The organism is Maribacter sp. MMG018 (genome assembly GCF_018100785.1).
Classification (GTDB): domain Bacteria; phylum Bacteroidota; class Bacteroidia; order Flavobacteriales; family Flavobacteriaceae; genus Maribacter.
Window position 1 is genome coordinate 1,499,458 of record NZ_JAGJEC010000001.1, and the last position, 115,343, is coordinate 1,614,800.

The 115,343-nt window shown below is 38.9% G+C and carries 115 protein-coding genes (2 of these 115 only partly in view); 77 read left to right on the forward strand and 38 right to left on the reverse strand.

What is annotated here, in order from left to right; all coding sequences use genetic code 11:
• The 3 genes in view from sppA to J8L85_RS06375 are tightly spaced (at most 46 nt apart) and all read left to right on the forward strand, a layout consistent with a single transcriptional unit that may run on beyond the window.
• A protein-coding gene (sppA, locus tag J8L85_RS06365) for a signal peptide peptidase SppA (protein WP_211015651.1) crosses the window boundary here: on the forward strand, positions 1-402 show its end. The gene continues 1,359 nt to the left of window position 1, outside the view; only the last 402 of its 1,761 coding nucleotides appear in the window; its start codon lies off the left edge, out of view; its stop codon occupies positions 400-402.
• Between the two features lies 1 nt (position 403).
• A complete protein-coding gene (locus J8L85_RS06370) occupies positions 404-1,114 on the forward strand; it encodes a queuosine precursor transporter (RefSeq protein WP_211015653.1) in 711 nt (236 codons plus the stop codon).
• Between the two features lie 46 nt (positions 1,115-1,160).
• Positions 1,161-3,914, forward strand: a complete 2,754-nt coding sequence (locus J8L85_RS06375) for an AsmA-like C-terminal region-containing protein (RefSeq protein ID WP_211015655.1) — start codon at positions 1,161-1,163, stop codon at positions 3,912-3,914.
• On the opposite strand, the gene J8L85_RS06380 is transcribed toward J8L85_RS06375, so the two are convergent.
• Entirely contained in the window at positions 3,907-4,701 is a 795-nt protein-coding gene (locus J8L85_RS06380; protein ID WP_211015657.1) for a DUF2797 domain-containing protein, read from the reverse strand. The two genes, J8L85_RS06375 and J8L85_RS06380, sit on opposite strands and share 8 nt — an antisense overlap.
• A 76-nt stretch (positions 4,702-4,777) precedes the next feature.
• Here J8L85_RS06380 and J8L85_RS06385 point away from each other — a divergent pair, with 76 nt between their 5' ends.
• Together J8L85_RS06385 and J8L85_RS06390 are read left to right on the forward strand one after the other, a co-directional pair.
• Positions 4,778-6,316, forward strand: a complete 1,539-nt coding sequence (locus J8L85_RS06385; protein WP_211015659.1) for a GH3 auxin-responsive promoter family protein — start codon at positions 4,778-4,780, stop codon at positions 6,314-6,316.
• Between the two features lie 198 nt (positions 6,317-6,514).
• A complete protein-coding gene (locus tag J8L85_RS06390) occupies positions 6,515-7,084 on the forward strand; it encodes a hypothetical protein (RefSeq protein WP_211015661.1) in 570 nt (189 codons plus the stop codon).
• A gap of 14 nt (positions 7,085-7,098) precedes the next feature.
• Here J8L85_RS06390 and clpX read toward each other — a convergent pair whose 3' ends face one another.
• The 6 genes from clpX to J8L85_RS06420 all read right to left on the reverse strand — a co-directional run bounded on the left by clpX (position 7,099) and on the right by J8L85_RS06420 (position 12,534).
• Entirely contained in the window at positions 7,099-8,334 is a 1,236-nt protein-coding gene (clpX, locus tag J8L85_RS06395) for an ATP-dependent Clp protease ATP-binding subunit ClpX (protein WP_211015663.1), read from the reverse strand.
• 86 nt (positions 8,335-8,420) lie between these two features.
• Positions 8,421-9,101, reverse strand: coding sequence for an ATP-dependent Clp endopeptidase proteolytic subunit ClpP (gene clpP, locus J8L85_RS06400; RefSeq protein WP_211015665.1), 681 nt, complete (start codon positions 9,099-9,101; stop codon positions 8,421-8,423).
• 89 nt (positions 9,102-9,190) lie between these two features.
• Positions 9,191-10,513, reverse strand: coding sequence for a trigger factor (tig, locus tag J8L85_RS06405; protein WP_211015667.1), 1,323 nt, complete (start codon positions 10,511-10,513; stop codon positions 9,191-9,193).
• Positions 10,514-10,624: 111 nt separating this feature from the next.
• Complete coding sequence (locus J8L85_RS06410) at positions 10,625-10,969, reverse strand: phage holin family protein (protein ID WP_047246319.1); 345 nt, start codon at positions 10,967-10,969, stop codon at positions 10,625-10,627.
• Between the two features lie 72 nt (positions 10,970-11,041).
• Entirely contained in the window at positions 11,042-11,824 is a 783-nt protein-coding gene (locus J8L85_RS06415) for an alpha/beta fold hydrolase (protein WP_211015669.1), read from the reverse strand.
• Positions 11,821-12,534, reverse strand: a complete 714-nt coding sequence (locus tag J8L85_RS06420) for a pyridoxine 5'-phosphate synthase (protein WP_211015671.1) — start codon at positions 12,532-12,534, stop codon at positions 11,821-11,823. The genes J8L85_RS06415 and J8L85_RS06420 overlap by 4 nt, the downstream gene beginning before the upstream one ends.
• 92 nt (positions 12,535-12,626) lie before the next feature.
• Between J8L85_RS06420 and J8L85_RS06425 the strand changes: the two genes are divergently transcribed.
• The 7 genes from J8L85_RS06425 to J8L85_RS06455 all read left to right on the forward strand — a co-directional run bounded on the left by J8L85_RS06425 (position 12,627) and on the right by J8L85_RS06455 (position 19,820).
• Positions 12,627-13,283 (forward strand): CBS domain-containing protein, encoded by a 657-nt coding sequence (locus tag J8L85_RS06425; protein ID WP_211015673.1) that lies wholly within the window; start codon positions 12,627-12,629, stop codon positions 13,281-13,283.
• A 1-nt stretch (position 13,284) separates the two neighbouring features.
• Positions 13,285-14,166, forward strand: coding sequence for an NAD kinase (locus J8L85_RS06430; protein ID WP_211015675.1), 882 nt, complete (start codon positions 13,285-13,287; stop codon positions 14,164-14,166).
• 112 nt (positions 14,167-14,278) lie between these two features.
• Positions 14,279-14,965, forward strand: coding sequence for a DUF6089 family protein (locus tag J8L85_RS06435; protein WP_211015677.1), 687 nt, complete (start codon positions 14,279-14,281; stop codon positions 14,963-14,965).
• A gap of 8 nt (positions 14,966-14,973) precedes the next feature.
• On the forward strand, positions 14,974-15,714 hold the full coding sequence (locus J8L85_RS06440; protein ID WP_247656567.1) for an isoprenyl transferase: 741 nt from the start codon (positions 14,974-14,976) through the stop codon (positions 15,712-15,714).
• Between the two features lie 16 nt (positions 15,715-15,730).
• A complete protein-coding gene (gene bamA, locus J8L85_RS06445; protein ID WP_247656608.1) occupies positions 15,731-18,313 on the forward strand; it encodes an outer membrane protein assembly factor BamA in 2,583 nt (860 codons plus the stop codon).
• Positions 18,314-18,417: 104 nt separating this feature from the next.
• Positions 18,418-19,254, forward strand: coding sequence for an OmpH family outer membrane protein (locus tag J8L85_RS06450; RefSeq protein WP_211015681.1), 837 nt, complete (start codon positions 18,418-18,420; stop codon positions 19,252-19,254).
• Positions 19,255-19,310: 56 nt separating this feature from the next.
• The gene (locus J8L85_RS06455; RefSeq protein ID WP_047246311.1) at positions 19,311-19,820 is read left to right on the forward strand and encodes an OmpH family outer membrane protein; all 510 of its coding nucleotides are present in this window, start codon (positions 19,311-19,313) and stop codon (positions 19,818-19,820) included.
• A gap of 53 nt (positions 19,821-19,873) precedes the next feature.
• Here J8L85_RS06455 and J8L85_RS06460 read toward each other — a convergent pair whose 3' ends face one another.
• The 4 genes from J8L85_RS06460 to gcvP all read right to left on the reverse strand — a co-directional run bounded on the left by J8L85_RS06460 (position 19,874) and on the right by gcvP (position 25,341).
• Positions 19,874-20,728: a glycosyltransferase family A protein gene (locus J8L85_RS06460; protein WP_211015683.1), complete on the reverse strand. Its 855-nt coding sequence runs from the start codon at positions 20,726-20,728 to the stop codon at positions 19,874-19,876.
• Between the two features lie 8 nt (positions 20,729-20,736).
• A complete protein-coding gene (locus J8L85_RS06465) occupies positions 20,737-21,267 on the reverse strand; it encodes a methyltransferase (RefSeq protein ID WP_211016332.1) in 531 nt (176 codons plus the stop codon).
• Position 21,268: 1 nt separating this feature from the next.
• Complete coding sequence (locus J8L85_RS06470; protein ID WP_211015685.1) at positions 21,269-22,324, reverse strand: 3-oxoacyl-ACP synthase III family protein; 1,056 nt, start codon at positions 22,322-22,324, stop codon at positions 21,269-21,271.
• Positions 22,325-22,491: 167 nt separating this feature from the next.
• On the reverse strand, positions 22,492-25,341 hold the full coding sequence (gene gcvP / locus J8L85_RS06475) for an aminomethyl-transferring glycine dehydrogenase (RefSeq protein ID WP_211015687.1): 2,850 nt from the start codon (positions 25,339-25,341) through the stop codon (positions 22,492-22,494).
• A gap of 127 nt (positions 25,342-25,468) precedes the next feature.
• Between gcvP and J8L85_RS06480 the strand changes: the two genes are divergently transcribed.
• Entirely contained in the window at positions 25,469-26,293 is an 825-nt protein-coding gene (locus tag J8L85_RS06480; protein ID WP_211015689.1) for a hypothetical protein, read from the forward strand.
• A gap of 225 nt (positions 26,294-26,518) precedes the next feature.
• On the opposite strand, the gene J8L85_RS06485 is transcribed toward J8L85_RS06480, so the two are convergent.
• The 4 genes from J8L85_RS06485 to J8L85_RS06500 all read right to left on the reverse strand — a co-directional run bounded on the left by J8L85_RS06485 (position 26,519) and on the right by J8L85_RS06500 (position 31,271).
• On the reverse strand, positions 26,519-27,073 hold the full coding sequence (locus J8L85_RS06485; RefSeq protein ID WP_211015691.1) for a sigma-70 family RNA polymerase sigma factor: 555 nt from the start codon (positions 27,071-27,073) through the stop codon (positions 26,519-26,521).
• A gap of 460 nt (positions 27,074-27,533) precedes the next feature.
• Positions 27,534-29,555, reverse strand: a complete 2,022-nt coding sequence (locus J8L85_RS06490; RefSeq protein WP_211015693.1) for a M3 family metallopeptidase — start codon at positions 29,553-29,555, stop codon at positions 27,534-27,536.
• 66 nt (positions 29,556-29,621) lie between these two features.
• Complete coding sequence (gene purE, locus J8L85_RS06495; RefSeq protein ID WP_211015696.1) at positions 29,622-30,113, reverse strand: 5-(carboxyamino)imidazole ribonucleotide mutase; 492 nt, start codon at positions 30,111-30,113, stop codon at positions 29,622-29,624.
• Between the two features lie 3 nt (positions 30,114-30,116).
• Positions 30,117-31,271: a 5-(carboxyamino)imidazole ribonucleotide synthase gene (locus tag J8L85_RS06500; protein ID WP_211015697.1), complete on the reverse strand. Its 1,155-nt coding sequence runs from the start codon at positions 31,269-31,271 to the stop codon at positions 30,117-30,119.
• 102 nt (positions 31,272-31,373) lie between these two features.
• Between J8L85_RS06500 and J8L85_RS06505 the strand changes: the two genes are divergently transcribed.
• The 8 genes from J8L85_RS06505 (at position 31,374) to J8L85_RS06540 (ending at position 37,607) form a co-directional block, all read left to right on the forward strand.
• Positions 31,374-32,486, forward strand: a complete 1,113-nt coding sequence (locus J8L85_RS06505; protein ID WP_211016334.1) for an adenylate kinase — start codon at positions 31,374-31,376, stop codon at positions 32,484-32,486.
• Positions 32,487-32,561: 75 nt separating this feature from the next.
• Positions 32,562-32,699, forward strand: coding sequence for a hypothetical protein (locus J8L85_RS06510; RefSeq protein ID WP_211015699.1), 138 nt, complete (start codon positions 32,562-32,564; stop codon positions 32,697-32,699).
• Positions 32,700-32,802: 103 nt separating this feature from the next.
• Complete coding sequence (obgE, locus tag J8L85_RS06515) at positions 32,803-33,804, forward strand: GTPase ObgE (protein ID WP_211015701.1); 1,002 nt, start codon at positions 32,803-32,805, stop codon at positions 33,802-33,804.
• Positions 33,805-33,816: 12 nt separating this feature from the next.
• Positions 33,817-34,527, forward strand: coding sequence for an ion transporter (locus J8L85_RS06520; protein ID WP_211015703.1), 711 nt, complete (start codon positions 33,817-33,819; stop codon positions 34,525-34,527).
• Positions 34,528-34,558: 31 nt separating this feature from the next.
• Positions 34,559-35,080: a DUF4136 domain-containing protein gene (locus J8L85_RS06525; RefSeq protein WP_211015705.1), complete on the forward strand. Its 522-nt coding sequence runs from the start codon at positions 34,559-34,561 to the stop codon at positions 35,078-35,080.
• Between the two features lie 261 nt (positions 35,081-35,341).
• The gene (locus tag J8L85_RS06530; RefSeq protein WP_211015707.1) at positions 35,342-35,548 is read left to right on the forward strand and encodes a hypothetical protein; all 207 of its coding nucleotides are present in this window, start codon (positions 35,342-35,344) and stop codon (positions 35,546-35,548) included.
• A 260-nt stretch (positions 35,549-35,808) separates the two neighbouring features.
• Positions 35,809-36,879, forward strand: coding sequence for a histidine kinase (locus tag J8L85_RS06535; RefSeq protein ID WP_211015709.1), 1,071 nt, complete (start codon positions 35,809-35,811; stop codon positions 36,877-36,879).
• Positions 36,876-37,607, forward strand: a complete 732-nt coding sequence (locus J8L85_RS06540) for a LytTR family DNA-binding domain-containing protein (protein ID WP_211015711.1) — start codon at positions 36,876-36,878, stop codon at positions 37,605-37,607. Before J8L85_RS06535 ends, J8L85_RS06540 begins: the two co-directional genes overlap by 4 nt.
• Before the next feature lie 22 nt (positions 37,608-37,629).
• On the opposite strand, the gene J8L85_RS06545 is transcribed toward J8L85_RS06540, so the two are convergent.
• From J8L85_RS06545 to J8L85_RS06555, 3 genes are all read right to left on the reverse strand, one after another.
• Entirely contained in the window at positions 37,630-43,689 is a 6,060-nt protein-coding gene (locus J8L85_RS06545) for an MG2 domain-containing protein (protein WP_348771732.1), read from the reverse strand.
• Between the two features lie 133 nt (positions 43,690-43,822).
• Positions 43,823-44,608 (reverse strand): SDR family oxidoreductase, encoded by a 786-nt coding sequence (locus J8L85_RS06550; protein WP_211015713.1) that lies wholly within the window; start codon positions 44,606-44,608, stop codon positions 43,823-43,825.
• A gap of 8 nt (positions 44,609-44,616) precedes the next feature.
• Positions 44,617-44,934, reverse strand: coding sequence for a cupin domain-containing protein (locus tag J8L85_RS06555; RefSeq protein WP_211015715.1), 318 nt, complete (start codon positions 44,932-44,934; stop codon positions 44,617-44,619).
• A gap of 99 nt (positions 44,935-45,033) precedes the next feature.
• On the opposite strand from J8L85_RS06555, the gene J8L85_RS06560 reads away from it, so the two are divergent.
• From J8L85_RS06560 to J8L85_RS06590, 7 genes are all read left to right on the forward strand, one after another.
• Positions 45,034-46,392 carry a Mur ligase family protein gene (locus J8L85_RS06560; RefSeq protein ID WP_211016336.1) on the forward strand — a complete coding sequence of 453 codons (1,359 nt, stop codon included), beginning with the start codon at positions 45,034-45,036 and terminating at the stop codon, positions 46,390-46,392.
• Positions 46,393-46,467: 75 nt separating this feature from the next.
• The gene (gene radC / locus J8L85_RS06565; RefSeq protein ID WP_211015717.1) at positions 46,468-47,166 is read left to right on the forward strand and encodes a DNA repair protein RadC; all 699 of its coding nucleotides are present in this window, start codon (positions 46,468-46,470) and stop codon (positions 47,164-47,166) included.
• Positions 47,167-47,214: 48 nt separating this feature from the next.
• Positions 47,215-48,462: a polysaccharide deacetylase family protein gene (locus tag J8L85_RS06570; RefSeq protein WP_247656569.1), complete on the forward strand. Its 1,248-nt coding sequence runs from the start codon at positions 47,215-47,217 to the stop codon at positions 48,460-48,462.
• Positions 48,455-49,144, forward strand: a complete 690-nt coding sequence (locus J8L85_RS06575) for a YjjG family noncanonical pyrimidine nucleotidase (RefSeq protein WP_211015721.1) — start codon at positions 48,455-48,457, stop codon at positions 49,142-49,144. Before J8L85_RS06570 ends, J8L85_RS06575 begins: the two co-directional genes overlap by 8 nt.
• 57 nt (positions 49,145-49,201) lie before the next feature.
• Positions 49,202-49,747, forward strand: coding sequence for a hypothetical protein (locus J8L85_RS06580; protein WP_211015723.1), 546 nt, complete (start codon positions 49,202-49,204; stop codon positions 49,745-49,747).
• The gene (locus J8L85_RS06585; protein WP_211015725.1) at positions 49,744-51,180 is read left to right on the forward strand and encodes a DUF5723 family protein; all 1,437 of its coding nucleotides are present in this window, start codon (positions 49,744-49,746) and stop codon (positions 51,178-51,180) included. The genes J8L85_RS06580 and J8L85_RS06585 overlap by 4 nt, the downstream gene beginning before the upstream one ends.
• Positions 51,181-51,244: 64 nt before the next feature.
• The gene (locus tag J8L85_RS06590; protein WP_211015727.1) at positions 51,245-52,096 is read left to right on the forward strand and encodes a hypothetical protein; all 852 of its coding nucleotides are present in this window, start codon (positions 51,245-51,247) and stop codon (positions 52,094-52,096) included.
• On the opposite strand, the gene J8L85_RS06595 is transcribed toward J8L85_RS06590, so the two are convergent.
• Positions 52,093-53,370 carry a replication-associated recombination protein A gene (locus J8L85_RS06595; protein ID WP_211015730.1) on the reverse strand — a complete coding sequence of 426 codons (1,278 nt, stop codon included), beginning with the start codon at positions 53,368-53,370 and terminating at the stop codon, positions 52,093-52,095. The two genes, J8L85_RS06590 and J8L85_RS06595, sit on opposite strands and share 4 nt — an antisense overlap.
• Before the next feature lie 136 nt (positions 53,371-53,506).
• On the opposite strand from J8L85_RS06595, the gene J8L85_RS06600 reads away from it, so the two are divergent.
• Complete coding sequence (locus J8L85_RS06600; RefSeq protein WP_211015732.1) at positions 53,507-54,253, forward strand: rhomboid family intramembrane serine protease; 747 nt, start codon at positions 53,507-53,509, stop codon at positions 54,251-54,253.
• Here J8L85_RS06600 and rlmB read toward each other — a convergent pair.
• The 6 genes from rlmB to J8L85_RS06630 all read right to left on the reverse strand — a co-directional run bounded on the left by rlmB (position 54,250) and on the right by J8L85_RS06630 (position 63,845).
• Positions 54,250-54,984, reverse strand: coding sequence for a 23S rRNA (guanosine(2251)-2'-O)-methyltransferase RlmB (gene rlmB / locus J8L85_RS06605; protein WP_211015734.1), 735 nt, complete (start codon positions 54,982-54,984; stop codon positions 54,250-54,252). The genes J8L85_RS06600 and rlmB overlap by 4 nt on opposite strands.
• Positions 54,985-55,059: 75 nt before the next feature.
• Positions 55,060-56,409, reverse strand: coding sequence for an aryl-sulfate sulfotransferase (locus tag J8L85_RS06610; protein WP_211015736.1), 1,350 nt, complete (start codon positions 56,407-56,409; stop codon positions 55,060-55,062).
• Positions 56,410-56,482: 73 nt separating this feature from the next.
• A complete protein-coding gene (locus J8L85_RS06615; RefSeq protein WP_211015738.1) occupies positions 56,483-57,886 on the reverse strand; it encodes a PQQ-dependent sugar dehydrogenase in 1,404 nt (467 codons plus the stop codon).
• A 151-nt stretch (positions 57,887-58,037) separates the two neighbouring features.
• On the reverse strand, positions 58,038-58,922 hold the full coding sequence (locus J8L85_RS06620) for a hypothetical protein (RefSeq protein ID WP_211015740.1): 885 nt from the start codon (positions 58,920-58,922) through the stop codon (positions 58,038-58,040).
• A gap of 12 nt (positions 58,923-58,934) precedes the next feature.
• A complete protein-coding gene (locus J8L85_RS06625) occupies positions 58,935-60,626 on the reverse strand; it encodes a SusD/RagB family nutrient-binding outer membrane lipoprotein (RefSeq protein ID WP_211015742.1) in 1,692 nt (563 codons plus the stop codon).
• A 12-nt stretch (positions 60,627-60,638) separates the two neighbouring features.
• The gene (locus J8L85_RS06630) at positions 60,639-63,845 is read right to left on the reverse strand and encodes a SusC/RagA family TonB-linked outer membrane protein (protein ID WP_211015744.1); all 3,207 of its coding nucleotides are present in this window, start codon (positions 63,843-63,845) and stop codon (positions 60,639-60,641) included.
• A gap of 403 nt (positions 63,846-64,248) precedes the next feature.
• Between J8L85_RS06630 and rpsL the strand changes: the two genes are divergently transcribed.
• From rpsL to J8L85_RS06820, 38 genes are all read left to right on the forward strand, one after another.
• Positions 64,249-64,623 carry a 30S ribosomal protein S12 gene (gene rpsL, locus J8L85_RS06635; protein ID WP_027078345.1) on the forward strand — a complete coding sequence of 125 codons (375 nt, stop codon included), beginning with the start codon at positions 64,249-64,251 and terminating at the stop codon, positions 64,621-64,623.
• 22 nt (positions 64,624-64,645) lie between these two features.
• The gene (gene rpsG, locus J8L85_RS06640; RefSeq protein WP_047246278.1) at positions 64,646-65,122 is read left to right on the forward strand and encodes a 30S ribosomal protein S7; all 477 of its coding nucleotides are present in this window, start codon (positions 64,646-64,648) and stop codon (positions 65,120-65,122) included.
• Positions 65,123-65,128: 6 nt separating this feature from the next.
• Positions 65,129-67,261, forward strand: a complete 2,133-nt coding sequence (gene fusA / locus J8L85_RS06645) for an elongation factor G (protein WP_211015746.1) — start codon at positions 65,129-65,131, stop codon at positions 67,259-67,261.
• A 9-nt stretch (positions 67,262-67,270) separates the two neighbouring features.
• Positions 67,271-67,576: a 30S ribosomal protein S10 gene (gene rpsJ, locus J8L85_RS06650; RefSeq protein ID WP_007094989.1), complete on the forward strand. Its 306-nt coding sequence runs from the start codon at positions 67,271-67,273 to the stop codon at positions 67,574-67,576.
• A gap of 148 nt (positions 67,577-67,724) precedes the next feature.
• A complete protein-coding gene (gene rplC, locus J8L85_RS06655; RefSeq protein WP_211015748.1) occupies positions 67,725-68,342 on the forward strand; it encodes a 50S ribosomal protein L3 in 618 nt (205 codons plus the stop codon).
• A complete protein-coding gene (gene rplD, locus J8L85_RS06660) occupies positions 68,342-68,974 on the forward strand; it encodes a 50S ribosomal protein L4 (protein ID WP_211015750.1) in 633 nt (210 codons plus the stop codon). The genes rplC and rplD overlap by 1 nt, the downstream gene beginning before the upstream one ends.
• 4 nt (positions 68,975-68,978) lie before the next feature.
• On the forward strand, positions 68,979-69,269 hold the full coding sequence (gene rplW, locus J8L85_RS06665) for a 50S ribosomal protein L23 (protein WP_047246274.1): 291 nt from the start codon (positions 68,979-68,981) through the stop codon (positions 69,267-69,269).
• Between the two features lie 9 nt (positions 69,270-69,278).
• Positions 69,279-70,103 carry a 50S ribosomal protein L2 gene (gene rplB / locus J8L85_RS06670; protein ID WP_211015752.1) on the forward strand — a complete coding sequence of 275 codons (825 nt, stop codon included), beginning with the start codon at positions 69,279-69,281 and terminating at the stop codon, positions 70,101-70,103.
• Positions 70,104-70,117: 14 nt separating this feature from the next.
• On the forward strand, positions 70,118-70,396 hold the full coding sequence (gene rpsS / locus J8L85_RS06675; protein WP_047246272.1) for a 30S ribosomal protein S19: 279 nt from the start codon (positions 70,118-70,120) through the stop codon (positions 70,394-70,396).
• Positions 70,397-70,399: 3 nt separating this feature from the next.
• Positions 70,400-70,807, forward strand: a complete 408-nt coding sequence (rplV, locus tag J8L85_RS06680; protein ID WP_211015754.1) for a 50S ribosomal protein L22 — start codon at positions 70,400-70,402, stop codon at positions 70,805-70,807.
• A gap of 1 nt (position 70,808) precedes the next feature.
• Positions 70,809-71,528, forward strand: a complete 720-nt coding sequence (rpsC, locus tag J8L85_RS06685; protein WP_047246270.1) for a 30S ribosomal protein S3 — start codon at positions 70,809-70,811, stop codon at positions 71,526-71,528.
• 21 nt (positions 71,529-71,549) lie between these two features.
• Positions 71,550-71,978: a 50S ribosomal protein L16 gene (gene rplP / locus J8L85_RS06690; protein ID WP_047246269.1), complete on the forward strand. Its 429-nt coding sequence runs from the start codon at positions 71,550-71,552 to the stop codon at positions 71,976-71,978.
• A gap of 11 nt (positions 71,979-71,989) precedes the next feature.
• Positions 71,990-72,181 carry a 50S ribosomal protein L29 gene (gene rpmC / locus J8L85_RS06695; RefSeq protein WP_047246268.1) on the forward strand — a complete coding sequence of 64 codons (192 nt, stop codon included), beginning with the start codon at positions 71,990-71,992 and terminating at the stop codon, positions 72,179-72,181.
• Positions 72,182-72,194: 13 nt separating this feature from the next.
• Positions 72,195-72,452, forward strand: a complete 258-nt coding sequence (rpsQ, locus tag J8L85_RS06700) for a 30S ribosomal protein S17 (RefSeq protein WP_047246267.1) — start codon at positions 72,195-72,197, stop codon at positions 72,450-72,452.
• 3 nt (positions 72,453-72,455) lie between these two features.
• Positions 72,456-72,824, forward strand: a complete 369-nt coding sequence (rplN, locus tag J8L85_RS06705; protein ID WP_027064819.1) for a 50S ribosomal protein L14 — start codon at positions 72,456-72,458, stop codon at positions 72,822-72,824.
• 12 nt (positions 72,825-72,836) lie between these two features.
• Positions 72,837-73,151, forward strand: coding sequence for a 50S ribosomal protein L24 (gene rplX, locus J8L85_RS06710; protein WP_047247910.1), 315 nt, complete (start codon positions 72,837-72,839; stop codon positions 73,149-73,151).
• Positions 73,152-73,153: 2 nt separating this feature from the next.
• The gene (gene rplE, locus J8L85_RS06715; RefSeq protein WP_211015756.1) at positions 73,154-73,705 is read left to right on the forward strand and encodes a 50S ribosomal protein L5; all 552 of its coding nucleotides are present in this window, start codon (positions 73,154-73,156) and stop codon (positions 73,703-73,705) included.
• A 1-nt stretch (position 73,706) separates the two neighbouring features.
• Positions 73,707-73,976, forward strand: a complete 270-nt coding sequence (gene rpsN, locus J8L85_RS06720; protein WP_047246265.1) for a 30S ribosomal protein S14 — start codon at positions 73,707-73,709, stop codon at positions 73,974-73,976.
• Between the two features lie 66 nt (positions 73,977-74,042).
• Positions 74,043-74,441: a 30S ribosomal protein S8 gene (gene rpsH, locus J8L85_RS06725; RefSeq protein ID WP_211015758.1), complete on the forward strand. Its 399-nt coding sequence runs from the start codon at positions 74,043-74,045 to the stop codon at positions 74,439-74,441.
• Positions 74,442-74,460: 19 nt separating this feature from the next.
• A complete protein-coding gene (gene rplF, locus J8L85_RS06730; RefSeq protein ID WP_211015760.1) occupies positions 74,461-75,003 on the forward strand; it encodes a 50S ribosomal protein L6 in 543 nt (180 codons plus the stop codon).
• Positions 75,004-75,013: 10 nt separating this feature from the next.
• Entirely contained in the window at positions 75,014-75,370 is a 357-nt protein-coding gene (gene rplR / locus J8L85_RS06735) for a 50S ribosomal protein L18 (protein ID WP_211015762.1), read from the forward strand.
• Positions 75,371-75,379: 9 nt separating this feature from the next.
• Entirely contained in the window at positions 75,380-75,904 is a 525-nt protein-coding gene (gene rpsE, locus J8L85_RS06740; RefSeq protein ID WP_047246261.1) for a 30S ribosomal protein S5, read from the forward strand.
• A 9-nt stretch (positions 75,905-75,913) separates the two neighbouring features.
• On the forward strand, positions 75,914-76,093 hold the full coding sequence (gene rpmD / locus J8L85_RS06745; RefSeq protein WP_211015764.1) for a 50S ribosomal protein L30: 180 nt from the start codon (positions 75,914-75,916) through the stop codon (positions 76,091-76,093).
• 11 nt (positions 76,094-76,104) lie between these two features.
• Positions 76,105-76,557, forward strand: a complete 453-nt coding sequence (gene rplO / locus J8L85_RS06750; protein ID WP_211015766.1) for a 50S ribosomal protein L15 — start codon at positions 76,105-76,107, stop codon at positions 76,555-76,557.
• Positions 76,558-76,571: 14 nt separating this feature from the next.
• Complete coding sequence (secY, locus tag J8L85_RS06755) at positions 76,572-77,915, forward strand: preprotein translocase subunit SecY (RefSeq protein ID WP_211015768.1); 1,344 nt, start codon at positions 76,572-76,574, stop codon at positions 77,913-77,915.
• Positions 77,916-77,918: 3 nt separating this feature from the next.
• A complete protein-coding gene (gene infA / locus J8L85_RS06760; RefSeq protein WP_013305172.1) occupies positions 77,919-78,134 on the forward strand; it encodes a translation initiation factor IF-1 in 216 nt (71 codons plus the stop codon).
• Positions 78,135-78,143: 9 nt separating this feature from the next.
• Entirely contained in the window at positions 78,144-78,260 is a 117-nt protein-coding gene (gene ykgO / locus J8L85_RS06765) for a type B 50S ribosomal protein L36 (RefSeq protein ID WP_013305171.1), read from the forward strand.
• A gap of 2 nt (positions 78,261-78,262) precedes the next feature.
• Positions 78,263-78,637, forward strand: coding sequence for a 30S ribosomal protein S13 (gene rpsM, locus J8L85_RS06770; protein WP_211015771.1), 375 nt, complete (start codon positions 78,263-78,265; stop codon positions 78,635-78,637).
• Between the two features lie 9 nt (positions 78,638-78,646).
• Positions 78,647-79,039 carry a 30S ribosomal protein S11 gene (gene rpsK, locus J8L85_RS06775; protein WP_047246256.1) on the forward strand — a complete coding sequence of 131 codons (393 nt, stop codon included), beginning with the start codon at positions 78,647-78,649 and terminating at the stop codon, positions 79,037-79,039.
• Positions 79,040-79,127: 88 nt separating this feature from the next.
• Positions 79,128-79,733, forward strand: a complete 606-nt coding sequence (gene rpsD / locus J8L85_RS06780; RefSeq protein ID WP_211015773.1) for a 30S ribosomal protein S4 — start codon at positions 79,128-79,130, stop codon at positions 79,731-79,733.
• Positions 79,734-79,751: 18 nt separating this feature from the next.
• Positions 79,752-80,744 (forward strand): DNA-directed RNA polymerase subunit alpha, encoded by a 993-nt coding sequence (locus J8L85_RS06785; RefSeq protein ID WP_047246254.1) that lies wholly within the window; start codon positions 79,752-79,754, stop codon positions 80,742-80,744.
• 59 nt (positions 80,745-80,803) lie between these two features.
• Positions 80,804-81,388: a 50S ribosomal protein L17 gene (gene rplQ, locus J8L85_RS06790; RefSeq protein ID WP_211015775.1), complete on the forward strand. Its 585-nt coding sequence runs from the start codon at positions 80,804-80,806 to the stop codon at positions 81,386-81,388.
• Positions 81,389-81,483: 95 nt separating this feature from the next.
• The gene (gene carA, locus J8L85_RS06795; protein WP_211015777.1) at positions 81,484-82,605 is read left to right on the forward strand and encodes a glutamine-hydrolyzing carbamoyl-phosphate synthase small subunit; all 1,122 of its coding nucleotides are present in this window, start codon (positions 81,484-81,486) and stop codon (positions 82,603-82,605) included.
• A gap of 114 nt (positions 82,606-82,719) precedes the next feature.
• Complete coding sequence (eno, locus tag J8L85_RS06800; protein ID WP_211015779.1) at positions 82,720-84,012, forward strand: phosphopyruvate hydratase; 1,293 nt, start codon at positions 82,720-82,722, stop codon at positions 84,010-84,012.
• Between the two features lie 118 nt (positions 84,013-84,130).
• Complete coding sequence (locus tag J8L85_RS06805) at positions 84,131-85,666, forward strand: glycogen/starch synthase (protein WP_211015781.1); 1,536 nt, start codon at positions 84,131-84,133, stop codon at positions 85,664-85,666.
• A 114-nt stretch (positions 85,667-85,780) separates the two neighbouring features.
• Entirely contained in the window at positions 85,781-87,067 is a 1,287-nt protein-coding gene (locus J8L85_RS06810) for a citrate synthase (protein ID WP_211015784.1), read from the forward strand.
• 88 nt (positions 87,068-87,155) lie between these two features.
• Positions 87,156-88,067 carry an arginine deiminase family protein gene (locus J8L85_RS06815; RefSeq protein ID WP_211015786.1) on the forward strand — a complete coding sequence of 304 codons (912 nt, stop codon included), beginning with the start codon at positions 87,156-87,158 and terminating at the stop codon, positions 88,065-88,067.
• Positions 88,068-88,073: 6 nt separating this feature from the next.
• Positions 88,074-89,009, forward strand: a complete 936-nt coding sequence (locus J8L85_RS06820; RefSeq protein WP_211015788.1) for an arginine deiminase-related protein — start codon at positions 88,074-88,076, stop codon at positions 89,007-89,009.
• A gap of 39 nt (positions 89,010-89,048) precedes the next feature.
• Here J8L85_RS06820 and J8L85_RS06825 read toward each other — a convergent pair whose 3' ends face one another.
• The 3 genes from J8L85_RS06825 to J8L85_RS06835 form a co-directional block, all read right to left on the reverse strand.
• Positions 89,049-90,422 (reverse strand): aldehyde dehydrogenase, encoded by a 1,374-nt coding sequence (locus J8L85_RS06825; protein WP_211015790.1) that lies wholly within the window; start codon positions 90,420-90,422, stop codon positions 89,049-89,051.
• Positions 90,423-90,475: 53 nt separating this feature from the next.
• A complete protein-coding gene (locus tag J8L85_RS06830) occupies positions 90,476-91,936 on the reverse strand; it encodes an SDR family oxidoreductase (protein ID WP_211015792.1) in 1,461 nt (486 codons plus the stop codon).
• 66 nt (positions 91,937-92,002) lie between these two features.
• Complete coding sequence (locus J8L85_RS06835; RefSeq protein WP_211015794.1) at positions 92,003-92,428, reverse strand: hypothetical protein; 426 nt, start codon at positions 92,426-92,428, stop codon at positions 92,003-92,005.
• Positions 92,429-92,544: 116 nt separating this feature from the next.
• Between J8L85_RS06835 and argS the strand changes: the two genes are divergently transcribed.
• Entirely contained in the window at positions 92,545-94,326 is a 1,782-nt protein-coding gene (gene argS / locus J8L85_RS06840; RefSeq protein WP_211015796.1) for an arginine--tRNA ligase, read from the forward strand.
• Positions 94,327-94,328: 2 nt separating this feature from the next.
• Here argS and J8L85_RS06845 read toward each other — a convergent pair whose 3' ends face one another.
• The 3 genes from J8L85_RS06845 to J8L85_RS06855 form a co-directional block, all read right to left on the reverse strand.
• Entirely contained in the window at positions 94,329-96,857 is a 2,529-nt protein-coding gene (locus tag J8L85_RS06845) for a TonB-dependent receptor plug domain-containing protein (protein WP_211015798.1), read from the reverse strand.
• A complete protein-coding gene (locus J8L85_RS06850; protein WP_211015800.1) occupies positions 96,838-97,749 on the reverse strand; it encodes a FecR domain-containing protein in 912 nt (303 codons plus the stop codon). Before J8L85_RS06850 ends, J8L85_RS06845 begins: the two co-directional genes overlap by 20 nt.
• A 76-nt stretch (positions 97,750-97,825) precedes the next feature.
• Entirely contained in the window at positions 97,826-98,338 is a 513-nt protein-coding gene (locus J8L85_RS06855) for an RNA polymerase sigma factor (RefSeq protein WP_211015802.1), read from the reverse strand.
• Positions 98,339-98,443: 105 nt separating this feature from the next.
• Between J8L85_RS06855 and J8L85_RS06860 the strand changes: the two genes are divergently transcribed.
• The 4 genes from J8L85_RS06860 to J8L85_RS06875 all read left to right on the forward strand — a co-directional run bounded on the left by J8L85_RS06860 (position 98,444) and on the right by J8L85_RS06875 (position 104,528).
• Entirely contained in the window at positions 98,444-99,877 is a 1,434-nt protein-coding gene (locus J8L85_RS06860; RefSeq protein WP_211015804.1) for a hypothetical protein, read from the forward strand.
• 247 nt (positions 99,878-100,124) lie between these two features.
• Complete coding sequence (gene ffh, locus J8L85_RS06865) at positions 100,125-101,456, forward strand: signal recognition particle protein (protein ID WP_211015806.1); 1,332 nt, start codon at positions 100,125-100,127, stop codon at positions 101,454-101,456.
• A 44-nt stretch (positions 101,457-101,500) separates the two neighbouring features.
• Positions 101,501-102,385 (forward strand): bifunctional 5,10-methylenetetrahydrofolate dehydrogenase/5,10-methenyltetrahydrofolate cyclohydrolase, encoded by an 885-nt coding sequence (locus J8L85_RS06870; RefSeq protein ID WP_047246239.1) that lies wholly within the window; start codon positions 101,501-101,503, stop codon positions 102,383-102,385.
• Between the two features lie 100 nt (positions 102,386-102,485).
• Complete coding sequence (locus tag J8L85_RS06875; RefSeq protein WP_211015808.1) at positions 102,486-104,528, forward strand: M13-type metalloendopeptidase; 2,043 nt, start codon at positions 102,486-102,488, stop codon at positions 104,526-104,528.
• Positions 104,529-104,580: 52 nt separating this feature from the next.
• On the opposite strand, the gene J8L85_RS06880 is transcribed toward J8L85_RS06875, so the two are convergent.
• On the reverse strand, positions 104,581-104,727 hold the full coding sequence (locus tag J8L85_RS06880; RefSeq protein WP_157491663.1) for a lysis protein: 147 nt from the start codon (positions 104,725-104,727) through the stop codon (positions 104,581-104,583).
• 381 nt (positions 104,728-105,108) lie between these two features.
• Between J8L85_RS06880 and J8L85_RS06885 the strand changes: the two genes are divergently transcribed.
• The 4 genes from J8L85_RS06885 to J8L85_RS06900 all read left to right on the forward strand — a co-directional run bounded on the left by J8L85_RS06885 (position 105,109) and on the right by J8L85_RS06900 (position 109,631).
• Positions 105,109-106,167, forward strand: a complete 1,059-nt coding sequence (locus J8L85_RS06885) for a PAS domain-containing sensor histidine kinase (protein ID WP_211015810.1) — start codon at positions 105,109-105,111, stop codon at positions 106,165-106,167.
• Positions 106,168-106,280: 113 nt separating this feature from the next.
• A complete protein-coding gene (locus J8L85_RS06890; protein WP_211015812.1) occupies positions 106,281-108,020 on the forward strand; it encodes an alpha/beta hydrolase-fold protein in 1,740 nt (579 codons plus the stop codon).
• Between the two features lie 5 nt (positions 108,021-108,025).
• Positions 108,026-108,646, forward strand: coding sequence for a DUF2306 domain-containing protein (locus J8L85_RS06895; RefSeq protein ID WP_211015814.1), 621 nt, complete (start codon positions 108,026-108,028; stop codon positions 108,644-108,646).
• 13 nt (positions 108,647-108,659) lie between these two features.
• The gene (locus tag J8L85_RS06900; protein ID WP_211015816.1) at positions 108,660-109,631 is read left to right on the forward strand and encodes an aldo/keto reductase; all 972 of its coding nucleotides are present in this window, start codon (positions 108,660-108,662) and stop codon (positions 109,629-109,631) included.
• A 1-nt stretch (position 109,632) separates the two neighbouring features.
• On the opposite strand, the gene J8L85_RS06905 is transcribed toward J8L85_RS06900, so the two are convergent.
• From J8L85_RS06905 to J8L85_RS06920, 4 genes are all read right to left on the reverse strand, one after another.
• Positions 109,633-110,058 carry a VOC family protein gene (locus J8L85_RS06905; protein ID WP_211015818.1) on the reverse strand — a complete coding sequence of 142 codons (426 nt, stop codon included), beginning with the start codon at positions 110,056-110,058 and terminating at the stop codon, positions 109,633-109,635.
• Positions 110,059-110,114: 56 nt separating this feature from the next.
• Positions 110,115-110,957, reverse strand: coding sequence for an alpha/beta hydrolase (locus J8L85_RS06910; protein WP_211015820.1), 843 nt, complete (start codon positions 110,955-110,957; stop codon positions 110,115-110,117).
• 89 nt (positions 110,958-111,046) lie between these two features.
• Entirely contained in the window at positions 111,047-111,601 is a 555-nt protein-coding gene (locus tag J8L85_RS06915; protein WP_211015822.1) for a hypothetical protein, read from the reverse strand.
• A 5-nt stretch (positions 111,602-111,606) separates the two neighbouring features.
• Positions 111,607-113,115 carry a helicase HerA-like domain-containing protein gene (locus J8L85_RS06920; RefSeq protein WP_211015824.1) on the reverse strand — a complete coding sequence of 503 codons (1,509 nt, stop codon included), beginning with the start codon at positions 113,113-113,115 and terminating at the stop codon, positions 111,607-111,609.
• Positions 113,116-113,286: 171 nt separating this feature from the next.
• Here J8L85_RS06920 and J8L85_RS06925 point away from each other — a divergent pair, with 171 nt between their 5' ends.
• Entirely contained in the window at positions 113,287-113,919 is a 633-nt protein-coding gene (locus J8L85_RS06925; protein WP_211015826.1) for a 7-carboxy-7-deazaguanine synthase QueE, read from the forward strand.
• 9 nt (positions 113,920-113,928) lie between these two features.
• On the opposite strand, the gene J8L85_RS06930 is transcribed toward J8L85_RS06925, so the two are convergent.
• Positions 113,929-114,828, reverse strand: coding sequence for a hypothetical protein (locus J8L85_RS06930; protein ID WP_211015828.1), 900 nt, complete (start codon positions 114,826-114,828; stop codon positions 113,929-113,931).
• Between the two features lie 34 nt (positions 114,829-114,862).
• On the reverse strand, positions 114,863-115,343 hold the 3' portion of the coding sequence (locus tag J8L85_RS06935) for a class I SAM-dependent methyltransferase (RefSeq protein ID WP_211015830.1). The gene runs 230 nt beyond the window's last position; the window shows 481 of its 711 coding nt (coding positions 231-711); its start codon lies beyond the right edge, outside the window — the gene reads right to left on this strand; it ends in the stop codon at positions 114,863-114,865.

A 115,343-nucleotide genomic window follows, 5' to 3' on the forward strand; every position in this document is an offset into this window, starting at 1 on the left:
GAAAGTATAGAGGTAACTTACAATACTTTTTTAAGTAGGGTAGCTGCTGGCAGAAATATTTCTATGGCAGAGGCCGATAGTGTGGCACAAGGAAGGGTATGGAGCGGGGTCGATGCAAGACGGTTGGGTCTCGTAGATGAACTGGGGACTTTGGAGGATGCCATATCGGAAGCGGCCAACATGGCCGGGGTAGAAACCTATGGTGTTAAAAAATTTCCAAGATACAAATCTGGTTTTGAGAGATTTATGGAAGATTTTTCGGGTGCTAGTGCAAAAACCAAAGATAATCTTATTAGGGAAGAAATAGGCGACAAGGCCTATAATGTACTGAAAGAGGTGCAATCGATCATGAATCAAAAAGGGGTACAGGCCAGAATGCCCTTTACCCTAAATATAAATTAGAATGCTCCATAAGGATAAATTGTTGGCCCGTAGAATTTATTTGTACCTAGGGGCCCTATTTATAACATCTTTGGTGGTTTCCAATCTAATATTTCAAAAGTTTTTCTATTGGAACCCCTTTGGTGATGTAACGATTTTTGGAGCCCCTTTGTTTGAGATATCGGTAGGTGTATTGCCTTATCCCATAACTTTTTTGATAACCGATTTAATATCGGAGATTTTTGGTAAGAAAAAGGCAAACCAGATAGTGGTAGCCGGTATTTTTGCGTCCTTCTTTTCGTTACTCATCGTATACACCGGAAATTCGGTGCCCGCGACTTCTTGGTCTCCTGTTGCCGATGGTTTGTTTTCTAAAGTGTTCGGTAACACTATAATCGCGGTTTTTGCCTCTATGATGGCTTATTTGTTGGCCCAGTTCGTAGATATACAGATATATCATTTTTGGAAAAACCTTACAAGGGGAAAGTATCTTTGGCTACGGAATAATTTTTCTACTTTTTCCTCTCAGTTGATAGATACCTTTACCGTGGTCTTTCTTTTATGCTCTTTTGGGGAGATACCTTGGGCTAGGTTCACGGGTCTTGTGATCAGTGGGTTTATTTTTAAGATAATTATAGCACTTTTAGACACCCCTTTGTTATACTTCTTCGTATATATAATGAGAAAACGCTTTAAGTTGGCGGTGAATCAAGAAATTGATCTGGACGCATAATATAAAGCCGATTTTTCTGTTTTTATCACACACGCAAAGTACAATTATGAAAAAGAAGATTTTAAAGATCGCAGGTGTCTTGTTATTATTGGTAATTGGGGTGTTAGTGGCCATACCTTTTTTTCTGGAAGCCAAGATCGGCGATATTCTAAAGAACAATGTCAATAACTCGGTGAATGCCGACTTCGATTTTTCTGAGGCGAGCTTAAGTCTGATCCGTAGTTTTCCAAATGCGGAAGTGCGCTTACAAGATGTGAGTATGATCAATAAACAACCTTTTGAAGGCGATACGCTATTTGCGGCCAAAGAGGTTTCTTTGTCTATGGGGCTTATGCAATTATTGAAGGGCAGTGATGAACCGATTTCCATAAAAAATATTGCTATTGGCGATGCGCTGCTTCAAATTAAAGTGGATGAAAACGAAAATGCGAACTACGATATAGCTAAAGAAACCGGATCTGAAACTTCTACGGATACAGAGCCTGCTTCAACAGACGGGTTTTCGTTCAATATGGAATCGTACGAAATAACCAACACAAAAATATCTTACGATGATTTTTCGACAGGAATTCATTTGGGTATTACCGATATGAACCACCGGGGAAAAGGAGATTTGTCTTTGGAGACATCTGAGTTGGATACACATACCGATGCATTGGTGTCATTTGAAATGGATAGCGCCAATTATTTGAACAATAACAAAATACAGTTGGATGCCTTGATCGGTATAGATCTAAAAGAGAACAAGTATTCTTTCTTAAAGAACGAAGCACTGTTGAATCAACTTCCTTTGGTATTCGATGGCTTTATAAAGATGAACGATGATAACCAAGAGGTAGATATCAGCTTTAAAACACCTTCTTCGGATTTTAAAAATTTCTTGGCCGTTATTCCAGAGGCATATTCAAAAGATATAGCCAATGTTGCGACTACCGGTAATTTTGAGGTAGAGGGTGCATTTGAGGGAATCGTGGATGAAGAGCATATACCTAAATTTAATATTACTATCAATTCCGATAATGCTTCTTTCAAATATCCGGATTTGCCAAAATCTGTAAAGAATATCTTTATTGATGTGGCGATAAATAATACTACAGGTATTGTAGAGGATACCTATGTAGATATTAATAAGGCATCTTTTATGATCGATGAGGATAAATTTAACCTTACATCAAAAATAACGGAACTCATGGGCAATACACATGTAAATGCCCATATGGATGGTAAGATGAACCTGGCAAATTTGGAAAAGGCATATCCTGTACCAGAGGGACTTAGTTTAAAGGGACTTTTGGATGCCGATATAAGTACCGCCTTTGATATGGAGACCTTGGAAAAGAAGCAATATGAGAATACAAGGACCGAGGGGCAAATGACCTTGAGCGATTTTGAGTACAAGTCGGAGGAAATGCCAAATCCGGTCGTTTTAAAAACTACTTCGGTTAGTTTTAATCCTAAAACGGTGACGCTAAAAGAATTGGATGGTTCTACGGGTAAGACCGATTTTAAAGTGACGGGAGTCGTTAATAATTTCTTGGGCTACTTTTTTAATGATGAGAATATAGAGGGTAATTTTAATCTAGACTCCAATACCTTTGCCCTGAACGATTTTATGGTAGAGGAGGCCCCAAAAACGGAAAGTGGTGAAGAGGAAGCAAATACTTCCGATTCATCGACCGAAAAAATTAAAATACCTTCTTTTCTCGATGCTACTTTTGTCGCCTCTGCCAATACGGTATTGTACGATGATATTACATTGAAGAATGTAAAGGGGAATTTGAAGATCAAAGATGAGAAGGCTACTTTGAGCAATATGACGTCTTCTTTATTCGATGGCCAAGTTGCTTTTAGCGGTGAGGTTTCCACCAAGACCGATACTCCTACCTTTGCCATGAAATTGGGAATGGATCAGTTACAGGTAAGTGAAACTTTTGAGGCTTTGGAACTTTTTAAGGTGTTGGCGCCGGTAGCACAAGTGATAAAAGGGACTTTTAGTTCAGATATTTCCTTGTCCGGAAATTTGACCGATGATTTTTCTCCAGACCTTTTGTCTTTAAGTGGAGATATACTTGCAGATATTTTAACTAGGGAAATAAGTGCCGAAAAGGCGCCTATGCTTACCGCTTTGGATAGTAAATTGAATTTTCTTGATTTGGAACAATTGAACCTCAAAGAGCTAAAGACAAAATTATCTTTTAAGGACGGATTGGTTTCTGTAAAACCCTTCACCGTTAACTATAAAGATATAGCCATTAATGTTGATGGTAATCACACTTTTGACCAAAAAATGAATTACAAGGCTACTTTAGAGGTGCCTGCTAAGTATTTAGGTAAAGACATTACTGATTTAATTGCTAAAATAGACGATAGCTCTCTAGAAGGCTTAACAATTCCCGTAACCGCGAATATTGGAGGTATGTATAATAGTCCCGAGGTAACTACGGATTTAAGTTCGGGGGTGAAGAATTTGACCAATCAGTTGATAGAGATACAGAAGCAAAAACTAATTAGCGCAGGAAAAGATAAGGCCAAAGATTTAATAGGGGGGTTATTGTCCAATAATACTACCGAAAACGATTCTACCTCCGGTGATGATGTTAAAACGGATGCCAAAGAAGTGCTTGGAAATATTTTGGGGACCGTTAAAAAATCTGACACGACTACATCCAGTGCCGATACGACCGCTACAACACCGAAAAAGGAAGAGACGGTCAAAGAAGCGGCCAAAGATATTCTAGGAGGTTTGTTCGGAAAGAAGAAAACAAGTGAAACGGAAACTCAAAAAGACTCGATCAAATAATGGAGAGTCCTACATAGTAGCCCTCGTTGCTCCTAATATTAAAGACGGTTTCATCATCAAAGATGAGGTATTGGCCCTTGATGCCCATTAACGTTCCAGAGTAGCTTGGGGTTTTGTCCAGATTCAGGCTTTTTACTTTCTCGGGGTATTTTAATACAGGAAACTCAAGGTGGGTCTCAGCGTTGTCGGTGATATAAAAAGGCAGAGCCTCTTCTGGTATGTACTGTTTTAGTTTGTTTCGCCATGCCACAAGATCTTGGTCCTCTGTGTTATTGGTAAGCATTTTTCGCCAATTTGTTTTGTCGGAGAGGTGATCTTTTAACGCAACTTCGGTTATGCCTGCCAAATATCTGTTGGGTACTTCTACGATCTCTATGGCTTCATGTGCGCCTTGGTCTATCCATCTCGTAGGAACCTGAGATTTTCGGGTAACGCCAACTTTTATGTTACTAGAGTTGGCGAGGTAAACAATATGGGGTTGTAATTGTACTTTTTTCTCATAGGCCAAATCACGGTCCTCTATATCTAGATGTGCCTTGCTCAGTTCGGGTCTCATGATCCAGTCGCCCGCCGAGGGAATTTCAAAAAAACACGATTTGCAAAAGCCCTGTCGGTAGATAGGCCGGTCATTGCCGCAATTTAAACATTGGTGTTTTATGAAGTCTATTTTTATCTTCTTTCCCAATACTTGGTTCAGGTTCAGAAAATCCGATTCAAAAACTAAGTAATACTGAATAGGGCTATCGGCCTCGGTCTCCATTTTTCTTAAGACTCCTTCGTATTGCATATATGGTCTAATTAAAATTTCAATTTGAAAATGATGGGGATAAACCCTATTTTTAGGGCGTAAAGATACCCAAAAAATGTCCATTCCTCTGTTCAATTCAATAGCGTCCTGGTTGTTAAAAAAACGCTATCATCAAATAGAACTTTTCTTGAAATATCCTGAAGAGGTACAGGAAGAAGTGTTGTTGCAGTTATTGGAAATTGCTGAAGATACCGAAGTGGGGCGAGCATATGATTTTGAGTCCATTAATTCTTACAATACGTTTAAAGAGCGTGTTCCCGTGGTCTGCTATGAGGATGTGGAGCCTATTATAGAAAGAACCAGAAAGGGAGAACAAAATCTTTTTTGGCCTACTACGGTAAAACTATTCGCAAAAAGTAGTGGAACCACCAATGCGAAAAGCAAATTTATACCTGTAAGTTCCGAAGCATTGGAAGACTGTCATTATAAATCAGGAAAAGACTTGCTGTGCCTTTATTTGAACAATAATGAAAACTCTCAACTTTTTACCGGCAAAAGTCTAAGGTTGGGGGGTAGTAAAGAACTTTATGAGGACAATGGCTCGTTTTTTGGTGATCTATCGGCTATACTAATAGATAACATGCCGTTATGGGCAGAGTTTAGTAGTACCCCCAGTAATAAGGTTTCCCTGATGAGTGAGTGGGAAATTAAATTAAAGGCAATCATAGAGGAAAGTGTTCAGGAGAATGTAACCAGTTTGGCAGGGGTGCCATCTTGGATGTTGGTTTTGTTGAACAATGTTTTGCAAGAAACAGGTAAAGAACATCTTTTTCAGGTCTGGGAGAATTTAGAAGTCTATTTTCATGGCGGTGTCAGCTTTAGTCCCTATAAAGAACAGTACAAGAAATTACTGCCCAGAAAGCAGTTTAGGTATTATGAGATCTATAATGCCTCAGAAGGTTTTTTTGCAATACAGGACCGTAACGATGCCGATGATTTGTTGTTGATGTTGGATTATGGAATATTCTATGAGTTTATTCCTATGGATGTCTATGGAAGTGAAGATCAGCAGTGCATACCTATTTGGGAAGTAGAGGTTGGTAAGAACTATGCAATTGTCATTACTACAAATTCTGGGTTATGGCGATATAAGATAGGTGATACGGTTCGTTTTACCTCGAAAAATCCGTATCGTATTCGTATTACAGGGCGAACCAAGCACCATATTAATGTTTTTGGAGAGGAATTGATTATTGAAAATGCAGAAGAGGCGCTAAAGACCGTATGTCTTAAGACGGGTGCGGAAATTAAGGATTATACGGCTGGCCCCATATTTATGGAAGGTAATGAAAAGGGCGCCCATGAGTGGATTATTGAGTTTAGGAAACCACCGAAGGACTTGGATTATTTTACCGAATTTTTAGACAATGCATTAAAGTCGTTGAACTCAGATTATGAGGCAAAACGATACAATAATATTACTTTAAAAATGCCCAAGGTGCATATAGCACGTGAGAACCTTTTTTATGATTGGCTTAAGGTGAATGATAAATTGGGAGGGCAACATAAAATTCCTAGACTTTCCAATCGAAGAGATTATTTAGAAGAGTTGCTTCTTATGAACAAAGAGAAGGGCAATTTGGTGGTAAATTGATTTTATAAATGTAACTAATACACTGATATTGTGTTTGTTATGTTGAATATTTTTTGAAATATTTCTTCTTCTTTTTAAATTGCCAAACCGTGTTACATCGAGTAATTGTGGCGTCTAACCAAATAAATTATTGTTTTCGGCGTTAATAAGTCAATTTAGTAAGGCAGTTCCCAAATTAATAATTTACCAAATAATATTATGACACAAAGATTAGTAATAGTATCCGACATGTGGGGAGCAAAAAAAGGCTTGTGGATAACTTCATATCTCGGTTATCTGCAGCAATATTTTGATATTACTTTTTATGATAGTCAGCAATTGGCAAATTTGGATTTGGCCGTGCAGACAGAGGAAAATGTACATGAGGCGTTTTTAAATGGAGGAATCGATACAGCTGTATCCCATTTATTAAAGAAAGAAAAAACACCTAGTTATTATTTAGCCTTTAGTACTGGTGGTACCATAGTCTGGAATGCTGCAAAAAAAGGACTTCCCGTTAAATCATTGTATTGTATATCCGCTACAAGAATTAGATTGGACAACGATAAACCGAACGTTCCTTTTAGTTTGCTATATGGCGGTAAAGATAGTAATAGACCCAGTGAGGTTTGGGCCAGTAATTTAGGTGTTGAAATGGAGGTGCTGCCTAATTATGGACATACCTTGTATGAGGATGAAAAAATCATCAAAAAGGTATGCTTAAGTCTTCTAAAAGAGGTTACCAATATAACAATACCTCAACAATCATTAGAAAAAAAGGTGGTTTAGCGATTTACTGATCTTTAAGAGACCGCTTTTAACTTCTTAACTGTTTCGTACGACAATTTTTGTTCGGCATAAGGTTTTGTTACCTTAAATTCCGTCTCTTCCGTACTGGGCATTTCAAACATGGCATCAGTGAAAATTGCTTCACAGAGCGATCTGAGGCCTCTTGCGCCAAGTTTGTACTCAACAGCTTTGGCAACTATATAGTCAAGAGCCTGGTCTGTAATGGTGAACGTAATATCGTCCATGGCAAACAGCTTTTCATATTGCTTTATAATAGCATTTTTAGGCTCTGTTAGTATAGCTCGCAATGTTTTCTCATCTAAAGGATTCATGTGTGTCAATACGGGTAATCTTCCGATTATCTCCGGTATTAGACCAAACTCCTTTAAATCTTTTGGGATAATATATTGCAGTATGTTTGTTTCGTCCAGGTTTTCATCTGCTTTTGAGGCGCTATACCCAACGGCCTGTAGGTTAAGCCTTTTTGTGATAGCTCTTTCGATACCATCAAAAGCTCCACCTGCGATGAACAAAATGTTTTCTGTGTTTACTTCTATAAATTTCTGATCTGGATGCTTTCTTCCTCCTTTTGGGGGTACGTTTACAGTGGTTCCTTCCAATAATTTAAGTAATCCCTGTTGTACGCCTTCTCCAGAAACATCGCGCGTAATGGACGGATTGTCACTTTTTCTTGCGATTTTGTCTATCTCATCGATAAAAACAATCCCTCTTTCCGCTTTTTCTAAATTGTAATCTGCAGCTTGTAATAATCTGGTAAGTATGCTTTCTACATCTTCGCCTACGTAGCCCGCCTCGGTAAGTACTGTGGCGTCGACTATTGCCAAAGGCACGTTCAGCATTTTGGCTATGGTTTTGGCCATAAGGGTCTTTCCGGTCCCTGTTTGGCCGACCATTATAATATTACTTTTCTGTATTTCAATATCATCTTCTTTTGAAGAAGGCTGCAAAAGTCTTTTGTAATGGTTGTATACGGCAACGGACATTACTTTTTTGGTACGCTCTTGACCAATAATAAAACCATCCAAGAAAGCTTTTATCTCTTGGGGTTTTTTTAAGGTCAATTCTGAGGAAAGGTCATTGGTTTTTGTTTGCCTTGATTCTTCCGCCACTATACCATGCGCCTGCTCTATACAACGGTCACAAATGTGAGCGTCCAAGCCTGCTATCAACAAGTTTGTTTCTGGTTTTTTCCTTCCACAAAACGAACATTCTAAATTTTCCTTTGCCATAAATTATATAAACTGTCCAAAAGCACAACGTTTTTATTTCGCTTTTGGTTCAAAAAAAATACTAAAATTCTAGATTTTGGAACAAGTTATTCTTTGTCTCGAACCAAAATCTCGTCAATCATACCATATTCTTTGGCCACATCGGCTTTCATCCAGAAATCACGATCACTGTCCTCATGGATTTTTTCCATTGGCTGACCAGAATGTTTTGAGATGATCTCGTAGAGTTCTTCTTTAAGCTTTAGAATTTCTCTGGCGGTAATCTCAATATCACTAGCCTGTCCTTGTGCACCGCCCATTGGTTGGTGGATCATTACCCTAGAGTGACTAAGTCCACTACGTTTACCTTTTTCTCCGGCACAAAGAAGTACTGCGCCCATAGAGGCCGCCATACCTGTGCATATAGTGGCTACGTCCGGTTTTATGAACTGCATGGTGTCATAAATACCTAAACCTGCATATACACTACCACCTGGCGAATTAATATATATCTGTATGTCCTTAGAGGCATCGGCGCTTTCCAAAAATAATAATTGGGCCTGAACAATATTGGCGACCTGATCATTTATACCGGTGCCTAAAAATATAATCCTATCCATCATCAAACGAGAAAATACATCCATGGCAATGGCATTGAGCTGTCTTTCCTCAATTATATTCGGCGTCATGTTTGTAGGGTACATGCTACTCATGATTTTGTCATAGTACATGCTGTTGATTCCCTGATGCTTTATGGCGTAATTCTTGAACTCTTTTCCGTAATCCATAAATTCCTAAACGATTTTTAAGTAGTAAAAAAAGGTGCCGAAAAAAAGATTTCCGGCACCGTAAAGATACTTAAATTATTGTTTGAATACTATCCGTAAACTTCTTTCACGAAGTTTTCGTAGGTAACCTCTTTTGTCTTTAGGTTGGCCTTTTCTTTATAAAGGTTCAATAATTTTTGGCTCATAAGTTGTTCGGACAGACGTCTTACCTCGTCTTGGTTTCCTAGAACACGAGCTGCAATATTGTCCAATTCTTCTTCTTTTGGGTCCATTTGGCCAAATTGTGCCATTTGAGATTTTATGAATCCTTTGGCAAATTCCTTCAATTCGTCGAACTGAACCTGAAGGTCATTGTCTTTTATGATCTTGCCTTCTATAAGTTGGTAGCGCAAGCCTTTTTCCGACTTTTTGTATTCTTCGCTAGCTTCTTCCTCGGTCAATTCTTTTTCGCCGGTCATCTGAATCCACTTGGTCAAGAATCCTGCAGGAAGATCAAACTTGGTATTTTCTATAAAATACTCCGTTACATCGTTCAGTAATTTTTGATCGGCCTGTTGTTCGAATTGTTTTTCAGAATCTTCCGCAATACGCTCTCTAAGCTCTTTTTCAGATTTAATAACGTCTTTGCCAAAAAGTTTGTCGAACAATTCTTGGTTTAGTTCGGCAGGCTCTCTTTCGTTTATTTCAGTAATGGTGAAGGTAACTTCAGTATTTAGGTCATCTGCTTTGTCCTTGGCTATTCCTAATGCGCTAGACAATAGGTGATCCTCTTTGAACAGCCCTTTGGTCTTTAGTGTAACTACGTCACCTACCTTTTTGCCTACAAGACTGTCAATCGCTTTTTTGCTTTTAAGGCTATCCATCTCGATCAAGGTCTGGTTGTCTATACCTTCTTCTTCGTTGGTGAACTTGCCTGAAACTTCATCCTTTTTGCCTACCTCATCCTTGCTTACCAATTTTCCGTATTGCTTTTGAATACGCTCTACCTGTTCGGTAATCATTTTTTTGTCGGCCACTATCTTGTAATGGGTAATGGCTTTTTTGGTTTTAAGGGATACTTCAAAATCAGGAGCTAGGCCCAACTCAAATTCAAAGTCAAGTTCTTCTTTGTCCCAATCAAAATCATCTCTTTGCTTAGGTAGTGGGTTTCCTAGTACATCTAATTTTTCTTCTGTAAGGTATTTGTTCAAGTTGTCTTGTAACAATTTATTTACCTCATCCACCAAAACAGCTTTTCCGTACTGTTTTTTTATAAGACCCATAGGTACTTGTCCTTTTCTGAAACCAGGAATGTTCGCCTGTTTCTTATAATCTTTAAGGATGGTGTCTACTTTATCTTGATAGTCTTCTTTGGTAATAGCAACTTTAACAACAGCGTTTAAATCGTCTATTTGCTCTTTTGTAATATTCATTCCTTCGGTATCTACTTAAATTACTTATATAAAAATGGGATGCAAAATTACTCTATTTTATAATGTTGACCAAGTTTTTAAAGCCTTGAATTTCAAATAATAACTTGCTTTTTACTCATCTTCTTTGAGTAATGAAAACAGAATGGATTGTAAAAAAGACAGTAGAAGGCTAAAAAGAAGTGCCCACCAAAGTCCGTCAACATTAAACCCGTCTATCAAATTATCGGCCAATAATATGAGTATTGCGTTTATGATCAACAGAAATAGCCCAAAGGTTACAATAGTGACCGGAAGCGTGAGTATCACCAAGATCGGTTTCACCAAAAAATTAAGTAAGCTCAGTACTATGGCCACTATTATTGCGGTCATGTACGAATCAACCGATACGTGGGGTAAAAAATTAGCTAAAAGTATAACGGCCAGTGCGCTTAGTAGAATTCTGATTATAAGTTTCATATTGGGTGTGTTTATATGTTTTGCCGACAGGTTTTAATTGTTATTAAAGGTAAAAAAATAAGTTGGTATGTGTTAAGGTAGGTCGTTGTTTAGGAAAACCAGTGATTTTTCTAAAAATTGAGTCGGGTTCTCTGCGTGTAGCCAATGACTGGCATTGTCGATGGTTTCAATTTTGGCATTGGGAAAATGCCTTTTTATCTCTGGTATATCGGCCTGCGTAATGTACTCCGATTTACTGCCTTTTAAAAATAGGGTAGGGCCATCGTAGTGATCGGTACTGTTAATGTTCTCGCCTACCTCTTCCATTTTGTCGCTGAGCACTTCCAGGTTAAACCTGAAAGCTAGTTTTTTGTCTTCTGTCCTATACAGGTTTTTCAGCAAAAATTGACGGACACCAAAATTGCTTAAATATTGTTGTAGTTGCTCGTCCGCTTTGCTTCTTGATTTTAATTCGGATAAATCAAGGGAGTTGAGCGCGTTAATGATATCGTGGTGGTGTGGCGGATAAAACTTTGGGGCGATATCGGCCACTATCAGCTTTTGTGTTTTTTCTGGATAGGAACATGCGAATTGCATGGCTGTTTTTCCTCCCATGGAATGGCCTATTAGAAAGGTACTTTCGATATTCTTGGCAAGTAAGTAATCGTTGAGGTCGTTGACAAGAAAATCGTAGTTGAAATCGGGTGAATGAAAACTTCTGCCATGGTTTCGCTGGTCTATTAAATGTACTTCAAAACCGTTTTCGGCATAGGCGGTTCCCAGTGTTTTCCAGTTGTCCGACATTCCTAAGAAACCGTGGAGTATGCAAAGGGGCTTGCCCGAACCAATGATATTGGAGTATAAGATTTGATTCATTTTAATTTGTTCAAATACATGTTTATAACATTCTCTAGGCCTAAATAAATAGATTCACATATTAACGCGTGCCCGATGGAAACTTCCAGTAGGCCTGGAATATTCTTTTTAAAATATTCGATGTTGTCCAAGCTAAGGTCGTGACCGGCATTAATGCCCAAACCTAGTTCGTTGGCCTTTATCGCTGCGTCGACGAAGGGTTTTATGGCCTCTTCTTTGTTTGTGGGGTATTGCTTGGCGTAACTTTCCGTATATAGTTCTATGCGGTCGGTATTTGTAGCTTTGGCACCTTCTACCATATCTGTATTGGGGTCTACGAAAATGGAGGTTCTGATACCTGCTTTTTTAAAAGTGGCGATAACGTCCGTTAAAAAATCGGCATGTTCAATGGTGTTCCAGCCTGCGTTAGAGGTAATGGCGTCCACGGCATCGGGGACCAAGGTTACTTGTTCAGGTTTTACGTTCAATACCAGGTCGATGAATTTAGGGTTGGGGTTGCCTTCAATGTTGAACTCGGTCGTTACTATTTTCTTTAGGTCTCTTGTGTCTTGGTACCTTATATGGCGTTCATCGGGTCTTGGGTGTACGGTTATGCCCTGTCCCCCAAATCTTTCGATATCCGCTGCTACTTTTAAAAGGTCGGGCATGTTGCCTCCTCTTGCATTTCTTAGGGTGGCAATTTTGTTTACATTAACGCTTAGTTTCGTCATATTATCGATTCTGGATTAAAACGACTTCAAAAATACGAATTAGGCATGCCTTTTGATATTATTAATTGTTATTTTGCGTTATAATTTCGTCTATGTATATTCAAAAACATATTATCCATAACATACCTGTCTTCGATGTTCAGGATTCTTTTGAGAAGGTACTCGACTTTTTCAAGGAAAATACTTTTTCACACATAGCCGTTGTAGAAAAAGGAAGGTTTTTAGGGGTCTTTTCCGAGAATGATATAGATGTTATATCGCCTACCGCTAAAATTGATGAGTATAGATATGACCTAGAGGCTTTTTTTGTGAATAGAGATACCAATTGGTTGGATGTGCTAGAGGTATTTGCCAGAAATGAGGCAAATTTGGTTCCGGTGCTTGGAGAGGGTGAAGAGGTTTTTGGCTATTATGACCTAACGGATGTGGTGGCCGTGTTTATCGATACCCCTTTTTTTACGGATCCCGGCAATATTTTGGTCGTGGCGACCGGGATCAAGGATTATTCGTTCAGTGAAATTGCACAAATAGTGGAAAGTAACAATGCCAAGCTGATAGGTGGTTTTATAACCGATATGCAGAACGATGTGGTGCAGGTTACCATTAAGATCAGTACCGTTAATTTTGATAAGGTGGTACAGACCTTTAGACGTTATAATTATCATATTATATTTGGTAATAGTGACGATCAGTTTTTGGAAGATCTAAAAAATAGATCGGATTATTTGGATAAGTACCTAAATGTCTAGTATGAAGGTTGCCATCTACGGTCAAACGTATCAGGATAATGCAATAGAATATGTAATAGAGCTATTGGACGAACTCAAGAAAGAGTCGGCCGAGGTTTTTATTGAAGAAGAGTTTTATTGCCTGTATAAAAAAAGCCCCGAGTCTTTAACTTTTCCTGTTTTTACGGCCAAAGAAGGGCTGGACGGCTCTTTTGACATGTTCGTTAGTTTTGGTGGGGACGGTACCATATTAAGGGCGACCACGTTTGTAAAGGATTTGGGCATTCCTATTGTAGGGGTAAATACGGGTAGGCTTGGTTTTTTGTCGACCTTTAAAAAAGAGGATGTCAGAAAAGTGGTGAAAGAGTTTGTACACGGTGCCTATACCGTTGTAGAAAGAAGTTTGGTGCAAATACATGCCAATGCGCTGGAAGCCGAGTTCGGCGACCTTAATTTTGCATTGAACGAAATTACGGTCAGTAGAAAAGATACCACATCTATGATTACCGTAGAAACGCATTTAAACGATGAGTATCTTACCTCTTACTGGGCAGATGGTCTTATAATCTCTACCCCTACGGGTTCAACAGGGTATTCTTTGAGTTGCGGAGGTCCGGTTATAGTGCCAACGGCCAAATCTTTGGTGCTTACGCCCATTGCGCCCCATAATTTGAACGCACGGCCTTTGGTTATTTCCGACGATACCAAAATAAGACTACGGGTTTCGGGTAGGGAAGAAAACCATTTGGTGTCATTGGATTCTAGGATCGCATCTTTAGAGAACGGGCAGGAAATTACCATTACAAAGGCGCCTTTTGCCATAAAGATGATAGAGTATACCTCAGAAAGCTTCTTAAAAACACTTAGAAACAAATTGTTGTGGGGCGAGGACAAAAGAAATTGAACTTTTGTTGAAACAATAAATGCCCTCAAAAGCTGTTTATCTTGTGAGAACTCAATTAATGTGTGGTGCATAAATATATAGTGGCTACATAAGATTACAAACCTTAATAGATATGCGTAAACTTGTTTTTGTTGCTCTTTTGTCCATTTTTTTTGGAGCAAATGCACAAACCTATGAGGTAGGTGTTTTTGCTGGTGGAGCCAATACTATCGGTGATGTAGGTAGAACAAATTATATTTTGCCTTCCGATATTGCCTTTGGTGGTATTTTTAAATGGAATAAGAGTAAAAGATATGCATGGCGAGGTAGTATCATGTACGGTAAGTTTACCGCAGACGATAATAAGTCCAGTATGGCTTCTCGACAACAAAGAGGGTACGTGGTGGATAATTCCATTTTTGAGGTTTCGGCAGGTCTAGAGTTTAATTTTGTAGAATATAATTTACATAAGTTGGGACCGGCCTTTACTCCATATCTGTATACCGGAGTTACTTATTTTAGGTATGATTTCGAATATTTTAATGGAGGTATTTTGCAAGAGACGGGTCAAAGGGATGGTTCTTTTGCCATACCAATGACGGCAGGTTTTAAGTATCGTATCAATCAGTTTCTTATTTTTGGGGCAGAAATAGGGGCGAGGTATACCTTTACGGATAATCTGGATGCCAGTAATCCCTTAGGTTCCAATTTTGAAGAATTCAGTTTTGGAAATATTTTTAGTGACGATTGGTACGTTTTTTCCGGGGTGACATTAACATACACCTTTGGTAGAAAACCATGTTCCGATTGCTTCGAATAAAAACATCAATGAGTAAAATAGAGGATATTGAACCGATTAACTTGCCAAGGCACATGGCCATTATTATGGATGGTAATGGAAGATGGGCAAAGCAGAGAGGCAAGATGCGTGTGTTTGGTCATGAAAATGGCGTAAAAACAGTTAGGTCCACAGTTGAGAACTGCGTTAAGATTGGTATAGAATACCTTACCTTATATACATTTTCTACCGAAAATTGGAACCGACCAAAATATGAGGTGGAGACTTTGATGCGTTTGTTGGTTTCTTCTCTTAGAAAAGAACTTAAGACCTTTAATAAGAATAATATAAAGTTAAATACCATTGGTAATATTTCGGCCTTGCCCGATAGGGCTCGCAAAGAATTGGTAGAAGTGATGCGGAAAACCGAAGAAAATACAGGTATGACACTTACTTTGGCCTTGAGTTATGGAGCTAGGGAAGAGCTGCAATCAGCGGTTAAATCAATAGCTATCAAAGTTAAAAATAATATAATTTCACCTGAAAATATTGACGAAACCATTATTAATAACCATCTTTACACGCAAAATTTGCCAGACGTAGACTTGCTTGTACGAACTAGCGGAGAGCATCGGATAAGCAATTTTTTGTTATGGCAGATAGCATATGCCGAATTATATTTTATTGATGTATTTTGGCCCGATTTTAATGAGCATCATTTGGTAGAGGCCATAAAAAATTACCAGAACAGAGAACGAAGATTTGGAAAAACTAGCGAACAACTCACTTAAAGATATGACCAAGTTCATGTCCTTGAACCCATTATTTACAATCCTATTAATTTTTATTGCAACCAATGTTTTTTCCCAGGACATGTCCTATGAAAATGGGAAGAAATATATATTGGGAGGACTGGAAGTCGTTGGTCTGGAAAGTTACAACGAGCAAACGGTTAAAACCTACACGGGCCTTAGGGTAGGGCAGCCAATTACCTTGCCCGGTGAAAAAATCAGCGAGGTCATCAATAAATTATGGGGACTGGAGCTTTTTAGCGCGATAGATTTTTATATCACCAACATAGAGGGCGATAAGGTTTTTCTAGAACTAAATATTACTGAACGCCCTACGCTGACAAACGTTACCTTTTATGGGGTTAAAGAAAGAAAGGTAGATGAGTTGATAGATGATACGGACTTAAAAAAAGGAAAGAAGATTACAGAAAGTCTTATCTCGAATACCAAAAATTACCTTGTCAATAAATACAAAAAACAGGGTTACCTTAATACAAAGGTCAGTATAACTACCGCGATGGATACCTCTGCGACCAATGCAAGAAGTATGGTGGTGAACATTAATAAAGGAGATAAGGTAAAGATAAAGGATATCGAGTTCGAGGGCAATGAGCAGATGTCGGACAAAAAACTTAGAAAGGCACTTAAAAACACCAAAAAGAAAAGGTTTGGTCGTTTCTGGAAAAAATCTAAGTTTATAAAGGATGACTACGAAGAGGATTTGGGCTCTTTAATTGATAAATATGCCGAAAACGGATATAGGGACGCCCGTATTATTTCTGATACCGTCGTAAAGGTAGATGAGAATAATATCAATCTAAAGATAAAGGTAGAAGAGGGGAATAAATATTATTTCGGAGATATAGATTTTGTTGGTAATACGGTGTATACCGACCGTCAATTAAATCAAGTTTTGGGAATTAAAAAAGGGGAAACCTATAACGGGGTTCTTTTAAGGGAGCGTATTGCCGATAATACCAAACCAGACCCTAATGATATTACCAGTCTATATCAGAACAACGGGTATTTGTTTTCAACTATCAACCCAGTAGAGGTATCTGCGGAAAATGATACCATAAATTTTGAAATAAGAATTATAGAGGGTAAGGAGACTTTCTTGGATCACGTTACCGTTTCGGGTAACGATAAGACTAATGATCATGTTATTTTCAGGGAACTACGTACGCGCCCTGGACAAAAATATAATAAATCGGATATTATTAGGAGTATCCGTGAATTAGGGCAACTCGGATTTTTTGATGCAGAGCAGATTACCCCCGATGTTTTAAATGCGAATCCTAACGAAGGTACGGTAGATTTGGCTTGGAGCTTGGTAGAATCAGGGTCTAGTCAAATAGAATTACAAGGTGGCTATGGTGGCGGTGGTTTTATCGGTACTTTAGGACTGTCTTTTAGTAACTTCTCTATTCAAAACTTGTTTAAAGGAGAAGCATACAAACCTGTGCCCATGGGAGATGGACAGACCTTTGCCCTTAGGGTACAGGCCAGTCGTACCTTTAGGGTATATAGTTTAAATTTTTCTGAACCATGGTTGGGAGGTAAAAAACCGGTTCGTTTTAGCTTAAACATGTCTAGAACACAACAATTTGCCGCTTCATACAGTAGTAGTGGAAATATAGAGGTAAATAAAGACCAACAATTTTCGATAACCGGTGTAACCCTTGGTCTTGCAAAACGTGTACAATGGCCAGATGATTATTTTACAATATCTCATTCACTTGGTTACCAATTGTACGATTTTAGAAATTATAATATTGGTCTGTTCAATTTTGGAAACGGTAAGGCTAATTCATTGGCGTACACATTGGGTATTTCTAGAAGCTCTCAGGGTCCAAGTAGAATATTCCCTATGACAGGTTCTACTTTCGAATTAACGGCCAAGTTTACTCCTCCATATTCGCTTTTTAGTAATAAGGATTTTGCCTCTTTAAAAGATAGAAGTGAAGAGTTGACCGAAAAACAATATAGTGAAGGGCTGACCGCTGCCGAATCAAGTGAGTTAGAAGATATAGACCAAGAAAGATTTAGGTTGTTGGAGTACTATAAAATTAAGTTTAAAGGTGATTGGTATACTACTTTGATCGATAAGTTGGTTTTGCGTACCAATGCTGAATTCGGATTTTTAGGAAACTACAACAGTGATATTGGTGATGTGCCGTTTGAGCGATTTTTTGTAGGTGGTGATGGTCTTGGTAACTTTACTTTGGATGGTAGGGATGTTGTACAGTTGCGTGGTTATGATGAGCAGGCCTTAACGCCATTAGACCCAATTACAGGACAACAGGAAGGTGGTTTGATCTATAATAAGTTTTCTATGGAACTGAGATATCCACTAACGCTTAAGCCATCTGCGTCCATCTACGGACTTGTATTTTTAGAGGGTGGTAATGCCTTCAACAATTTTCAGGAGTTTAATCCGTTTCAATTAAAACGATCGACCGGAGTGGGGCTGAGAATATTTATGCCGGCATTTGGTTTACTGGGCATTGATTTTGGATATGGCTTCGATGAAGACAATACCGGTGCCACAGGACCCAGTGGATGGCAAACACACTTCATTATTGGTCAGCAGTTTTAATTTTATTGTAAAATTATGCAATCGGTCAATATGCTAATCTATTCATTTTAAAAGTTTTAGTAATTTTGGCACGATATTTTCTATTGGATTAAACGATATCAAAGATGAAGTCAAAAACAAAAGTTCTTATATTTCTTGTTACCGTAATTACAGGGTTGTATGTCTCAGCTCAAAGAGGTGTGCGAATTGGTTATGTGGATATGGAATATATACTGCAAAATGTTGAGGAGTACCGTGAGGCTAGTGAGCAACTAGAGGCTAAGGTCCAAAAATGGAAGATAGAGATTGAGCAGAAGCAAAATGTGGTAGAGCAAATGAAGAAAGATTTAATGGCGGAGAAAGTATTGCTTACCCCTGAACTTATTGAGGAGCGTGAGGAGGAAATCCAAATTCTGGAGCGGGAGATGATAGAGTACCAACAAGACAGGTTTGGGCCACAGGGAGATTTAGTGCTGCAGAAAAGAAGGTTGATACAACCAATACAAGATCAGGTGTTCAATGAAGTGCAAAAATTGGGTGCAAATAAAAAATATGATTTTATTTTTGATAAATCTGCGGATGTTGTAATGTTGTATTCCGAAAAAAGGCACGATATTAGTGATCTGGTATTGAGAGGTATTGCTAGAACCAGAAAAATAAGCAAGCCTAAACAAAAAGCGGACAATAGAAGTAAATTGGATGATTTTGAGGATGAAGAGGAGATAAGTGAAGCTTTACAAGAAAGAATAGATAAGGCGAAAGAAGCGGAGGAAGCCAGGGAGAAAACGGCAAACGAAAAGAAGGAAGAGCAGCTTAAGTTAAGGGAAGAGAGAAAAAAGGCCTATGAGGAGCGAAGAAAAAAACTATTGGAGGAGAGAGAGGCAAAGCGTAAGGCTAAATTAGAGGAGCGTAAAAAAGATAACGAGAATAGTGAAGAGGCTGAAGAAAATAAAGAAAACTAACTCAGTAAAATCAATAACCATTAATTAATACTTAAATAAGAATTAAATTTTAACTCATGAAACAAGTAAAGAAAATTGCGGTAGCCTTAATGTTGTTCGTGGCGGCGACCAGTTTTGTTAATGCGCAGAGTAAAGTGGCACATATAGATGTTACACAATTGTTATCTGCCATGCCAGAAATGAAAGCAGCTGAAGCAGAACTTAAAAAGCTTCAAGAAACATATAATGCCGATATACAAGCTTCTATGACCGAACTCCGTAATAAATTTACGCAGTATCAGAACGAGGCAGCTTCTAAGTCCAAAGAAGAGAACGATAAAAGGGCGGCAGAACTTCAAGGTTATGAAAAGAACATAGGAGAGGCGCAGCAAGCAGCTCAGCAAGAGTTTCAAAAGAAACAAGCGGAATTGTTCGCCCCAATATCAGAAAAGGCAAAGGCGGCCATAGAAAAGGTTGCAGCGGAACAAGGATTTGATTACGTTATAGATTCACAAGCGGGTGGAGGTCTTATCGTAGCAAAAGGAAAAGACCTTTTGGCAGACGTAAAAAAAGAACTAGGTTTCTAAGAACTAGAAACTAAGATTGTAAAAAAAACCATTCCTTATTAGGGATGGTTTTTTTATGCCATAATTTTTTGTTTAATGTTCCTCCAGCGGAGTTTTCTGATGAACCTTCCTTCCTTCTCGGTAACTAGAAAGGGTGTTTTTTCTTTTTCGGCTTCAAAATAACCGTACATGTTATCGGATAGGGCTTGTAGCTTTTTGTTTTTGATGGCCATCTTCAATGATGCTATCAAGGTTATCCAAAAACCATAGCGCATGGTGTACATGGCTTTTCCCTGTAAAAGTTTTGCCTTGGGGTCGTAAGCGTTTCCGGTTGGTCTTAAATGTTTTACTCTTAAAGTATCGTCGGTATATAGTTCAAATCCGTGGTACTGCGCCAGAAGCTCGTCTACGGTATCCCATCCCATAGCACTTTTAAGCCCTCCAATGGCTTTGTAGCAACTTTTAGAGTATGCTTTAATGGCTCCTCTAATATGATTCTTGTCCATAGGGTGGTTCAGTACCCATTTGTCCTCGTTGTCTTGCTCATATATAAACCCACCGGAAATACCAATTTGTGGTCTTTCTTTAAAAATGTAAGCTATTTTTTCAAAATAGTTGTGGGGTAAAATGATATCGGCATCCAATTTTACTATAAAAGCATAGTTGTCGTCTGTTAGCTCTGTTCCCTTTTTAAAGGCGTTTATCACTTTGCTGCCCGGCATGTGCAAGGTAGAGGATGCCGTATTTAGTTTTGTGATGAATGGGTGGGTGGATGCAAATTCATCAATAATTTTTTCAGTGCCATCAGTGGAATTGTCGTTGACAACGATAACTTTTTTGGGAAGGAGTGTTTGCTTTACGATACTGTCCAATGTGAGCCCTATAAAGGTCTCTTCGTTATGTGCCGGAATAATGACATAGTAATCCATTTAAACCTTTAATTATCGGTTTTTCTGATGGCGTATACGATATAGTACCTGTGGGTGAACAATCTAAGAAGAGGCCGAAAACCTATTTTTTTAACAGGATGTGCCCATTTTTTGGTTTCCTTTATTTCCCATCCGGCTTTTTCTAAAAGCCAGTTAAATTGCCAATCTTCAAATTCGTGGTAATGACGGTCCCAAGGGTCTGTTTTACTTCTGTACGCCGGTGCAAACCACAAACGAAGGGGAATACTGGCCACTAATTTAGTAGCCTTAACTTTTGATAGTACGTTCAAAGGAGCTAAAAGATGTTCAAAAATCTCGAAGGCGGTAACAACCTCGGCATCCGAGTCCAATACCGATGAAAAGTCTATGTCCAGATCTTCGCCCTTTGTATTTTCTACCGAATAGCCTTCAGATTGCATTATCTTAGAAAAAGGGTTTTCTACTCCTAAGTCTAAAATAGGCTCATTGGGCGAAACATGTTTCTTTAAAAAATCGAGGGTATGTTTAAATCTTTTGCTCGGAAAACTTTTTTCGTACATTTTAGATTCTGTAAACGATTGCATTGACGTTCATTCCTGCGCCAACACTTGCAAATATAACAACATCGCCCTTGTGTAGATGGTGATTTTCTATTTTTCCTTTTAAAATACCGTCCAATAGGGTGGGAATGGTGGCTACGGAACTATTGCCCAGTTTTTCGATTGTCATGGGCATTATGTCTTTTGGGGCCTCCATTTCGTATAGGTCGTAAAATCTTTCGACGATTGCCTCGTCCATTTTTTTATTTGCCTGATGAATCAATATTTTTTTTACCTCTGTAATATCCACCCCGCTTTGCTGAACGCAGTCGGCCATGGCTTGAGGGACATTTGTTAAGGCGAATTCATAGATTTTACGCCCGAACATCTTTATGTATTTGGTGTCTTGTTCAGATTTGTTGTAACTCTTTCCGTTAAACAGAAAGTAGGCTTCTTCATACGTGAACGACGCACTGTTATGGGCTAAAATACCGTTTTCGCCGTTGGTTTTTTCTATAATAACGGCTCCTGCACCATCGGCATATATCATAGAATCACGGTCATAGGGGTCTGTCAACCTTGATAATGTTTCTCCTCCGATTACCAAACATTTTTTTGCAATACCACTTTTAATAAAAGCATTTGCCTGGATCACGGCTTCTATCCATCCAGGGCACCCAAAAAGCATATCGTAGGCGACGCATTTTGGATTTTTGATTTTAAGTTTGTGTTTAACACGGGATGCCAAACTGGGAACGGCATCACTTTGCGATTGCCCGTAGGAGACGTCACCAAAGTTATGGGCAAAAATAATATAGTCTATTTCTTCCTTGTCTATGCCAGCATCTTTTATGGCTTTTTCAGAGGCCTTAAAAGCGATGTCCGAATTGTTTAGGTCGTTGCTGACATAACGTCTTTCTTTAATGCCCGTAATCGCCTCAAACTTGCGAATGATGACATCATTGCTTTGAGGAAATTTACTGCCATCGTTGTTTAGAAATGTATTGTTTATAAAAGCCATATTTTCTACAGTGTTGGTTGGGATATAGCTACCTGTGCCGGTAATACTTACACTCATATACTTTTATCATGGTTTAGAATGTAAAAGTTATAATAAAAAGTAAAACTTGCTATGCGTGCATAGCAAGTTTTACGATGTTCAAAATTCATTGTTTTTCGAATGAAAGAGTCACCTTAGGTTCTTAAACAAGCAAAAGTCAATGTTTGCAAGAACTTTGAGTGTTTTTATGCCTCGGCGTACGCCTCAATAGGGGTACAGGTACATATTAAATTACGATCTCCATAAGCATCATCTACCCTGCGTACCGATGGCCAGAATTTGTTTTCCGAAACATAAGGCAAAGGAAACGCGGCTTTCTGTCTGGTATATGGAAATTCCCAAGTATCGTTGGTAACCATATCCATGGTATGCGGAGCGTTTTTAAGCACGTTGTTAGAGTCTCCGGCTATTGCCTCGTCAATTTCTTGTCTTATGGATATCATTGCGTCGCAAAAACGATCTAGTTCTTCCAGGCTTTCACTTTCCGTGGGCTCTATCATTAGTGTGCCCGCTACTGGGAAGGACACCGTAGGAGCGTGAAAACCATAGTCCATTAAACGTTTTGCTATATCGGTAACTTCGATACCGTTTTGTTTAAATGGCCTACAGTCGATAATCATTTCATGGGCGGCCCTTCCTTTTTCTCCACTATAGAGAACATCAAATTTTCCGTTTAAACGATGTTTGATATAGTTGGCGTTTAAGATGGCTATTTTGGTAGATTGTGTTAAACCTTCCAAACCTAACATTTTAATGTATCCGTAAGATATCAAGCATACAAGGGCGCTTCCCCAAGGTGCTGCGGAGACAGCCGTTATACCTTTTTCGCCACCAGTTTTTATAACGGGGTTGCCCGGTAAGAACGGTGCTAATTGCGGAGCTACACAAATAGGGCCTACGCCAGGTCCGCCACCACCGTGGGGTATGGCGAATGTCTTATGTAAATTAAGGTGGCATACATCTGCGCCAATGGTTGCAGGATTGGTTAATCCTACTTGGGCGTTCATATTGGCACCGTCCATATATACTTGTCCTCCATGGTCATGGATCAATTTCGTAATATGTTTAATAGAAGACTCAAAAACTCCATGTGTTGATGGGTATGTAACCATTAAAGCCGCAAGATTATCGGCGTGCAGTTTTACCTTGTCTTCAAGGTCTGAAACATCAATGTTTCCTTTTTCATCCGTTTTGGTTACTACTACTTTCATTCCTGCCATTACTGCAGATGCCGGGTTGGTACCATGTGCAGATGCGGGAATGATACAGATGTTTCTATGTTCTTCTCCTCTAGATTTGTGATAGGCCCTAATTACCATTAGACCGGTGTATTCACCTTGGGCACCAGAATTGGGCTGTAAAGAAGTGTCGGAGAACCCTGTGATTATAGAGAGGTCTTTTGCTAACTCCTTTAGAACTATTTGATAGCCTTCTGCTTGCTCAACAGGTACAAATGGGTGTATGTTTCCCCAACTAGCGCTGCTTAAAGCCAACATTTCCGAAGCGGCATTTAATTTCATGGTACAGCTTCCTAAAGAAATCATGCTATGGTTCAAAGACAAATCTTTGCGTTCCAGTTTTTTGATGTAACGCATCAACTCTGTTTCTGAATGATAACTGTTGAATACCTTGTTTTCTAAAAATGAGGATGTGCGCCTTACCTGATCTAAAATGGCAGATTCGTTCAATAGCCCGTCAACCTGTATGCTTTCTTTTTCTTTGGCTTTCGCAAAAATGGATATAATCTGGTTAAGGTCTTTTATAGAGGTCGCTTCGTTTATAGAAATTGAAACGGTTTCGTTGTCTATATATAGGAAATTGACTTCTTCTTTTTCAGCAATTGGCCTTACTGCATTGGCATCCGCTTTTATTACGATGGTATCAAAGTAAGAAGTGTTAAGCTGGTAGTACCCTAGTTTTTCTAAAGAATCTACTAAGGTTTTTGTGGTTGAGTGTACTTTGTTGGCGATATAGCTTAATCCTTTTGGTCCGTGATAGACTGCATACATACCTGCCATAACTGCCAATAATACTTGGGCCGTACAGATATTAGAGGTTGCTTTATCTCTTTTTATATGTTGTTCACGTGTTTGCAAGGCCATTCGTAAAGCCGGTTTTCCATCCTTGTCCTTGGTGATACCGATGATTCTTCCCGGAATGCTTCTTTTGTATGCTTCTTTAGTGGCAAAAAAAGCGGCATGTGGGCCTCCGTAACCTAACGGAATTCCGAAGCGTTGAGTGGTTCCGACAACTACGTCTACGCCAAATTCACCAGGAGGTGTCAATAGTACCAAACTTAGAATGTCTGCGGCAACGGCGGTTTTTATGTCCGCTTCCTTTGCCTTGTCTACAAAAGAAGAGTAATCATAAATTTGGCCATATTTGCCAGGATATTGTAATAGGGTACCATAAAACTCGGAACCAAATTCAAACTCCTCATGATTACCTATGACTAGCTCAATACCCAATGGTAACGCTCTTGTCTTAAGTAGCGATATTGTTTGAGGCAACACCTCCTCGGATACGAAAAATTTAACAACGTTGTTTTTTTTCTGATCTCTAGAACGAAGGTCGTAAAGCATGGTCATCGCTTCCGCTGCCGCAGTACTTTCATCTAACAACGAAGCATTGGCCATTTCCATTCCGGTAAGGTCAGATACCATTGTTTGAAAATTTAGCAGGGCCTCTAGCCTACCTTGCGCTATTTCTGCCTGGTAAGGAGTATATGCCGTGTACCATCCGGGGTTTTCTAAAATATTTCTTTTGATCGCAGATGGCATAAGACTTTCGTGATATCCTAGACCAATATAGGAACGAAAAATTCTATTTTTTTTCGATAAGGCCTCAAGATGCGCCAAGAACCTATGTTCGCTCATGGGGGCTTCCAGATCCAAAGGCTCTTTTAATCGAATGTCATCTGGTATTGTTTCAAAAATCAACTGTTCCAAACTATCTGCGGATACAGTTTCTAGCATGTGTTGGAGATTTTCCTCTCTTATTCCAATATGTCGGGATGCAAACACGTCAGTCTTCATAAGTTGTTCGAATTAATTGTGCAAAATTAGCGATTAATTATCGCAAAAATGGCAAGTATGTGTGCAAGGAAAGCGAAAGTTTTTAACCAAAAACCATGGTTATAAACAGTTTGGGTATTTTTGTGCAATGAAGTTTTGGCAACGTTTTTTAGATTTTTATGTTAATGCCAGTATACATGTTGCTTTTGGGGTGTTGGCCCTAACACAGGTTACCATATTAACATTCGACATTCATGGAGATGAGCATCTTTCTTGGTTTATATTTTTTGGTACTATAGCGTGCTATAATTTTATAAAGTATGGCGTAGAGGCCAAAAAGTACATTATAGTGGCCACGCCTTACCAAAAGAACATACAAATTGTAAGTTATATCGCAATTGTGTTGGGGCTTTACAATGGGTATTTCTTAAGCGAATATGTTTGGCTCAGTATTTTATTGTTGCTGTTTCTAACGGGACTGTATGCGGTGCCGGTATTGCCCCACACAAAGAATTTGAGGAATTTAGGTGGCCTTAAAATTTTTATAGTAGCCATGGTGTGGGCGGGGACAACCGTTATTCTCCCTTTCGCAAACATTAACCATACCGTTACATGGGACGTTTGGGTGGAAACTTTTCAACGCTTTTTGTTCGTGCTTGTATTGCTTGTGCCTTTTGAGATAAGAGACCTGAAATTTGATGATCCGGCACTGAAGACTTTGCCTCAGCGTTTTGGGGTGGCGAATACAAAAGTAATAGGGGCTTTTCTTGTGGTCGTCTTTTTCTTTGCAACAATGTTAAAAGATAGTGTTTCTACGACCGAACTGTGTATGAAAGGGGTGTTGTTTTTGGGTTTGGGGGCTTTAATGTATGTTACCAAAAGGCACCAGTCAAAGTATTTTGCTTCTTTTTGGGTAGAGAGTATTCCTATTCTATGGTGGGTTGGCTTATATCTGTTGGGCTTGGTGGTTTAGGGTTGTCTTTAAGTTGTTTTTTTAGGGCGATTTTCTCTTGCTCGGTAAGACTGTGCAGGTTCGCCTTTTCACATAATTTGGATAACTCGGTATTTTTTTTAGAAAAACCCTTACATGTTTTGCAGTACAATAAATGTAATCTGAGCTTCATTTTTTCTAAAAATGAGGCCTCGTTATATTGAACTTTATTACAGATAGTGGCTGCTTTATCGCAAGAAATCATAATTAAAACCAATTTTCATTTAAACACTCCATTAAAGATGTTCTGGCACGATGGATCATCACCCATAAGTTTGACGGATTAATTTCCAATTCATTACAAATATCATCAGTACTAATACCTTGAATCGTTTTCATGTTAAAAACCAAGGCTTGTTTTTTTGGTAATTTTGAGATGCATTTTTGTATGGCAAGACCAAGCTCTTCGTTTTCAATGTTACTGTTCTCAAAATTGCTAAAAGGGTCGGCAACTTGCTCTTCTAGCCAATCGCCATCGGTATCTGAACTCGAAGCATAGTTCATTCTTACTTCCGCTTTTCCTTTGTTAGAGTTTATTTTTCGGTAGTGGTCTATTACTTTGCGTTTAAGTATGGCAATAAGCCATGTTCTTTCAGCTGCGTCTCCTTTAAAATTCTTTGCGGATTTAAGTCCTGCCAAGAACGTTTCAGATACCAGGTCTTTGGCAACTTCACTATTGCTCACTCTACCAACGGCATAGTTGTATAGGTAATCCGCGTAGTTGTCTACCCAATTATCTGGTTGTAGTCGATGTGATGCCATTTGTTTCAATTGCCGTAAAAAGTAACGGTATTTTGTTTTGTGTGCTTGCTTGTTTTTTGGTTTTAAAACCTCTATCGTTCACGGTCCTATTTTTTGTTCCTCGAAAGGAAGTATGAGCCTATATTTTTTTGGCTCACATGTTAAAATATAAATATATGCTATTTTAAAATGTTGTTTTCATCTTTTTGTGCTCAAAATTAAAAAGTGTTAAACCGTAACTATATGTTTCTTTTGTAATCATACATAAAAGTTGTTCGGCATTTATTGGAAAAGTACATCTGTTGTACATATAACCGATTGGCGATATGCCGAAAAATATACTCGACCATTTTCTCTATATACTATTTTGTGTTGATATGCGAACTAGTCGTAATGATTGTCAAATTCTTTCAGAATTTGAATTTTAAAGGGCTTCCCTTTCTACATTCTTTAATGTCGACAAAAAACAAAGCAGGGGGTACTACAGTAACCCTGCCCGTTCTAATAACGCCTCTACTTTTGGTTCTGCGCCCCTAAATCTTTTGTACAGTTCCATGGGGTTTTCCGTACCTCCTTTAGAAAGTACGTTTTCTTTAAATTTCTTGGCAACTTCTTTATTGAAAATACCTTTCTCCTTAAAATAGGCAAAAGCATCCGCATCCAGTACTTCGGCCCATTTATAGCTGTAATAGCCAGAAGAATAACCGCCCTGGAAAATATGGGAGAAAGAGGTGCTCATACAGGTTTCCGGTGTATCTGGATACAGCTGTGTGTTTTTAAAGGCTTCTGTCTCGTGTTCTTTAACATTGTTGATGTCTGTGGGGTCTATGCCATGCCAAGACATATCCAATAAACCAAAGCTAAGTTGTCTTAAGGTTTGCATGCCTTCTTGAAAAGTGGCAGTGTCCTTAATTTTTGTAATCAGGTCCATAGGTATTACCTCACCGGTCTCATAGTGGGTGGCAAAAAGCTCCAAGGCTTCTTTTTCGTAACACCAGTTTTCCATTACTTGGCTAGGAAGTTCTACAAAATCCCAGTAAACAGATGTACCCGATAAGCTGGGGTAGGTCGTATTGGCCAACATGCCATGAAGGCCATGACCGAATTCATGGAACAAGGTGGTTACCTCGTTAAATGTAAGTAACGAAGGTTTACTTTTTGTGGAAGGTGTAAAATTGCAGACATTGGAAATATGAGGGCGTATATTCTCGCCATCCTTTTTCCATTGCGATTTATACGAGGTCATCCAAGCCCCGCCACGTTTTCCCGGACGTGGATGAAAGTCCGCATAAAATATGGAAATGAAATTTTTGTCCTTGTCATATACCCTGTACGTTTTTACATCGTCATGGTATTTGTCTATATCGAAAACCTCCTCGAATTGAAGGTCGTAGAGTTTTTCGGCTACCTTAAAAACACCGTTGATTACGTTTTCTAATTTAAAATAGGGTTTTAACTGCTCATCGTCCAGACTAAAAAGTTTTTGTTTCAGTTTTTCTGAATAATAGCTGCCGTCCCATTTTTCAAGAGAATCGATGTCGTCCAATTCTTTAGCGAAATCTTCAAGCTGTTTAAACTCCCTTTCGGCCGCAGGTTTGGCTTTTTCCAATAGTTCGTTTAAGAAAGAATGTACTTTTTCTGGGGTTTCGGCCATTCGCTCTTCCAATACAAAATGGGCGTGTGTTTTGTAACCTAGTAATTGAGCTCTCTCAAAACGTAGTTTGGCTATTTGTAACACATTGTCTTGGTTGTCCAGCTCGTCACCGTGAAAGGCCTTACTGCCAAAGGCAATGGCCAGTTCTTTTCTTAAAGAACGTTTCTTGGCATATTTCATAAACGGTATATAGCTTGGGTAGTCTAGGGTTATCAACCAGCCATTCTTTTTTCCTTTTGATAAAGCTAACTGTGCTGCCGCTTCTTTGGCGCCTTCGGGCAGCCCCTCCAAGTCAGATTCGTCGGTTAGGTGCATTTCGTATTTATTGGTCTCTGCCAATACGTTTTCACCAAATTTTAAGGACAGCTTAGAAAGTTGCGCATCTATTTCCCTAAGTCGTTTCTTTTTGTCTTCGCTCAGGTTGGCACCGTTTCTACTAAAGCTTTTGTATTTTTTTTCTAACAGTGTCTTTTGCTCAACGTTCAACTCTAGGGAGTCTAGTTGTTCGTATACCGTTTTTATTCTTTTGAAAAGTTTTTCGTTTAACGTAATATCATTACTGAACTCTGATAGTAAAGGGGAAACTTCTTGAGCTATCTTTTGAATCTCTTCGTTGGTTTCCGCAGAGTTAAGGTTAAAGAAAATACTGGATATTCTATCTAACTGTTGCCCAGAGAATTCCAAGGCTTCGATAGTGTTTTCAAAAGTAGGGGCTTCTGTATTCTCTGTAATAGCGTTTATTTCTTCACGTGCATCCTCCATCGCCTGTAAAAAGGCAGGTTTAAAATGTTCGTTCTTAATATTGGAAAAGGGTGCGGTGTCGAATTTCTGTAATAACGGATTCGTCATGAATTTTATAATTTTTTAGAAGTGTAGGTAAAAAAGATGTTTTTACCTTCGTTTTAAGTGAACGTACTATTTTTTGTCCTTTACTTGTTTTGCGCCTTCTATGACCTTTTGTTTTAGGCCTTCTTTGTAAAAAATAATTTTGTCCAAGACACATTTGTCAGAACTACCAATAATCTGGGCGGCCAAAATACCGGCATTTTTTGCCCCGTTCAAAGCTACGGTAGCAACGGGAACACCACCTGGCATTTGTAATATGGATAAAACGGAATCCCAGCCATCTATAGAGTTACTACTTTTTACGGGTACACCGATTACGGGTAGGGGAGACATAGATGCGACCATACCGGGTAGATGTGCCGCTCCACCGGCACCGGCAATAATTACGGCGTAACCGTTGGTATGTGCATTTTTGCTGAATTCGAAAAGTTTCTCGGGAGTTCTGTGTGCGGAAACAATGTCGACATCTACTTCAATATCAAATCCCTTTAAGATATCAATAGCGTCCTGCATAACAGGTAAATCGCTAGTGCTTCCCATTACTACGGCTACTTTACTCATAATTTATTTGCTGATTACTTTAATCGTTTCCTTTACTTTTTGTGCTATGGCCCTGGCTTGTTCAATGTCTTTGTTAACAATGGTTACATGTCCCATTTTACGAAAAGGCCTTGTTTTTTTCTTGCCATATATATGCGGGGTCACCCCGTTCATTTGTAAGATATGGTCCATGTTTTCATAGACGACATCACCCTCATGATCTTCTTCGCCGACAAGGTTTACCATAATACCGGCTACTTTGCTTTCGGTGGAGCCCAAAGGTAGGTTTAAGATACAACGGATGTGTTGTTCGAACTGATTGGTGTAGCTGGCCTCTATACTGTAATGGCCGCTATTATGAGGTCTTGGGGCTACTTCGTTTACCAGAATGTCATCTTCTTGGGTCTGAAACATCTCCACGGCCAATAAACCGGTCAGTTCAATTTTCTCCGCTACCTTTAATGCTAGGTCACGAGCTTTTTTAGCTACCTTGTCATCTATACGCGCCGGACAGATAACATACTCTACCTGGTTGGCCTCTGGGTGAAATTCCATTTCCACTACAGGGTAGGTCTTAATAGCTCCGTCACTATTTCTTGCTACAATAACGGCAAGCTCGTTTTTAAAGGGTACCATACTTTCGGTAATACATTCGCCTGGTGGTAGTCCTTTTAGGTCTTCTATTTTTCTGATAACCTTTACACCCTGTCCGTCATATCCGAATTGTGCCGCTTTCCATACAAAAGGGAACGAGAGTCCACCATTATGAATGCTGTCATCTATTTCGCTTAGGTATGCGAATCGCAGAAAATCGGCCGTAGGTATATCATTATCTACATAAAAGAGTTTTTGCTTTGCCTTGTTCTGTATAATGCGAAGGGCCCTTGGTTGCGGAAAAACCTGTACGCCCTCTTTTTCCAACTGCTCTAATGCATCGAGATTTACATTCTCTATCTCTATGGTAAGTACGTCTACATCCTTACCAAAACTATACACTGTTTCATAATCCAATAAATCGCCCTGCACAAATTCGTTACAGGCCAATTTAGATGGGGCTTCGGGCGATGCATCCAATACTTTGGTCCATACGTCCCATTTACGGGTTTCGTAAAGCATCATCTTGCCCAATTGGCCTCCGCCTAATATTCCAAGCTTAAAATCTGAAGAAAAATAGTCCATATGAGTTACAAAAATACGCTTAAATCTTAGAATGTAATTCCTCAATTTTCAAAAACACAGGTCAAAACCCTATATTTGCCAACCTTATTAATTTTATTAGAATTGATACAGTTACACGACAAGTTCTTTAAGCCTTTTCTAAGTGAAGAGGAAATTATGCAGGCTATACAGCGTATAGCCGATGATATTGCCGTGGACTATAAAGACGAGACCCCCATTTTTGTAGGGGTGTTGAACGGGGCTTTTATGTTCGTTTCCGATTTTTTAAAGGCCTACCAACATCCGTGTGAAGTTTCTTTTGTGAAATTGAGTTCCTATCACGGACTTACCTCTACGGGTATTGTTGAGACCCTTTTGGACGTGCCAGAGAATATAGAAGGCCGTAGTGTCATTATATTGGAAGATATTATAGATACCGGGCGAACGTTAAAAGAACTGGTCCATTTGTTTAGTAATACAAAAGTTAAGGAGTTTAAGATAGCTAGTCTGTTTTACAAATCGGAAGTCTACAATGGAGAATATGCCATAGATTATTTTGGGCTGGATATTCCTGATAAATTTATAGTAGGGTACGGTCTAGATTATAAAGAGCTAGGTAGAAATTTAAGAGAAGTATACCAATTAAACCAAAAACATATGATAAATCTTGTCCTCTTTGGGAAACCGGGAGCAGGTAAAGGGACCCAGGCCCAATTTTTAAAGGAAAAGTACAACTTGAAACATATTTCTACGGGCGATGTGTTTCGATATAATATTAAAAATGGAACCGAACTCGGTACCTTGGCCAAATCGTATATAGACAAAGGTGATTTGGTGCCAGATGAGGTTACCATTAAAATGTTGGAGGACGAAGTTTGTAAAAACCCGGATGCGGATGGGTTTATTTTTGATGGTTTTCCAAGAACAGCCGCCCAAGCGGAAGCATTGGATAACTTTTTGGAATCCAGGGATATGAAAGTTGATGCCACTATTGCATTAGAGGCCAATAATGATGTTTTGATAGAGCGTTTGTTGGAAAGAGGAAAGGTGAGCGGAAGATCGGACGATCAAGATGTAGAAAAAATTAAAAACCGTTTTGAAGAGTACAATCTAAAAACGGCTCCTTTAAAAGAATACTATGAAGAACAGAACAAGTTTCATAGTGTTGACGGTATTGGTTCTATCAAAGAAATTACCGAACGTTTGACCAAAGTAATAGAATCTCTTTCTAAATAGTTTTAGAAAGTTTTTCCGGTCAAAAAGAGGTCTACGGCAAACGCCGTGTAAAACAGAACACTTTTAATTTATGGTATGGCAGAAGAAGTAATAAGGCCTAAAGATGCATTAAAGGGATGTTTTATTACAGGGTGTTCTTCTGTGTTGGTGGTGGTTATTATCGCCATTGCATACCTGATCTACTTATATTATTTTAATGACCCCTTGACTTAAACCGAGAGAACATAAGGTTTATCGTAAAAGGTATAGTAACATCATTTTTTAATTGCTCACGGCTATATTGTGTATTTTTGTGGGCTAATAAATAATTGGGAAAATGACCGAAGGTAATTTTGTAGACTATGTAAAAGTGTTTTTGGCTTCTGGAAACGGAGGTAAGGGATCTGTACATCTACACAGAGAAAAGTATATTACCAAAGGTGGACCCGATGGTGGAGACGGTGGACGTGGAGGCCATGTTATAATTCGTGGCAACCAAAACCTATGGACCCTAGTAAATTTTAAGTTCAAAAAACATTTTAAGGCCGGCCATGGAGAACATGGTAGCAAAAGCCGTAGCACGGGAGCCGATGGGCAAGATGTGTATTTAGATGTGCCTTTGGGTACCGTAGTGAAGGACCCTGAAACGGGAGAGGTGTTGTTTGAGATCACCGAACATGGCGAAGAAAAAATTGCTTTGGAAGGTGGTATGGGCGGCCGTGGTAACTGGCACTTTAAATCACCTACGAATCAGACGCCCAGGTACGCACAGCCCGGGGTAGAAGGTAAAGAAGGTTATTTTCTTTTAGAATTAAAAATATTGGCCGATGTAGGTTTGGTCGGTTTTCCAAATGCAGGTAAATCTACCTTATTGTCGGTGATTACTTCTGCCAAGCCCAAAATAGCGGATTACGAGTTTACTACCCTAAAACCAAACCTTGGAATTGTGGAGTACCGTGATTTTAAGAGTTTTGTAATGGCGGATATTCCCGGTATTATAGAGGGAGCCGCAGAGGGTAAAGGTCTTGGGCATTATTTCTTAAGGCATATAGAACGTAATGCGACCTTGTTGTTCTTGATTCCTGCGGATAGCAATGATATTAGCAAAGAATACGAAATTTTATTGGACGAGCTAAGAAGGTACAATCCAGAACTATTGGATAAGGAGCGCCTAGTGGCCATTTCGAAGAGCGATATGCTAGATGAGGAATTAATGGATGAAATGAAAAAGGAGCTCGACGTTGAGTTAAAAGGGGTGCCCTACATGTTTATTTCTTCTGTGGCACAGATGGGTATTACCGAACTTAAAGATAGGCTCTGGAAGATGTTGAACGCGTAAAAGTATTTGATAATGAGACGGTATCTAAAAAATATTGTTGAATTAAACGACAACCCCAAGAGCAGATACTTTGCTTACTTTATCCAAATTTTAATATTTGTTTCCATTGTTTCTTTTTCTGTTGAAACAATTCCTGATCTATCGTCCTCTACAAGAAGCATATTAAGGGTTATAGAGGTTTTTTGTGTGGTAGTGTTTACTGTAGAATACCTCTTGCGCATCTATGTGTCGGATCGTAAACTTAGATTTATTTTCAGTTTTTATGGCCTGATCGATTTTTTGGCTATTCTGCCATTTTATTTGGCCTTGGGAATAGACCTAAGATCGTTAAGGGCGCTGAGGTTCTTGCGTCTCTTTAGATTGTTGAAATTAATGCGTTATAACCGTGCGATCAATCATTTTACAAGGGCTATAGCAACGGCAAAAGAAGAGATCGTACTGTTCTTGATCGTTACCTTGATTTTGATATATATATCGGCTGTCGGGATTTATTATTTTGAAAATGAGGCTCAGCCAGAGCACTTTGCATCCGTATTCGATAGCCTTTGGTGGTCTATAATTACATTGACCACGGTCGGTTACGGTGATGTGTATCCTGTAACTGTCGGTGGTAGGGTATTTACTTTTTTTATTCTAATGATCGGGTTGGGTATAGTGGCCATACCTACGGGTATTATTTCATCGGCACTTACAAAGAGTGTGGATAAGAACGAGGAAGGTTGATTTTTTCTTATATTGGGTTAAAATATTGATAATGAAACCCTTTTGTGCTATTTTGATTCTGTTTTTTATCACTTCGTGCGGGGCTGTAAAGGTGAATTACGACTATGAAAAGGAGACCGATTTTTCAGGGTACAGTACCTATGGTTATTTTGATGATATGCAAACCGGGTTAAGTGAGCTTGATGAAAAGAGATTTTTAATGGCCATGGATATTACCTTACAGAGCAAGGGACTAAAGTTTTCAGAAGAATCAGACCTGCTAATAGATGTTAAAAGTGCCGTTTATGAAGATGGGCCCAAAAATACCGTTGGTGTAGGTATTGGTGGTGGCGGGCGCAGTGTAGGTGGAGGGGTCTCTATGGGCATACCTGTTGGGGGGGAGAAGCTAAAAAGAGAATTGCAAATAGACTTCATAGATGCCAAAAAGAATGTTTTGGTATGGCAGGCCATAAGTGAGAGTGTTTTTAAAGAAGAGGACCCACCAGTTGTGAAAGAAGAAAAAATGCAAGAATTGGTATTAAAAATATTTGAAAAATATCCTCCCAAAAAGTGAGTACATATAGCTGCTCCAAAGAAATTTCCATAGGTTTTTAAATAGGTGCAATAACGTGGAAAGCCCCGTTTTTTCTAGATAAATTGTCCTTTTTCGATTATTTGTTAAACCATAAAGTATTGATAATGAGGTTGTTACATTTTGGTTAGGTAAAATATCCGTTCGGTCATTTCTTTCTACCGTTCATCATAATTCATTCATTTTATCCCCATTTGCTCTTTAGTTTTACATCGTATTACGAACAATTAAAAACTTATAATCATGAAAACTTTAGACAGAACAAAACTTGCAGTATTAATTATCGGAACCTTAACAACGGTCGTATCGCTTATCGGAGTGGCAATAGATTTAAATTTGACCAACTATTTCTTTCCACTATATGCCGGGTTAACATTGGTAGGTGTATCCCTCCTGCACAACGATGCAACAAAAGAGGGCAAGAGCGATAATCTGGTGATAGAAAAATAATTTGTAAACGTACCATTTAGTGGCGAGAGCAATCTATAAAAACCATTTAGAACATTCTTTTTGCCGCTTATCATAATATGGGCAAATTCGACCATATCAACCATTAAATTTATCTCAATATTTAAAAAACGTACTATGATTGCAATTGTGAAAATACTATTAGTGCTTATTATCTATATATTTATTTAAGACCACATCTATAAGCATGAAATTAGAAAGAACAGTATATTCCGCTATATTTGGATGTAAAATGGGACTGCATGACTTCTTTTGTTAAAAAATATAGATGGTCGATATCCTTTTGGGTCGTTCAACTTATGTCTTGGGGAGGTCTGGTCTTCATAGCATATGCCTTTACGCCCGATATGGATGGCTATAAAAGTAGCAAGGTATTTAGTTATGGTTTAGTTTCTACTTTTTTAATCGGTATTGTATCTACAAGTTTATTACGCTCTTATTTAAAGGGGATCGTAAATTTTGAAGCCTTTGAGAAGAAACAGATAGTAAAAATTCTTTTGGGGGTAGCGTGTGCTTCTTTGTTATATTTTGCCCTTTCTTACGGTTTTGGGTATTGTGTGGGTAAATATTCGGAAGAGGATGTAAAGGTGCCGGAAATGTATAAAAATTTCGGTATCGGGCTAATGATCGTAAATTCGTTCATCACCATTTTTGGATGGACCATTTTTTATCTTTCTGTGAAGGTCGCGGCAAAATTGAACGCCAATAGGGTAGAGCGGGCAGAGCTTAACGCTACCCTAAGACAAGCGCAGTTGAATACGTTAAAGGGGCAGATAAATCCTCATTTTATGTTCAATAGCCTAAATAATATTCGAGGGCTCATGTTGGAAGATGTAGAAAAATCTAGGGACATGCTCACAAAACTGTCAGAGATGTTGCGTTATTCTTTGACCAAGAACAACGTGAATGCCATTAATCTAGAGGAAGAATTGGATATGGTAGATAATTACATTGCCCTTTCAAAAATACAGTTCGAAGAACGTCTTGAGTTCGTTAAGCATATAGACAAAACTACGTTGGATATAAAGATTCCACCAATGATCATACAGCTTTTGGTAGAAAATGCCGCTAAACATGGTATTGCGAATCTAAAATCTGGGGGAATAATAAAGTTGACTACAGAAAAATCTTCCGATAATTTAATAATAAAGGTGATCAATACCGGTAAACTTATGATCGTTAAGGGGTCTACACAATTAGGACTCAAGAATATAAGACAACGATTAAGGCTGTTGTATGGTTCCAATGCTTCTTTTACCATTAATGAAATAGATGGGGAAGTCGTCGCCACAATAAAAATTCCTCTGTCATGACCCAGATAAAAGCTGTAATTGTCGAAGATTCCCGTTTGGCACGTAACGAGCTTAGGGAGCTAATTAAAAAACATGCTCGATTACAGGTAGTAGGGGAGGCGGAAAACGTGGACGATGCCTATGCCCTTATTCGGGAAACGCAGCCCCAATTGCTGTTTTTGGATATAAACATGCCAGAAAAAGATGGGTTTGAACTGTTAGAGATGTTGGATCAGATACCTATCACCATTTTTACCACTGCCTTTGATGAATATGCCATAAAATCTTTTGAATACAACGCATTGGACTATTTGTTGAAACCTATCAACGAAAGACGATTTGCCCAGGCAATTGAAAAGGTGGAGCAAAAATTGAATTCACAAAAAGAAGAACCTATTTCTGAAAACCGACATTTAACAGGTAACAGCCAAATTTTTATCAAGGACGGAGAAAAATGCTGGTTGATCAAGATCGGTGATATTTCACACTTTGAAATTGTAGGTAACTATACCCGGGTATTTTTTCAGGATGAAAAACCCATGCTCTATAAATCATTGAACCAAATAGAAGAGAAATTGCCCCAAAAGTATTTTTTCAGGGCCAATAGACAACAAATAATCAATACCAATTATATCGTAGATGTAGTGCCATGGTTTAACGGAAAATTAAAATTGACGATGACCAACGGTGATGAGATAGAGGTGTCTAGAAGACAATCGTATCTTTTTAAGGACAAGATGAGTCTTTAGTTGTTTCCTGTTTCCCTTGTTTTTATTGTGCCACCGAAACTCTTACTCCTTCACTGTGGCTACTGAATTCTGGAGCGTACATGCTCTGTATGGTCGTAATACCATTACTGAAATTCCCCGAATTGTTTACCCTCAGGTCATACTCAAAAATATAGATTCCCTTTGGTAGGTAATCAAAAAAGAAATTGGTGCTGGCGTCCTTTGTACTTTCGTAATAGCCTAGACCATCTTGCCATTTGTATTGAGAGTTTACATTTATCGGCTCAAAACCTGCGGCACGCATATCTTTCATATGAACAAATTCCATATCCCTGTCCGATCTTAGTTCTATTCTAACACGTATGAGGTCTCCTACTTCTAAATGGGTGTTAGTATCTATTTCTGTTATTTTTTCTCCGGTATCGGTGTTCTTTTTTAAGAACAGCTTTTTCTTTAATTGTAGTGGGGTTTCTGCCGTGGTTATTTTGTCCAGGTCCTCAAAATACTGCCAGTAAAGGGCTCCCCAGGCAATACCCTTTCCTTTTTTTCTGATTTTTACGGTGGCCATTTGTGGGGTTATCTCACCTTTGTTCCACGAGGTTTTGTAATACCCTGTACCCGCTTCTACTTTAACATTTTCCAATTGGGCGGAATCTATATGTTTCTCACCTACTTGTACCTCTACGGCATCGGTTACCGAAAGCCAATCACTACCTTGCAATAATAGGGCATAGACCGCTTCGGCGGTTGCCTTGGTTGTTTTCCACTGATTGGTCTGTTTGTTTTTTAACAACCAAATCTTAAGGTTGTCTATCGTTGTAATATCGTTCTCTATTTCGGAGAAAGCTTCTATGAGTAAAGATTGTGTTTCTATGGGGGCTTGGTACCAAAACCAAGAACTGGTGTTTTCTTTCCAATACATTCCAAGTTCGTCGGAGACGATGCTATTTTCTCTTAGGGAACGTAGTATTTTTTTAGATGTATCAGAATCGCCCATTCTATGTAGGGCCAATGCCAACATACCTTTGGAATACAAATTTCGGTTTTGCCAATACTTGCTTGCCTGTCCTTTGTAATAGTCCATTACCTCGGTTACTTTTTCCGAAGTTTTAATGTTTTTAAAGAAACTTCGCATGTATAGGTAGTGTGTTTGTGTATGGCTCAAATGGTCTTTGGATAGATCTTTGGAGTATTTTCTCATCTGCTCGTACTCCTTAATAAATTCATTGTCCAAATATTTGATAGCCCTTGTTACTACGTCGTTTTTAGTGCTTTCGGGTAGTTGGGTAAGTTTTTCTAAGTGTCCAAAACCTGTTACTATATATTGGGTTATGTACCTATTTTCCCGACCACCCTTAAACCATGGCCATGCCCCGGACAACATTTGGTTCTCTTGTAGTTTATGTAAGGCGATCGCTTGCTCGTTCTTCATCTTGTTCAAATTGAAAAGTAAGGCGATTCGCTTTTTTTGTTCGCTTTCAGATTGGGCGTCCCTCAACCAAGGGGTTTCTTGTATCAATAGTGATTTAAGTTCTTGGTTCTTTTCCAGATTGCTTACCAAGGCATCTGCATTGGCCCATTGGTCAAATACGGCTTTTATTCTCGGGTTGGAATTGGCAATGTGGCTAGCCAAGGTGTTCGCATAATATTTAGAGAACGTTTGTTCGTTACATTCATAAGGGTACTCCATTAAATAGGGTAGGGCCTGTACGGCATACCACGCAGGGTTGGATGTTATTTCTAAACTTAGTTTATGGTTATTAAGGGTATTGGAGGTGTTGTTTTTTAGCTTATCTAGAACAAAGATTTTACTTTGGTCGGTTCTTACCCACATCGGTAAGGTTTCGGTTACCAGCATACGGTTGGTCAGTACCGGAAGTACATTTTGCTCGCCATCGCTAAAATTCCCGGCCTTGGCCACAATTTTATATGCTACTCCTTGTAGCCCTTTGGGTATACTTAGATTCCACGACAATTGCGTGTTTCCTTTTGCATCTACTCTAAAAGATTGTTTTTTATCGGCATTCAGAAATAGATGGTCAATTGTTTTTCCGGTTACAACATCGGTCAGTTCCAATTGTCCGACACCCTCCAAAGCTTTATCCGTTATATTTGATATTTTGCTGCTTATGGTAATAGTATCTCCTTCCCTAAGAAATCTTGGGGGGTTGGGTAGCACCATTAACTCTTTTTGTGTGACCGAAGAAAGAGTTTTGGTTGCGGACTTAAGGTCTTTGGTATATGCCAATAATTGAAGGTTCCAACGGGTAAGTGCTTCTGGAGTGGTAAATTGGAACGAGACGTTGCCTTGTTCGTCGGTGGTTAAGTGAGGATAGAAAAAGGCCGTTTCCTGTAAGTTTTTACGGATTTGAACATCATTAAGATTGGTGTTTTTAGAACTTTCCGTTGTAGTTTCTTGGGGCTGTGGAACACTGGATCCGGTGATTACAACTTCTTCCAATACTGCATCCTCTGTGTCCATTAGCTCCATGGTAGGAGCGCCCATGGCCATATCTTCTCGCTCCATTTTGCGTGTCGCTGCCCTATTGGTCCGGTAAAAGGCGGTTGTAGGTTGCTCAAAATAGAGACCAAACCACTCTAAACGATCATAGCTTACTGCAGAAATAATGGGAAGTCTGTTAGAAGTGTGTTGGTAGTTTCTAAAATGGGTGGTTGCAAAACTTTTATTGGCATTGGTGTAAGAGCGAGAATAGTAATGGGGCTTTGCCAAAGGGGAAAAATTCCAACTATGGAATGCAAATTGATCCAAAGAAGCATCGTACATGCTGGCCAATAGTTCTGCGGTCACTTGCTCGCCTTTGTCTCCTTTTATCCTAAAACTCCATGTTTCATCTGTTCCGGGCTGAATTTTGTCTCTAAAAGTAATCGTTTCTATTTCTAGGTCGCTACTTGGGTATGGCACGGCAATTTGAACATTTCCAGATTGAAAGGAATTATAAATAGAAAAACTATATCCGATTACAAAACCTCCTTCATCGTCTTTGGTGACAGGAACATGTATGGCCTCAAAACCTTCGTTTAAACTCAATATTTTAGTGTTGGTGCGTTTTCCGTTTTTTTCTACCCAAGTGGTAATGTGCATATCTTTTGCATTGCCATAAAAAGAAATTTCCGCAATATCACCGGGTTGGTAGGTGTTCTTGTCGGTTTTTACTTGAAAAAGCTGATTGTCGGGCAATGATTTTTCTTTTGGGCTAGAAACCATGGTTTGGGCCTTGGCGGTTACTTTTTGTCCAAAGGTATCTGTGGTCTCCAATGTGATGAGGTAGAGACCGGATGACCATTTTTTTATGCTTTTTAAATCAATGTTGTTACCGTCCTCGGTATTAAAACTGGTTTTATAAACCAGTTTACCTCGATCCCAAGTATTGGGGTCGTGTTCATTGCCAAAAGCATCGTGAGGATATAGGGCTTTAAAATCTGCTTTGCTCCAATATTGATAATCTGGTGCTTGCCATGGTCTGGGCCTGAGCACATAGTTAGGGGCCTTTAGTTTATATATTTTAAGATTTCCTTGTGCCGGCACGGGTTGACCGTTCAGGTTCTGGGTATAAACCTGAAAAGTATTCTCTTTGTTCTCTTTGTTCAAAGGTTCGTTTACCGATATAGTAGCGCTCATGGCATGGTACCCAACTTGCACTTGAGTTTGGGTGCTGCGTGTTTCTCCGTTAATATCGGTTACATCGGCCGTTACATTGTATGAAAATATAGGAAGGGCGTCTTTGTCCGATTTTAAGTCGGGAATTGCCTTAAAGGTTATCTGGAAGTTGCCATGTTCATCGGTCAAGGTCTCACCGTGGGTTATCTCTTGGTGCTCTCCATATAAATAAGGCCTTCTCCAATAGTACCAGTAAGGGTAGTTTACGGTACGCTGAACACGGTAGCTGACCTTGGCATTGGTAATGTTGCTTCCGGCAAAGGCGTTGGCTTTTCCGTGTACCGTAACACTATCGTTTACTTTGTAGGTTTCCGTTACAGGTTCAAAATAGGTTTCGAATTTTGGACGTTTATATTCCTCGACCCTAAAATAATAAGATTCGTCTATTAGTCCTGAAAGCCCAGTAACCCGTATGTAATGTTGTCCCGTTAGCCCATTGTTAGGAATTATAAATTCACCCGAAAATGAACCAAAGTCATTTGTTTGGGTATCTAAATCAGTTATTTTTTGACCGTTTGGGTCGTATAATTCTACGGTAAGCAATTCTTCTGTTGCTACTTTAGAGTTTCCGTTGTAGCTCTCAACAAGTACACCTTTAAAGAAAAGCGGTTGCCCAGGTCGATAAATACTTCTATCCTTAAACAGAAAATTTTTATAGGTCACCTTTGGACCGTCATTATCGTTTGGTTTTGGATATATATGGGTGCTTCCAAAAAAGGCTGTTTCTTGGCCATCGGTTACTTTTATATATTCTATAATTATATTATCGTTGTCCCGGTCTAGATAAGCAAAGCCGTTTTTGTCAGTTGTTAGTGTTTTTGTTAGAGACTTGGTGCCGTAATTTTGCCTGTAAGAAATGGTTATTTGAGCATTTTTAATTTCTTTGCCGTTTCTTCTGTCAACTACCTGAAATATATGTTTTTCAGGATTGTTGTTTTCTATAAGGGCCAAGTTGGTTACTTGGATGTGGCTATAGGAAAAACTATTGTCTGTATCTGTAGAGGCCTCTTTTACTGGTGTTGCAAGAATTATGTATTGCCCATTGGAAAGCTTGGGTACGGGAATTTCGATCCCATGTTGCTGATGGTCGTCTTCATTTTTCAACGATACCGACCAACCAGTGTTCAATTTTAATTTTTTAATATAGGAAAGCTGTTTTTGAATAGGATAGAGGTCTTCTAATTCTTGTAATTGTTTGCGTGAAATATGATAGGCCTTTAGGTCTAACCCTTCTCGGTTTTTATAATTGATCAATAAGCGAGATGGGCTATTGTTAGGTACATACTTTTCGGCTGTTACCTGGAGAGAGGGAGCTAGTATTTGAGATTTTAGTACCTCACATTGTTTTGCGCCCCTACTGTTCGGAAAATTAGAAATAACCAGATCACAAAGGGCAATGGCTTCTTTTAATTTCCATCTATTTTTTTCGTTGTCCGTAGTATAGGTGTTGCCCTGGTTTTTTAGTGTTTGTGCAATCTGAAAGTTATAGAGTCCCGAAACCTCATGATGTTTTAAGTTGTCGGCAGATTGTTTTAATGTTTGTAAAAACTGCGTGTCCTTGTCATCAAATGCCGCTTTTGAGTATATATAGTTCAATCGGTCTATGTCTATATTTACGAGTACATCCAATTGCACATCCGAAAAATGGAAAGCAATTAAGTTCTGATATATTTTTAGGGCTTTGGCCTGTAGCGATGTTTCGTCATCCGTAGTAATGGTCAATTCGGTAAAAGAATAAGCATCACAGAGAATGTCGCGAGAATTTATCTCAAATTTATCTGCCGGTCTTGTAATACTGTTTTCATCCGTTTTGTAAAAATTCAAAGCATCATGGGCCAATAGGTCATAGAGTGTGGAGGGGTACATTTCAGAACCATCTTGTTGGGCTATGATCTCTTTAAAATCGGTTAGCCCTTCTTTTTGTAATGCCTCTGGATTGCTCAGGGCATTTTCAAAATGCGTATCTATTTCCCTAAAGAGGGTGGTAAGGTCCCATGTCCTAAAATCGGTACTGTCCACTTTGGTGTCTGTGGCCGTTCTGTTGTAAAACTTATACCTGTTTTGTGCAAAATATTGCCAATACATATTGGCCAAATAACTTTCCAATACATTTTTGACCGGAAATTCGGCTTTCGATATTTCTTCCTTAAAATTATTGATGATGGACAACTGGGCGTCCTCTTCTAAGATCAAGGTGTATTTTGAAGAAAATAATATCGATTTTATTAACTGACCGTTGTTCTGTTCTTTTTTTGCTTTGGAACGAATGGTTTCCACAACTTTTAAGGCCGACTTGGTATAGTTGTCTTTCTCTAACTTTAAGACCTTTGACCATAATTCTTTATATGATTCAGGTGTTTCTTGTGTATAGGTCATCTGAGAGAATAAGACTATGGACAGTATTATGGGTATATTTTTCATCATGTTAAAGATATAATACAAAAGTGTGCCAAACATTTTCTGAAAACAATGTCAATTGAGTGTATGGTGCCTTTTGGTTAGTGAACACTGGTTTTTTTATGAAAAGAGTCCTTGAAATAGTGTTCAATTCGCCTTGTTACAACGATTTTAAGAGTCCGCCATCTATAGGTATGTTGGTTCCCGTAATAAACGCGGCATTTTCAGATGCCAGAAAGGTTGCCAAATAACCATATTCTTTGGGGTCGCCAATACGTTTTAATGGAACTTTCGATTCCATTTCATTACGGACTTCATTTTGCGTAATGCCCATTTGCTCGGCCTTTTTTGCATTTAGTTGTGCAATACGGTCGGTGTCGAAATAGCCCGTTAAAATATTGTTCACGGTAATTTGATAGGGGCCTACATCGTTTGCAAGAGATTTTGCCCATGTAACTACGGCCGCCCTAATAGAGTTCGATAATGCTAGGTACGATAAAGGTTCTTTTACAGAAACAGAGGCTACATTTATAATACGCCCCCATTTGTTCTTCATCATGCCTTTTAGGGCTAATTCTGTTGTTAGAACAACGGTTTTAAAGAGTAGGTCAAAGGCTTCTTGATAGTCATCCATAGTTTTTTCCAATGCACTTCCCGCACTGGGTCCTTGTGTGTTGTTTACCAGTATATCTACCTGATTGACTTCGAAGAAGTGCTCTATGATTTCTTTATAATGCTTAAAATTGGTAAAGTCGACTACTAAAAAACGATGTCTTTGACCTTGGTCCGTGGGTAGGTCTGCAACTATGTTCTTTAATTTGTCGGCGCTACGGCTCATTAGGGTCACACTGGCACCGCTTTCTGCCAACTGTAGGGCTATAGCTTTTCCGATGCCCCCGCTGCTTCCGCCCACTAGCGCAGTTTTTCCACCTAAAGATATATTCATGTCTAAACCTATTTGTATTCTTCCCTTACGGGGCTAAAAACATCCATTAATTTACAATTGGTCAATGCTTTTCCGCTATGTTTTTGGTGAGAGCCTATCACTACAATATCGCCCGTGGTGTATACCTTGGTGTTACCGTCTAAGGTAAATTCGAAATCACCTTCGATGACATGCATGATCTGTTCGTGCATATGTGCGTGTTCGGGTACTTCGGCCTCTTTTTCTACTTCCCAAAATACAAGGCTCATGGTATCGCCATGTACAAGTTTGCCATGGTAGCCCGGCATTATTTCCTTTGATGGAATATTGTTGATGTTTAAGTTCATGTCCATAGATCTGGTTCTAAGTTAAAAAGAATATTACTGTTCCTAAAATCATTTGTGCTAAGTATGTCAATATGTATCTTTACCCCATAATTTATGATGATGAAGATACATTTTATAGCGATCGGTGGCAGTGCAATGCATAACTTGGCCTTGGCTTTACAACATAAAGGGTACATGGTTACAGGTAGTGACGATGTAATATTTGAACCCTCTAGATCTAGGTTGGATTCAAAGGGATTGCTGCCCAAGGAATTTGGATGGTTTCCGGAGAAAATAAACAAAGATTTGGATGCCGTGGTACTGGGAATGCATGCCAAAGAGGATAACCCCGAATTGTTGAAGGCGCAAGAACTGGGTTTAAAAATATACTCTTATCCCGAGTTTCTATACGAACAATCTAAGAACAAAACCAGGGTCGTAATAGGTGGTAGTCATGGTAAAACTACCATTACTTCTATGATTTTGCATGTGCTCAATTATCATGATATTCCGGTAGATTATATGGTAGGTGCCCAATTGGACGGTTTTGATAGAATGGTGCATTTGACCGAAGAGAACGATTTTATTGTTCTAGAAGGGGATGAGTATTTGTCGTCTCCTATAGATCGTAGACCAAAGTTTCATTTATACAGGCCCAATATTGCTTTGTTGAGCGGTGTAGCTTGGGATCATATTAACGTGTTTCCCACTTATGAAAACTATGTAGAGCAGTTTAAAATATTTGTGGATAGTATCGTAAAAGGTGGAAGTATTACCTACAACGAAGAAGATGCCGAGGTAAAAAATGTCGTAGAAGCTTCTGAAAACCCTATAAGAAAATTGCCATATACAACGCCCGAGTATACTGTAGAGGACGGACAAACTTTATTGCAGACATCCGATGGGCCTATGCCTATCGAGATATTTGGCAAACATAATCTTAGCAATTTGGCAGGGGCAAAATGGATCTGTCAAAATATGGGAGTGGACGAAGAAGATTTTTACGAGGCCATTGCAACTTTTAAAGGAGCCTCTAAAAGACTTGAGAAAATTGCGGAGGCAGCCAATAGTGTGGCGTTTAAGGATTTTGCCCATTCGCCAAGCAAGGTGGCGGCAACTACAAGGGCGGTAAAAGAACAATATCCCGATAGAAAACTTATTGCCTGTTTAGAACTACATACCTATAGTAGTTTTAATCCAGAGTTTCTTAAAGAATATAAAGGCGCCCTGGATGCCGCCGATGAGGCGGTAATATTTTACCTGCCAGAATCCGTGGCCATTAAGAAGTTAAAAGAAGTGACACCCGATCAAATTTCGGAAGCTTTTCAAAGAAAGGATCTGAATATATTTACTGAAGCCTCTTCGTTTCATGAATTTATTAAGAGACAAGATTATTCCGACACTACGTTATTGCTTATGAGTTCTGGTAATTATGGTGGTTTGGATTTAAATGAGGTGAAGGGGATCATAGAGGGGTGATAGCCATGTTCGTACGTTTGTTTTGATAATTGTTTTAGATCTGCATTAGAATAATTAGTTCAGTATCTTTAACAAATGCAAGAAAGGCACACTTCATTTTCTATAAAGCATTGGTCCGACGATGATAAGCCACGCGAAAAATTGGTACATAAGGGGCGTTCTGTTCTTTCGGATGCCGAATTAATAGCAATTCTTATAGGGTCGGGGAGCAGGTCTGAAAGTGCCGTAGAGCTTTCCAAAAGAATTTTGGCCTCTGTAAACCATAATTTAAATGAACTGGGAAAACTATCTGTTCAACAGCTAATGCAGTTTAAGGGAATTGGGGAAGCGAAGGCGGTTACCATTGCGGCCGCATTGGAAATGGGAAGAAGGAGAAGGGGAGAGGAAGGTGCGCAAATTTCCAAGATTGGAAGTAGCAAAGATGCCTTTGAGCTTTTACAACCTATTATGGGAGAATTGGAGCATGAAGAATTTTGGATCTTGTATTTGAACAACTCAAATAAAGTGTTGCATAAGGCCCAGTTGAGCAAAGGCGGTATTACGGGAACCCTGGTAGATGTGCGTTTAATAATGAAACAAGCTTTGGAGACCGGAGCCGTTGCGTTGATCCTGGCACACAACCATCCTTCAGGTACCTTAAGGCCCAGTGCGGCCGATGAGCAGATTACCAAAAAAATAGTACAGGCTTCCAAATCTTTGGATATAAAGGTTTTGGATCATCTTATAATTACGCAAAAGGATTATTTTAGTTTTGCAGATAAACAGGTATTGTAAATGCTGTTGATTTATACACATAAGATTACACCGCGTGTAACCTACACCATGAAACACATCTTCACCACAATGTTGGGTATAGAGATTGGTTTTACTACCAAAGTAGAAGATTTCATAAAACATGGTGACGAAAAGATTACGTACACCAAACAACCCTTGCAAAACGAATTTTTTATCAGAAGTCATGGGCTTTTGTTCGAACAGGGTATCGAAGACGTAGAAATTCAGGTGAAGAGTTGGGACAATGTTCCTTGTTTTTTTTCAACGGGGGAACGTAGTAATTTGCCCTTTGATGTTTTTGCGGCCACTTTCTACCTAATAAGCAGGTACGAAGAATATTTGCCGCATGTAAAAGATGCACATGGCCGTTTTTCGTATAGGGACAGTCTCGCATATAAACATAAATTCTTGGAAAGGCCCGTAGTGGATATCTGGGCCATGAAATTGTTTATGGTTCTTAAAGAGCGTTTTCCGGGTTTAAAACAACGACCAAGAAAATACCGGTACCTATCGTTGATCGATGTTACTACCTCACATTGTTATGCGAACCGTGGTTTTATTCGTGGGTTGGCGGGCTTTTTGTTGGATTTGGGGACCTTTAAGTTTAAAAGACTGGTAGAAAGGGTAGCCGTAGGTTTAAACATCAAGAAAGATCCCTATGATAATTTTGAGATACTGATAGAGTGGCATAGAAAGTTAAAGGTAAAGAGTATCTTCTTTTTTCAGTTTGCCAATTATTCCAAATACGACAAAAATGTATCTACCAATAGTAATAGGTTTAGGGCATTGATCAAGCATGTGGGCGACTATTCCAAAGTAGCATTGGCGGCTTCCTATAGTTCTTTTAACGATTTGGATCTACTTAGAAATGAGAAACATAATTTGGAACAGGTTGTAAATAGACCTGTTAACTGCTCAAGAATGCGCTATAACCGTGTAGATATACCGGATACTTATAGAAACTTGGTCTCAGCGGAATTTACCGATGATTATACCATGGGCTATAGCCATAAGATAGGTTTTAGGGCCGGTACATGTACCCCGTTTCAATTTTACGATATTCCTTTAGAGGTAAAACAGCCGATTATGGTGTATCCTTTTGTTTTACATGATTATGCCTTGTTGGATATAAAAAAGAAGGCTGAGGTCGAAAAAAGGATGGACCTTGTATATCAAGAGGTGAAATTGGTAAAGGGTATGTTCATCTCCGTATTCTCCAACGAACTGCTTGGAACCAACGAAAAGTATGATTGGAAGGAAATCTATAAAAATCTAATTTCGAAATATAATGTTTAAAGATTTAGTTACAGATGTCTTTTTTGATCTGGACCATACCCTTTGGGATTTTGAAAAAAATTCATCACTGACCTTCGAAAAAATATTGGCGGAACATAAAATTGATATAGCCCTTGAAAGCTTTTTAGAAGTGTACGTTCCGGCCAATCTGTCTTTTTGGAAATTGTACCGAGAAGAAAAAATAACAAAGGCAGAACTAAGGTATCAACGATTAAAGACCGTTTTTGATGAAATAGGGTATCGTGTAGCGGATGAAACCATTCATAGCCTATCTGATGAATATATAAATCATTTATCGTCTTACAATCATCTTTTTCCGAATACCATCTCCGTTTTAGATTACCTGCGTCCCAAATATAATTTACATATTATCACCAATGGTTTTCAAGAAATTCAGGAGCGAAAATTGATGAACTCTGGCATTCACCATTATTTTGAACAAATAATAGATTCTGAAATGGCGGGAGTTAAAAAGCCCAATCCTGTTATTTTTGAACTGGCCTTGCAAAAAGCAAATACCGACCCGGAAAAATCGATTATGATCGGCGATAGTTTAGAAGCCGATATATTGGGAGCCAAATCGGTAGGGTTTCACACCATACATTTTAATCCGCACGACGAACCTGCACATGATTATAGTCCAATAATTACAGAATTACAGGAAATAAAAAGTTATTTATAGAGTTGTTATTTATAGGTTGTGTTCTATGATAGAATTTACTGCTAAAAGTTGCTCTATATGAAAGCTTTAAGAAATTTTGGGTTGATTGTTTTAAGTGTAGTTTTACTTTGGTCTTGTTCAGAAGAACAAGATTTTGGGCAATATGATGATCTATCCATAACCCCGACTTTTGAAACCAGTATATTTTTTGTTAAAGCACAAGAGTCCATCATTAATAGGGTGAGCGGGCTTAATTTCTATACACAAGATTTTAATTTCGATGCCTTTGAGGAAGAATTTTTTTCGGAAAGGGTGCAGGAAGGCGTCATTACCTATGAACTGGAAAACACCACTAGTAAAGAGATCGAGGTTTTGATCGAATTTTTAGACGATAATGAAACAGTACTGGACAGCGAGTTTTTTCGAATGGATGGAGCTCCCACGGCCCAACTTATTAGAGAGGTGGCCTATGGTAGTACTGGAAAGAATTTAGATATTATAAGAAACACTTCGGAAGTTAGGTTGTCCGCAAGAAACCTGGGGGACAATAGTAGTACCTCAGACCTACCGGATCCAGCGATAGTCTTAAGGTCAAGCGCTAAATTCACGGTACGGGTAAAATGATATTCCTTAGAAATCTTTCCGTATTTCTTTTCCTTGTCAGTAATCTATTGGTTTCACAGAACAAACAGTTGCTTTATGACTTTACGGAAATACCGCAATCGTTAATGGTAAACCCTGGTATGGAAACCAGTTTTAAATGGTACGGTGGTGTTCCCTTATTGTCGGGTGTTTCTGGTTATGTAGGGAGTAATGGTGTGTCTGTCAATGATATTTTTGCGGATGACGGCCTAGATATAAACGACAAGGTTCGCGATCGTATGGTCAGGGGCCTATCAACGAAGGACGAGTTTAGCGGTAACCTGCAATTAGAACTTTTTAATATAGGCTATAGAAGCTCAGACCCAAATGTATTCTATTCTTTTGGGGCCTATTTGGAAATGGACAATATTTCATATTGGCCGCAAGACTACGCGGTATTGCTTTTTGAGGGAAATGCCGATCAGCTAAACAGAAGGTTCGACCTTAGCGATTTAAAAGCAAGGGGCTCTATGGTGAACGTGTTTCATATTGGGGTCAATAAAAGAGTAAGCAACGATTTGACTATTGGTGCCAGGGGTAAGCTGTATTCCGGAATTTTTGATTATACCTCTACCAATAACAAGGGGTATTTGGTGAATACCGAGGGAAGTAACAATACTTTTACCACGACCCTGAGCTCTGATATGAAACTAAAGACTTCGGGAGTCAGGGAGCTAAATACCGCCCAAGAAGACGATGAACTTGTGAATGCGATAATGAAGCGCGCTTTTTTTGGAGGTGATCTGGGCTTGGGACTGGATCTAGGGTTTTCCTATAATCTAAACGAAACAACTGTTATTTCCGGTAGCTTATTGGATGTAGGTTTTATATATCATAGTGGAGATGTTGTAAGTTATAGTCTTAAAGGTACCGCTAGCACAGAAGGAATAGAAATAAATGTTTTGGAAGATTTCGCGGATCTCAACAGGGATTATTGGCAAGACTTGGTAGATGAGGTAGAAGAGCTGGTACCTTTTAAAAAATATGGTACTGGGTATATTACCTTTAGGCCAACAAAATTGAATATGGCTATACGTAAAGATTTTGGCGAATCAATAGGTGGACCATCAAATGATTGTGATTGTGACCCTTTAAAAGGGACAAGTGCCAGTTTAAGATCTCGTTATAGAAATTCTGCTGGAGCACATTTATATATGATCAACAGGCCTAGGGGGCCACAGATGGCCTTGACAGGTTTTTATACCCGTAGAATCGGAAATATATTGGCCCTGAAAGGGACTTATACCGTAGATAAATTTACCTATACCAATGTGGGGCTTGGGCTTAATGTACAGGCCGGTCCTGTAAATATATATGCCATGGCCGATAATTTGTTTTCTTACGGCAATATCGCCGCAAGCAATTATGCTTCTTTTCAGTTAGGATTAAATATTATATCTTGGGGGCGAAAGTAGACCCCGTATACGATTCTGGCATACTTTTTTCATATCCATTGGTAATTATTAAACATAGTATATTTTGAAAACCCTAATAGTGTCGTTTTTCGTATTGTTGAATGTTATGGGATTTGGTCAGGCAAATCTGAATGACTATAAGTACATTATAGTCCCCAAACAATTCGAAGCTTTTAAAAAGCAAAATGAACATCAAACAAGTACCTTGGTAAAGTTTCTTTTTACCGAAAAAGGATTTAATGTGGTATACGACGATGCACTGCCCGATGACTTAAAATTTAATAGATGTTTGGGCCTTATGGCTTCGTTGATCGATGATTCCACAATGTTTACAACAAAGACCTCTATTTCACTGACAGATTGTAATGGTGAGGAAGTGTTTAAGACACAACAGGGCAAAAGCAAGGTTAAAGAATTCAGGGGCGCATATTCCGAAGCTATTAGAATGGCAATGAAAAGCTTTAACGGAGTAAATTATGTGTACAACAATAAAGGAGGGGAGAAAGAGACGGTAACGCTTAATTTTAAAAATGACGTAAAAAAACTGGAGGAGAAAAATGTTGAGGCGGACGTTGCCGCAAGTAAACCAAAGAATACGAATCCTATGGTGGTACAGCAGGCTACCACAGAAGACCAATTGTATAAAAATAGGGAGCCCGTTTCTTCTGAAATACAACTAAATAAGGTAGGGGAGGCAACAGAGATCCTGTATGCTCAAAAACTCGCCAATGGTTATCAGTTGGTAGATAGTACCCCTAAGGTCAGAATGAAGTTAATGAAAAGTTCTACCGACAATGTATATATGGCACAGGGCGACGGCAAAAGTGGCATGGTCTATCAAAAAGATGGTCAATGGATCTTCGAGTATTATGAAGGGGATAAGCTCACACAAAAAGAACTGAACATCAAGTTCTAAAAGTCATATTTATCTTTCCATCGCTTTTTTAAAAACTCGCTGAGCGCATTTTCTCGTTGGTTATGACCAGGTCGGTAAAATGAGGTGCCCGTAAGTTCATCGGGCAAAAATTCTTCGTTTACAAAATTATTCTCATAATCGTGGGCATATTTATAGTCGGTACCATAGCCAAGATCCTTCATTAGTTTTGTAGGGGCATTTCTTAGATGTAGGGGAACGGATAGATTTCCGGTCTGTTTAACGGTCTGTTGTGCCTTTCCAATAGCCATGTAACTAGCGTTGCTTTTTGCTGAGGTAGCCAAATAAATGGCACATTGGCTTAGAATGATACGAGCCTCTGGATAACCGATGGTCGTCACCGCCTGAAAGGTGGTATTGGCAATTACCAGTGCGGTCGGGTTGGCCAATCCTATATCTTCAGAAGCTGAAATAAGCATTCTTCGTGCAATGAACTTTACGTCTTCGCCTCCTTCAATCATTCTGGCCAACCAATAAACGGCTCCATTAGGGTCGCTTCCCCGGATCGATTTGATAAAAGCGGAAATAATGTCATAATGCTGTTCTCCTGTTTTATCATATAGTACGGTGTTCTTTTGGGCCTTGGACAGCACCAAATCGTCTGTAATGGTTATGTCTTCGTGGGGCTCGGAATTAACGACCAGTTCAAATATGTTCAATAATTTTCTGCCGTCACCGCCAGATAGTCTTAATAATGCCTCGGTTTCCTTTAGGTCAATCTTTTTAGATTTTAGAATATCATCTTTCTCAATGGCACGTTTTAAAAGTTGTTCTAAATCTTCTTTGTCAAAAGCATTTAGAACATATACCTGGCATCTTGATAAAAGGGCCGGAATTACTTCAAAACTTGGGTTTTCGGTAGTGGCGCCTATAAGCGTAACCCAACCTTTTTCTACAGCCGCCAAGAGCGAATCTTGTTGCGATTTGCTGAACCTATGTATCTCATCTATAAAAAGAATGGGGTTTTTGGTCGTAAAAAGTCCTCCTGCTTGTTTGGCCTTGTCTATAACCTCTCTGATGTCTTTGACACCACTGTTGATCGCACTTAGCTCATAAAAGGGCCTTTTGCTTTCTTCTGCTATAATATGGGCCAAAGTGGTTTTTCCCGTACCCGGGGGGCCCCATAAAATCAAGGAGGGAATGATTCCCCTTTTTATCTGATGTGTCAAAGAGCCATTTGTCCCTACCAAATGGTTTTGACTTATATATTCCTCCAAATTTTTTGGACGTACACGCTCTGCTAATGGCTGATTCATGGTATAAAAATAGAATAAAGTTTACTAAGGGCATTTGGCTTGTAGATAATATTGGGTAAAATTTTAGGCTTATTTTTGATAAATGACATTTTAACCGATTTTTTGTTTTGGCCAATTAATTGATACTAAGTATGGAATGTTAGAGAATCAACATTTTAAATTTTCGAACAAGGTGCTTTTTGTTCCTTTGGTGTCCGTTCTAACAATATGGACGGTTTATTGGGTTGAACTGTTGAGAGGCACAAATTTTAATGATTACGGTATTTATCCAAGAACGTTCATGGGGTTAAAGGGGGTTGTTTTTAGTCCTTTCATCCATGGTTCTCTAGAGCATCTGTGGAACAATACCATTCCTCTGGCGGTTCTGTTGGCCGCATTGTTTTATTTTTATGGTAAAGTAGCTTTCAAGGTGCTGATAGGTGGGGTGTTGATGTCGGGTTTGATCACTTGGCTGATCGGAAGGCCATCGCACCATATTGGTGCCAGTGGGCTTATCTATGTGTTGGCAAGTTTCATCTTCTTTAAGGGCGTTTTTACAAAGCATTATCGGTTGGTAGCTTTATCGTTGGTAGTGGTATTTATTTACGGTAGTCTTCTGTGGTATATATTTCCTGTTAAAGAAGGTATTTCGTGGGAAGGACATTTGGGCGGTTTTATAACGGGGCTTTTATTTGCACTGATATTTAAGGTGCGAGTGCCGTTGCCCAAAAAGTTTGAATGGGAAAAAGAAGGGTACAACGAAGAAGAAGACCCTTTTCTAAAACATTTTGATGCCGAAGGTAATTTTATTGAGTCGATACCGGAAGAGGAATCTCAAGAACGGATCAGTTTTAAATATCATTACAAGGAAAGTCGTAATACCGACGAACCTGAAGATAATTAGCCTTGCAGACGTTGCCTGACCGCTTCGTATAAAAACACGGCGCAAGCAACAGAAACGTTCAGCGATTCAATTTCTCCCAACAATGGCAATTTGGCCCTATAGTCCGAAGCTTTTAAAATAGAGGGTGAGATACCTTGGTCTTCGGCACCCATTACGATGGCAATGGGTTGGGTGAACGAAATATCGTAAATAGAATCTGTTGTTTTTTCGGTCGCTGATACCACCTTTACACCAGAGGCCTGTAAATAATAAATGGCGTCCTTAATATGGTCTACTTTTGCAATAGGAACTTTAAATGCGGCACCGGCCGAGGTTTTAATAGTATCGGCGGTAACCGGGGCAGCACCTTTTTTTTGAATTATAATACCATCTACACCGGTACATTCCGCTGTTCTGATGATAGCCCCAAAATTACGAACATCGGAAAGTTGGTCTAAAAGAAGAAATAGGGCATTGCTCTCTTTTTCAGAGACTTTTTCTACCAAGTCTTCAAGGGTATGAAATTTAATGGGAGATATACTCGCGACCGCTCCCTGATGGTTGTTTTTTGTTAACCTGTTCAGTTTTTCAACAGGTACATATGAGCAAATAAGATTGTTTTTTCTAATAGCCGACTCTAGTTCTTTAAACAATTCACCACTAAGCCCTCTTTGAAGAAATATCTTATTGATTGGCTGTTCAGAATCTATAGCTTCTAAAATGGCCCTTATGCCATATATTTGATCATTCATGGGGCGAAGATACTTAATTTGAAGAACAGGTGATATTTTTTTTCAGTTCGGCATTCATAAAAATAAAAGACATTTTTATAGGTCCAGCGCTAATATTGCCGGATCATCTTTGGCGTAATGGTATGCTCTCCAGAAAAAGCCTACACCCGAGAATTCCCATACGATTTCACCTTCGGTGGTAACTTCCCATATACCATGGTCCCCTTCGGTAATTAAGGTGTTACCGTTTGGTAAACGTACCGCTCCCGATACTTTTGGGGAATAAATGGCAGGGTTTGAGTAACTCCACGTAATTTCTGGATCTATTGTTTCTGGAACAGTTTGTAAAGAAAGTTCATTTGGAAGCCTAAATTCATAAACCGTGGATTGTTCCAGGTCTCCTCCATTTGAAAAAATCAACATTTTTCCTTCCTCGTATAAGTTTGGGAAATGATTGTTATGGAACAGCCGATCTGTTGCTTCTTTATTTTGGGTACTTGGGTTCCCGAACCTGTAGATCAGATCACCACCTCTTTCAAAATTACCATTGGTATGACCGGCCGCTTCTTCGGTAGTGGTAGAATGGTCTATGACCCAAACTTCACTGTAGTAATTAACACTTAAATAAATAAGATCGTTTGTATCGTCATAAGCAATACCGTTTGCGTGCATTATATTGCCGTCGGTTGCTTCGTAGTAATTAAGATTTATTAATTGTGGGTTGTTTTCTATTACTCCATAATTTAGTTTAGAGCTATCGTAGTCTTGTATAAGATGGTCTTTTGCATGCCATTGCCATGTAATGGTGTTGGTATTTGGGTCTATCTCTATAATAGATTCTGGATATAGGTCTGTTCCATACTTAGATCCGTTTTCCAATGCTTCGGCTTCGGGCATCTTTTCCCAAGCGATTGCCAAAATATTACCATTTGGAAGTAACTCCACATCATGGTGGGAGCGATACTCGCTGTTAGAATAAGTAAAATCCCATAGAGCTTCTCCATTTTTTGCTATGATTTGAATTTTACCACCAAAACCGCCGAATAAAATTTCGGGATTATCGGCTTGTAAAGAAGCTAATAAGGTTCCGTCTTCTAATAAGAGGACATCATTTCCAATATTTCTTTCGTCTAACGGCCATTCATATACAATATTTGCACTCTTGTCCATTAGGTAAACCCTGTTGCTCAGGGCGTCGTTTACAAGAATATAATGGTCTTCTGCCAAATCTTTGTTGTAAAAGGTGACGGTGCCCATTTCTCCTTCTATGGTTTCCTGGGTGTTTTCGGATGTTTCTTCTTCGTTGTCTTCCTGATGCTCGTCCAATACGATTTCTTCCTCTTCAGAAGGCGGTGGTGTAAAATCGTCATCGGAACATGAAAATAGGCAACACGTTAAGAGCACGTATGTCAGGTTCATTTTTAGAAGTGAAGAAGATTTGCTCATGATACGGATTATTGGGTGGTAATCAGTCGTTTTTCCGATGGGAATAAGTTACTTTTTTTATTGATAATAGACTCTAAGGTTTTTCAGGGGTTTTTAAGTGAGGCAAAGATTTTCGTTTCTCCATTTTTTTGAGTTCCGTATCTCCAAATGCTTGGGGGTCTCCATTAAAACTTATCCTCCATATTTTTCCCTGTTTTGATTCTGAAATATAAAGAGATCCGTTTGTGTCCTGAGCGAGTCCCATGGGGCGGTATTTTGCGTCGTCGGTTGTTTTGGCCGAATCGACTCCGATAAAACCATCTGCGAAAACTTCCCATTTTCCGGTAGGTTTTCCTTTCTTGAAGGGAACAAAGGCTACAATATAGCCTCCTTGGGGGTAGGGGCCTCTGTTCATGGATCCGTGAAAGGCAATAAAAGCTCCTTCCTTATATCTTGGGGGAAATTGGGTGCCTGTATAGAATAAAAGGTCGTTGGGTGCCCAATGTGCTGGTAGGCCCATGATGGGGTCTTTAAAACCCACGGCTTCTTTTTGGCCATCTCCACCATATTCGGGGGCTACCATTTTTTTGTTCTTAAAAGGGTCGTAATAACTATAGGGCCATCCAAAATTATCGCCTTCCTCTATTTTCATAAATTCTTCGGCAGGTAATACGGCTTGGTCCCATTTGCTAAAATATTGTGGCGCATGGTTGTGTAGATAGTCTCGGCCATGTTGTACACCGTACAAGGTGTTGTCCTCATGGTTCCATGAAATAGCAACCATACTCCTAATACCAGTAGCATACAATTGACCATCTTGTTGCGATTGTCCTAATTTGTTTTCGTCAAATTTCCATATACTGCCTAGTACATCTAGACCGGGACAAGGGTACATGCCTTTTATTTGTCCTTTAGAGTTGGGATCTTCACACGCATTGGTAGGGGCGCTAAAAGTAACATACATATTCCCCTTTTTGTCAAAAGCCAAAGATTTGGCATTATGCCATCGTTTAGGGAAATAATCGGTAAGTACAACCTCGGGTTTTCCTTCAGGAATTAATTGGGAGTCCGATAGTTTTTGCCTATAGATTACTTGTTCTGAACTAAAGTAGAGGTAACCATTGTGAATACGCATTTCTGTGGCGAAGGTACCATCGTTGGGGTAATCGCCAAAGCGTTTTATGATATCGGCTTTTCCGTCCCCGTCCGTATCCCTTAGAGCTATATTTCCATTAATTCCCTTAGGCTCGCGCAATTTTACATAGATATCACCATTTTTGTTGATTGCCATATGACGAGAAGGGCCTATACTGTCTACAACAACTAAGGCAGAAAAACCATCTGGTAAAATTAAGCCCCCGTTTGGCAGCTCTTTTTCTTTATCTGCCCGATTTTCAGAATTGACAGGTGTGACCACTTTTTTAGTTTCTTTTACCTCACTCTCTTTACAAGAAGTGATTAGCACGGTAAGTAATAAAACTAATTTTAATTTTTTCATATTGGTTTTGTGGGCTGGGTTATATTTTAAAGGTAAGAAATAAGTGAAAAAAGGAAGAGTATTGAGGATGCCGAATTTTTATGGCCTCATATTTAAACAAAAAAAGGTGCAAACATATGTTTGCACCTTTTTATATATTCTATAAATTAGATTATAGATTCAAAGGTAAACAGAAATCAAAAAGACTGGCTCCTGCAGTTGGTTCGGGACCTAAATCCAAAACTGTTTCTCCGTTCGCCGAAATTACTTGGAATGTATTTTCTTCGTCGTAAGAACCACTGTTGTATACAATTTGAATAAGCTCTGTACCTGTAGGTACATCAAATGTAATCGTTGTACTATCGCCGCCATCATGAGTATAATTCGTGATGGTACCATCGATGTTTACATCCAACGAAGCACCGTTCCAAGAATCACCATATGCATCTTGCAATTCCATGGTCCAAGTTCCTGGAGTTGGAGCAATTGGAGGACAAACCAAAGGAATGGTATAGATAAATGGAGATCTATAGTAAGAACCACCAGAAACCGTACTGTTTAAGTTGGTATTGGTGAATGATCTTCCATCCGTTAAATTCAATACGTATTTAATGGTAAAGCTATCACCTCCAAAATAGTCGCCATCAGCTAGGCCATTGGCCGCAGCAAGCTCACCTAATGTTAGAACAACCGTAATAGATGGAAGGCCATCTTCATTTGTGGTGAACTCAGAAGCTGTAATCGTTTTGAGCAATGTGGAGGTGGTAGACAGGGCATCATCGGCTATACTAGTAAAGGAAGTATAGATTTCCACATTGTCCAATAATTCACCCTGAGCGTTATCTTCTACCTCAAATGTAACGGAATACTCGGCGTTGGGATCCTCATAACTGAATTCCTGTGCGGCTACTTCCGAAGCAGAGGTCGTTGCTCTAAAGACGGCTCCCCTGGTCACTTCCTCGAAGACATCGTCTATAGTCTTATTGCTGGATTCGCAGGCCAGAAAGCCGACAGATACCAACGATAACATTAATATGTTTTTAATATATCTTTTCATAATTCTATTTTTTTAATTTGATAAAGGAAAACCGCTATCAGGGTTGATGTCCCAAAAAACTTTTTCTGTTACAGAAGTTTTTTGCGTTACGTTACTGTTGTTGTTGGCGTATACCGAAGGGTATAGGAATGATCTGATGAACGCACCTGGATCTGGCTCCAAGTTCGGTTGAAGATCACTTGGGTATCCTGTTCTTCTATAGAAGTTATAGGCATCTATTCCGTTACCAAATAGGGATACAAAGAACTCTTTTGCCAATAGATTTAACTTTTCGTCTCCAACAGCGGCATCATATTCGGCCTCAACTTCTGCAAGGTAATCGGTAACATCATCAGCTGTAGGCTCAAGCGATAAATCTGCACCGCCGTCCAATACTCCAAAAGCCATTGTTTTGTCTATGGATTTTTCGATTCCGTCTAGCATATACGTTTTTGCGTCTTCAAGCTCATTGTCAAAGTATGCCATTTCCGCTTTAAGGAAATCTATTGTTTGAGCCAAGAAAATTGGAGTTATACCTGCACCACCTGCACCAGAGCCTAAATCAACTCCTGCAAAAGTACTATCGTCGAACTCACCGCCAGCTGGGTATACACCGTACGTTGTTTTTAATTCACCATCTGGAGGTGTGCCATCATCATCACCATGATCTCTACCCCAATAACCGTTTGGTAAGTAACAGAAGGTAAAATTGCCGGAAACATAATGGGCTGGGGCCGGTTCTACACTACAAGAAAGTGTTTGTTGGTTAGGTCCATCCGAGTCAACAGCACCAGGTGTAGTAGGGTTTTGTCTGTAAAAGTAGTAACGTATTCTAGGGTCGCTATCATTATAGATTGTAATGGCATTGTCTTTTTTAGAGTTATCCATATAATTCATCAACCAATTGGACATATAATCACCAGCACCGGTTGTAGTGTAGTTGTCGGCGTAATCCGGATGTCTAGCATCTGGGTTAACTACATTGGTTCCCCAAGAAAATTGAAAATCTTCATCTACAGAAGTGATGTAGTTACCTGCGTCTATTATGGAATTAAAAGCATCCATGGCACCTGCATCTACCAATCTTGTTTGTGCATAAATTTTCAATTTTATAGAATTGGCTACTTTTATCCAATTGTCCCAGTCTCCTCCATAATAATAATCATTGTCAGGGTCTGCGGCATTATCATCTGTGGAGAAATTAGCAATCGCATCGTCCAATAAATCCAATGCCGCAGCGTATATAGATGCTCCGCTATCGGCCGTTGGGTTTAAGTTGTCTATACCTGAAATGGCTTCCGTGTATGGAACGTCTCCATAAAAATCTACCAAGGTGACTATTGTAAAGGCTTGCATTACTTGCCCCATACCAATATGACGTTTAAAATTAGCTTCTTCAGCCAATGTATTCATGGCACCGATGTCCGTTAACATAGAAGAGTATGCATATCTCCATTCACCATCTTGAGAAGCTGGTGAGTAGGCTTGTTGGTACAAACGTGTGCCCATGTTTTCCAATCTTGTTACTTCGGCACCATTAGACCCCATGTCTTCGTTGAATCTTGCGAATTCTTCTTGAACACGATTTAGATAAAAATCAGGAGTAGCTTGATCTGGACTCACCGCATTCGGGTCGGTAATTAGATCAAGTTCCGTACTCTCACACGAAAGAATAAGCCCCGCGGAGAAAACTGTTAGAACTAAGTTTTTAATAAATATTTTCATTTTCTTTTTTTTTTAAAATGTTGCTTTTATAGACATACCATATCTTCTTGAACCTGGGCTATTGATAAAGTCAAATCCTAGTGCATTACCTACACCGACCCCTAAGTTTTCTGGGTCAAAATTGGTACCGTCAGGTATGTTTATTCCTTTAAACCATAGGTTTTGACCAGTTAAGGTAAAACTTAAGGATCCAAATGGTGTTCTTTCCAAAGCTTTGCTAGGTACTGAATATCCTAACCTAACTTCTCTTAAACGAATGGTACTACCATCGTATACCTGTAATTCGCTTGGGCCAAAAGCCACGTTGCTGAAGTAGTAGTCAGAGTTGTTGATTTGAATGTCATTTACCGAACCATCAGCTTTAACACCTGGTAAAATGAATGTGGATACACGGTCTTGAGTATCGGTAGTTAAACCACGACCTACCAAAGCAGAGATAGTATTTGCGTAAACATCGCCACCATGCCTGTAAGATATATCGAAGTTAAAACTAAAGTTCTTGAACCTGAATCCATTACTTACGTTCAATCTCCAATCGGCATTAGGATCACCTATTTCAAATAATCCATTTTCCTCGGCATAACTACCTGTACTGGTAACTACTTTGTTGCCTGCATCATCTCTTAAGACTCTAGAGCCCATGATAATACCGAATGGCCTTCCTGCTACGGCAAAGTTGGAAAGGTCAGAGAACAGACCTCCAATGTTAATGTTGTCCGTATCCTGTCCTAAGTCGATTACTGTAGATTCATCAGCCGTAAAGTTGGCGTTTACATCCCAGTTAAAACCACCTTCGTTTTCACTTCTAAATAAAGAAACACCTAAATCAGCTTCTATACCCTTTACCTGAACCTCACCAATATTTGTTACAGTTGAAGTGTAACCGGATGAAGGATCCAATGGTTGCTCTGAAATTAGATCTGTAGTGGTTTTCTTATAAATGGAAACATCTAAGGACACCCTGTTCTGTATGAATCTTGATTCAACACCAAATTCAAGTTCTTGCAATAGTTCTGGGCTTAAAGCTGGATTTGCCAATTCGTCATCTACTGTAATAGAAGAGACCAAAGTACCATCTTTAAGGAATTCTCTAGTATCCAAAGTTGCCGTGTTGGCTACAGGATACCCGCCAAAGAAACCTGCAGAGGTACCGTAACCAGCTCTTAATTTTAAGAAGTTAAGACCGTTTTGAGACTGCAACCCATCTATAAGTGCCGTAGGCAATATTGATAAACTGGCAGATGGATAGAATATAGAGTTTTCGATAAAGTTTGAAACCCAGTCATTTCTTGCTGCCAAAGTTAAATACGCAAAGTTGTCATATCCAAACTCTGTTTGGGCATAGACTCCCATAATGTTCTGAATCTCGTCATATTGAACCGGTGCGGCCGTCGCAAAATTGTAGTGTTTGAACACACCGAAAATGGATTGTTGGTCACTGGTAACACCTTGTCTAGAAAATTCTGTTCTTCTAGAGGTTGCACCTAAGTTAACGTTCATGTCCAATTTTTCTGATAATTGCCACATACCGTTTAATTGAGCAGTATGGTCCCAAATAGTATTTTTGTTGTCATACGTTTGGTACCTACCTTGTACGTACCCTTCGGCACCACCTTTGTTCTGACCAATCTCGTTACGTTCTGTATAGAAATCTAAACCTGTTCTCCAGAAAACATTGATGTTGTCGTTTATCTTATAGCTAAACTGTGTGCTACCAAATACCCTGTTGGTATTTTGATTGGCAAAAGCATTCTCAGCTGTCCATCGTGGGTTTTGAATATCGTTACCACCTCTGTAGTAAACACTACTTCCGTCAATCGGGTTTTGGTAAGGAAGTCCCATTAGGTCAACACTTCTTGGGGTAAAAAACAAATGTCCGAATACAGAAGCACCGTCACCAAATGCACCGTTACCCGTACTAGCTGCGATAGGAGGTGATTTAACATCACTTTTTGTGAAGTTCATGGTTCCGTTTACGGTGAACTTGTTACTTAATTCAGCTCTACCACCAACACTAAAAGTGGTTCTTTGTAGTTTGTTTCCAGGAGTAAAACCTTCATCTTTTAAGTTACCGATACTGGCATTATAAGAAAGCTTGCCATCTTCAGAAGCACCGGAGGCGTTAATAGAGTTATTGGTAACCGTTCCGGTACGGAAAAAGTCTTTTACACCATCATAAGGTTTAAACTCATAAGTGGCACCTTGGTATTCTGGGAATGCCGCACTTACTTTAGAGTTTACTGAATATGGGTGTCTAATTAAAATAGTACCTTCTTCATTAGTACCTGCCCAAGTTGCACCAAAGTTATTTGGTTCTGGTATATTGAAATCAGGTCCCCAGTTACTGAAGAACTCACCATAAGCTTGGTCAAAACCGTTACCATATTGATCTTGGTAATCTGGTAATGTTGAGATTTCGTTAAAGAAAATAGAAGAAGTAACCGTTATTTCAGATTTCTTTTTGCCCGTGCCTGCAGCACCTGCCTTAGTGGTTATCAAGATAACACCATTTCTACCAGCGGTACCATATAGGTTGGCCGCGGCCAAACCTTTTAATACGTTTACATTGGCAATGTTGTTAGGGTCTAAGTCCAAAAACCTACTGGAACCTACATTTCCGTCAATTGCATCACCTTGTGAATTTGTATCTGAACTAAAAGGAACACCATCAACAATAAACAATGGTTGGTTAGAACCCGAAATAGAGGTAAAACCACGTATTACGATGTTCGTAGCGGAACCTGACATACCACTTGCGGCATTTATCAGTACCCCAGAGGCCTTACCGTTAAGTACCCTACCTACATCGCCTTCAGCTTTTTGCTCCAAGTCCTCGGCGTCTACAGAAGAAACCGCATAACCAAGGGACTTTTTCTCCCTTTTAATACCTTGTGCCGTAACTACCACTTCTTCAAGAGCTTGTGCATCCTCTGTCATTTGAACATTGATAGTGTTACTGCCACCAACTGTCTGGGTGGTATTCTTCATACCAATATAAGTAAAGAGTAATGTTTGGCCCTCAGACGCGGTTATGGAATAATTTCCATCAAAATCGGTTTGAGTACCATTCGTAGTTCCTGTTACAATAATGTTAACCCCCGGGAGTGGTAATCCATCCTGGTCGGTAACAGTACCGGAAACTGTTTTTTCTTGCGCATACGAAATATGCACAATTAACGCTAACAAGAGCGTCAACAATCCATTTAGTTTTGTTCTCATTTTTTAATTATTTGAATTAGCTAGCGACAAAAATCAAAATAAAGTGTTAATAATCCAAAGGAATTTTAATAAAACTTTAAGAATTTGTGAAAAAATTCAAAGTTACAGATTAAACAGTATTGATATTTTTGTTTGTGTAATATAACAAGTTGTATTTTATGAATTTCGCAAAAAACCTATGTTTTACGTTTGTTTCGAAGTGCTGTTTTTAGAAAATCAGTGAAATTTTTTAAACCTAAAATTTTTGTTAAAACATAGGGTCTTAACAATAATTTTCGGCGCTGAAAATTGTCAGTTAAAAAAAACTTTTAAAATATTTGCGCTGTGGTTTGAATTATTCTGAAATATCACTACATTTGCCGACCCTTAAACAAAGGGTAATTTTTATACATATTTATATAGTATGCCAACAATTTCACAATTAGTACGAACAGGAAGGGCCACAATTACTAAGAAGAGTAAATCGGCTGCTTTGGATTCGTGTCCTCAGAGAAGGGGTGTATGTACAAGGGTATATACGACAACTCCAAAGAAACCAAACTCGGCAATGAGAAAAGTTGCAAGGGTAAGGTTGACCAATGGAAAAGAGGTGAATGCCTACATTCCGGGAGAGGGTCACAATTTACAAGAGCACTCGATAGTATTAGTAAGAGGCGGGAGAGTTAAGGATTTGCCAGGAGTTAGATATCATATCGTTCGTGGGGCATTGGACACAGCAGGTGTGGCCGGTAGAACACAACGTAGGTCTAAGTATGGTGCAAAACGACCTAAGAAGTAATAACACTTTTTAAAAAGAAGTAATGAGAAAAAGACAGGCAAAGAAAAGACCACTTTTACCGGATCCAAGATTTAACGATCAATTGGTTACGAGATTCGTTAATATGATGATGTGGGACGGTAAAAAATCTGTTGCATTTAGTGTATTTTATGATGCGATAGATATAGTAGAGGCCAAAAAGACAGATGAAGAAAAAACTGCTTTAGAGCTTTGGAAGGATGCATTGAGTAATGTAATGCCTCATGTAGAAGTGAGAAGTAGAAGGGTTGGAGGGGCTACTTTCCAGATTCCTATGCAGATTAGGCCGGACAGAAAAATTTCTACCGCAATGAAGTGGTTGATCAGTTATGCTAGAAAGCGTAATGAGAAAGGAATGTCCCAAAAATTGGCTGCCGAAATCTTAGCGGCTGCCAAAGAGGAAGGCGCTGCTGTAAAGAAAAGGGTTGATACCCACAAAATGGCAGAAGCAAACAAAGCATTTTCCCACTTTAGATTTTAATCAGAAATGGCAAGAGATTTAAAATATACAAGAAATATAGGTATTGCGGCTCATATCGATGCTGGTAAAACAACAACGACCGAGCGTATACTTTTTTATACAGGTGTTAGTCATAAAATTGGAGAGGTTCATGATGGTGCTGCCACTATGGACTGGATGGAGCAAGAGCAAGAGCGTGGTATTACCATTACTTCTGCTGCTACAACTTGTTCTTGGAACTTTCCAATGGAGAACGGTAAGTCTACGGCAGAGACAAAACCATATCACTTTAACATTATAGATACCCCGGGACACGTTGACTTTACGGTTGAGGTTAACAGGTCTCTTCGTGTTTTAGATGGTTTGGTCTTTTTGTTCAGTGCTGTTGATGGTGTTGAGCCTCAATCTGAAACTAACTGGAGGTTGGCCGACAATTATAAAGTGCCACGTATTGGTTTTGTTAACAAAATGGACCGACAAGGGTCTAACTTCTTGAACGTGTGTAAGCAGGTGAAAGAGATGTTGGGTTCAAATGCCGTGCCTATTGTTTTGCCAATCGGTGAAGAGGCTGATTTTAAAGGTATTGTTGATTTGGCCAAGAATAGGGCCATTGTTTGGCATGATGATAACTTTGGGTCTACTTTTGATGTGATCGATATTCCTGAAGATATGAAGGCGGAGGTTAAGGAGTATAGAGCTGCCTTGATCGAAGCTGTTGCCGAGTATGATGAAAAATTGATGGAAAAATTCTTCGAAGATGAAGATTCCATTTCTGAAGAAGAGGTTCATGCGGCATTAAGAGCTGCTGTTATGGATAGGGCTATTATACCAATGGTATGTGGTTCTTCTTTCAAAAATAAAGGTGTTCAGTTCTTGTTGGACGCTGTATGTAGGTATTTGCCTTCTCCGGTAGATAAAGAAGCTATCATTGGTGTGAATCCTAATACAGGTGAGGAAGAATCTAGAAAGCCGGATGTTAAAGAGCCTTTTTCGGCTCTTGCCTTTAAAATTGCTACCGATCCTTTTGTAGGTAGGTTGGCTTTCTTTAGAACATATTCTGGTAGATTGGATGCTGGTTCTTATATATTGAACAACCGTTCGGGTAAAAAAGAACGTATCTCTAGAATTTATCAAATGCACTCCAATAAGCAAAATGCTATCGATTATATCGAAGCTGGAGATATAGGGGCTGCGGTAGGTTTTAAAGATATTAAGACAGGGGATACCATGTCTGATGAAAAACACCCTATTGTTTTGGAAAGTATGGAATTTCCAGATCCGGTAATTGGTATAGCTGTTGAGCCTAAGACCAAAGCTGATGTAGATAAGTTGGGTATGGCCTTAGGAAAATTAGCTGAAGAGGATCCAACCTTCCAGGTGAAGACAGATGAAGCTTCAGGTCAGACAATTATTTCCGGAATGGGAGAATTGCACTTGGATATCATTGTCGATAGGTTAAAAAGAGAATTCAAAGTAGAGGTGACCCAAGGAGAGCCTCAAGTTGAGTATAAGGAAGCATTTACCAAAACAGCTTCGCACAGAGAGACTTATAAGAAGCAATCTGGTGGTCGTGGTAAATTTGGTGATATCGTATTCGAAATGGGTCCAGCGGACGAAGATTTCGAAGGAACTGGACTTCAGTTTGTGGATGAGATCAAGGGAGGTCGTATTCCTAAAGAGTTTATCCCTTCTGTAGAAAAAGGTTTCACAATGGCTATGCAAAATGGTCCATTGGCGGGTTATGAGATGGATGCGATGAAAGTTGTGTTGAAAGATGGTTCTTTCCACCCTGTGGATTCGGATGCTCTATCGTTCGAACTTGCTGCGAAAATGGGTTACAAAGCTGCTGGTAAAGCTGCTGGAGCTGTAATAATGGAGCCAATCATGAAAATTGAGGTTATTACACCTGAAGAAAACATGGGTGATATAGTTGGGGATTTGAACAGAAGACGTGGTACTATTAGCGATATGAGCGATAGAGCCGGTGCCAAGGTTGTAAAAGGTATGGTTCCTTTATCCGAGATGTTCGGGTATGTAACCTCTTTAAGAACGCTTTCTTCTGGTAGGGCAACATCAACAATGGAATTTTCACACTATGCCGAAACACCTTCGAATATTTCTGAAGAAGTTATTAAGGCGGCTAAAGGAATAACAGCATAATTTAAGGAAATGAGTCAGAAAATTAGAATAAAACTTAAGTCTTACGACCATAATTTGGTAGACAAATCTGCTGAGAAAATCGTAAAAACGGTAAAGACTACCGGTGCTGTTGTAACGGGACCAATTCCTTTGCCAACGCATAAGAAAATATTTACGGTATTGCGTTCACCGCACGTAAATAAAAAATCTAGAGAGCAGTTCCAATTAAGTTCTTATAAGAGGTTGTTGGATATTTATAGCTCTTCATCGAAAACTATTGATGCGCTTATGAAGCTAGAGCTTCCTAGCGGTGTCGAGGTTGAGATCAAGGTTTAAGTGAAAAGCTGGCCCCAATAGGGTCGGTGTACATGTCCTGAGCTGCGGGCGAGGGAAAAACGGAGATAAAATAATTTCAGGGTTGAATTATTTTTGACCCTATTTTTTTGAAAGAATTTTAATAATTAGTAATTAATATAATTTAAGTATGTCTGGGTTAATAGGAAAGAAAGTAGGCATGACCAGTATTTTTGACGAGAACGGGAAGAACATTCCTTGTACCGTTATACAAGCTGGGCCATGTGTAGTTACCCAAGTCAGAACCGAAGAGGTAGACGGGTATAGTGCCCTTCAGCTTGGTTTCGATGACAAGGCAGAAAAACGTGCTAATAAGGCTGAATCTGGCCATTTTAAAAAAGCAGGTGCTTCTCCCAAGAAAAAGGTCATTGAATTTCGAGATTATGAAGGTGAATACAAATTGGGAGACACTATTGGTGTCGATGTTTTTGTAGAAGGAGAGTTTGTGGATGTTGTAGGAACATCAAAAGGTAAAGGATTTCAAGGTGTTGTTAAAAGACATGGTTTTGGAGGTGTAGGGCAGTCTACACACGGTCAGCACAATAGACTTAGGGCTCCTGGTTCCATTGGTGCGGCATCTTACCCTGCTAGAGTTTTCAAGGGAATGAAAATGGCAGGAAGAATGGGTGGAGAACGTGTTACGGTTCAAAACCTGAAAGTATTAAAGGTAGTTCCGGAGAAAAATCTTTTGGTAGTAAAGGGTTGTGTACCTGGTCATAAAAACGCTTACATAACTATAGAGAAGTAATGAAAGTAGCAGTTTTAGATATAAAAGGAAAAGATACGGGTAGAAAGGCAGACCTTTCTGATGACGTATTTGCTATAGAGCCAAATGATCATGCGGTCTATTTAGATGTGAAACAATATTTGGCGCATCAAAGACAAGGTACGCACAAATCAAAAGAGCGTGGTGAGATTGCTGGTAGTACCAGAAAGATAAAGAAACAAAAAGGTACAGGTACCGCGAGAGCGGGTAGTATCAAATCTCCGATCTTTAGAGGTGGAGGTAGAATCTTTGGGCCTAGACCTAAGGATTACACTCAAAAATTGAACAAGAATTTAAAGCGTTTGGCAAGAAAATCAGCTTTGAGTCTTAAATCAAAAGAGAAGGCTATTTTGGTCGTTGAGGATTTTGATTTTGATGTGCCTAAAACAAAGGATTTCGTTAATGTGCTTAAGTCGTTGGGCTTAGAAAACAAAAAATCCTTATTTGTGTTGGGTGATTCAAATAAAGGCGTATATTTGTCTTCGCGTAATTTTAAGGGTTCTGAGGTTATAAATAACTCAGAATTAAGCACTTACAAAATACTTAATGCCTCAAGTGTGGTATTGTTGGAGAGCTCTTTAGAAGGAATCGAATCAAACTTAAATAACAAGTAGAACCATGAGTGTGTTGATAAAGCCAATTATTACGGAAAAAATGACTGCAGATAGCGAGTTGAACAATCGTTATGGTTTTGTGGTTGATCCAAGGGCTAACAAGATTCAGATTAAGGAGGCTGTTGAGGCTACTTATGGTGTTTCGGTCAAGAAAGTTCGAACAATGAATTATGGGCCTACAAGAAAGTCCAGATATACAAAAACTGGAGTACAGCACGGAAAGACAAATGCTATTAAAAAAGCGATTGTTGATGTTGTTGAAGGTGATATAATTGATTTTTACAGTAATCTATAAAGACAAGAAATGTCAGTTAGAAAATTAAAACCAATCACTCCTGGGCAGCGTTTTAGAGTAGTAAATGGGTTTGACGCCATTACTACTGATAAGCCGGAGAAAAGCTTGCTTGCTCCGTTAAAAAAGTCGGGAGGTAGAAACAGTCAAGGAAAAATGACCATTCGCCAAAAAGGTGGAGGTCATAAAAGAAGGTATCGTGTAATAGATTTTAAAAGAGATAGGCAAGATGTGCCTGCTGTGGTTAAATCAATAGAGTACGATCCAAACAGGACGGCTTTTATCGCTTTATTGGAGTATACCGATGGTGAAAAAAGATATGTTGTTGCTCAAAACGGATTAAAAGTGGGTCAGCAGGTAGCTGCTGGTGCTGATGTTGCTCCAGAAATTGGAAATGCGTTACCACTTAGTCAAATTCCTTTGGGAACTATAATTTCTTGTATAGAGTTGCGTCCTGGTCAAGGGGCCGTAATGGCAAGAAGTGCCGGAACTTTTGCTCAGTTAATGGCGAAGGACGGTAAGTTCGTTACTGTAAAAATGCCATCTGGGGAGACAAGACTTATTTTGTCCGGTTGTATGGCTACTATAGGTGCCGTATCGAATTCGGATCATCAGTTGTTGGTTTCCGGTAAGGCCGGTAGAAGTAGATGGTTAGGTAGAAGACCTAGAACAAGACCAGTAGTTATGAACCCTGTAGATCACCCAATGGGAGGTGGTGAAGGTAGAGCATCTGGAGGTCATCCAAGGTCAAGGAACGGTATACCTGCCAAAGGCTTTAGAACTCGTTCTAAGACTAAGAGTACCAATAAGTATATAATAGAACGTAGAAAGAAATAATAAAGTAGAAAGAAATGGCACGTTCACTAAAAAAAGGACCTTACGTTCACTATAGTCTGGAGAAGAAAATCCAGCAGACTGTTGCATCCGGTAAAAAATCGGTTATCAAAACTTGGTCAAGAGCATCAATGATAACTCCAGATTTTGTAGGATTGACAATAGCAGTCCACAACGGAAGACAATTTGTACCTGTTTTCGTTACAGAAAATATGGTAGGACATAAATTAGGAGAATTTTCACCAACTAGATCTTTTAGGGGTCATGCTGGTGCTAAGAATAAAGGAAAGAAGTAAGCTATGGGAGTTCGTAAAAAACAGATGGCCGAAAGAATAAAGGCTGAAAAGCAGAAAGTTGCTTTTGCAAAATTGAACAACTGTCCTACTTCACCTAGAAAAATGAGGCTTGTTGCTGATTTGGTTCGTGGTGAGAAAGTGGAAAAAGCTTTGGCAATCTTAAGATTTAATCCAAAGGAAGCTTCGCGTAAATTAGAGAAGTTGTTACTTTCCGCGATTGCCAATTGGCAAGCAAAAAATGAGGATGCCAGTATAGAGGATGCCGATTTAATCGTATCTGAAATCAGGGTAGATAGTGGTGCAATGTTGAAAAGATTGCGTCCGGCTCCTCAAGGTAGGGCACATAGAATAAGAAAGCGTTCGAACCATGTAACTTTGGTTTTGGGGTCTAATAATAATACAGAAAGCTAGAATGGGACAGAAAACAAATCCGATAGGAAATCGTCTAGGAATTATCAGAGGATGGGAATCTAACTGGTACGGTGGAAACGACTATGGTGATAAACTGGCCGAAGATGATAAGATTAGAAAATACATTCATGCTAGGCTTTCTAAAGCAAGTGTCTCAAGGGTAATCATTGAGCGAACTTTAAAACTGATAACCGTAACGGTTACGACCGCTAGACCTGGAATTATCATAGGTAAAGGAGGGCAAGAGGTCGATAAGCTTAAAGAAGAGCTTAAGAAAATTACCAATAAAGAGGTTCAGATCAATATATACGAGATCAAGAGACCGGAGGTAGATGCAAACTTGGTTGCTGCGAGTATAGCAAGGCAAATTGAAAGTAGAATTTCTTTTAGAAGAGCTATTAAGATGGCTATTGCGGCGGCAATGAGAATGAATGCCGAAGGGATTAAAGTTCAGATATCCGGTCGTTTGAACGGAGCTGAAATGGCAAGGTCCGAATCATATAAAGAAGGTAGGATTCCATTATCTACTTTTAGGGCCGATATAGATTACGCTTTGCATGAAGCCCAAACAACTTACGGTAAGTTGGGTATCAAAGTATGGATTATGAAGGGCGAGGTTTATGGTAAGCGTGAACTTTCTCCATTGGTAGGCATGCAAAAAGGGCAGTCTTCAAAAGGAGGTAAGCAAGAAGGTGGTAGAAAACCGCGTCGTAGAAAGTAATAATTATAGAAGTAGAGAAAAATGTTACAACCAAAAAGAACGAAGTTCCGAAAAATGCAGAAAGGCCGTATGAAAGGTCTTTCTAACAGAGGGCACCAACTTTCAAATGGTATGTTCGGTATAAAATCGGTAGGTGATGCAGCCTTTTTGACTTCTCGTCAAATCGAAGCGGCGCGTATCGCAGCTACTAGATATATGAAAAGGGAAGGTCAGCTATGGATAAAAATATTCCCGGACAAGCCTATTACCAAAAAACCTTTAGAGGTACGTATGGGTAAAGGTAAAGGGGCGCCAGAATATTTTGTGGCGGTCGTAAAACCAGGAAGGGTTATGTTCGAAGTAGCTGGGGTTTCGATGGAAGTTGCTAAAGAGGCTTTAAGGTTGGCAGCTCAAAAACTTCCGGTTAAAACGAAATTTATTGTTGCACGAGATTATACAGTTGAAAATTAATCGTAGGAATCATGAAAAAACAAGAGATCAAAGAATTGTCTGTTGAAGGACTTACGGAAAAGTTGGCTGAATATAAAAAGCAACATGCAGATTTAAAAATGGCTCATTTTGTAACTCCATTGGAGAATCCTCTTCAAATTAGAAAAGTTCGAAGAACGGTTGCAAGATTGGCTACTGAATTAACTAAAAGGGAAAACCAATAATTGGTTCTGCTTTATGGAAAAAAGAAACTTAAGAAAAGAGAGAGTTGGGGTTGTAACCAGTGATAAAATGGAAAAGTCCATTGTTGTTGCAGAGGTGAAAAGAGTAAAACACCCTATGTACGGTAAATTCGTTTTGAAGACTAAGAAATATGTTGCTCATGACGAAAAAAACGATTGCAATGTCGGTGATACCGTGAAAATTATGGAGACACGTCCCATGAGCAAGACCAAATGTTGGAGGTTAGTAGAAATCTTAGAAAGAGCTAAATAAGTTATGTTACAGCAAGAATCTAGATTAAAAGTAGCAGATAATACCGGAGCAAAGGAAGTTTTAACTATTCGCGTTCTTGGTGGTACAAAAAGAAGATATGCTTCTATTGGGGATAAAATCGTAGTTACCGTTAAGGAGGCTACGCCAAATGGAGGTATTAAAAAAGGAGCGGTTTCCACTGCCGTTGTCGTTAGAACAAAGAAAGAGGTTAGAAGACCTGATGGTTCTTATATCCGTTTCGATGACAATGCGTGTGTACTGTTGAATCCAGCTGGAGAGATGAGAGGAACCCGTGTGTTTGGACCTGTAGCCAGAGAGCTTAGGGACAAGCAATTCATGAAAATTGTTTCATTGGCCCCAGAGGTACTATAATTGATTGTCAAGATGAAGAAGTTAAAAATTAAAGCAGGAGATACGGTAAGGGTTATTGCTGGAGATCATAAAGGTTCAGAAGGTAAGGTAATGTCCGTAAATCTTGAAAAGAATAAAGCTATCGTAGAGGGTGTGAACATGGTTTCCAAACATGAGAAGCCAAGTGCAAAAAATCCTCAGGGTGGTATAGTAAAAAAGGAAGCTCTTATTCACGTTTCTAACCTATCGTTGATTGATCCTAAGTCTGGTGAAACAACTAGAGTAGGGTATGAGGTGAGAGATGGCAAAAAAGTAAGGTTTTCCAAGAAATCTAAAGAAGTAATTTAGTTATGGCTTACGTTGCAAGATTAAAGAAAGAATATAAGGAACGCATTATTGCTGCGTTGACCGAGGAGTTTGGTTACCGTAATGTAATGCAAGTACCAAAATTAGAGAAAATCGTAGTTAGTAGAGGTGTTGGTGCTGCCGTTGCCGATAAAAAACTTATTGATCATGCCGTAGACGAAATGACTATGATTACAGGTCAAAAAGCGGTACCTACAATGTCTAAAAAGGATGTTGCTGCCTTTAAACTTAGAAAAGGTATGCCTATCGGAGCCAAAGTTACATTGCGTGGAGAGCGTATGTATGAATTTTTGGACAGATTGGTTACTTCCGCACTACCTAGGGTAAGAGATTTTCAGGGTATCAAGGCAACCGGTTTTGATGGCCGTGGCAATTATAACCTTGGTATAACCGAGCAAATTATATTTCCGGAAATAAATATTGATAAGATCAATAGGATCAACGGAATGGATATAACTTTTGTTACCTCTGCCGAAACTGACAAGGAAGCAAAATCATTACTAACAGAATTAGGATTACCTTTTAAAAAGAAGTAGTATGGCTAAAGAATCAATGAAAGCCCGTGAGAGAAAAAGGGCAAGAACTGTAGCTAAATATGCTGAGAAACGCAAAGCTCTTAAAGAAGCTGGCGATTATGAAGCGTTACAGAAATTGCCAAAAAATGCCTCTCCAGTACGTATGCACAATAGATGTAAGTTGACTGGAAGACCAAAAGGTTATATGAGGACTTTTGGAATCTCAAGGGTTATGTTCAGGGAAATGGCTAACAAAGGTTTGATACCTGGAGTTAAGAAAGCCAGCTGGTAATAAATAAAGAATAACTGGTTTCAGGTTTAGCAATAGTGCTAAAAACCGTCACCGAATTATATATAAATGGTAACAGATACTATAGCAGATTATCTAACAAGGATTAGAAACGCAAGTAGGGCAGGTCATAGGGTAGTAGAGATCCCGGCCTCCAATTTAAAAAAGGAGATAACTAAAATATTGTTCGATCAAGGATATATTTTAAGTTATAAGTTCGTGGACGATAAGGTTCAGGGTACTATCAAAATAGCTTTGAAGTACGACAAAATGACCAAAGATCCGGTAATTAAGAATATACAACGTATAAGTAAGCCAGGTCTTAGAAAGTATGCCTCTAATGAAAATCTGCCTAGAGTTCTTAACGGGCTTGGTATAGCGATCGTTTCTACATCTCATGGTGTAATGACTAGTAAGCAGGCCAAAGCTGAAAATGTTGGTGGCGAGGTTTTATGCTACGTATATTAATCGAATAAAGAGTTAGAAGATGTCTAGAATAGGAAATAATCCGATAGCAATCCCTGAGGGAGTAACGATAGAAGTCAATGATCAAATGATTACCGTAAAAGGTAAATTAGGAGAGTTGAAACAGGAATACTCAGGAGTTGAAGTTAAAATAGAAGACGGACAGGCTTGGGTAACAAGACCGTCTGACTCTAAAGAGCATAAAGCGAAACATGGTCTTTACCGATCTTTGATTCTGAATATGGTAGAAGGTGTATCAAAAGGATGGACCAAAGAATTAGAATTGGTAGGTGTAGGTTACCGTGCAAGTAATCAAGGACAAAAACTTGATCTTGCCTTAGGTTTTTCTCATAATATAGTTTTTGACCTTGCTCCTGAAGTAAAAGTTGAGACTATTTCAGAAAAAGGTAAGAATCCTATTGTAAAATTGACCTCGCACGATAAGCAATTGGTAGGTCATATTGCCGCCAAGATCAGGTCTTTTCGTAAACCAGAGCCTTACAAAGGAAAAGGAGTCAAATTTGTTGGAGAAGAATTAAGAAGAAAGGCTGGTAAATCAGCTTAATTATAGTATTATGGGATTATCAAAAACACAAAGGAAATATAGAATTCGAAGAAGGATCCGTAAGGTTTCCAAAGGAACAGCTGAAAGGCCAAGATTATCGGTCTTCAGAAGTAACAGCGAAATCTATGCACAATTGATAGATGACGTTAAAGGCGTTACTCTTGCTGCCGCTTCTTCTAGGGATAAGGATATTGCTACTGCAAAAGGTACCAAAACCGAAAAGGCCGCACTAGTGGGTAAGGCAATTGCAGAAAAAGCCAGTAAAGTTGGTATTGAAAAAGTTGCTTTCGATAGAGGTGGAAACCTATATCACGGAAGAGTTAAGTCTTTGGCTGAAGGGGCAAGGGAAGCAGGATTAAAATTCTAAATTAAAGGTATGTTCCAAAAATACAAAAACGTAGAAACTGTTAAACCAGGAGGTTTAGATTTAAAAGATAGATTAGTAGGTGTACAACGTGTAACTAAGGTTACCAAGGGTGGTAGAGCGTTCGGTTTCTCCGCTATCGTAGTTGTAGGTGATGAGAATGGTGTTGTAGGCCACGGTCTTGGAAAATCAAAAGAAGTTGCCACTGCTATTGCCAAAGCTATCGAAGATGGTAAAAAGAACTTGATTCGTATTCCTTTGAACAAAGGAACCTTGCCTCATGAACAAAAAGGTAAGTTCGGCGGAGCACGAGTATATATTCAGCCTGCTTCACATGGTACCGGTGTTATTGCCGGTGGTGCTGTAAGGGCTGTATTGGAGGCAGTAGGTGTTCATGATGTATTGTCTAAATCTCAAGGGTCTTCAAACCCGCACAACGTTGTTAAGGCGACTTTTGATGCCTTGTTACAACTTAGGGATGCCAAGACAATTTCACAACAAAGAGGAATCTCCTTGGAGAAGGTGTTTAAAGGTTAAGAGAATATTATGGCAAAGATTAAAGTAAAACAGGTTAAGAGCGGTATTAAGAAACCTCAAAACCAAAAGAGGACCTTAGAAGCTCTAGGGCTAAAGAGAATTGGGCAAGTTGTTGAGCATGATGCAACACCTAATATCTTGGGAATGATAAATAAAGTTAAACATTTAGTTTCTACAGAAGAAGCTTAAATATAGATCTAATGAATTTAAGTAATCTAAAACCTGCAGAAGGTTCCGTAAATAGAGATGGTAAGCGTTTAGGTCGTGGGCAAGGATCTGGAAAAGGCGGTACTGCTGCAAGAGGCCATAAAGGGGCTAAATCTAGATCAGGTTATTCTAAGAAAATCGGATTTGAAGGTGGTCAAATGCCTTTGCAAAGACGTGTTCCTAAATTTGGATTTACCAATATCAATCGTAAAGATTATAAAGGGATAAACTTGGATAAATTACAAGAATTGGTCGATAACAAAGTAGTGAAGGATACAGTTACCCTTGAAACTTTGGTAGAGAACGGTCTTGTGAAAAAGAATGATTTAGTAAAGATATTAGGAGGAGGAGAATTAAAATCCGCACTAAAAATATCTGTACATAAGTTTACTGCTTCAGCAAAAGCTGCAATAGAAGCTGCAGGTGGTGAGGCAATAAGTTTATAAGCATTAACGGGAACATGAAGAATTTTATTGATACAATATCCAATATTTGGAAGATAGAAGAACTGAGAAATAGAATACTTATTACTCTGGGTCTTCTATTGGTTTATAGATTTGGTTGCCAAATCGTTCTTCCAGGTATAGATTCGACACAATTAGGAGGCTTGGCCGATGGTACCGATCAAGGTATATTTGGTTTATTGAACGCATTTACAGGTGGAGCGTTTGCCAATGCATCTATTTTTGCATTAGGTATTATGCCTTATATCTCAGCTTCTATTGTGGTTCAATTAATGGGTATTGCAATACCTTACCTACAGAAATTACAGAAAGAGGGAGAAAGTGGCCGTAAGACCATTAATCAGATAACAAGATGGTTGACCATTGGTATCTGTATCGTACAAGCACCAGCCTATCTATATGGTTTGGGTGCATTTGGAGTTCCAGATAGCGCATTCGTTCTAGGAAAAGGATTGGATTTCATGATACCGGCGGTTATTATTTTGGTTTCCGGATGTGTATTTGCAATGTGGTTGGGTGAGAAAATTACGGATAAAGGTATTGGTAACGGTATCTCTTTGTTGATCATGATCGGTATCATCGCAACTATGCCTCAATCTTTTGTTCAGGAATTTGTTTCTAGGACAACGAATAATAACGGAGGACTTATGTTTATCTTGATAGAGATAATCGTTTGGTTCCTTGTTATTTTAGCGAGTGTACTTTTGGTGATGGCAACACGTCAAATACCTGTACAGTATGCAAGAAGAACTGCTTCTGGTGGTTATGAGAAAAACATCATGGGGTCTAGGCAATACATTCCATTGAAGTTGAATGCATCGGGTGTTATGCCTATTATATTTGCGCAAGCAATCATGTTTGTTCCCGGTATGATCGGTGGGGCTTTCGATGATACCTCATTCGGGCAATGGATGCAAGTTCAGTTTAGTGATATATTCGGATGGGCATACAATCTTTTGTTCGCCTTTTTGATAATCGTCTTCACCTATTTCTATACTGCAATAACAGTGCCTACCAATAAGATGGCAGATGACCTAAAACGAAGTGGCGGTTTTATACCAGGTATTAGGCCAGGAAAAGAAACTGGAGATTTTTTAGATAAAATTATGTCATTAATTACGTTACCCGGTTCAATATTCTTAGCTTTGCTGGCCGTTTTACCGGCTATAGTAGTAAAACTGTTGGATGTTCAACAAGGATGGGCATTGTTTTATGGAGGAACATCACTATTGATTATGGTTGGTGTGGCAATAGATACGGTACAACAGGTGAATTCATATTTATTGAATAGGCATTATGATGGTTTGATGAAAACCGGAAAAAATAGAAAAGTAGCATAATTTATGGCTAAGCAAGCAGCGATAGAACAAGATGGATCCATTATAGAGGCATTGTCAAATGCAATGTTTCGTGTAGAGTTAGAGAATGGACATGTAGTTACTGCGCATATTTCAGGTAAAATGCGCATGCATTATATTAAACTATTGCCTGGTGATAAGGTTAAATTAGAGATGAGTCCCTATGACCTTACCAAAGCAAGAATTACTTATAGATACTAAGACAGCAAGATGAAAGTAAGAGCATCAGTAAAAAAGAGAAGTGCCGACTGCAAGATTGTTCGCAGAAAGGGCAGATTGTACGTAATCAACAAAAAGAATCCTAGATTTAAACAAAGACAAGGGTAATTATGGCAAGAATCGCGGGTATAGATATACCAAAACAGAAGAGGGGCGTAATAGCCTTGACCTATATTTTCGGAATAGGAAGAAGTAGGGCCAAGGAAATTTTAGAAAAAGCCCAAGTTAGTGAGGATACAAAAGTTTCTGATTGGAACGATGATGAAATAGGTCGTATCAGGGAAGCAGTTTCTTTCTACACTATTGAAGGTGAGTTACGTTCTGAAACTCAGTTGAACATTAAGCGATTAATGGATATTGGATGTTACAGGGGTATACGCCACAGATCTGGTTTGCCATTAAGAGGTCAACGTACAAAGAACAACTCTAGAACTAGAAAAGGAAAGAGAAAAACAGTTGCTAACAAGAAGAAAGCTACTAAATAATATATAGGTATGGCAAAGGCAAATACTAAGGTAACCAAGAAACGTAAAGTTATAGTTGATTCTGTTGGAGAAGCGCACGTAACTGCATCCTTTAATAACATAATCATTTCATTGACCAATAAGAAAGGTGATGTGATATCATGGTCATCTGCTGGTAAATTAGGATTTAGGGGTTCTAAAAAGAATACTCCGTACGCTGCTCAAGTTGCTGCCGAGGATTGTTCTAAAGTAGCTCACGAAGCAGGTTTGAGAAAAGTAAAGGTTTATGTAAAAGGACCAGGAAATGGTAGAGAATCTGCCATCCGTTCTATTCATAACTCAGGAATTGAAGTAACAGAGATCATAGATGTTACTCCGATGCCACATAACGGTTGTAGACCTCCAAAAAGAAGAAGAGTTTAATCAATATTAATATATTTCATCGAAGGTGTAATTACGATTATCGAAGGATAAGCCTTAATTCATAATCTCACTTTCATAATTTAAGAAAATGGCAAGATATACAGGACCAAAATCAAAGATCGCACGTAAATTTGGAGAAGCGATATTCGGAGACGATAAGTCTTTTGAAAAGAAAAATTACCCTCCAGGACAGCATGGTAACAACAGAAGAAGAGGAAAAAAATCCGAGTATTCTGTTCAGCTAATGGAAAAACAAAAAGCAAAGTATACTTACGGTATCCTAGAAAAACAATTCAGAAACTTATTTGCTACTGCCAAAAGGAAAGAAGGTGTTACCGGTGAGATTCTTTTGCAATTATGTGAATGTCGTTTAGATAATGTTGTTTTTAGAATGGGGATAGCTCCAACTAGAAGCGGTGCCAGACAATTGGTTTCACATAGACACATAACCGTAAACGGAGAATTGGTGAATATTCCATCTTATTCTTTAAAACCAGGTGATGTTGTAGGTGTAAGGGAAAAATCGAAGTCTTTACAGAGCATACAGGATTCTCTTGCTGCCAATAGTGCTGTATATGAATGGATGACCTGGAATAACGATAAAAAAGAAGGTACTTTTGTTTCTGTACCTGAAAGAATGCAGATTCCAGAAAATATCAAAGAACAATTAATAGTCGAGTTATACTCAAAATAAAACAACACTGATCCTATTATGGCATTATTTAATTTTCAGAAACCCGATAAAGTAATAATGATCGATTCCTCAGATTTCGAAGGAAAGTTCGAATTTCGTCCTTTGGAACCTGGTTATGGATTGACTGTTGGGAATGCATTAAGAAGGGTATTGCTTTCTTCATTGGAAGGCTATGCCATTACGTCCGTAAGGATAGACAAGGTAGAACATGAGTTCTCAGTAATTCCTGGTGTTGTTGAAGATGTAACCGAAATTATCCTGAATTTAAAACAAGTTCGTTTTAAAAAGCAGATAGAGGATTCAGAAGCGGAAGTTGTTTCTATCTCCGTTAGTGGAAAAGAACAATTGACTGCCGGCGATTTTCAAAAATTCATTTCTGGATATCAAGTGTTGAATCCAGATTTGGTAATATGTAATATGGATGCCAAAGTGAGCATCAATATGGAAATCACCATTGATAAGGGAAGAGGTTATGTTCCTGCCGAAGAAAATAAAAAATCTGGAGCACCTATCGGTACCATTGCCGTAGATTCTATTTTTACACCAATTAAAAATGTAAAATATAGCATAGAGAACTTTCGTGTAGAACAAAAGACCGATTATGAAAAATTGGTTTTTGAGATTGTATCCGATGGTTCCATACATCCTAAAGATGCTTTGACCGAAGCGGCCAAAGTGTTGATTCATCACTTTATGTTGTTCTCTGACGAGCGTATTACGCTTGAGGCGGACGAAATTGCTCAAACAGAGACTTACGACGAAGAGTCTTTGCATATGAGACAGTTGCTAAAAACCAAATTGGTGGATATGGACTTGTCAGTAAGGGCATTGAACTGTTTAAAAGCGGCTGAAGTGGATACCTTGGGCGACTTGGTTTCATTTAACAAAAATGATTTGATGAAGTTTAGAAACTTCGGTAAAAAATCATTGACCGAGCTTGAGGAGTTGGTAATCAACAAAGGTTTGAGCTTTGGAATGGATTTGTCAAAATATAAATTAGATAAAGATTAATTAATCATATTTTGCTCCTCGTTCCAACGGGTCTGGTAGCAAGATGATAATATAAAAACATGAGACACGGTAAAAAAGTTAATCATTTAGGAAGAAAAGCTGCGCATAGAAAAGCTATGTTGGCAAATATGGCTTGTTCCTTAATAGAGCATAAAAGAATAAACACTACTGTTGCTAAAGCCAAAGCGTTAAAGCAATTTGTTGAACCTTTGATCACAAGATCTAAAGCAGAGAATAATTTGACTGCCGATAAGGGAACACACAACAGAAGAATAGTGTTTAAATACCTTAGAGATAAATATGCTGTAACAGAATTGTTCAGCGTGGTATCTGAAAAGGTTGCCGATAGACCTGGTGGTTACACTAGAATTATCAAATTAGGAAATCGATTGGGAGATAATGCCGATATGGCCATGATCGAATTGGTTGATTTCAATGAGTTGTACAATGCTGGTAAACCTAAGAAGAAATCTACAAGAAGAAGTCGTAGGGGAGGAAGTAGTGCTACCGATAAAGCAGAAGCTGTAGTTGAAGAAACTAAAGTAGAAGAGCCAAAAGTAGAAGCTGCACCAGAGGCCAAGACTGAAACTGAATCTGAATCTCAAACCGAGAACAAGGCCAAAGAGGATGATTCAAAAGAATAACATGTCAATAAATATTGATAATTATGAAAGGATAAGCCTAAAAGCTTATCCTTTTTTTATGTTTTTTTGTTAACTGTAACAAGTAAAGAGGTAGAATGAAATATCAATCTAAAAAGAAAGCGTTTATATTACTGGCCGATGGTACTATTTTTTATGGTAAATCTGTAGGTGATAAAGAGGGGACTGCCTTCGGAGAAGTTTGTTTTAATACTGGAATGACAGGGTATCAGGAGATTTTTACAGACCCTTCTTATTTTGGCCAATTAATGGTTACTACAAACGCCCATATAGGAAACTATGGTACAAACGAGGAAGAGATAGAATCTGACTCCATTAAAATATCTGGGTTAATTTGTAGAAACTTTAGTTATGAATACTCTCGGTCTATAGCAGATGCTAGTTTAGAAGAATTTTTGAACAAACACAATCTCTTTGCTATTTCTGATGTAGATACAAGGGCATTGGTTAATTATATTAGAGATAATGGTGCGATGAACGCGGTTATATCTACCGACGTTGATAATATGGAGGCCTTAAAAGCGCAGTTGGCAAAAGTGCCAAGTATGGAAGGCTTGGAATTGGCATCTAAGGTGTCTACCCAAGAACCATATTTTTATGGGGAACAGGACGCTCCTTTTAAAATTGCCGCATTGGATATAGGAATCAAAAAGAATATTCTTAGAAATTTGGCAAAACGGGGTGCTTATATAAAAGTGTATCCGTACAATGCCAAGTTCTCAGATATGGCCGACTGGAATCCTGATGCCTATTTTATCTCTAACGGCCCTGGTGACCCCGAACCATTGGAAGATGCAATTAACGTTGCCAAGGAAATTATAAAATCAGATAAACCGCTTTTTGGAATTTGTTTAGGGCATCAGGTAATTGCTTTGGCAAATGGTGTGTCTACCTATAAAATGCACAATGGCCATAGAGGTATTAACCACCCCATTTTGAATTTGAAGACGGGTAAAGGAGAAATAACTTCCCAAAACCATGGTTTTGCCATCAATAGGGAAGAAACGGAATCAAATGATAATTTAGAGATAACACATGTTCATTTGAATGATCAGACCGTTGCCGGTATTAGAATGAAAAACAAGGATGTGTTTTCTGTTCAGTATCACCCAGAAGCAAGTCCGGGCCCTCATGATGCCGATTATCTTTTTGACGATTTTTTTAAATTAATTGAGAAAAATTCAAAACAATCGGCCTAAGTTTAAATTATCATTATATTATTTGCATTTAAAAGGTGTAAATGTTCACTATGAAAACAAGGTTTGTATCTTTACAAATCATTTTTATAAACAATTTAATTAAGAGAATAACAGATGAGTATCATATTAAGTGTTCATGCGAGACAGATTTTAGATTCTAGAGGAAACCCTACGGTAGAGGTAGATGTAATTACCGAAAATGGTGTTTTGGGAAGGGCCGCTGTGCCATCAGGAGCTTCTACAGGAGAACATGAGGCAGTGGAATTACGAGACGGGGGAAACAGTTTTATGGGAAAAGGTGTTATGAAAGCTGTCGAGAATGTAAATACCATTATTGCAGAGGAGATTTTGGGTATGTCCGTTTTTGAACAAAATCTTTTAGATCAAACCATGATCGATTTAGATGGTACTCCCAACAAATCAAAATTAGGGGCCAACGCTATTCTTGGTGTTTCTCTTGCTGCTGCCAAGGCCGCTGCCAACGAGTTGGGTCTTTCTCTTTATAGATATATTGGAGGCGTAAGTGCAAATACCTTACCGGTTCCAATGATGAATATCATAAATGGAGGTTCACATTCAGATGCTCCTATTGCATTTCAAGAATTTATGGTAATGCCCGTTAAGGCCAAGAATTTTTCTCATGCCATGCAAATGGGAACTGAAATTTTCCACAACTTAAAGAAAGTGTTACACGATAGGGGTTTAAGTACTGCAGTAGGAGACGAGGGTGGTTTTGCGCCTAATCTTGCCGGAGGTACCGAAGATGCCTTGGATACTATTGCTAAAGCGGTAGAAAAAGCAGGTTATAAATTGGGAGATGATGTGATGATCGCTTTAGATTGTGCTTCTGCGGAATTTTATGTGGACGGTAAATATGATTATACCAAATTTGAGGGCGATAAAGGAGTGGTTAGAACTTCTGAAGAGCAAGCGCAGTATTTGGCGGATCTTGCCGCTAAATATCCAATAATTTCCATTGAGGACGGTATGGATGAAAATGACTGGGACGGTTGGAAAGCCTTAACCGAAAAAATTGGAGATAAGGTGCAATTGGTAGGTGATGATTTGTTCGTAACAAACGTAGAAAGACTTTCTACTGGAATAGAAAAAGGTATAGCCAATTCTATTTTGATAAAAGTAAACCAAATAGGAACGCTTACAGAAACAATAGCAGCTGTGAATATGGCTAAAAATGCCGGATATACTTCTGTTATGTCACACAGATCGGGAGAGACCGAAGATAATACTATTGCCGATTTGGCGGTTGCCTTGAATACAGGACAAATAAAAACCGGTTCTGCATCAAGATCTGACCGTATGGCGAAGTACAATCAATTACTTCGTATCGAGGAAGAACTGGGAGGTATGGCATATTATCCACAAGAAAAGGCATTTAAGGTTAAGTAATGCCAATCGATAAAAATTAGAAAAAGGCTTTCATTGGAAAGCCTTTTTTTTTGGTCTAATCTAAAACTTTGCCTACCTTTTAAATAATTATGAATTATTAAAAAAATGTAGACTCCATATGAATAATTTTCTTTTTGTTTCCGCAGAGAACGATGCAATTCCCAATTGCAAAGCGGGTGGTATGGGTGATGTGGTAAGAGATGTTCCCCGAGAAATCGCAAAAAGAGGAGATAAGGCCCATGTGGTAGTACCTGCGTATTCTAGATTGCATAAAAATGCGATTTTTAAAACTGATCTGGAGTTCAGTCTAAGGGGGGTGGATTACAAAGCTGAATTATATGAGGTGCTTCCCAAAAAAATAATCAAGAATATTACCCATTACGTGATTCATCATCCAGAGATTACAGAAGGTGGTATCGCCCATATTTATCATGACGATCCAACAGAACCTTTCTTTAATGATTTTATTAAGTTCATGATTTTTTCTACAGCTGTGGCAGAGGCAATAAAAATTGGAGCTTTTGGTGATTTGGATATCGTACACATGCACGATTGGCACTCAAGTGCAGTTCTTTTTTTAAAAACATATCATCCTGCGTATAAGGATTTGAAAAAGATGAGATATGTGTATAGTATCCATAACTTGGCAATTCAAGGTATACGGCCTTTTTATGATAACTATGCCTCGGTACATAATTGGTTTAACGATATACCTTTGGATCATGAGGCGTTAAAGGATCCGAGATATCAAGACTGTATTAATTTGATGGCCGTAGGAATAAGGTTGGCAGATGCCGTTCATACGGTTTCACCTTCGTATAAAGAAGATGTAATGCTTCCAAGCAGGCCTCCGGAATTTATTGGAGGGGAAGGTTTGGAAAAAGACTTGCAGCAAGCCGATAATGAAGGTAGGCTGTTCGGTATTCTGAACGCATCCAATTATAACAATATAAGAACAGCTGAAAAGGGGTTTTTATATAGAAATATAGTGAAGGCCCTGTTTAGGTGGCTTCAAGACGAATCGAAAAAGTATAAAGCGGATTTCTTGGCCCACACAGGAGAAAAAATAATGAAGTATGTAGGTAATAGACCTAAGTTTATAGTTTCTAGTGTGGCCAGGCTGACCGAGCAAAAGTTCTATTTCTTAAAACAATCCCCAGAGGCCTTCGAGGCAATTCTTGAACGCCTAAAAAAAGTAGAGGGTATTTTTATGCTCTTGGGTACCGGAAATCCTGATTATGAGGAAATGTTCCGAGAAATGAGTTACAAGCATGATAACTTTGTCTTTACCAATGGCCAATCCGAAGATTTGATAGACTCTATATACCTAGAGACAGATCTATATTTTATGCCCAGTTTGTTCGAGCCATGCGGTATAAGTCAAATGTTGGCCATGAGAAATGGAAACCCCTGTTTGGTGCATCATACAGGAGGTTTAAAAGATACGGTTGCACATATGAAAACCGGCTTTGCTTTCGGTGGCGACACCTATGAAGGTAAAATACAGAATATGCTTAAGGTCTTTGATGAAGCTTTAACTATTTGGGACAAAGACAAGCCTAAGTGGAAGCGTATACAGGCCAATGCAAAAAAGATGCGTTTTACATGGGAAAACTCTGTAGATGAGTACTATAAAGATCTTTATTTGTTATAGTCTTTCCGGTCAATATCCTTATTGTTAATTTTTGCCCAAACAGAAGAGTTAAATTGTTAAAACACCCCTATTTTATTAACTTTACAACAATAGAATAATAAGTAAAATTTTAAAATGTCAGATAAAGCTACTTTAGAATATAACGGTCAAAAGTATGAGTTTCCAGTAATAAAAGGAACTGAGGACGAACTCGCAATTGATATTAAAACATTACGCTCCTCTACAGGGGGTATGATCACCATAGATCCCGGTTATAAGAATACTGGTTCATGTGAAAGTGCCGTTACTTTTTTGGATGGTGAAAAAGGAATATTAAGATATAGAGGGTATTCTATAGAGGAATTGGCGGAGAAGGCCGACTTTTTAGAAGTTGCCTATTTGCTAATATTCGGTGAATTGCCCAATGAAGAAGAACTGGCCAAATTTCATAAAGATATTACGGACGAATCTCATGTAGATGAGGAAATGAAAAAGATTTTGGACGGGTTTCCTAAATCTGCGCACCCAATGGGGGTTTTGTCTTCGTTGACAAGTGCTTTGATCGCTTTTAACCCATCGACCGTAGATATTAGTTCAGAGAAAGATATGTATCATGCCATTGTACGAATATTGGCTAAATTTCCGGTATTGGTAGCGTGGACCTTACGTAAGAAAAAAGGATTGCCGTTAGACTATGGGGATGATACTTTGGGATATGTTGAGAATATCCACAAAATGATGTTCAAGCGTCCCAATCAAGAATATAAAAGAAACAAAGTTGTTATAGATGCTTTGGACAAGTTGTTGATTCTTCATGGTGACCATGAGCAGAATTGTTCTACTTCTACGGTAAGAATAGTCGGTTCTTCACATGCTGGGCTGTTCGCTTCGTTATCAGCAGGTATTTCTGCTTTGTGGGGACCATTGCATGGTGGTGCCAACCAAGCGGTTTTAGAGATGTTGGAAGCTATTGAGGCCGACGGCGGCGATACAAAAAAATATATGGCGAAGGCTAAAGACAAAAATGATCCGTTTAGGCTTATGGGCTTTGGCCATAGGGTTTATAAAAACTTCGATCCTCGAGCCAAGATCATTAAAAAAGCAGCGGACGAGGTACTTAGTGACCTAGGTATCGATGATCCAATTTTAGATATAGCCAAAGGCTTGGAGAAAGAAGCATTGGAAGATAAATATTTTGTAGATAGAAAATTATACCCGAACGTCGATTTTTATTCTGGAATTATATATCGTGCATTAGGTATACCTACCGAAATGTTTACGGTGATGTTCGCTCTTGGAAGGTTGCCCGGATGGATCGCCCAATGGAGAGAAATGAGATTAAGGGGCGAACCTATAGGTAGACCAAGACAGGTTTATATAGGGGAGAAATTAAGACCTTTTGTAGATTTGAAATCTAGATAATTAAGACTAATGTTAGAGCAAATAAAACGCCCTCTTAAATTTTTAAGAGGGCGTTTTTTAATAGTACCTTAGCGCAAAAAAATATCGTATGCTTAAGCTTAATATAAATGATGAAATCTCGCCATTAAAAGCTGTGGTGTTGGGTACTGCCAAAAGCTGTGGTCCGGTTCCAAAGCCTGAGGAAGCATATGATCCAAAATCTTTGGAACATATTCTTGCAGGGACATATCCAACAGAGAAAGATATGGTGAAAGAAATGGAGGCATTCGCCGCCGTTTTTGAAAAATATGGGGTCAATGTTTTTAGACCCGAAGTTTTAGAGGATTGCAATCAAATATTTTCTCGGGATATTGCTTTTGTAATAGAAGATAAATTGATCGTGGCCAATATTTTACCCGATAGGGAAAGAGAAGTGGAGGCGATTTTACATGTACTTGATAAAATTGAAGAAAAAAATATTTTGCACCCACCAGAAGAGGTACATGTAGAAGGGGGCGATGTAATGCCTTGGAACGATTATATTTTTGTGGGTACTTATACAGGTGAAGATTATGCCGATCAAATCACTGCACGTACCAATAAGTATGCCGTCGAATATTTAAAAAGACAATTTCCCCATAAGAAAGTAAAATCATTTGAACTTAGAAAAAGTAAAAATGCCAAAGAAAATGCACTGCACTTAGATTGTTGTTTTCAACCTTTGGGAAAAGGTAAGGCCATACTTCATAAAAATGGCTTTTTGGTCGAAGAGGAGTATTTATGGTTGGTAGATTTTTTTGGAAAGGAAAATATTTTCGAAATAACGTCTGATGAAATGTACAGAATGTTCAGTAATGTTTTTTCTATTTCACCAAGTGTTGTTGTTTCGGAACGCAATTTTGAAAGATTGAACAATTGGCTTAGAGATCAAGGGTTTGTTGTAGAGGAAATTCCGTATGCCGAGATTTCGAAACAAGAAGGCCTTTTAAGATGTAGCACATTACCTTTAATTAGAGACTAGTTTATTATGCAGATTACCAATACTATATTGATGATTCGACCAGTGAATTTTCGTATGAACGAACAAACTGCGGTCAATAATTATTTTATGGAAGACTTGAAAGAAAAGAACAAGACCATAAATGAAAAAGCACAAGAAGAATTTGATGCATTTGTAGATAAATTACGCGGAGTTGGATTAAATGTTATTGTTGTTGACGATACTTTAGAACCGGATACTCCAGATAGTATATTTCCCAATAATTGGATTTCTTTTCATAAAAATGGTACAGTAGGAGTATATCCTATGTTTGCCGAAAACAGAAGAAACGAACGAAGAGAGGATATTTTAGAAACTATTGAAAATCATGGCTTTCTAATAAATAACATAATGGATTATACTGCAGCTGAAGAGGAAGGTGTTTTTCTTGAAGGTACGGGTAGTATTATAATGGATAGGGTCAATAACAAGGCATACTGTGCCTTGTCAGAAAGGGCAGATGAAGAATTGTTCATAGAGTTTTGTGAAGATTTCGATTGCATGCCGGTAATTTTTACGGCCAACCAAACAGTCGATGGAAAAAGGTTGCCAATATATCATACAAACGTTATGATGGCGATAGGGGAGGACTTTTCGGTTATTTGTTTGGAGACTATCGACGATAAAAAGGAACGGAAAAATGTAATTGATCACTTAAAAAATGATAATAAAGAGATCATTGAAATTACAGAAAAACAAATGCACTCCTTTGCCGGTAATATGTTACAGGTTCTTGCTTCCGACGGTCAACCATATCTTGTGATGAGTTCCGCGGCATATAATAGTTTGAATACAGGTCAAATTCAACAAATAGAAAAGTACTGTAAAATTGTGCATAGCCCCTTAGATACCATAGAAACTTGTGGAGGGGGAAGTGCCCGTTGTATGATGGCCGAAGTGTTTCTGCCAAAAAAGAACAACTGATTACGGGCAATTTGCCTAATAATATACAGCCACTGTTCATTAACGGAACAGATATTTTAGTTTTTTTACGAATTTTAAAGGGATATTGTAAGGGGCGTACCGTAAAGGTAGCTCTGGCCAATATCCTTTTTTTATTATCGCTTTTTTATGCGAAAAGATATCAAAAGAGTGTTTGCCTTGATAGTGGCCTACGCCAGAACTACCTACACCTCCAAATGGTAGTTGACTATTTGTAATCTGTATGACCGTATCGTTTACGGTTCCACCTCCAAAACTATATTGTGAAATAATTTTTTCTTGAAATTTTTTCTTTTTCGAGAATATATAGAGGGCCAAGGGTTTATCGTAGTTAGAGATTAATCTCGAAATATCTTGCTCTGTTTCATACGAAATAATGGGTAGTATTGGACCAAAAATTTCCCCCTCCATTATGCTGCTTTCCACTGTAGGCTCGTTTACCAAGGTGGGAGATAAAAAGAGAGTGTCGTCATTAAAGTTTCCTCCGAAAAGAATTTCTTCGTCCCTTAACATACTTTTGAGGTTGTCATAATGTGTTTGGGTAGTTATTCGAGCAAAATCCTTAGAATTTTCAATGTTTTCACCATAGAAAGCGGTAATAGATTTTTTTAAGGCGTTTACGAGTTTTTCCTTTACGCTTTTGTGAACCAAAATATAATCCGGTGCTATGCAGGTTTGTCCGGCGTTTAAAAACTTGCCCCAAGCTATTCGTTTGGCCGCTATTTGGGTGGAAGCCGATTCGTCTACAATACATGGGTTTTTGCCACCTAGTTCCAACGTAACGGGTGTAAGGTGTTCTGCAGCACTTTTGTATACGATCTTACCTACTTTGGTGCTACCTGTAAAGAATATATAATCCCATTTGTTCGATAACAGTTTTTGTGATACGTCTACCCCTCCTTGCACAGTGCTTACATATTCTTCATCAAAGACCGTCTTGATGATATCTTCGATTATCTGAGATGTGTACGGGGTTAATTCCGATGGTTTAACTACGGCCGTATTACCAGCGGCGAGGGCTCCTATCAGCGGCGACATAATAAGGAGAAATGGGTAGTTCCATGGTGCTATTATAAGGGTGTTGCCATATGGTTGGGAATAGATGTAGTCGGACGAAGGAAAGTTTACCCAGGTGGAGGAAACTTTTTTTGGGCTGCTCCATTCCTCTATGTTTTCTATAGCATGGTTTAATTCTGAAAGTGCAAATTGTGTTTCGGAGGCCATGGCCTCGAATTTCGGTTTTTTAAAATCTTTGTATAAAGCCGTGCAGACCTCATCTTCAAAGTCCATAATGGCCTTTCTTAATTTTTTTAAATAGAATTTCCGGAATTTTACATCCTTTGTTTTTCCCGACAGAAAGAAATTACGCTGTTTTTCTACCAATGGCTCTATCATAAATTTATAAGACTTTAGTAAGGTAAATTACATTAATTATTTCTTTTATCTACTTAAACGGCATTGCTTGTTGTCTTTTTGTTTATAGGGCTGGTTGTTGCAATATTTTTTATCATACCCCTAAAAATGAAGTAATGAAAAGGAACAATACTGTACCAGTACAAACGTCCTTTTAAACCTCTAGGCCTAAAAGTTGCTGTTTGGTGCAGTACATTATGTTCGTCTATTTTAAATTCTAACCATGCTTCGCCCGGTAGTTTCATTTCTGCGAATAAAAGCAAACGCTTCTTCTTTTTGTCCGCTAGTAGTACACGCCAAAAATCCAAAGAATCGCCAGGATATAATTTATCGGGGTGGGTTCTTCCTCTTCTTAACCCGACGCCACCCGTCAATTTATCCATAAAACCTCTTATTTTCCATAAATTGTTACCGTAGTACCATCCATTGTTTCCTCCGATTTTCCATATATTTTCTAAAACCTGTTCTGGGTTTTTAATCGATAGTGTTTGATTGTCTTTTAAGACTCCGTATCTGGGGACCTGAATATATTTTTCTAAATTTTGGTTGAAGCGTCCGCTTATCATACTGTCTTTCCAACTACTGACGACAAGGTTCTGTTCTATTTTTTTAAAAGCCATATCAATGGCTTCCATGTAGGTGTGTGGTGTTATATCTAATATTTTAGACAACCTATTGTCTTTGGCGACTACTTCGATTTTCATACTGTCTACCAGGTTCAGAGCAAGTTTGTACGAGGTAGAGGTAACAAAATATAACCAATACGAAGATAGCTTTGGTGTCATTATCGGCACGGTAAAAATCCAGTTTTTAAAACCTCTTGCTCGGGCATATTGGTGTAGCATGTCTTTGTAGGTGAGTACATCGGGACCTGCAATATCAAAACAATCATCATAGGTTTCTTTTTTGCCCAATACCCCAATAAGAAAGGCAATAACGTCTCTAATAGCAATAGGTTGGGTTTTGGTCAGCACCCATTTTGGGGTAATCATCAGGGGAAGTTTTTCGCAAAGATCTCTTATGATCTCAAATGAAGAACTGCCGGACCCAACAATGATTCCTGCCCTTAGTACGGTTAGTTTAAAAGTGCCCCGAGCAAGAATGTCTTCGACATTTTTTCTTGAACTTAGGTGCTTGGAAAGCGTTTCATCATTGGCAATACCACTCAGGTAAATAACCTGTTCGATATTGGTATTTTTTACAAGCGAATTGAAATTTACGGCCATGGCCGCTTCCTTTTCATCAAAATCCGTTGTGGAAGAACTCATGGAGTGGATCAAGAAATAGGCGGCATCCAAATCTTTTGGCAGTAACTTGTACTTTACCTCGTTCAGAAAATCTATTTCGATAACCTCAATCTTTTTTCTGGTTTCCTCATCAACCGATAACCTGCTTTCATCCCTTACCGCACATATGACCTCATGGCCTGCACCCAATAATTGGGGTATCAGCCGCATACCAATATAACCATTGGCGCCGGTTAAGAGAATTTTCATGATAAGGCAATTTTGAACATATGAAAAAGATAGTGTTGTAAACGGTTAAAATAATGATGGTCAATTTTATAGATCTTCGATAGAGGTGGGGGAGTTGTCTGCCCTGTACTCCAGTATTTTTTTGAAAAATTTCTGAACCGCCTTGGTATCAGAGGCTACTTTTATAAAGTAATGGTCTTTATATATAGAATATACCGAGGAATCACCTTTGTAAAGGGTTAATTTGTAATAAGGTACTACCAATGCATATGTTTCCAATAAAGATCGGAACCTTACAATAATTCCGTTGGGTCTCATTTCAATGTTACAGGTGTTCCTATTTTTGTCCAAGATGAGCAAGTTCCTGATTTCTATGCTCGTATCGGTAATTATAAGTTTTGGAGAACCAATACCCCCCATTTCGAAACGTTGTTTTAATGTAAACGGTTTGCCAACCTGCTTATCTATCTTTTTGGTGATTTCGCTATTGTTGTACGAGACGTTTAAAAGCATACTGTTTTTAATAAGGGTAGTTTCCTTTAAAGTTAATCAATTGAAAGGTGAATGCGCATCTGTTTGCCTTAAAAAGCGCAAAAAATGCTTAGTTTTGCAGCCTTAATTACATGTTGATGAATATTCAGAAAGTCCTTGACGAGAAAGTAAAAGAAGCAGTATCGGCTACCTATGGTATAACCCTGCCTACGGTAGAGTTTCAACCGACCAGAAAAGATTTTGAAGGTGATGTCACCGTAGTGGTTTTTCCAATGCTAAGGCATATAAAAGGAAATCCTGTTCAGATAGGGGAACAGATCGGAACCTATTTGGAAAAAGAGGTTTCTGAGGTTTCTGGTTTTAATGTCGTAAAAGGATTTCTTAATATTTTAATTTCGGATTCGTTTTATCTGGATTTTTTCAATAAGGTAAAAGATAATGGTAAATTTGGTCTGGTTACGGCCCAAGACGACGCGGTGATGGTAGAATATTCTTCGCCCAATACCAACAAACCACTTCATTTAGGACATATTAGAAATAACCTTTTAGGGTATTCCGTGGCCGAAATATTAAAGGCATCGGGGAAAAAAGTATACAAAACGCAAATTATCAATGATCGTGGTATTCATATCTGTAAAAGTATGTTGGCCTGGCAGCGTTTTGGAAATGGGGAAACACCTGAAAGTACAGGGCTAAAAGGGGATAAGCTGGTCGGAAACTACTATGTAGCTTTTGATAAGGCCTATAAGGAAGAAATTGCCCAATTGGTTGCAAAGGGCATTGAAAAAGAGGTTGCGGAAAAGGAAGCTCCCATTCTTTTGGAAGCACAAAAAATGTTGCAAAAATGGGAGGCTGGTGATGAGGAGGTGGTTTCTTTATGGAAAAAAATGAACGGTTGGGTGTATGAAGGTTTTGAAACTACCTATAAAAATCTAGGAGTAGATTTTGATACCTATTATTATGAGAGCGATACGTATCTTTTAGGTAAGGATGTGGTTGCCGACGGATTGGAAAAAGGTGTTTTTTATAAAAAGGAAGATGGTAGCGTGTGGATAGACCTGACCGATGAGGGCTTGGATGAAAAAATAGTATTAAGGTCCGATGGTACCGCTGTATATATGACACAGGATATTGGTACGGCCATACAAAGGGTCAAAGATTATCCGGATGTAAACGGAATGGTCTATACCGTAGGGAACGAGCAAGATTACCACTTTAAGGTACTGTTCTTGATTCTAAAAAAATTAGGGTTTACTTGGGCCGATAAGTTGTACCATCTTAGTTATGGAATGGTGGATCTACCCAGTGGTAAAATGAAAAGTAGGGAAGGTACCGTTGTGGATGCCGATGATTTAATGGAGGACATGACCCAAACGGCGGCCGCTATTTCTGAAGAGTTGGGCAAGTTGGAGGATTACTCCGATGCCGAGAAAAAAGAGCTTTATAAAATGATCGGTCTTGGAGCCTTAAAATACTTTATTTTAAAGGTAGATCCTAAAAAAAGAATTCTGTTCGATCCAGAGGAGTCTGTAGATTTTCAAGGTAATACAGGTCCTTTTATCCAATATACATACGCGAGGATACAATCTATACTAAGAAAGGCCAAAGAAACTAATGTTGAAAGGGCTGCCATGGTGGAGGTTTCTGAACTTCATATAAAAGAGAAAGAGTTGATCAAACAGATTCAACTTTTTCCGGAAACGATTCAGCTTGCGGCAGAGAACTATAGTCCTGCATTGATCGCCAACTATACCTATGATTTGGTGAAAGAATTTAATTCGTTCTATCAACAAGTTTCTATACTGGGTGAAGAAGATGTGAAAAAGAAAGACTTTAGGGTGCAGTTGTCAGAAAAGGTAGGTAACACTATTCAATCTGCATTCAGGTTATTGGGTATTGACGTTCCAGAAAGAATGTAATGCTAAAATTGTATCCTAAAACTGGCATTGGGCGTAACACCTAGCGATGTGCGCTGAACGGTTTCTATTTCATTGGCTTCGTTAAGCCTGTAATAAGTGTTCAAAACATTCTTTCTGTTGGTAAAGTTTAGAACGGATATGCCCGTAGAGGCTTTAATTCTCGGACTTATTTTAAAATCGTAGGTCACTGATGCGTCGGCCCTAATATACTCTGGTAAACGGCTACTGTTCGGTCTTTGGTAATTGATCTGATAAGGAAAAGAGGTGTCGTCAACTGGGGCATCGGCATCTGGTTCGGTGTATGGTTTTCCTGATCTGTAATTTATTCCAAGGCCTATTTTGAAATTGTTGAAATTATAGTTTCCGGCAATGGTCAAGGAGTGCCTAATGTCTAGGTTGTTAGGGAATTGGGTTGGTATAATGCCTTCAAAAGTATAATCGTTAAAGTTGTAGGTGTAACTTAACCAAGCGCTGTAATCGTTGTTTTTTTTATTGATCAAGAATTCGATTCCTTTAACGGTATATTCCCCTATCTCATTGTTAAATTGGTTTTCGTTTTGAAATCCTTGGGTTCGTACATTGATGCCCGTAACCATTTTATAGAAACCTTCGATACCTGCATAAAAATTGTTCTTGTCATAATTAAAACCTATAGAACCTTGTTTGCTTTTTACTACAGGCAATGTAGTGCCATCGGCTAAAATCCATCGTCGTTTTTCAATACCGAGAAAATTCTGTTCCAAATCTATTATCTGGTTGGTAGACTGACTTTTAAATTCTCCGAGCACCGCTGTTTTAAAATTTGGGGCTAACTCATAACTTAGGTTAAGTCTAGGTTCCAGTACAAACTCTTTAAAGGTGTTTATGTTTTCGATATAATTTAATCTGGCCCCAACTTTTGCCATAAACCTTTTGTTGGAAGAATTGTATTCCCCTTCGGAATATAAAGAATGAGTGTAGATAACCCCCTTGATATTGCTTATAAATTCGGGCTCGTTCAAATCTGTCTGATTCTGTATTCCCGTTTCGGTGACCTGGTAACCGTTTGTCCAACTAAGATTTTCGTTAAACATATAGATCGTGGTAAGTTTTGCACTCTTCTCTAGAACAAGATTACTTTGTAATAACCTTTGTCTGTCGGCATCGGAAATACTCAGGGCATTTAAACGGTACCTAGTGTAATAGAGGTTCAGGTCGGTTTTAAAATTGTCTGTCCATTCACTTTCCAAGGTAGCGCCAAAAGAAATGTTGGTCTGGTCTAAACTACTATTTTTAGAATCACCATCATTTAAATTTGTTTCTAGGTAATCTAGATGATTTTTTATGTGTATTAGGCTAATTCGTAGTTTCTGGTACGGGTCAATATCATAAAGAAGCTTTCCTGAGAAATCATAAAAATAAAAATCATTGTCCGATTTTACATCACTGTCCTGAAAAGCCTTCTCCGAAAAAGTATTGTATGTAGGGGTGTTCAAAAAATCTGTAAGAGAACGTCTTCCAGAAAATTGTATAGCCAAATTATCTTTAATAGGTACTTGGCCATATACGTCACCACTTATAAGGTTTAGCCCGGCTCCACCATAGACCGAGTTGGTTATGGTGTTTTTTGTTCTCATATCCATTGCCCCACTTACGCCATCACCATAAAGGGCACTGGTGCCATTTTTTATGATGGTTATTTTGTCTGTGAGATATGGGTTAAAGGCAGAGATCAAACCAAAGAAATGTCCGGATTGATACATTTTTATACCGTCCCATAGAATTAGGTTTTGGTCATTGGTGCCCCCTCTTATATTAATGTCCGAAACGGTTTCGTCCACACTTTTTATGCCAGGCAACGATTGTACCGTTTGTAGTATATCGGGTTCTGTAAGGCCTGGTAAAATACCAAATTCATCGGTGTTCATTTGAATACTGCCATCGGGTAATTTTAAAAGGCCGTCGGCTAAAAATTTATAGACGATTACCTCTTCTAGTTCTTGGTAGTTTTGGGCCAATACAATTCTTTTGCAAGAAGATGTGCCGATTAAATTTTCGGCCGTTGTAAAATATGGTTTAAAGCCCAAGTGGGTAATTTGTACAATGGCCTTTCTAGGAATGTTTTCGAGGTAAAAGGCACCTTCAAGATCAGTGATGGTCGCTTTGTCGGTATTTAATATTTGAACCGTGGCCCCTGGTATGGTGTTGTCTTCATAATTGTCCAGTATTGTGGCACAAATACTAATGCCGCTGTTTTTAGAGACCGAATAATAGCGGTCGTTCAACTTCTGAATCTGTAACGAGGTCTTTTCCAATATATATTCTAAGGCAGCCTGTAAGTCGTAGTTTTTTGGTTTTATAATCTTTATTTCCTGTAGGTCGGCATCGGCATAGGAAAACTTTACATTGAACTCGTTTTCCAATTCTTGTAGAAAAACTATAATATCAATGTTCGAACTAATAGTGTCTTGGGCCGTGCCATTACTTTTTATAAGTAATAGTACTAGTATAAGAATGCGGTTGGCCAGTGTCTTAAGGTGCGTTTTCTTCATAAAACAGCACTTTGTTCCCTTTAAGTTCATACTTTATGTGCAAGGGGGTGCTAATACTTTTTAAAGCTAAATCGGTGTCGGTATTACTGAATGTTCCCGTGAACAGTTGGTTGTCATCTATTTGGCTTGCGTCTACCGTTATATTGTGCTGACGTTGAAATTCTGCCAACACATATTTAAGAGGTATACTTTTAAACGAACTTTCATTGTTCAACCAAGAAGGTTGTCCGTTTTTTGTTACTTCAGATTTGGTCACGGCACCATTTATGGCTATCAGCGAATATCCGGCGGAAAGTTTTGTTTCTTGACCGTTCATGGTAACACTTACCAGGCCTTCAAAACAGCTCACCTCAAAAAAACCTTCACGATTTTCTACATTAAACTGTGTTCCTAAAACGGTAACCGACCCTTGTTCGGTGGTTACGGTGAATTTTTTTCCTTTGGCCACTTTAAAAAAGGCCTCGCCATCTAAGGTGATATTTCTTTTTTTGTCCCAATTTTTTTCATTGTACGACAGCTCCGATTCTGCGTTCAGGATAATTTCAGAGTTGTCGGGCAAAATAATTTCTTTGTTTTCGGCAAGTTCGGTGATAACGGTTACGCCAAGTGTGCTTAGATAAAAATAAGACCCCGCAATTAATACCGCTATTACCGCAGCGATTTTTAAGAATGTTTTAAAGGGGGCCAACGTAATTACTTTTGGGGCTTTTTGCACACGATGGTTCTCAATGCTTTCCCAAGCTTTTTCCATATTAAAATCAGGGGCCTGTAATTTTTCTGAAGTGTCCCTGATCTTTTTATAGGTAGCATACTCTTCAGATTCCTTAAAAACCTTCAGTTCTGCTTCCGTTAGCTCGCCGTTAAGCCATTTTGCCAAGTAGTTTTCTTGCATAATTTTAGCTTTCTACCTTTAAATAACAATCAGAAGTTATAAAACCCTACCTCTAATTTAATAATATTGATTTTCTTTAGATTCCATCTATTTTTTTCCTTAGGTTTTTAAGGGCCAAATGCATCCTTTTTTCTATTGCCTTTATGCTAACGCCTTCCATTTCGGCAATTTCAGCATATTTTTTTCCATCTATCCTATTAAGTAGAAATGTGGTACGTTGGTTGTCGGGCAAACCGTTTAACGCATTTTCCAGTTTTTCTTTAAACTGGGTTTCCTCTAAAATAAATTCAGGATTTTCGTTGGTGGTCTTTAATGTTTTGTCTGCATACTTCAATCGCACCTTTTCCGCTTTTATAACATTTAGGTAAAGGTTGTTGGCAACCGTGTATAAAAAAGATTTAGCTTTTGCCGGCGAAACCTTCGAACAGTTTTCCCAAAGTTTTACAAAGGCCTCTTGTACGGCATCGTTAGCTTTTTCTTCGTTGCCAAACTTATAGTAGATGTAATTGAAAATGGTTTTGGAGTAGTCGTTGAATATAGAACTGTAGACATTTTCCTTACATACGTTTTGTTTGTCCTCGTTTTTCAACTGTTCGTTTTTTTCAAAGATATTTTAAAAAAAATAAAAAAGAAGGTAGGGTTTTTTTTTAGTGGATTGTTTTAAGACCGAATAAACAAATAATACCAAATCGTTATGAAAAATTTATTTAGCTACACTATCTACTTTAGCCTTTTAATGGTGGTTTTGAGTTTTACCTCATGTCAAGATGAATTTGAGGAAATATCTACCGACGAACAAGAGACCATTACAGCTAATAGTGCTACCGCAAGTTTGGTTAAGAGTGCTTCTGCCAAAGATGGTTCTTTTGATGATGTTGTGGACAATTCTTCCTGTTTTGCCATTAAATTTCCGTATACGGTGTCTATCAATGGTTTAGAAATTGTTGTAGATTCTTATAAAGACCTATGGTTTTTAAAGGAGTTGGTTAAACAATATGATGATGACTTTGGTGATATGTTGACCATTGTTTTTCCAATTACGATTACTTATTCCGATTTTAGTGAACTGACCATAAACAACCTTGTTGAATTTAGGGAATTGGCAAATGAATGTACTGGTGATCCGGTAGATGCCCGTATACCTTGTGTTGCGTTCGTGTACCCTATAAAGCTATTTACCTTCGACTTGAACAATCAGCAAACGGGATCTGTTGAAGTGGAAAGCGATTTGGCGTTGAGACGTTTTTTTAAGGATTTGGACGATGACTCTTTGGTGAGTATAGATTTTCCTATCAGCCTTAAGAAAAGAGGGGGAGAAGAAGTGGTTGTAAATAGTAATGAAGAATTGGCAATCGCTATAGAATCTGCCAAGAACTCATGTATCGTAGATGATGACTTTTTTGATGATGATTTTTATGATGACGATGACGACGATTGTGAAAATTGTAGTACCGACCAACTTACCGAAATGCTTTTAGCTTGCCCTTATTGGTATGTTTATGAATTGAAATTGGAAAATGAAGGAGGTTTAGAGGAGGAATATGACAACTATTGGTTTTCTTTTAAAGAAAATGGAAATGTCAATGTAACTGTAAATGATGAGGTTTTTGAGGGGTCTTGGGCTGCAAGTAGTAGTTTGAATACCACGGCACTGGTAATCAATATTCCAGATCTTACGAATTTTAACGCTACTTGGCGATTGGACGAAATAGAAATTGGTGATGGTTTCAAGAAAATAGAGTTTGAGTTTGGCGATGAAAACGAGATGGTACTTAAAAGTGATTGTAGAGATGAAATACCTGCAGTATGTGAAACGGAAGTCATCGTAGAGACCCTAAATAATTGTACTTGGGATATAACCAATATAGACGGTACTTTCTTTGAAGAGCTTACCATAGATTTCTCAAATTATAATATCCACGTTTATAGTGATGATGATAATGATGAAACCGAGAATGTTCTCGACGAAGGAAATTGGGAAATATCAGGAACAACCATCACTTTTAATAGTTTAAGTATGACTTTGGCTAATTATGTAGGTGAGTGGGAGATTGTTTCTTGCGAGCCCGAACGATATAAACTTCAAAGAGGAGAAGAAATTATTGTGTTGACCAAAGATTGCGACTAGTGGTCGAATAGCATAAAGCCATCCAAAATACACCGCCGACAGTAAAGAGTTGGGCCTCGTTGGTGGTGTTGATGGAGGTTTTTAACACGACTTGGTAGTTGAAAATTAAAACCTTTTTACCCCACTATTTATAAATAAGGAGCATCCGTTTTACGGATGCTCTTTTTGTTTGTTATATTTTGGCGGGGTTTATGCCCGATTAGCGTTGATATTATTAAATTTGCATTCCCCTTAAAATTGCAATAAGATGTTTGATAATTTAAGTGATAAGTTAGATAAGGCCCTTCATGTACTAAAAGGTCATGGGCAAATAACGGAGATCAATGTAGCGGAGACCACCAAAGAGGTTCGTAGAGCCTTGTTGGATGCGGATGTCAATTTTAAAATTGCCAAGGAATTTACCAATAGGGTAAAAGAGAAGGCTTTGGGGCAAAACGTTCTTACGACCCTGCAGCCAGGGCAATTGATGGTGAAGATAGTAAAAGACGAACTTACTGCCTTAATGGGGGGTGAGTCGGAAGGGATCAACCTTTCCGGAAATCCTTCGGTAATTTTAATGTCAGGTCTTCAAGGTTCGGGTAAAACAACCTTTTCTGGAAAATTGGCCAACTTTTTAAAGACGAAGAAATCTAAGAATCCGTTGTTGGTAGCCTGTGATGTGTACAGGCCTGCGGCAATAGATCAGTTGCACGTGGTCGGGGAGCAAATAAATGTTCCGGTATATTCCGATAGGGACAATTCGGATCCGGTGGCCATAGCAAAAGCAGGTATAGCCAAAGCGAAGGCAGACGGTAATAATGTGGTAATAATAGATACTGCGGGCCGTTTGGCCGTAGATGAAAAAATGATGTCGGAAATATCCGATATACATAAGGCCATATCACCACAAGAAACTCTTTTTGTAGTGGATTCGATGACAGGTCAAGATGCTGTAAATACGGCAAAGGCATTTAACGATGTTTTGAATTTTGACGGTGTTATCTTGACAAAATTGGATGGTGATACCCGTGGTGGTGCGGCCATCTCCATTAAATCTGTTGTAAACAAACCCATTAAGTTTATAGGTACGGGAGAAAAAATGGAAGCCATTGACGTCTTTTACCCAGACCGTATGGCAGACCGTATTCTTGGTATGGGAGATGTTATTTCGTTGGTAGAAAGAGCTCAAGAACAGTTCGACGAGGAAGAGGCCAGAAAGATCCAGAAGAAAATCGCGAAGAATAAATTCGGTTTTGACGATTTTCTCAATCAAATTCAGCAAATAAAGAAAATGGGTAACATGAAGGACCTTATGGGGATGATACCCGGAGCAGGTAAGGCCTTAAAAGGGTTGGACATAGACGATGATGCCTTTAAACATATCGAAGCAATAATTTATTCCATGACACCTGATGAACGTTCAAACCCATCAAAATTGAATGCAAGCCGAAAAAAGCGAATAGCAAAAGGTAGTGGCAGACAAGTTCAAGAGGTCAACCAACTGTTAAAACAGTTTGACCAGATGAGTAAAATGATGAAAATGATGCAAGGCGGTGGCGGTAAAAAAATGATGCAGATGATGAGCGGCCTAGGGCGCTAACAAAACGGTAGAACCAATTCTAATATAATTGTATTTATAGTGCCATGGAAATACTTGACGGTAAAAAAGTATCAAATCAAATAAAGGAAGAGATCGCTGCCGAGGTAGCAAAAATGAAAGAAAGAGGAGAAAAGGTTCCTCATTTGGCGGCAATTATCGTTGGTAACGATGGTGCCAGTCTTACGTACGTGGGTAGTAAAGTGCGTTCTTGTGAACGTGTGGGCTTCGAGTCTACCTTGATAAAAATGCCCAGTACCACTTCTGAGCAAGAACTTTTAAACAAGATCCACGAGCTTAACGATAATAAGGATATCGATGGCTTTATAGTGCAATTACCATTGCCAGAACAAATAGATACCCAAAAGGTGATCATGGCGGTGGATCCCGATAAGGATGTGGACGGGTTTCATCCTACCAACTTTGGAAAAATGGCCCTTGATATGAGTACTTTTATTCCTGCTACGCCATTTGGTATTTTAGAGTTGTTGGAACGCTATAATGTGGATACCAAAGGCAAGCATACCGTAGTGATCGGAAGAAGCCATATCGTAGGTAGACCTATGAGTATTTTAATGGGAAGAAAAGGATGGCCAGGTAATTCTACCGTAACATTGACACATAGCCATACAAAGAATATTACCCAGATTATTTCCCAGGCAGATATTGTAATATCCGCACTCGGGGTTCCTAAATTCTTAAAGGCCGAAATGGTTAAGGACGATGCCGTAATTATAGATGTCGGTATCACAAGGGTGCCAGATGATACTCGGGAAAGAGGGTATTATATAACGGGTGATGTAGATTTTGAAAATGTAAGTAAGAAGGCGTCGTATATAACCCCGGTGCCGGGAGGTGTAGGCCCTATGACCATAGCAATGTTGTTAAAGAATACACTGCTTGCCAGAGAAAGACATAGAAGTAGAGATTAAAAAATGCCCCGACGGGGCATTTTTTTTTAGTATATAATTTTAATCCCCTGTAACATTTCAAGTATTATCTAGTCTAATATTTCACTAAACAAAATCTATCATGATGAAATCAAATTACTTAAAAATGGGGGCTTTAGCGGTCTTTGTTTTGTCTTATGCCTGTAAGACCGATGTTAAAGAGGAACCGACAAAGGAATTGACCTCGGGAATTTTGCAGGAAAACATGGATCTTAGTGTAAGACCTGGGGACAATTTTACGGCCTATGTAAACGGTACTTGGGTTAAGAATACAGAAATTCCTGCAGACAAAGCCTCGTATGGTGTTGGGTATATGGTTCATGAAGAGTCTGAAGAGAATGTTAGAAAAATAATAGAGGAATCGGCTTCGGGTAATTTTGAAAAGGGGTCGGACGAACAAAAGGTCGGTGATCTTTATAAATCATATATGGACCTCGATACAAGAAACGAATTGGGGGTAACACCTTTACAAGATGAGTTCGATAAGATAGATGCGATCAAGAATTATGATGAATTGGCGACCTATTTTGCCTATGCCAACAAGTACGGTCTAAATGTTCCCTTGGGCTTGTTCGTTTATCAAGATTTTAAAGATCCTACCATATATACGGTATATGCTTGGCAGGCAGGGTTAACATTACCGGATAGGGAGTATTACCTAAAAACGGATGAACGGTCAAAAGAAATTCAAACAAAATATGTAGCGCATATTGAGAAAATGTTCGACTTGGCCGGATTGCCGAACGGAACTTCTTCGGCAAAGACCATAATGGATCTAGAAACCAAAATAGCATCCAAGCATTTGGAAAAGGAAAAAACAAGAGACTTGGTTGGTTTGTACAATATGTTTCCGGTAGATACCTTGTCCAATATAATGCCAAATTTTAACTGGTCGAATTTCTTATCGGAAGCAGGTTTGCAAAATCAAGATAAGTTAGGGTTGTTGATGTTGGACTATACAAAAGCCTTGGACGGTATTATTGCCGGCACCGATTTAAGTACTTGGAAAACCTATTTAAAATGGGGCGTGTTAGACTCTAATGCGTCTCGCCTTACAGAAGCCTTGAACCAACAGAATTGGGAGTTTTACAGTAAAGAGTTAAGAGGGATAAAAGAACAAAGACCATTATGGAGAAGAGGGGTGTCTGCAGTAAACGGTACACTTGGTGAAGTAGTGGGTAAGGTATATGTGAAAAGGCATTTTCCGCCAGAAGCCAAACAACGTATGGAGACTATGGTAGAAAACTTGCTAAAAGCATATGAGGTGAGTATAAAGGAGTTGGATTGGATGAGTGATGAAACCAAAAAAGAGGCGTTGGACAAATTGAGCAAGTTTACACCGAAAATCGGATATCCCGACAAGTGGAAATCCTATGATATAGACATTAAGGCAGATGATCTATATGGAAATATCCACAGGGCCAAATTAATGGAATACAATAGAGAGCTTGCCAAATTGGGGCAGCCTATAGATAAGGATGAATGGGGAATGACGCCCCAGACAGTAAATGCCTATTACAATCCTACGATGAACGAGATTGTTTTTCCGGCAGCAATACTACAACCTCCCTTTTTCGATTTAAATGCAGAAGATGCGATTAATTATGGGTCTATAGGTGCGGTAATAGGTCATGAGATAGGGCACGGTTTTGATGATACGGGCAGCACTTTTGATGGCGATGGTGCCATGAGAAATTGGTGGACGGATTTTGATAAGGAAGAATTTAAGAAACGCACCGCCGCTTTGGTAGACCAGTACAATAGTTATGAGGTTTTGCCAGATGTTCATATTAACGGTGAGTTTACCTTGGGTGAAAATATCGGTGATTTAGGTGGCCTTAGTATAGCACTTAAAGCGTATAAGATGTCTTTAGAGGGTAAGGAGTCTCCTGTTTTAGATGGTTTTACCGGCGAACAACGTGTATTTTTAGGATATGGGCAAACTTGGCTGAACAAACAGAGAGATGAGGCCCTAAGGGTGCAAATAAGTACCGACCCCCATTCCCCTGCAGATTATAGGGTGAACGGAATTGTGAGGAACGTACCTGAATTTTATACGGCATTCGATATCAAGGAAACAGATTCATTGTATCTATCACCAGAAGAAAGAGTTAAAATCTGGTAAAAGATTTTTATAGTAAAGAAAAACCTTCAACCTTTAAAAGTTGGAGGTTTTTTTATTCTGGTAATTTTGATATTTCAATGCCTGTTTCGGTAGAGTCGTTGGGTGTTAGAATATCAATATCATTACTGTCGTCATACTCGCAGCTAGCTACCAAGATTACGGTTGTTGCTAAAATTAGAATTCCTGTTATTTTCTTCATAATAATTTGATTTTAAAGGAATAAGAATTTTGTTCGTTCATGAAATATTACAACGTTTAAAAATTAAAAATGGTATAAGGCCTGTTGTTTTAAAGAGCGAAAAAAATGTCAAAATAGAACGGTATTCGGTCAATGGCCAAAAGGCGTTTTATTGCTTTAATGTCAAAAAAAGCGTAAAGTGTTTTAAAATAAATAAGGAGATGATGACGAACCTTGGCGTTTATTCTTGTTTGTAACTTTTATTTATTGAATCGTTAAAGTTGTCAAATAATCCAATTTATGTTAATAAAAGATTATTTTGTGCTACGATTTAATGATATTGGAATCTAATGCAGTTTTTTTCCTTGGTTAGAAACTCTGTTGGTTTCGAATAGCCTTGGCATGAAAATAAAACTAAAACCTTTTTTTGAGTCATCTGTAGATATGCTTTGCATAGCGGATTATGCAGGGTATTTTGTTGATATAAACCCGGCCTTTGTTAACTTATTGGGATATACAAAAGAGGAGCTGTTTTCAAAAAAAATCAATGAGTTCGTTTTTGAAAAGGATAAGAGAGATACGCAGCAGGTAAGGGATGAGATGTTGAAGAATACCCCAATAGTGAATTTTCAGAATAGATATGTAAATAAGGCAGGTGATATAATATGGCTCTCATGGAGTGCTGTACCGGTAGAGGAAGAAAAATTGGTGTATGCCATTGCCAAAGACATCACACATGAGGTTCAGCTTAGAAATCAACGAATTCAAGAGTTTTCCAAGCTTAAAAATGTAAACGAAGATCTTTTTCGTATAAATTATACAACGTCTCACGATTTAAGGGCTCCTATCAATAATATGCTTTCCTTGTTCAAGATGTTGGATTATGATCATGTAAAGGACGATGCCACACTTCAATTGTTGGATTATATAAAAATGTCGGCCCAGGGTGTTAAGGATTCTCTTGAGAATTATTTGGATTTGATACAAACGGTGGGAGAGAAATCACATGATCTTAAAGAGGTATATTTTGAAGAGGTACTTTCTAGGGTGTTGAAAAATATTGGGTCGTTGTTGACCAGCTCTAATACTAAAATGGAATACGATTTCTCATCGTGTGAAAGTACTTGCTTTAATGATATATATATAGAAAGTGTTTTTCTGAATTTAATAACAAATTCGGTAAAATATGCCCGACCGGGAATCGCTCCGGTAATTAATATTTCTACAAGTATCGAAGAGGGACAAAAACAATTGATTTTTTCTGATGAGGGTCAAGGTTTTGATATGGAAAAAAATGGGCATAAGATTTTTATGCTCAACGAGCGTTTTGATAATCGGCAAGAAGGAAAGGGAATAGGGCTTTATCTAGTATATAACCAATTAAGAAGTTTAGGCGGTAGTATTTCGGTAGATAGTGAGCCTGACAAGGGCGCTACATTTTGCATTCAGTTTCCCAGCTAGTTCGTACGGTAATTCGAAAATCAGATTTTTGTAGTCGCTTTTAAAATGTTTGTTATTAGAATTACAAATAGATGAATGATTGGTTATCTTTAAGGTAACAATCAACCACTATCATGAAAAAACCATTCTTTTATTTACTAGTCCTTTCTTGTTTTGTTTTTAGTTGTGGAACTTCTGAAAAAAAAGAAACTTCCAGTTACGCATTCGATATTTCTTTTTCGGAAGATGTGAGCACGGTACCAAAAGACGGTCGTCTTTTGTTGATGCTTTCCACCGACGATAGTGCCGAACCCCGTTTTCAAATTAACGATGGATTAAATACCCAACTTGTTTTTGGAATTAATGTAGACGGTATGTCCCCCGGGAAACCCGTAATGATAGATGAGACCGTTTTTGGTTTTCCGTATGCAAGTTTGGCCGAGATTCCGGTAGGTGAATATAATGTACAGGCATTGCTGCATGTGTACGAAACTTTTAACTTGGCTACGGGACACACGGTAAAACTGCCTATGGATAATGGAGAGGGGCAACAATGGCGCAGTTCTCCTGGCAATTTATATAGTAAGCCTTTTAAGATAAGGGTAGGTAGTAATGGTATAGAAAACGTTTCGGTGGTAATGGATCAGATAATACCGCCCGTACCCGAACCGGAAGATACCGAATGGATCAAGCATGTTAAGATAAAATCGGAGAAACTATCCGAGTTTTGGGGACGTGATATGTATTTGGGGGCTCATGTGCTGCTCCCAAAAGGATTTGAAGAACATCCGGAAGCTAAATACCCGCTGATGGTATTTCACGGACATTTTCCCGATGATTTCGGTGGTTTTAGAACAACACCTCCAGACCCCAACTTAAAGCCGGATTATTCTGCCAGGTTTGATATGGAAGGGTATAATATTGTTCAGCAACAAGAAGCGTATGATTTTTATAAGCGTTGGAACGATCCCGATTTTCCTCGGTTTATAATTATAGAAATTCAGCATCCAACACCATATTACGATGATTCATATGCCGTAAACTCGGCTAGTCAAGGCCCTTATGGCGATGCTATTACCTATGAGTTGATACCACATATAGAAAAGGAGTTTCGTGGTATGGGAGAAGGTTGGTCCAGGTTTTTGTATGGTGGTTCTACCGGTGGGTGGGAAGCTCTCGCCGTGCAGGTAAAATATCCGGAGGAATATAATGGCTGTTTTGCCGCATGTCCCGACCCTATAGACTTTAGGGCCTATTGCCTTACCAATATTTATGAGGATGATAATGCCTATTACTATGATAGTGAGCACAAACAATTGGAAGTGCCCGCACATCGCGATTATTTAGGGAATATACAGTCGACCATAAGAGAAGGTAATCATTTAGAACTTGTTCTGGGAGACAAATCAAGGTCCGGTCAACAATGGGATATTTGGGAAGCAACATATTCTCCACAAGGTGATGACGGTTATCCGGTCAGGATCTGGGACAAGATGACGGGTGAAATAGACCATGCCGTGGCGGAATATTGGAAAGAAAATTATGACTTACGACATATCTTGGAACGCGATTGGGATAAGTTGGGGGATAACCTAAAAGGGAAGATACATATCTATTGTGGAGATATGGATAATTACTACCTGAACAATGCGGTCTATTTAATGGAGGATTTTTTAGAAAGTACTACAGAGCCTTATTATGATGGAGAGGTATTGTATGGAGACCGTGCCGAGCACTGTTGGAACGGTGATCCCGAGCAGCCAAATGCCATTAGTCGCTTAAGGTATAACAGCATGTATGTGCCCAAAATAATGAAACGTATTGCAGAAAGCGCTCCTAAAGGAGCTGACCTTACCAGTTGGAGGTATAAATAAATAATATGAACAAAACCAATAAAGTAGCTTGGCTGGTATTTGGCATTTTGGCGGTAGGCGTAGGCCTTTATCCGTTGGTATATGTATTTGCCGATGGCGAAATAGGAATACAGTTATCTAAGAGCAAAGAGTTGTTGGCCAATGTATTCTGGAATATTGGGTTTTATGGGCATATATTGTTCGGGGGCTTGGCATTGACGATAGGTTGGGTGCAGTTCAGCAAACGTTTTAGAAATGCCAATATGGCTCGTCATCGCATCATAGGTAGAATATATGTTGTATCTGCGCTGGTAAGCGGTATTTGTGGTGGGGGAATAGCGTTCTTCGCTACAGGGGGGGTAGTGGCGCAATCGGGCTTTTTAGTTATGGCGGTTTGTTGGCTCTATTTTACGACCAATGCGTATAGGGCCATTAAGATAAGTGATATAGAAAAGCACAAGGTTTATATGATTTATAGTTACGCCCTTTGCTTTGCGGCGGTTACATTGCGCATATGGTTGCCGTTGTTATCTCTAATATTGGGGTCTTTTTTACCCGCCTATAGAGTGGCCGCTTGGCTTTCTTGGGTGCCGAATATCATATTTGCCTATTTTTGGGTAAGACGAAAAGGAATCGTAATCGGTTAATAAAAATTTATAGATGATTTATAGAAGGTTCGGAAGAACAAATTGGGAAGTAAGTGAAGTTGGATATGGAATGTGGGGAATGGCCGGATGGAAGGCTTCCGATGACGAGCAATCTGCAAGGTCTTTGGATCTGGCAGTTGAAAATGGTGTTAATTTTTTTGATACGGCATGGGGTTATGGAGAAGGACATAGTGAAGAGCTTTTAGGTGAACTGGTAAAAAGGCATCCGTCCAAAAAATTATATACGGCCAGTAAGATTCCCCCAAAGAATTTTAAGTGGCCTGCCAAACCGGAGTATCGTTTTGAAGATTCGTATCCGGTGGAGCATATTATGGAGTATACCCATAAAACATTAAAAAATTTAGGACTCGAACAGATAGATTTAATGCAGTTTCATACTTGGGACGATGGGTGGAGCCAAAGGGAAGAATGGCAAAGGGCCATCGAAGACCTAAAAACAGCGGGTAAAATCGGGGCCATGGGCATAAGTGTAAATAGGTGGGAACCCGAAAATGGTATAAAGGCCTTGCAAACAGGTAAATTGGATGCCGTACAGGTAATCTATAATATTTTTGATCAGGCACCGGAAGATAGATTGTTTCCGCTATGCGAAGAGTTGGACATAGCTATAATCGCCAGGGTGCCATTTGACGAAGGTACCTTAACGGGTAATATTACCAAAGAAACTACTTTTCCCGAAGGTGATTGGCGAGGAACCTATTTTGTACCGGAAAACTTAAATTCTTCAGTAGATCATGCCGATGCGCTACGCCCACTGGTTCCAGCAGGTATGACCATGGCAGAAATGGCGCTACGCTTTATTTTAGAAAATAAAAATGTAGCGACTACCATACCAGGAATGAGAAAACAAAGAAATGTGTTGGCAAATACCGCCACCAGTGACGGTAAAGGTCTGCCCATAGGGTTACACCAAGAACTTAAAAAACATAGATGGGACAGAGTGCCCACGTCATGGTCTCAGTAAGTTATTTGGCAAAGAGCTGCCCCATGTCCTTAAATGCCTTAAATTCCAGTGCATTGCCGGCCGGGTCTAAAAAAAACATCGTAGCCTGTTCGCCCACTTGTCCTTGAAAACGAACATAAGGTTCTATAACAAACTCTATACCTTTGTTTTTAAGCTCCTCGGCAAAATTTTGAAAAGTGTCCCAGGGTAGTACCACACCATAATGGGGTACGGGAACATTGTGGCCATCGACCGGATTGTGGTGCAATGTTTCTGTTTCGGGTTTAGGTTTGTAATGGATGACCAATTGGTGCCCAAAGAGGTTGAAATCTACCCAATGATCACTACTTCTGCCTTCTTCACAATTAAGTGTTTCTCCGTAGAACTTTCTACATTCCGCTAAATTATGAACGGGAATTGCGATGTGGAAAGGTGTGATGTCTTTCATTTTTCTTATTTTTTCTAGTTGGTTTAAATTACCTCTTTTTATGATGCTTATTAAGGTTAAGCATCTTTTAAAAAGGCGATAATCTTATCGTTGACTTCATCTTGGTGCATAGAGTGCCCTAAGCCCTCTGTGGTTACAAGTTGGCTTCCCTTCCAGTCCGAATGTACCTTTTCAGAAGCATGGTAGGGGGCGATCTTATCAAACCTATCATGAAAAAGAAGTCCTTTTCTTTTGTCGTTCTCGATAAATCTAGAAGAAGAGAACTCATTAATGGTGAAACCGAACCTTTGTACGATGTATTGCTCCAACGCGTTTAATACGCTATCGTTAAATCCGAGTAGCTTTTTAAAATGGTTGATTATTTCATGAAATTCAGAAGGTGAACCTATTGTGATAATTTTTTCGACACCAACATTTTTATTGAGGAATTCATTGTATAGAATGGTCATTCCTCCCATAGAATGTCCGATCAGAAACTTGGGCTTGTACTTTTTAATCATATATTGGGTCACTTCAGCATATAAGGGAACATATAAATAGGTCCCAGAAGAATTGCCATGGGCAGGTGCGTCGAATGCGATAACGTTATAATTAGCTTCGGTAAGCTTTTCTATAAGTTTATGCCATCGCCATGCGTTACTTTCCCATCCGTGTACCAATAGTACGGTTTCTTTATCACCTTTCCATTGATAGGTTTGTATGCTATGCCCTGCTATCTCTGTTTTTTGGAGTTTTACAGGGTCTAAATATTCTTTTTGATGAGGTAATATTTTTCCCTTTCTAACCTTGCAGAAAATACGAAATGCCATATCCGCTGCTTTTTTGGGGCTTATTAGAACATAAACGTTCAATATTTTCCCATATAGTTTAGGCATCAGTTTTTGTAATATTTTTTTCATGGATTAGAAAATATCGAAGAATCGTTGAAACACTTTTGTCCTTGCCCATATAGAGTTCAGGTAGGTGCGACCTAGGTTAAAGTAGGGGGTTAATCCCAACCTACCATCATGTATTTAATTTTGGCATTATCGGGTATTTGCACTGCTTCGATATTTGTATTCGATTTATATCGCAAGCTTTCGGGCAGTTCGGCTTTGTCTATGGTAAAATAAAGGTCGCTATCTTTGAGTAAGATGACAACATTGTTCAAAGAAGTGATGATCTTTTTGATCTCATAGTTTTCTTGAATATCCTTAAAAGTGCTTTTAAGGTTGATGCCTTTATCGGTATGGAATCTTGCGTCATTTACCAGTACGTTCTGAATTACCGGAATACTGTCTAGATTTGGGGTTAATGTAAGTAGGTGGGCACCTCCTTTTTCAAAAATTTTAATTTTACTGGCGCTGCTTCCAAAATTTGATTGGATCGTGTCTTTTACTATGGAGTCTTCTGCATAGATAAGTTCTAAATCTCTGGTAAGGCTTTTTTTGTCCAGTTTACCAACTCTCTCCGATGTTATTAAAAAGGTGGTGTCTTTTTCTTTTGAACATTGGGTGAGGGTTATACAAAAAAATAGAAAAATGATTGATTTGATTGATTTCATAAAACTTAACGTATCACTTTTTTTAATACACCAAGAACTCCTCTGATAAAGGTAGCGCTGGTCAATACTTTAATTACCGGGTTTTGTCTGGTACTACTTTTTGAAGTACTTGTCTTTTTACTTTTTTTCTTTGTCTTCTCTTTCTCTGCTAGTTTTTCTGCTCTTTCAATTTTTTCGTTCAATATTTCATAGGCACTTTCACGGTCTATTACCTCGCCATATTTTTTTACGAGTTTCGATTTCTGAACGACTTCTTTTAACTCACTATCAGTGAGTATATCCATTCGACTCATCGGAGCTCTTAACAAGGTAGCGGCAAGGGGTGTTGGTCTTCCTTTTTCGTCCAGGGCAGAGATCAAGGCCTCTCCTATACCTAAGGAGGTGAGCACTTGCTTTGTGTCGTAAAACTCAGATATAGGATAATTTTCTGCGGTCATTTTAATGGCCTTTCTATCTCTGGCGGTAAAGGCTCTTAGGGCATGTTGCACTTTTAATCCTAATTGGGCAAGTACCTCATTGGGCACATCTGTAGGGTTTTGTGTAACAAAGTATAGGCCTATACCTTTTGATCGTATCAGTTTTACGATACTTTCAATTTGATCTAATAAGGCTTTAGAGGCTTCTTTAAAAATAAGGTGGGCCTCATCTATAAATAAAATAAGTTCTGGTCTATCGCTATCGCCCTGTTCTGGAAAGGTATCATATATCTCGGCCAACAGGCTTAACATAAAGGTTGAAAATAATTTCGGCCTGTCTTGTATATCTGTAAGTCGAAGAATGTTAATGTACCCTTTGCCGTTCTCATCTATACGCGTAAGGTCGTTGACATCAAAAGATTTCTCCCCAAAAAACAAATCGGCCCCTTGCTGTTCCAGTTCTATGATCTTTCTAAGAATGGTACCCGTTGAGCTGGTAGAGATACGGCCATAATCTTTTGTGAATTCCGCCTTGCCCTCACCTGTAGCGTATTGTAGTACTTTCTTAAAGTCCTTAAGGTCCAATAAGGGTAGTTTGTTGTCATCGCAATACTTGAAGACCACCGCAACAATGCCTTCTTGGGTTTCGGTTAGGTCAAGTATTCTTGATAATAGGGTGGGACCAAATTCAGAAACGGTAGCACGTAATTTTACGCCATCTTGCTCTGAAAGGGACAAGATTTCGACCGGAAAACTCTTAGGTTCAAATGGAATACCGATTTTAGCATGTCTTTCATCAATTTTGGCATGCCCTGGACTAGGTTGTGCAATACCACTTAAATCTCCTTTTAGGTCCATCAATAATACAGGTATACCTTTGTCCGATAAATTTTCGGCCAATACCTGTAAGGTCTTGGTTTTTCCCGTACCTGTAGCTCCGGCGATCAAACCGTGCCTGTTAAGGGTTTTAAGGGGTATTTTAACTAGGGCATTGGTGACTGCCTCTTCATTGAGCATTGCCGCCCCCATGGTTATAAAATCACCTTTGGTAGTATAACCCTTTTCTATATGTGCAAAGAAATCTTCTTTGGAGCCCATCTTTAAAATTTTTGATAAAAATAGCTGATTTTTGACCATTAAGAAATAGCCAAGGCCGTAAATAGTCATCTTTTACGTAACATTTTGCTGAACAACAGAACAATACGATAGAATTAAAAGCCATTATATAATTGCTAGGGTATTGTAATAGGTAAAATGTATCTTTGCGCCATGGAAAAAAAGGAGGTTATGACTTTGGTGGATAAAGGCGAAATGTTGCCTTTAATGGAAGAGTTTTACACCATACAGGGAGAGGGCTTTCATAAAGGTACGGCAGCTTATTTTATAAGGGTAGGTGGTTGTGATGTCGGATGCCATTGGTGCGATGTTAAAGAGAGTTGGAATGCCGAAACACACCCTCCGACACCTATTGCCCAAATTGCGGAGAATGCTGCCAAGTACTCCGATACTATCGTTATTACGGGAGGAGAGCCTTTAACATGGAACATGGGACCTTTGACACGGCTTTTAAAAGAGAAAAACTTGAAGACGCATATTGAAACTTCAGGGGCTTATGAGCTGACGGGAGATTGGGATTGGATCTGCCTGTCACCAAAGAAAAACAAACTGCCTTTTGGAAAAGTGTATGACGAGGCGGACGAACTTAAGGTAATCGTCTACAACAAACATGACTTAATTTTTGCAGAGGAACAAGCTGCTTTAACAAACGCGAATTGCATTCTTTATTTACAGCCAGAATGGAGCGTGCGTGATAAAGTTACTCCGATGATCGTTGATTATGTGATGAAAAACCCGAAATGGAAGGTTTCTTTGCAGACCCATAAATATTTGAACATACCCTAAATATCTATCTTATCTTGCCCCGTTGGCCTGTATGTCATGTACGCATGAAACTCCCAGACCGGGGATTTCAACTCCCCTTGAGGTTTTTGACTGTAAAAGGTTCAGTACACTATTGCCAGACAGTACACAACCAGGGGTGAAACCTTTGGTGTAGGTGTTTTTTTCCACCATCCCAAATGTTTTAGCGGATAAAGAGAACGTAAGTTCGGCACGCATTAAACATCCATCTACGTTACAATGGTTGTCTCCGACCATTTCGCCATCACTGTTTTCTGATTGCGACTCATGGTCTTCGACCATATCCGTGCCCAAATTCACTAATCCGAACAAATGCCCAAATTCATGGTTTAGGGTGGCGGCCTCTACATCTGAAACATCGATTTGGAAACTTTGTCCTGCCAATTTTCTTACGGTTGCCTCATGTATAACCATCGAGGTGTTGCGGTAAACCGCACCCAAGGTTACAAGACCTTCGTCCTCATCATCGTCTTCGGCCGGCGAATCTGTAAAATAAATATAGATGGCCAAGGTGGATCCTGTATTATAGGCAGTTCTGTTTTCTTTTTCTAAGTCAGAAATCTCCTGTAAGCTCAAACTTTCTTCGTTGGGAGATTCCAATTCTTTATAAATTACTTCTATGTCTTCCTTAAAGGTATGTTGTTTTAAAAAATCTGTAAAGTTGGCAATGGCCGTTTCCGTAGGTTGATAACCGGATACATAACCGATCTCTATCAATAATTTATCATAAGATTCATTGGATAGAATATCATAGGCAGAATCACCAGTAGCCAACAAATTTGCAGATTTGTCTATGGTAGAATCGTTATTGCTATTGCCATCATCACTCTTAGAACAAGCAAATACAGATATTAATAGACCCAACAGCCAAAGAAAAGGGAGTTTTTTCATATTATAAGGATACAATGAAAATATGGTTTGACCACTATTCCAAAGCTAATTTAGCCAAATAATCGTTGTGCTGACCATTGCTGATAAGTTCACAGCTAAATCCATGATAGTTTGCGGCTCTTTTTAAAGTGTTAAAATCTAAATAGAGCCAATTAAAGGGAGTGCCTTTTTCATTTCTATATTCCATATTGAATGTTACCTCACCGTAGTAATTTACATCGTCCGGAACCCAATACCCTCCATCATCATCATTTTCGAACATATAGAGGATATCACTTGAATCCAACAAAATTTGTCCATTAGGTTTTAAGATAGATTTCATTTTGTTCAAATAGAGGTCTATATTGCTGAGTAAGCCAACAATTCCTATGCCGTTCATCATAAGTAATAGGGTGTCGAACTGCATGTCTTCGATATCAAGTAAATCATGACGGATGGTTTGCTTTAAACCGCGTTCTGTACATACCTTGATAGCGCCTTCAGATCGGTCTAGACCGGTAACATCGTAACCTTTT

Excerpts from the sequence above, each read along its gene's own strand:
- J8L85_RS06370 (WP_211015653.1), top strand. The coding sequence starts at position 404 with ATGCTCCATAAGGATAAATTGTTGGCCCGTAGAATTTATTTGTACCTA.
- J8L85_RS06375 (WP_211015655.1), top strand. The coding sequence starts at position 1,161 with ATGAAAAAGAAGATTTTAAAGATCGCAGGTGTCTTGTTATTATTGGTA.
- J8L85_RS06380 (WP_211015657.1), bottom strand. The coding sequence starts at position 4,701 with ATGCAATACGAAGGAGTCTTAAGAAAAATGGAGACCGAGGCCGATAGC.
- J8L85_RS06385 (WP_211015659.1), top strand. The coding sequence starts at position 4,778 with ATGTCCATTCCTCTGTTCAATTCAATAGCGTCCTGGTTGTTAAAAAAA.
- J8L85_RS06390 (WP_211015661.1), top strand. The coding sequence starts at position 6,515 with ATGACACAAAGATTAGTAATAGTATCCGACATGTGGGGAGCAAAAAAA.
- clpX (WP_211015663.1), bottom strand. The coding sequence starts at position 8,334 with ATGGCAAAGGAAAATTTAGAATGTTCGTTTTGTGGAAGGAAAAAACCA.
- clpP (WP_211015665.1), bottom strand. The coding sequence starts at position 9,101 with ATGGATTACGGAAAAGAGTTCAAGAATTACGCCATAAAGCATCAGGGA.
- tig (WP_211015667.1), bottom strand. The coding sequence starts at position 10,513 with ATGAATATTACAAAAGAGCAAATAGACGATTTAAACGCTGTTGTTAAA.
- J8L85_RS06410 (WP_047246319.1), bottom strand. The coding sequence starts at position 10,969 with ATGAAACTTATAATCAGAATTCTACTAAGCGCACTGGCCGTTATACTT.
- J8L85_RS06415 (WP_211015669.1), bottom strand. The coding sequence starts at position 11,824 with ATGAATCAAATCTTATACTCCAATATCATTGGTTCGGGCAAGCCCCTT.
- J8L85_RS06420 (WP_211015671.1), bottom strand. The coding sequence starts at position 12,534 with ATGACGAAACTAAGCGTTAATGTAAACAAAATTGCCACCCTAAGAAAT.
- J8L85_RS06425 (WP_211015673.1), top strand. The coding sequence starts at position 12,627 with ATGTATATTCAAAAACATATTATCCATAACATACCTGTCTTCGATGTT.
- J8L85_RS06430 (WP_211015675.1), top strand. The coding sequence starts at position 13,285 with ATGAAGGTTGCCATCTACGGTCAAACGTATCAGGATAATGCAATAGAA.
- J8L85_RS06435 (WP_211015677.1), top strand. The coding sequence starts at position 14,279 with ATGCGTAAACTTGTTTTTGTTGCTCTTTTGTCCATTTTTTTTGGAGCA.
- J8L85_RS06440 (WP_247656567.1), top strand. The coding sequence starts at position 14,974 with ATGAGTAAAATAGAGGATATTGAACCGATTAACTTGCCAAGGCACATG.
- bamA (WP_247656608.1), top strand. The coding sequence starts at position 15,731 with ATGTCCTTGAACCCATTATTTACAATCCTATTAATTTTTATTGCAACC.
- J8L85_RS06450 (WP_211015681.1), top strand. The coding sequence starts at position 18,418 with ATGAAGTCAAAAACAAAAGTTCTTATATTTCTTGTTACCGTAATTACA.
- J8L85_RS06455 (WP_047246311.1), top strand. The coding sequence starts at position 19,311 with ATGAAACAAGTAAAGAAAATTGCGGTAGCCTTAATGTTGTTCGTGGCG.
- J8L85_RS06460 (WP_211015683.1), bottom strand. The coding sequence starts at position 20,728 with ATGGATTACTATGTCATTATTCCGGCACATAACGAAGAGACCTTTATA.
- J8L85_RS06465 (WP_211016332.1), bottom strand. The coding sequence starts at position 21,267 with ATGTACGAAAAAAGTTTTCCGAGCAAAAGATTTAAACATACCCTCGAT.
- J8L85_RS06470 (WP_211015685.1), bottom strand. The coding sequence starts at position 22,324 with ATGAGTGTAAGTATTACCGGCACAGGTAGCTATATCCCAACCAACACT.
- gcvP (WP_211015687.1), bottom strand. The coding sequence starts at position 25,341 with ATGAAGACTGACGTGTTTGCATCCCGACATATTGGAATAAGAGAGGAA.
- J8L85_RS06480 (WP_211015689.1), top strand. The coding sequence starts at position 25,469 with ATGAAGTTTTGGCAACGTTTTTTAGATTTTTATGTTAATGCCAGTATA.
- J8L85_RS06485 (WP_211015691.1), bottom strand. The coding sequence starts at position 27,073 with ATGGCATCACATCGACTACAACCAGATAATTGGGTAGACAACTACGCG.
- J8L85_RS06490 (WP_211015693.1), bottom strand. The coding sequence starts at position 29,555 with ATGACGAATCCGTTATTACAGAAATTCGACACCGCACCCTTTTCCAAT.
- purE (WP_211015696.1), bottom strand. The coding sequence starts at position 30,113 with ATGAGTAAAGTAGCCGTAGTAATGGGAAGCACTAGCGATTTACCTGTT.
- J8L85_RS06500 (WP_211015697.1), bottom strand. The coding sequence starts at position 31,271 with ATGGACTATTTTTCTTCAGATTTTAAGCTTGGAATATTAGGCGGAGGC.
- J8L85_RS06510 (WP_211015699.1), top strand. The coding sequence starts at position 32,562 with ATGGCAGAAGAAGTAATAAGGCCTAAAGATGCATTAAAGGGATGTTTT.
- obgE (WP_211015701.1), top strand. The coding sequence starts at position 32,803 with ATGACCGAAGGTAATTTTGTAGACTATGTAAAAGTGTTTTTGGCTTCT.
- J8L85_RS06520 (WP_211015703.1), top strand. The coding sequence starts at position 33,817 with ATGAGACGGTATCTAAAAAATATTGTTGAATTAAACGACAACCCCAAG.
- J8L85_RS06525 (WP_211015705.1), top strand. The coding sequence starts at position 34,559 with ATGAAACCCTTTTGTGCTATTTTGATTCTGTTTTTTATCACTTCGTGC.
- J8L85_RS06530 (WP_211015707.1), top strand. The coding sequence starts at position 35,342 with ATGAAAACTTTAGACAGAACAAAACTTGCAGTATTAATTATCGGAACC.
- J8L85_RS06535 (WP_211015709.1), top strand. The coding sequence starts at position 35,809 with ATGACTTCTTTTGTTAAAAAATATAGATGGTCGATATCCTTTTGGGTC.
- J8L85_RS06540 (WP_211015711.1), top strand. The coding sequence starts at position 36,876 with ATGACCCAGATAAAAGCTGTAATTGTCGAAGATTCCCGTTTGGCACGT.
- J8L85_RS06545 (WP_348771732.1), bottom strand. The coding sequence starts at position 43,689 with ATGATGAAAAATATACCCATAATACTGTCCATAGTCTTATTCTCTCAG.
- J8L85_RS06550 (WP_211015713.1), bottom strand. The coding sequence starts at position 44,608 with ATGAATATATCTTTAGGTGGAAAAACTGCGCTAGTGGGCGGAAGCAGC.
- J8L85_RS06555 (WP_211015715.1), bottom strand. The coding sequence starts at position 44,934 with ATGAACTTAAACATCAACAATATTCCATCAAAGGAAATAATGCCGGGC.
- J8L85_RS06560 (WP_211016336.1), top strand. The coding sequence starts at position 45,034 with ATGAAGATACATTTTATAGCGATCGGTGGCAGTGCAATGCATAACTTG.
- radC (WP_211015717.1), top strand. The coding sequence starts at position 46,468 with ATGCAAGAAAGGCACACTTCATTTTCTATAAAGCATTGGTCCGACGAT.
- J8L85_RS06570 (WP_247656569.1), top strand. The coding sequence starts at position 47,215 with ATGAAACACATCTTCACCACAATGTTGGGTATAGAGATTGGTTTTACT.
- J8L85_RS06575 (WP_211015721.1), top strand. The coding sequence starts at position 48,455 with ATGTTTAAAGATTTAGTTACAGATGTCTTTTTTGATCTGGACCATACC.
- J8L85_RS06580 (WP_211015723.1), top strand. The coding sequence starts at position 49,202 with ATGAAAGCTTTAAGAAATTTTGGGTTGATTGTTTTAAGTGTAGTTTTA.
- J8L85_RS06585 (WP_211015725.1), top strand. The coding sequence starts at position 49,744 with ATGATATTCCTTAGAAATCTTTCCGTATTTCTTTTCCTTGTCAGTAAT.
- J8L85_RS06595 (WP_211015730.1), bottom strand. The coding sequence starts at position 53,370 with ATGAATCAGCCATTAGCAGAGCGTGTACGTCCAAAAAATTTGGAGGAA.
- J8L85_RS06600 (WP_211015732.1), top strand. The coding sequence starts at position 53,507 with ATGTTAGAGAATCAACATTTTAAATTTTCGAACAAGGTGCTTTTTGTT.
- rlmB (WP_211015734.1), bottom strand. The coding sequence starts at position 54,984 with ATGAATGATCAAATATATGGCATAAGGGCCATTTTAGAAGCTATAGAT.
- J8L85_RS06610 (WP_211015736.1), bottom strand. The coding sequence starts at position 56,409 with ATGAGCAAATCTTCTTCACTTCTAAAAATGAACCTGACATACGTGCTC.
- J8L85_RS06615 (WP_211015738.1), bottom strand. The coding sequence starts at position 57,886 with ATGAAAAAATTAAAATTAGTTTTATTACTTACCGTGCTAATCACTTCT.
- J8L85_RS06620 (WP_211015740.1), bottom strand. The coding sequence starts at position 58,922 with ATGAAAAGATATATTAAAAACATATTAATGTTATCGTTGGTATCTGTC.
- J8L85_RS06625 (WP_211015742.1), bottom strand. The coding sequence starts at position 60,626 with ATGAAAATATTTATTAAAAACTTAGTTCTAACAGTTTTCTCCGCGGGG.
- J8L85_RS06630 (WP_211015744.1), bottom strand. The coding sequence starts at position 63,845 with ATGAGAACAAAACTAAATGGATTGTTGACGCTCTTGTTAGCGTTAATT.
- rpsL (WP_027078345.1), top strand. The coding sequence starts at position 64,249 with ATGCCAACAATTTCACAATTAGTACGAACAGGAAGGGCCACAATTACT.
- rpsG (WP_047246278.1), top strand. The coding sequence starts at position 64,646 with ATGAGAAAAAGACAGGCAAAGAAAAGACCACTTTTACCGGATCCAAGA.
- fusA (WP_211015746.1), top strand. The coding sequence starts at position 65,129 with ATGGCAAGAGATTTAAAATATACAAGAAATATAGGTATTGCGGCTCAT.
- rpsJ (WP_007094989.1), top strand. The coding sequence starts at position 67,271 with ATGAGTCAGAAAATTAGAATAAAACTTAAGTCTTACGACCATAATTTG.
- rplC (WP_211015748.1), top strand. The coding sequence starts at position 67,725 with ATGTCTGGGTTAATAGGAAAGAAAGTAGGCATGACCAGTATTTTTGAC.
- rplD (WP_211015750.1), top strand. The coding sequence starts at position 68,342 with ATGAAAGTAGCAGTTTTAGATATAAAAGGAAAAGATACGGGTAGAAAG.
- rplW (WP_047246274.1), top strand. The coding sequence starts at position 68,979 with ATGAGTGTGTTGATAAAGCCAATTATTACGGAAAAAATGACTGCAGAT.
- rplB (WP_211015752.1), top strand. The coding sequence starts at position 69,279 with ATGTCAGTTAGAAAATTAAAACCAATCACTCCTGGGCAGCGTTTTAGA.
- rpsS (WP_047246272.1), top strand. The coding sequence starts at position 70,118 with ATGGCACGTTCACTAAAAAAAGGACCTTACGTTCACTATAGTCTGGAG.
- rplV (WP_211015754.1), top strand. The coding sequence starts at position 70,400 with ATGGGAGTTCGTAAAAAACAGATGGCCGAAAGAATAAAGGCTGAAAAG.
- rpsC (WP_047246270.1), top strand. The coding sequence starts at position 70,809 with ATGGGACAGAAAACAAATCCGATAGGAAATCGTCTAGGAATTATCAGA.
- rplP (WP_047246269.1), top strand. The coding sequence starts at position 71,550 with ATGTTACAACCAAAAAGAACGAAGTTCCGAAAAATGCAGAAAGGCCGT.
- rpmC (WP_047246268.1), top strand. The coding sequence starts at position 71,990 with ATGAAAAAACAAGAGATCAAAGAATTGTCTGTTGAAGGACTTACGGAA.
- rpsQ (WP_047246267.1), top strand. The coding sequence starts at position 72,195 with ATGGAAAAAAGAAACTTAAGAAAAGAGAGAGTTGGGGTTGTAACCAGT.
- rplN (WP_027064819.1), top strand. The coding sequence starts at position 72,456 with ATGTTACAGCAAGAATCTAGATTAAAAGTAGCAGATAATACCGGAGCA.
- rplX (WP_047247910.1), top strand. The coding sequence starts at position 72,837 with ATGAAGAAGTTAAAAATTAAAGCAGGAGATACGGTAAGGGTTATTGCT.
- rplE (WP_211015756.1), top strand. The coding sequence starts at position 73,154 with ATGGCTTACGTTGCAAGATTAAAGAAAGAATATAAGGAACGCATTATT.
- rpsN (WP_047246265.1), top strand. The coding sequence starts at position 73,707 with ATGGCTAAAGAATCAATGAAAGCCCGTGAGAGAAAAAGGGCAAGAACT.
- rpsH (WP_211015758.1), top strand. The coding sequence starts at position 74,043 with ATGGTAACAGATACTATAGCAGATTATCTAACAAGGATTAGAAACGCA.
- rplF (WP_211015760.1), top strand. The coding sequence starts at position 74,461 with ATGTCTAGAATAGGAAATAATCCGATAGCAATCCCTGAGGGAGTAACG.
- rplR (WP_211015762.1), top strand. The coding sequence starts at position 75,014 with ATGGGATTATCAAAAACACAAAGGAAATATAGAATTCGAAGAAGGATC.
- rpsE (WP_047246261.1), top strand. The coding sequence starts at position 75,380 with ATGTTCCAAAAATACAAAAACGTAGAAACTGTTAAACCAGGAGGTTTA.
- rpmD (WP_211015764.1), top strand. The coding sequence starts at position 75,914 with ATGGCAAAGATTAAAGTAAAACAGGTTAAGAGCGGTATTAAGAAACCT.
- rplO (WP_211015766.1), top strand. The coding sequence starts at position 76,105 with ATGAATTTAAGTAATCTAAAACCTGCAGAAGGTTCCGTAAATAGAGAT.
- secY (WP_211015768.1), top strand. The coding sequence starts at position 76,572 with ATGAAGAATTTTATTGATACAATATCCAATATTTGGAAGATAGAAGAA.
- infA (WP_013305172.1), top strand. The coding sequence starts at position 77,919 with ATGGCTAAGCAAGCAGCGATAGAACAAGATGGATCCATTATAGAGGCA.
- ykgO (WP_013305171.1), top strand. The coding sequence starts at position 78,144 with ATGAAAGTAAGAGCATCAGTAAAAAAGAGAAGTGCCGACTGCAAGATT.
- rpsM (WP_211015771.1), top strand. The coding sequence starts at position 78,263 with ATGGCAAGAATCGCGGGTATAGATATACCAAAACAGAAGAGGGGCGTA.
- rpsK (WP_047246256.1), top strand. The coding sequence starts at position 78,647 with ATGGCAAAGGCAAATACTAAGGTAACCAAGAAACGTAAAGTTATAGTT.
- rpsD (WP_211015773.1), top strand. The coding sequence starts at position 79,128 with ATGGCAAGATATACAGGACCAAAATCAAAGATCGCACGTAAATTTGGA.
- J8L85_RS06785 (WP_047246254.1), top strand. The coding sequence starts at position 79,752 with ATGGCATTATTTAATTTTCAGAAACCCGATAAAGTAATAATGATCGAT.
- rplQ (WP_211015775.1), top strand. The coding sequence starts at position 80,804 with ATGAGACACGGTAAAAAAGTTAATCATTTAGGAAGAAAAGCTGCGCAT.
- carA (WP_211015777.1), top strand. The coding sequence starts at position 81,484 with ATGAAATATCAATCTAAAAAGAAAGCGTTTATATTACTGGCCGATGGT.
- eno (WP_211015779.1), top strand. The coding sequence starts at position 82,720 with ATGAGTATCATATTAAGTGTTCATGCGAGACAGATTTTAGATTCTAGA.
- J8L85_RS06805 (WP_211015781.1), top strand. The coding sequence starts at position 84,131 with ATGAATAATTTTCTTTTTGTTTCCGCAGAGAACGATGCAATTCCCAAT.
- J8L85_RS06810 (WP_211015784.1), top strand. The coding sequence starts at position 85,781 with ATGTCAGATAAAGCTACTTTAGAATATAACGGTCAAAAGTATGAGTTT.
- J8L85_RS06815 (WP_211015786.1), top strand. The coding sequence starts at position 87,156 with ATGCTTAAGCTTAATATAAATGATGAAATCTCGCCATTAAAAGCTGTG.
- J8L85_RS06820 (WP_211015788.1), top strand. The coding sequence starts at position 88,074 with ATGCAGATTACCAATACTATATTGATGATTCGACCAGTGAATTTTCGT.
- J8L85_RS06825 (WP_211015790.1), bottom strand. The coding sequence starts at position 90,422 with ATGATAGAGCCATTGGTAGAAAAACAGCGTAATTTCTTTCTGTCGGGA.
- J8L85_RS06830 (WP_211015792.1), bottom strand. The coding sequence starts at position 91,936 with ATGAAAATTCTCTTAACCGGCGCCAATGGTTATATTGGTATGCGGCTG.
- J8L85_RS06835 (WP_211015794.1), bottom strand. The coding sequence starts at position 92,428 with ATGCTTTTAAACGTCTCGTACAACAATAGCGAAATCACCAAAAAGATA.
- argS (WP_211015796.1), top strand. The coding sequence starts at position 92,545 with ATGAATATTCAGAAAGTCCTTGACGAGAAAGTAAAAGAAGCAGTATCG.
- J8L85_RS06845 (WP_211015798.1), bottom strand. The coding sequence starts at position 96,857 with ATGAAGAAAACGCACCTTAAGACACTGGCCAACCGCATTCTTATACTA.
- J8L85_RS06850 (WP_211015800.1), bottom strand. The coding sequence starts at position 97,749 with ATGCAAGAAAACTACTTGGCAAAATGGCTTAACGGCGAGCTAACGGAA.
- J8L85_RS06860 (WP_211015804.1), top strand. The coding sequence starts at position 98,444 with ATGAAAAATTTATTTAGCTACACTATCTACTTTAGCCTTTTAATGGTG.
- ffh (WP_211015806.1), top strand. The coding sequence starts at position 100,125 with ATGTTTGATAATTTAAGTGATAAGTTAGATAAGGCCCTTCATGTACTA.
- J8L85_RS06870 (WP_047246239.1), top strand. The coding sequence starts at position 101,501 with ATGGAAATACTTGACGGTAAAAAAGTATCAAATCAAATAAAGGAAGAG.
- J8L85_RS06875 (WP_211015808.1), top strand. The coding sequence starts at position 102,486 with ATGATGAAATCAAATTACTTAAAAATGGGGGCTTTAGCGGTCTTTGTT.
- J8L85_RS06880 (WP_157491663.1), bottom strand. The coding sequence starts at position 104,727 with ATGAAGAAAATAACAGGAATTCTAATTTTAGCAACAACCGTAATCTTG.
- J8L85_RS06885 (WP_211015810.1), top strand. The coding sequence starts at position 105,109 with ATGAAAATAAAACTAAAACCTTTTTTTGAGTCATCTGTAGATATGCTT.
- J8L85_RS06890 (WP_211015812.1), top strand. The coding sequence starts at position 106,281 with ATGAAAAAACCATTCTTTTATTTACTAGTCCTTTCTTGTTTTGTTTTT.
- J8L85_RS06895 (WP_211015814.1), top strand. The coding sequence starts at position 108,026 with ATGAACAAAACCAATAAAGTAGCTTGGCTGGTATTTGGCATTTTGGCG.
- J8L85_RS06900 (WP_211015816.1), top strand. The coding sequence starts at position 108,660 with ATGATTTATAGAAGGTTCGGAAGAACAAATTGGGAAGTAAGTGAAGTT.
- J8L85_RS06905 (WP_211015818.1), bottom strand. The coding sequence starts at position 110,058 with ATGAAAGACATCACACCTTTCCACATCGCAATTCCCGTTCATAATTTA.
- J8L85_RS06910 (WP_211015820.1), bottom strand. The coding sequence starts at position 110,957 with ATGAAAAAAATATTACAAAAACTGATGCCTAAACTATATGGGAAAATA.
- J8L85_RS06915 (WP_211015822.1), bottom strand. The coding sequence starts at position 111,601 with ATGAAATCAATCAAATCAATCATTTTTCTATTTTTTTGTATAACCCTC.
- J8L85_RS06920 (WP_211015824.1), bottom strand. The coding sequence starts at position 113,115 with ATGGGCTCCAAAGAAGATTTCTTTGCACATATAGAAAAGGGTTATACT.
- J8L85_RS06925 (WP_211015826.1), top strand. The coding sequence starts at position 113,287 with ATGGAAAAAAAGGAGGTTATGACTTTGGTGGATAAAGGCGAAATGTTG.
- J8L85_RS06930 (WP_211015828.1), bottom strand. The coding sequence starts at position 114,828 with ATGAAAAAACTCCCTTTTCTTTGGCTGTTGGGTCTATTAATATCTGTA.